This is a genomic window from Faecalicatena faecalis, from assembly GCF_012524165.2.
In the GTDB taxonomy this organism is placed as follows: Bacteria; Bacillota; Clostridia; order Lachnospirales; family Lachnospiraceae; genus Faecalicatena_A; species Faecalicatena_A faecalis.
This window is the reverse complement of sequence record NZ_JABACJ020000007.1, coordinates 57,672-173,014: the sequence shown is the minus strand read 5'-3', so window position 1 is coordinate 173,014 and position 115,343 is coordinate 57,672. Positions and strand designations below refer to the sequence as shown.

94 protein-coding genes, 1 other RNA gene, 1 pseudogene, 1 riboswitch and 1 other annotated feature (2 of these 98 cut by a window edge) are annotated in these 115,343 nt (G+C 45.8%); of the genes and pseudogenes, 78 read left to right on the top strand and 18 right to left on the bottom strand.

The window, feature by feature from the left end; all coding sequences use genetic code 11:
* The 18 genes from HGO97_RS09845 to HGO97_RS09760 all read left to right on the top strand — a co-directional run.
* Nucleotides 1-6,837, top strand: partial view of a GLUG motif-containing protein gene (locus HGO97_RS09845; RefSeq protein ID WP_216241129.1) — the 3' portion only. Its footprint begins 5,709 nt before the window's first position; only the last 6,837 of its 12,546 coding nucleotides appear in the window; the start codon falls outside the window, past its left edge; it ends in the stop codon at nucleotides 6,835-6,837.
* An 87-nt stretch (nucleotides 6,838-6,924) separates the two neighbouring features.
* Complete coding sequence (locus HGO97_RS09840; RefSeq protein WP_216241128.1) at nucleotides 6,925-7,692, top strand: hypothetical protein; 768 nt, start codon at nucleotides 6,925-6,927, stop codon at nucleotides 7,690-7,692.
* Nucleotides 7,676-8,059, top strand: coding sequence for a hypothetical protein (locus tag HGO97_RS09835; protein ID WP_216241127.1), 384 nt, complete (start codon nucleotides 7,676-7,678; stop codon nucleotides 8,057-8,059). The genes HGO97_RS09840 and HGO97_RS09835 overlap by 17 nt, the downstream gene beginning before the upstream one ends.
* A 30-nt stretch (nucleotides 8,060-8,089) precedes the next feature.
* On the top strand, nucleotides 8,090-9,367 hold the full coding sequence (locus HGO97_RS09830; RefSeq protein ID WP_216241126.1) for a pilus assembly FimT family protein: 1,278 nt from the start codon (nucleotides 8,090-8,092) through the stop codon (nucleotides 9,365-9,367).
* A 181-nt stretch (nucleotides 9,368-9,548) separates the two neighbouring features.
* Nucleotides 9,549-9,776: an AAA family ATPase gene (locus HGO97_RS09825; RefSeq protein WP_216241125.1), complete on the top strand. Its 228-nt coding sequence runs from the start codon at nucleotides 9,549-9,551 to the stop codon at nucleotides 9,774-9,776.
* 353 nt (nucleotides 9,777-10,129) lie between these two features.
* On the top strand, nucleotides 10,130-10,840 hold the full coding sequence (locus HGO97_RS09820) for an ABC transporter ATP-binding protein (RefSeq protein WP_216241124.1): 711 nt from the start codon (nucleotides 10,130-10,132) through the stop codon (nucleotides 10,838-10,840).
* Entirely contained in the window at nucleotides 10,841-12,415 is a 1,575-nt protein-coding gene (locus HGO97_RS09815) for a putative ABC exporter domain-containing protein (RefSeq protein ID WP_216241123.1), read from the top strand.
* A gap of 58 nt (nucleotides 12,416-12,473) precedes the next feature.
* Complete coding sequence (locus tag HGO97_RS09810; RefSeq protein WP_216241122.1) at nucleotides 12,474-12,950, top strand: methylglyoxal synthase; 477 nt, start codon at nucleotides 12,474-12,476, stop codon at nucleotides 12,948-12,950.
* 319 nt (nucleotides 12,951-13,269) lie between these two features.
* Nucleotides 13,270-14,808 (top strand): sodium:solute symporter family transporter, encoded by a 1,539-nt coding sequence (locus HGO97_RS09805; RefSeq protein ID WP_216241121.1) that lies wholly within the window; start codon nucleotides 13,270-13,272, stop codon nucleotides 14,806-14,808.
* 159 nt (nucleotides 14,809-14,967) lie between these two features.
* Nucleotides 14,968-15,582: a TetR/AcrR family transcriptional regulator gene (locus HGO97_RS09800; RefSeq protein WP_216241120.1), complete on the top strand. Its 615-nt coding sequence runs from the start codon at nucleotides 14,968-14,970 to the stop codon at nucleotides 15,580-15,582.
* Between the two features lie 49 nt (nucleotides 15,583-15,631).
* The gene (locus tag HGO97_RS09795; protein ID WP_216241119.1) at nucleotides 15,632-17,002 is read left to right on the top strand and encodes a sodium-dependent transporter; all 1,371 of its coding nucleotides are present in this window, start codon (nucleotides 15,632-15,634) and stop codon (nucleotides 17,000-17,002) included.
* 397 nt (nucleotides 17,003-17,399) lie between these two features.
* The gene (locus HGO97_RS09790; protein WP_216241118.1) at nucleotides 17,400-19,127 is read left to right on the top strand and encodes an NAD(P)/FAD-dependent oxidoreductase; all 1,728 of its coding nucleotides are present in this window, start codon (nucleotides 17,400-17,402) and stop codon (nucleotides 19,125-19,127) included.
* On the top strand, nucleotides 19,124-20,395 hold the full coding sequence (locus HGO97_RS09785; RefSeq protein WP_216241117.1) for an NAD(P)/FAD-dependent oxidoreductase: 1,272 nt from the start codon (nucleotides 19,124-19,126) through the stop codon (nucleotides 20,393-20,395). Before HGO97_RS09790 ends, HGO97_RS09785 begins: the two co-directional genes overlap by 4 nt.
* Nucleotides 20,392-20,766, top strand: a complete 375-nt coding sequence (locus HGO97_RS09780; protein WP_216241116.1) for a DUF1667 domain-containing protein — start codon at nucleotides 20,392-20,394, stop codon at nucleotides 20,764-20,766. Before HGO97_RS09785 ends, HGO97_RS09780 begins: the two co-directional genes overlap by 4 nt.
* Nucleotides 20,767-20,799: 33 nt before the next feature.
* Nucleotides 20,800-22,542, top strand: coding sequence for an FAD-binding oxidoreductase (locus HGO97_RS09775; protein WP_216241115.1), 1,743 nt, complete (start codon nucleotides 20,800-20,802; stop codon nucleotides 22,540-22,542).
* Between the two features lie 75 nt (nucleotides 22,543-22,617).
* Complete coding sequence (locus tag HGO97_RS09770; RefSeq protein WP_216241114.1) at nucleotides 22,618-24,183, top strand: FGGY-family carbohydrate kinase; 1,566 nt, start codon at nucleotides 22,618-22,620, stop codon at nucleotides 24,181-24,183.
* A 273-nt stretch (nucleotides 24,184-24,456) separates the two neighbouring features.
* Entirely contained in the window at nucleotides 24,457-24,891 is a 435-nt protein-coding gene (locus HGO97_RS09765; protein WP_216241113.1) for a hypothetical protein, read from the top strand.
* A gap of 53 nt (nucleotides 24,892-24,944) precedes the next feature.
* Nucleotides 24,945-25,361 (top strand): hypothetical protein, encoded by a 417-nt coding sequence (locus HGO97_RS09760; protein WP_216241112.1) that lies wholly within the window; start codon nucleotides 24,945-24,947, stop codon nucleotides 25,359-25,361.
* Here HGO97_RS09760 and HGO97_RS09755 read toward each other — a convergent pair.
* The 3 genes from HGO97_RS09755 to HGO97_RS09745 all read right to left on the bottom strand — a co-directional run bounded on the left by HGO97_RS09755 (nucleotide 25,358) and on the right by HGO97_RS09745 (nucleotide 27,779).
* Complete coding sequence (locus HGO97_RS09755; RefSeq protein ID WP_216241111.1) at nucleotides 25,358-25,678, bottom strand: hypothetical protein; 321 nt, start codon at nucleotides 25,676-25,678, stop codon at nucleotides 25,358-25,360. The genes HGO97_RS09760 and HGO97_RS09755 overlap by 4 nt on opposite strands.
* A gap of 68 nt (nucleotides 25,679-25,746) precedes the next feature.
* Nucleotides 25,747-27,012, bottom strand: a complete 1,266-nt coding sequence (locus HGO97_RS09750; protein ID WP_216241110.1) for a DNA polymerase Y family protein — start codon at nucleotides 27,010-27,012, stop codon at nucleotides 25,747-25,749.
* A 104-nt stretch (nucleotides 27,013-27,116) separates the two neighbouring features.
* Nucleotides 27,117-27,779: a DUF3298 and DUF4163 domain-containing protein gene (locus tag HGO97_RS09745; RefSeq protein ID WP_216241109.1), complete on the bottom strand. Its 663-nt coding sequence runs from the start codon at nucleotides 27,777-27,779 to the stop codon at nucleotides 27,117-27,119.
* A gap of 161 nt (nucleotides 27,780-27,940) precedes the next feature.
* Here HGO97_RS09745 and HGO97_RS09740 point away from each other — a divergent pair, with 161 nt between their 5' ends.
* The 5 genes from HGO97_RS09740 to HGO97_RS09720 are packed head-to-tail and all read left to right on the top strand — an operon-like array spanning nucleotide 27,941 to nucleotide 32,526.
* Entirely contained in the window at nucleotides 27,941-28,618 is a 678-nt protein-coding gene (locus HGO97_RS09740) for an ABC transporter ATP-binding protein (protein WP_216241108.1), read from the top strand.
* Between the two features lies 1 nt (nucleotide 28,619).
* Complete coding sequence (locus tag HGO97_RS09735) at nucleotides 28,620-29,375, top strand: hypothetical protein (RefSeq protein WP_216241107.1); 756 nt, start codon at nucleotides 28,620-28,622, stop codon at nucleotides 29,373-29,375.
* 2 nt (nucleotides 29,376-29,377) lie between these two features.
* The gene (locus tag HGO97_RS09730) at nucleotides 29,378-30,394 is read left to right on the top strand and encodes a hypothetical protein (RefSeq protein ID WP_216241106.1); all 1,017 of its coding nucleotides are present in this window, start codon (nucleotides 29,378-29,380) and stop codon (nucleotides 30,392-30,394) included.
* Nucleotides 30,395-30,427: 33 nt separating this feature from the next.
* Nucleotides 30,428-31,126, top strand: coding sequence for a response regulator transcription factor (locus tag HGO97_RS09725; protein WP_216241105.1), 699 nt, complete (start codon nucleotides 30,428-30,430; stop codon nucleotides 31,124-31,126).
* Complete coding sequence (locus HGO97_RS09720; protein ID WP_216241104.1) at nucleotides 31,123-32,526, top strand: HAMP domain-containing sensor histidine kinase; 1,404 nt, start codon at nucleotides 31,123-31,125, stop codon at nucleotides 32,524-32,526. The genes HGO97_RS09725 and HGO97_RS09720 overlap by 4 nt, the downstream gene beginning before the upstream one ends.
* 14 nt (nucleotides 32,527-32,540) lie before the next feature.
* Here the strand turns inward: HGO97_RS09720 and HGO97_RS09715 are convergent, their stop codons facing one another.
* The 4 genes from HGO97_RS09715 to HGO97_RS09700 all read right to left on the bottom strand — a co-directional run bounded on the left by HGO97_RS09715 (nucleotide 32,541) and on the right by HGO97_RS09700 (nucleotide 36,639).
* The gene (locus HGO97_RS09715) at nucleotides 32,541-33,857 is read right to left on the bottom strand and encodes a replication-associated recombination protein A (RefSeq protein ID WP_216241103.1); all 1,317 of its coding nucleotides are present in this window, start codon (nucleotides 33,855-33,857) and stop codon (nucleotides 32,541-32,543) included.
* A 39-nt stretch (nucleotides 33,858-33,896) separates the two neighbouring features.
* Nucleotides 33,897-34,484: an SOS response-associated peptidase gene (locus tag HGO97_RS09710; RefSeq protein WP_216241102.1), complete on the bottom strand. Its 588-nt coding sequence runs from the start codon at nucleotides 34,482-34,484 to the stop codon at nucleotides 33,897-33,899.
* A 20-nt stretch (nucleotides 34,485-34,504) separates the two neighbouring features.
* Entirely contained in the window at nucleotides 34,505-35,227 is a 723-nt protein-coding gene (gene treR / locus HGO97_RS09705) for a trehalose operon repressor (protein ID WP_216241101.1), read from the bottom strand.
* Nucleotides 35,228-35,316: 89 nt separating this feature from the next.
* Complete coding sequence (locus tag HGO97_RS09700; protein WP_216241100.1) at nucleotides 35,317-36,639, bottom strand: sensor domain-containing diguanylate cyclase; 1,323 nt, start codon at nucleotides 36,637-36,639, stop codon at nucleotides 35,317-35,319.
* Nucleotides 36,640-36,932: 293 nt separating this feature from the next.
* Between HGO97_RS09700 and treP the strand changes: the two genes are divergently transcribed.
* Both treP and treC read left to right on the top strand, forming a co-directional pair.
* Nucleotides 36,933-38,843: a PTS system trehalose-specific EIIBC component gene (gene treP, locus HGO97_RS09695; RefSeq protein ID WP_216241099.1), complete on the top strand. Its 1,911-nt coding sequence runs from the start codon at nucleotides 36,933-36,935 to the stop codon at nucleotides 38,841-38,843.
* Nucleotides 38,844-38,919: 76 nt separating this feature from the next.
* The gene (gene treC, locus HGO97_RS09690) at nucleotides 38,920-40,584 is read left to right on the top strand and encodes an alpha,alpha-phosphotrehalase (RefSeq protein ID WP_216241098.1); all 1,665 of its coding nucleotides are present in this window, start codon (nucleotides 38,920-38,922) and stop codon (nucleotides 40,582-40,584) included.
* 81 nt (nucleotides 40,585-40,665) lie between these two features.
* On the opposite strand, the gene HGO97_RS09685 is transcribed toward treC, so the two are convergent.
* From HGO97_RS09685 to HGO97_RS09665, 5 genes are all read right to left on the bottom strand, one after another.
* On the bottom strand, nucleotides 40,666-41,001 hold the full coding sequence (locus tag HGO97_RS09685) for a YolD-like family protein (protein ID WP_330654226.1): 336 nt from the start codon (nucleotides 40,999-41,001) through the stop codon (nucleotides 40,666-40,668).
* Nucleotides 40,991-42,259, bottom strand: a complete 1,269-nt coding sequence (locus tag HGO97_RS09680) for a Y-family DNA polymerase (protein WP_216241097.1) — start codon at nucleotides 42,257-42,259, stop codon at nucleotides 40,991-40,993. The genes HGO97_RS09685 and HGO97_RS09680 overlap by 11 nt, the downstream gene beginning before the upstream one ends.
* A 24-nt stretch (nucleotides 42,260-42,283) precedes the next feature.
* Nucleotides 42,284-43,060 carry a GDSL-type esterase/lipase family protein gene (locus tag HGO97_RS09675; RefSeq protein ID WP_216241096.1) on the bottom strand — a complete coding sequence of 259 codons (777 nt, stop codon included), beginning with the start codon at nucleotides 43,058-43,060 and terminating at the stop codon, nucleotides 42,284-42,286.
* A gap of 147 nt (nucleotides 43,061-43,207) precedes the next feature.
* Nucleotides 43,208-44,005: an ABC transporter permease gene (locus HGO97_RS09670; protein WP_216241095.1), complete on the bottom strand. Its 798-nt coding sequence runs from the start codon at nucleotides 44,003-44,005 to the stop codon at nucleotides 43,208-43,210.
* Nucleotides 43,998-44,765 (bottom strand): ABC transporter ATP-binding protein, encoded by a 768-nt coding sequence (locus tag HGO97_RS09665; protein WP_216241094.1) that lies wholly within the window; start codon nucleotides 44,763-44,765, stop codon nucleotides 43,998-44,000. The genes HGO97_RS09670 and HGO97_RS09665 overlap by 8 nt, the downstream gene beginning before the upstream one ends.
* 174 nt (nucleotides 44,766-44,939) lie before the next feature.
* Here HGO97_RS09665 and HGO97_RS09660 point away from each other — a divergent pair, with 174 nt between their 5' ends.
* The 12 genes from HGO97_RS09660 to HGO97_RS09605 all read left to right on the top strand — a co-directional run bounded on the left by HGO97_RS09660 (nucleotide 44,940) and on the right by HGO97_RS09605 (nucleotide 59,925).
* A complete protein-coding gene (locus HGO97_RS09660) occupies nucleotides 44,940-45,569 on the top strand; it encodes an epoxyqueuosine reductase QueH (protein WP_216241093.1) in 630 nt (209 codons plus the stop codon).
* A 129-nt stretch (nucleotides 45,570-45,698) separates the two neighbouring features.
* Nucleotides 45,699-47,078 (top strand): argininosuccinate lyase, encoded by a 1,380-nt coding sequence (argH, locus tag HGO97_RS09655; RefSeq protein WP_216241092.1) that lies wholly within the window; start codon nucleotides 45,699-45,701, stop codon nucleotides 47,076-47,078.
* Between the two features lie 64 nt (nucleotides 47,079-47,142).
* On the top strand, nucleotides 47,143-48,228 hold the full coding sequence (gene asd / locus HGO97_RS09650; RefSeq protein WP_216241091.1) for an aspartate-semialdehyde dehydrogenase: 1,086 nt from the start codon (nucleotides 47,143-47,145) through the stop codon (nucleotides 48,226-48,228).
* Nucleotides 48,229-48,624: 396 nt separating this feature from the next.
* On the top strand, nucleotides 48,625-49,899 hold the full coding sequence (gene leuC / locus HGO97_RS09645; protein ID WP_216241090.1) for a 3-isopropylmalate dehydratase large subunit: 1,275 nt from the start codon (nucleotides 48,625-48,627) through the stop codon (nucleotides 49,897-49,899).
* Nucleotides 49,899-50,390, top strand: coding sequence for a 3-isopropylmalate dehydratase small subunit (locus tag HGO97_RS09640; RefSeq protein ID WP_216241089.1), 492 nt, complete (start codon nucleotides 49,899-49,901; stop codon nucleotides 50,388-50,390). Before leuC ends, HGO97_RS09640 begins: the two co-directional genes overlap by 1 nt.
* 435 nt (nucleotides 50,391-50,825) lie before the next feature.
* On the top strand, nucleotides 50,826-51,812 hold the full coding sequence (locus tag HGO97_RS09635) for an ornithine cyclodeaminase family protein (protein ID WP_216241088.1): 987 nt from the start codon (nucleotides 50,826-50,828) through the stop codon (nucleotides 51,810-51,812).
* A 55-nt stretch (nucleotides 51,813-51,867) separates the two neighbouring features.
* Nucleotides 51,868-53,511: a dihydroxy-acid dehydratase gene (gene ilvD, locus HGO97_RS09630; RefSeq protein ID WP_216241087.1), complete on the top strand. Its 1,644-nt coding sequence runs from the start codon at nucleotides 51,868-51,870 to the stop codon at nucleotides 53,509-53,511.
* Nucleotides 53,505-54,302: a TrmB family transcriptional regulator gene (locus tag HGO97_RS09625; RefSeq protein WP_216241086.1), complete on the top strand. Its 798-nt coding sequence runs from the start codon at nucleotides 53,505-53,507 to the stop codon at nucleotides 54,300-54,302. Before ilvD ends, HGO97_RS09625 begins: the two co-directional genes overlap by 7 nt.
* A 17-nt stretch (nucleotides 54,303-54,319) precedes the next feature.
* The gene (locus tag HGO97_RS09620) at nucleotides 54,320-55,627 is read left to right on the top strand and encodes a Na+/H+ antiporter NhaC family protein (RefSeq protein ID WP_216241085.1); all 1,308 of its coding nucleotides are present in this window, start codon (nucleotides 54,320-54,322) and stop codon (nucleotides 55,625-55,627) included.
* A 497-nt stretch (nucleotides 55,628-56,124) separates the two neighbouring features.
* Complete coding sequence (thrC, locus tag HGO97_RS09615) at nucleotides 56,125-57,618, top strand: threonine synthase (RefSeq protein WP_216241084.1); 1,494 nt, start codon at nucleotides 56,125-56,127, stop codon at nucleotides 57,616-57,618.
* Nucleotides 57,619-57,621: 3 nt separating this feature from the next.
* Nucleotides 57,622-57,966, top strand: coding sequence for a hypothetical protein (locus HGO97_RS09610; RefSeq protein WP_216241083.1), 345 nt, complete (start codon nucleotides 57,622-57,624; stop codon nucleotides 57,964-57,966).
* Between the two features lie 267 nt (nucleotides 57,967-58,233).
* Nucleotides 58,234-59,925 carry a phosphoenolpyruvate carboxykinase (ATP) gene (locus HGO97_RS09605; protein WP_216241082.1) on the top strand — a complete coding sequence of 564 codons (1,692 nt, stop codon included), beginning with the start codon at nucleotides 58,234-58,236 and terminating at the stop codon, nucleotides 59,923-59,925.
* Between the two features lie 275 nt (nucleotides 59,926-60,200).
* Here HGO97_RS09605 and HGO97_RS24515 read toward each other — a convergent pair.
* Together HGO97_RS24515 and HGO97_RS09600 are read right to left on the bottom strand one after the other, a co-directional pair.
* Nucleotides 60,201-60,269 (bottom strand): annotated as a pseudogene (locus tag HGO97_RS24515) (DUF6783 domain-containing protein); the annotation flags it as partial.
* 198 nt (nucleotides 60,270-60,467) lie between these two features.
* Nucleotides 60,468-61,250 (bottom strand): EFR1 family ferrodoxin, encoded by a 783-nt coding sequence (locus tag HGO97_RS09600; RefSeq protein ID WP_216241081.1) that lies wholly within the window; start codon nucleotides 61,248-61,250, stop codon nucleotides 60,468-60,470.
* A 148-nt stretch (nucleotides 61,251-61,398) separates the two neighbouring features.
* On the opposite strand from HGO97_RS09600, the gene ssrS reads away from it, so the two are divergent.
* From ssrS to queA, 5 genes are all read left to right on the top strand, one after another.
* Nucleotides 61,399-61,577, top strand: a non-coding RNA gene (gene ssrS, locus HGO97_RS09595) — 6S RNA.
* A 290-nt stretch (nucleotides 61,578-61,867) separates the two neighbouring features.
* Nucleotides 61,868-62,707: a YihY/virulence factor BrkB family protein gene (locus tag HGO97_RS09590; protein WP_330654225.1), complete on the top strand. Its 840-nt coding sequence runs from the start codon at nucleotides 61,868-61,870 to the stop codon at nucleotides 62,705-62,707.
* Nucleotides 62,708-62,824: 117 nt separating this feature from the next.
* Nucleotides 62,825-63,056: a binding site (T-box leader), on the top strand.
* 48 nt (nucleotides 63,057-63,104) lie between these two features.
* The gene (gene pheS / locus HGO97_RS09585; RefSeq protein ID WP_216241079.1) at nucleotides 63,105-64,124 is read left to right on the top strand and encodes a phenylalanine--tRNA ligase subunit alpha; all 1,020 of its coding nucleotides are present in this window, start codon (nucleotides 63,105-63,107) and stop codon (nucleotides 64,122-64,124) included.
* A gap of 39 nt (nucleotides 64,125-64,163) precedes the next feature.
* A complete protein-coding gene (gene pheT / locus HGO97_RS09580) occupies nucleotides 64,164-66,581 on the top strand; it encodes a phenylalanine--tRNA ligase subunit beta (RefSeq protein WP_216241078.1) in 2,418 nt (805 codons plus the stop codon).
* Between the two features lie 118 nt (nucleotides 66,582-66,699).
* Complete coding sequence (queA, locus tag HGO97_RS09575; protein WP_216241160.1) at nucleotides 66,700-67,728, top strand: tRNA preQ1(34) S-adenosylmethionine ribosyltransferase-isomerase QueA; 1,029 nt, start codon at nucleotides 66,700-66,702, stop codon at nucleotides 67,726-67,728.
* A 144-nt stretch (nucleotides 67,729-67,872) separates the two neighbouring features.
* Here the strand turns inward: queA and HGO97_RS09570 are convergent, their stop codons facing one another.
* A complete protein-coding gene (locus HGO97_RS09570) occupies nucleotides 67,873-70,476 on the bottom strand; it encodes a response regulator (protein WP_246597389.1) in 2,604 nt (867 codons plus the stop codon).
* Between the two features lie 34 nt (nucleotides 70,477-70,510).
* Nucleotides 70,511-72,202 carry a HAMP domain-containing methyl-accepting chemotaxis protein gene (locus tag HGO97_RS09565; RefSeq protein WP_216241077.1) on the bottom strand — a complete coding sequence of 564 codons (1,692 nt, stop codon included), beginning with the start codon at nucleotides 72,200-72,202 and terminating at the stop codon, nucleotides 70,511-70,513.
* 193 nt (nucleotides 72,203-72,395) lie between these two features.
* Between HGO97_RS09565 and HGO97_RS09560 the strand changes: the two genes are divergently transcribed.
* Nucleotides 72,396-73,817, top strand: coding sequence for a GntR family transcriptional regulator (locus HGO97_RS09560; protein WP_216241076.1), 1,422 nt, complete (start codon nucleotides 72,396-72,398; stop codon nucleotides 73,815-73,817).
* A gap of 55 nt (nucleotides 73,818-73,872) precedes the next feature.
* Here the strand turns inward: HGO97_RS09560 and HGO97_RS09555 are convergent, their stop codons facing one another.
* On the bottom strand, nucleotides 73,873-75,498 hold the full coding sequence (locus HGO97_RS09555; protein WP_216241075.1) for a DNA/RNA helicase domain-containing protein: 1,626 nt from the start codon (nucleotides 75,496-75,498) through the stop codon (nucleotides 73,873-73,875).
* A gap of 199 nt (nucleotides 75,499-75,697) precedes the next feature.
* Between HGO97_RS09555 and HGO97_RS09550 the strand changes: the two genes are divergently transcribed.
* From HGO97_RS09550 to cobK, 12 genes are all read left to right on the top strand, one after another.
* On the top strand, nucleotides 75,698-75,910 hold the full coding sequence (locus HGO97_RS09550) for an RNA polymerase sigma factor (RefSeq protein WP_216241074.1): 213 nt from the start codon (nucleotides 75,698-75,700) through the stop codon (nucleotides 75,908-75,910).
* Between the two features lie 123 nt (nucleotides 75,911-76,033).
* On the top strand, nucleotides 76,034-76,273 hold the full coding sequence (locus HGO97_RS09545) for a hypothetical protein (RefSeq protein ID WP_216241073.1): 240 nt from the start codon (nucleotides 76,034-76,036) through the stop codon (nucleotides 76,271-76,273).
* A gap of 14 nt (nucleotides 76,274-76,287) precedes the next feature.
* Complete coding sequence (locus HGO97_RS09540) at nucleotides 76,288-76,464, top strand: hypothetical protein (protein WP_216241072.1); 177 nt, start codon at nucleotides 76,288-76,290, stop codon at nucleotides 76,462-76,464.
* Nucleotides 76,397-77,002, top strand: a complete 606-nt coding sequence (locus HGO97_RS23750) for an ATP-binding cassette domain-containing protein (protein WP_330654227.1) — start codon at nucleotides 76,397-76,399, stop codon at nucleotides 77,000-77,002. Before HGO97_RS09540 ends, HGO97_RS23750 begins: the two co-directional genes overlap by 68 nt.
* 150 nt (nucleotides 77,003-77,152) lie before the next feature.
* A complete protein-coding gene (locus tag HGO97_RS09530; RefSeq protein WP_216241071.1) occupies nucleotides 77,153-78,871 on the top strand; it encodes a two-component system response regulator in 1,719 nt (572 codons plus the stop codon).
* Between the two features lie 31 nt (nucleotides 78,872-78,902).
* A complete protein-coding gene (locus HGO97_RS09525) occupies nucleotides 78,903-82,487 on the top strand; it encodes a response regulator (protein ID WP_216241070.1) in 3,585 nt (1,194 codons plus the stop codon).
* Nucleotides 82,488-82,490: 3 nt separating this feature from the next.
* The gene (locus HGO97_RS09520) at nucleotides 82,491-82,856 is read left to right on the top strand and encodes an Hpt domain-containing protein (protein ID WP_216241069.1); all 366 of its coding nucleotides are present in this window, start codon (nucleotides 82,491-82,493) and stop codon (nucleotides 82,854-82,856) included.
* Between the two features lie 2 nt (nucleotides 82,857-82,858).
* Nucleotides 82,859-86,764 carry a hybrid sensor histidine kinase/response regulator gene (locus HGO97_RS09515; protein WP_216241068.1) on the top strand — a complete coding sequence of 1,302 codons (3,906 nt, stop codon included), beginning with the start codon at nucleotides 82,859-82,861 and terminating at the stop codon, nucleotides 86,762-86,764.
* Nucleotide 86,765: 1 nt separating this feature from the next.
* On the top strand, nucleotides 86,766-87,923 hold the full coding sequence (locus tag HGO97_RS09510) for a glycosyl hydrolase family 18 protein (RefSeq protein ID WP_216241067.1): 1,158 nt from the start codon (nucleotides 86,766-86,768) through the stop codon (nucleotides 87,921-87,923).
* Nucleotides 87,924-88,031: 108 nt separating this feature from the next.
* The gene (locus tag HGO97_RS09505; protein ID WP_216241066.1) at nucleotides 88,032-88,538 is read left to right on the top strand and encodes a superoxide dismutase family protein; all 507 of its coding nucleotides are present in this window, start codon (nucleotides 88,032-88,034) and stop codon (nucleotides 88,536-88,538) included.
* 31 nt (nucleotides 88,539-88,569) lie between these two features.
* Nucleotides 88,570-89,685, top strand: coding sequence for a cobalt-precorrin 5A hydrolase (locus HGO97_RS09500; protein WP_216241065.1), 1,116 nt, complete (start codon nucleotides 88,570-88,572; stop codon nucleotides 89,683-89,685).
* Nucleotides 89,686-89,749: 64 nt separating this feature from the next.
* A complete protein-coding gene (gene cobK / locus HGO97_RS09495) occupies nucleotides 89,750-90,553 on the top strand; it encodes a precorrin-6A reductase (protein ID WP_246597387.1) in 804 nt (267 codons plus the stop codon).
* Between the two features lie 38 nt (nucleotides 90,554-90,591).
* On the opposite strand, the gene HGO97_RS09490 is transcribed toward cobK, so the two are convergent.
* Nucleotides 90,592-91,839: a PocR ligand-binding domain-containing protein gene (locus HGO97_RS09490; RefSeq protein WP_216241064.1), complete on the bottom strand. Its 1,248-nt coding sequence runs from the start codon at nucleotides 91,837-91,839 to the stop codon at nucleotides 90,592-90,594.
* A gap of 218 nt (nucleotides 91,840-92,057) precedes the next feature.
* On the opposite strand from HGO97_RS09490, the gene HGO97_RS09485 reads away from it, so the two are divergent.
* The 23 genes from HGO97_RS09485 to HGO97_RS09385 form a co-directional block, all read left to right on the top strand.
* A complete protein-coding gene (locus HGO97_RS09485; protein ID WP_330641541.1) occupies nucleotides 92,058-92,705 on the top strand; it encodes a corrinoid protein in 648 nt (215 codons plus the stop codon).
* 57 nt (nucleotides 92,706-92,762) lie between these two features.
* Entirely contained in the window at nucleotides 92,763-95,018 is a 2,256-nt protein-coding gene (locus HGO97_RS09480; RefSeq protein ID WP_216241063.1) for an ASKHA domain-containing protein, read from the top strand.
* 87 nt (nucleotides 95,019-95,105) lie between these two features.
* Nucleotides 95,106-95,294, top strand: a riboswitch (cobalamin riboswitch).
* Between the two features lie 98 nt (nucleotides 95,295-95,392).
* Nucleotides 95,393-96,142: an energy-coupling factor ABC transporter permease gene (locus tag HGO97_RS09475; RefSeq protein ID WP_216241062.1), complete on the top strand. Its 750-nt coding sequence runs from the start codon at nucleotides 95,393-95,395 to the stop codon at nucleotides 96,140-96,142.
* Nucleotide 96,143: 1 nt separating this feature from the next.
* Entirely contained in the window at nucleotides 96,144-96,488 is a 345-nt protein-coding gene (locus tag HGO97_RS09470; RefSeq protein WP_216241061.1) for an energy-coupling factor ABC transporter substrate-binding protein, read from the top strand.
* A 23-nt stretch (nucleotides 96,489-96,511) separates the two neighbouring features.
* A complete protein-coding gene (gene cbiQ, locus HGO97_RS09465) occupies nucleotides 96,512-97,282 on the top strand; it encodes a cobalt ECF transporter T component CbiQ (RefSeq protein ID WP_216241060.1) in 771 nt (256 codons plus the stop codon).
* The gene (locus HGO97_RS23745) at nucleotides 97,282-98,151 is read left to right on the top strand and encodes an energy-coupling factor ABC transporter ATP-binding protein (protein ID WP_246597386.1); all 870 of its coding nucleotides are present in this window, start codon (nucleotides 97,282-97,284) and stop codon (nucleotides 98,149-98,151) included. Before cbiQ ends, HGO97_RS23745 begins: the two co-directional genes overlap by 1 nt.
* Before the next feature lie 42 nt (nucleotides 98,152-98,193).
* The gene (locus HGO97_RS23740; protein WP_246597385.1) at nucleotides 98,194-98,979 is read left to right on the top strand and encodes a sirohydrochlorin cobaltochelatase; all 786 of its coding nucleotides are present in this window, start codon (nucleotides 98,194-98,196) and stop codon (nucleotides 98,977-98,979) included.
* 30 nt (nucleotides 98,980-99,009) lie between these two features.
* The gene (gene cbiD, locus HGO97_RS09455) at nucleotides 99,010-100,194 is read left to right on the top strand and encodes a cobalt-precorrin-5B (C(1))-methyltransferase CbiD (RefSeq protein ID WP_216241059.1); all 1,185 of its coding nucleotides are present in this window, start codon (nucleotides 99,010-99,012) and stop codon (nucleotides 100,192-100,194) included.
* Nucleotides 100,191-100,949, top strand: coding sequence for a precorrin-2 C(20)-methyltransferase (gene cobI / locus HGO97_RS09450; RefSeq protein WP_216241058.1), 759 nt, complete (start codon nucleotides 100,191-100,193; stop codon nucleotides 100,947-100,949). Before cbiD ends, cobI begins: the two co-directional genes overlap by 4 nt.
* Nucleotides 100,950-100,966: 17 nt before the next feature.
* Nucleotides 100,967-101,740 carry a precorrin-4 C(11)-methyltransferase gene (gene cobM / locus HGO97_RS09445; protein WP_216241057.1) on the top strand — a complete coding sequence of 258 codons (774 nt, stop codon included), beginning with the start codon at nucleotides 100,967-100,969 and terminating at the stop codon, nucleotides 101,738-101,740.
* Nucleotides 101,733-102,464, top strand: coding sequence for a precorrin-3B C(17)-methyltransferase (gene cobJ, locus HGO97_RS09440; RefSeq protein WP_216241056.1), 732 nt, complete (start codon nucleotides 101,733-101,735; stop codon nucleotides 102,462-102,464). The genes cobM and cobJ overlap by 8 nt, the downstream gene beginning before the upstream one ends.
* Nucleotides 102,457-103,722 carry a precorrin-6y C5,15-methyltransferase (decarboxylating) subunit CbiE gene (cbiE, locus tag HGO97_RS09435; RefSeq protein WP_216241055.1) on the top strand — a complete coding sequence of 422 codons (1,266 nt, stop codon included), beginning with the start codon at nucleotides 102,457-102,459 and terminating at the stop codon, nucleotides 103,720-103,722. The genes cobJ and cbiE overlap by 8 nt, the downstream gene beginning before the upstream one ends.
* Nucleotides 103,673-105,136 carry a cobyrinate a,c-diamide synthase gene (locus HGO97_RS23735; protein WP_246597384.1) on the top strand — a complete coding sequence of 488 codons (1,464 nt, stop codon included), beginning with the start codon at nucleotides 103,673-103,675 and terminating at the stop codon, nucleotides 105,134-105,136. Before cbiE ends, HGO97_RS23735 begins: the two co-directional genes overlap by 50 nt.
* 90 nt (nucleotides 105,137-105,226) lie before the next feature.
* Nucleotides 105,227-106,285, top strand: a complete 1,059-nt coding sequence (gene cobT, locus HGO97_RS23730) for a nicotinate-nucleotide--dimethylbenzimidazole phosphoribosyltransferase (protein WP_408610850.1) — start codon at nucleotides 105,227-105,229, stop codon at nucleotides 106,283-106,285.
* Between the two features lie 41 nt (nucleotides 106,286-106,326).
* Nucleotides 106,327-107,088, top strand: a complete 762-nt coding sequence (cobS, locus tag HGO97_RS09425; RefSeq protein ID WP_216241054.1) for an adenosylcobinamide-GDP ribazoletransferase — start codon at nucleotides 106,327-106,329, stop codon at nucleotides 107,086-107,088.
* Complete coding sequence (locus HGO97_RS09420) at nucleotides 107,085-107,693, top strand: histidine phosphatase family protein (RefSeq protein ID WP_216241053.1); 609 nt, start codon at nucleotides 107,085-107,087, stop codon at nucleotides 107,691-107,693. The genes cobS and HGO97_RS09420 overlap by 4 nt, the downstream gene beginning before the upstream one ends.
* Entirely contained in the window at nucleotides 107,690-108,649 is a 960-nt protein-coding gene (cbiB, locus tag HGO97_RS09415; protein ID WP_216241052.1) for an adenosylcobinamide-phosphate synthase CbiB, read from the top strand. The genes HGO97_RS09420 and cbiB overlap by 4 nt, the downstream gene beginning before the upstream one ends.
* Before the next feature lie 13 nt (nucleotides 108,650-108,662).
* Nucleotides 108,663-109,727: a pyridoxal phosphate-dependent aminotransferase gene (locus HGO97_RS09410; protein ID WP_216241051.1), complete on the top strand. Its 1,065-nt coding sequence runs from the start codon at nucleotides 108,663-108,665 to the stop codon at nucleotides 109,725-109,727.
* Nucleotide 109,728: 1 nt separating this feature from the next.
* The gene (locus HGO97_RS09405) at nucleotides 109,729-111,246 is read left to right on the top strand and encodes a cobyric acid synthase (RefSeq protein ID WP_216241050.1); all 1,518 of its coding nucleotides are present in this window, start codon (nucleotides 109,729-109,731) and stop codon (nucleotides 111,244-111,246) included.
* A complete protein-coding gene (hemC, locus tag HGO97_RS09400) occupies nucleotides 111,243-112,124 on the top strand; it encodes a hydroxymethylbilane synthase (protein ID WP_216241049.1) in 882 nt (293 codons plus the stop codon). The genes HGO97_RS09405 and hemC overlap by 4 nt, the downstream gene beginning before the upstream one ends.
* 2 nt (nucleotides 112,125-112,126) lie before the next feature.
* Nucleotides 112,127-113,653: a uroporphyrinogen-III C-methyltransferase gene (gene cobA, locus HGO97_RS09395; RefSeq protein WP_216241048.1), complete on the top strand. Its 1,527-nt coding sequence runs from the start codon at nucleotides 112,127-112,129 to the stop codon at nucleotides 113,651-113,653.
* 40 nt (nucleotides 113,654-113,693) lie between these two features.
* A complete protein-coding gene (locus tag HGO97_RS09390; protein ID WP_216241047.1) occupies nucleotides 113,694-114,614 on the top strand; it encodes an ABC transporter permease in 921 nt (306 codons plus the stop codon).
* Nucleotides 114,611-115,343: the 5' portion of an ABC transporter permease gene (locus HGO97_RS09385; RefSeq protein WP_246597382.1), read on the top strand. 143 nt of this gene lie beyond the right edge of the window; the window shows 733 of its 876 coding nt (coding positions 1-733); it begins with the start codon at nucleotides 114,611-114,613; the stop codon falls past the right edge of the window. Before HGO97_RS09390 ends, HGO97_RS09385 begins: the two co-directional genes overlap by 4 nt.

Genomic DNA, 115,343 nt, shown 5'->3' with positions numbered 1-115,343 from the left:
TTTACAATAGAGAACAGTAAGAATGCGGGAAATATTAGCGGACCTTCTAATACAGGTGGTTTTGTAGGGAGATGGAAGTATAATGGAGGAACTATAAAATCCTCATCTAATACTGGAAATGTAGGAAATAGTAATAGCCTGGTTTCAGGAGGCATTATTGCATCTCTTTATGATTTGACGGACGACACTTCTATTATGGTCACAGGTTGTTCTAATCTTGGAAAGATTGCAGGTGCAGATGCCGGCGGTGTGGTAGGAAAGCCGAATATGTGCAATTCCTCAAATCTCGTAGTATTAAACGATTGTATCAATGCAGGCGATATCTCTGCAAACAATGGCGCAGGAATCATACTGAATGCAGAGAATAACACAAGTGTAACTCTGAACCGCTGTCGGAATTATGGCAGTGGTACAAAAGGTACTTTTTATGGCATTGAGTTTTCAAAACACAATCTGATCAAGATACAGGACTGTTTTGATTTTTCAGGAAAAGGCTTGGTTCAGAAATTGAACGATGACAGTAAGATCGTGAACTCATATTACTATACGAGCGAAATTACTGCTGGAATGACAGAAGAGGAAGCAAAGCAGTATGTAGAGGCTGCTAAGGTAAAAGTAACGGATGCCGAAAAGGCAGTTGCGGAAGCGAAGGAGAAGTTGAATCAGGTAAATGATGCGGGGTATGGAGATAACGTATATTATGACAGCTTAGCAGAGAAGAACTTCTATGACCATGATGTTATGAAGCATGTATCTAGTGGATATCAGGGTGGATTTAATAGTGTATTTGAAGGGAATATTGCAAATGATGTTGGTTACCAACTCGAAAATGCTCAATCTGCAATTGACATAAAGGAAGGCAATCCTTTAAATTTGAATTTTACTTTGGCCAAAACAGTACCTGGATTGAATCAAGACGAGGAAGTACAGACATTGAATTATCCGAAGATAAAATCGTTCGGTATCTACTGGGGGGCAAATTCTAGTGGAAGATTTACTAGGGCTTATATTTACACGGTCTCTTTCATTACGCAGGATAATTCAGAGAAATACCTAAAATTAGAGACAGAAGATTCACTAAATAAAATATCCGTAAAATTTAAGGATGGTCCAGAGGTATCGGCATATGAAAATTATGGTAATACATTCTGCAAAGCGATAGCCGTGGATGATCCAAATGATGCAACAAAATTCTTGACTTATGGCTTAGATAAAACCACAGAGAGCGGAAAGACAAATTCTTATGCAAGATTTGAACTTCCATCAAATGAAAAAGTGAAAGAAATCAAGTTTTATGTAAATAGCATTGCATCGTATCAAGGAAATATCAGCCAGTTTATAGAAAGCGGAAAAGAAGTTGCCTACAGTACAGCCGGAACAGTCAACAAATTTATAGCGAGCACGACCCAAGGGGCCGCTGATTTAGTGTATGACCCGGCGAATACTGAAAACCATGTATTAAGCGTTGCAGATGCAGCAATCTCCCAGGATTGGCAGGAAGCGAATCTGGCATATGAGAATGCAAAGGAGGATTATCAGAAAGCAGTAGAGGCATTAAAAGAAGCAGAGGAGAAGCTCGAGGAGATCAGGAATGGAGGCAGCATTGAGGATGATGTCAACGCACCATTAGATGACCCTGAAAAGTCGGGTTCCTCCATGTATGCAGCAAAAACAGAAGCGGATGTCACTGGTGCACATTATAAGTTGAAGTCAGCCAGCAAAGAGGGTAAGAACATCTTAAATATGATTCAGATTCCATCCAAGACAGCGAAGGACTCAGGAAGAAAGCTCAGGAATATTACGTATTCTGATTTAGACCAGCCGAAAGAGGACTGGGATTATACGTTAGTAGAGCAGTATTATCTGGATGCATATAATCTGCCATTAGATGACAAGACACCAGAGTTTACGGTAAGAAATGCGGGCGGAAAGGTGACCTTAAGGATCAAGGAGATTCCTGGTGCCTATGGGTATCAGATGTGTTATCAGTCACAGGATCAGTCAGATATAAGTAACCTGAGCGCTCCGGTCTATATACCGAATGTTGTGACGACTACCGAGAACAATGCAGGGTATATTGGGTATGAGTTGAGCCCTGACCGGGATTGGTATCAGAGTCAGATGAATTTCTATATCAGAGCAGTTAATGGCACTGCATATATGAATTATTATGATAGTCAGGAAAATTTCAAGGACGAACAGGGGCAATATAAGGCTCCGACAGCTTCAGACTGGAATCAGGATGGACAGTTTGCTGCTAAAAATGTTTCAAAATGGTCCCAACAGTCTATCCAGTTATTCACACCGCAGGCCGCTCCGAAGATACATTTGGAATTGGTCTATCTGGAGGACCGTAAGGCGTTTGGATGGAAGCCGGTCCTTGAGAATCCAGGAGATTTTAAAGAAGGAACAGAGATTTTGGTGTATGCATCCACTACAATCACAAGCAAAGTGGTATCGAAAGATAATTTGAAATTTACCATCAATGTAGGAGCAGATGGGAAGTATACCAGTAAGGCAGAAAAAGATCTTCCAATGAGCCACCTAAATAATATCAATTATGCTACGAAGGCTTCTGCATTGGAAGGAGCTGCATCTGAATCCGCACTCACCATGTATCAGTCAGCTTTTTATGGAATTTCCAATTTAAAAGGCAATGACCTATATTACGATACCTGGAAAGGATTTTATGGGAATACGCCGGATAGCTTAAGTTATCAGGTAGGAGAGAGGCCGAATACAAGCGGTACGAATGATGCAGTGGATCTGTATATTGCCTCTGAATTGGTAGTTTCTGACTATTTAACTTTAGAAGATGGTACAAAAATCGATGTTGCGGTCTCAAACGGACAGTCTCATGTAACAAGTATCGGGTCCAATACGGTCATCAGTGAATTATCAGGACTGCCGACGGAGCTTCTGGAGGATTATACCAACTACACCATAAGGACGTATCCATGGAAGAACCAGTGGTATATCTGCCAGTATGGTCATGTTGTAAAGGAGGGGGCTAAGGCAGATGAATTGCTGGTACTCACAGATGCAGACAGAAATGGAGAAGCTATTTTCCAGGAAGATGCAAAAGGCGGAAAAGAATTGCGTCCTGGCTATTCGATTCGTTTGGAAAAAGACGGGACCTATACGGTTGTATATAGTGTCTTTATGGAGTATAGCAGTGAGTTTGGCAAGCAGTTCAAGCAGAATAAATTGAATGTAAACGAGAGTGAAGATGGCCAGAGGACATCTGTCGACCAGACGGAAAACGCTGGAAAACAAATACCGATTCAGCCAAATCCTGTTATTTCAGAGGATAGCTGTACAGTACAGCCAAAAGGGGATGGTGCAGAATATACATTTACATGGGATGAAGCCTCTGTTGTAAGTGGCGCGGTGTATAATCTGCAGTTATATGGAATGACATCAGAGGGTAGGACCTTGCTCGCTTCACAGGATAATGTGAAGACGAACCAGTATACGTTTGAGGATTCAAACGGCAATTGGAATTATAAGAACATGACTCTTCGTGTGATTCGGGTAGGTTCACCGGAGGACGATGCATCAGCGGAATCAAAGAAGCTGCCGTTCTATACAGAGAACACATTTAACGTGAAGATTGCGTTAGAGCGGATTTCCAAGCCGAAGGTAAGCCTGCATCAGGGGGATAAGGATCATCTGTATTATGATGTAGAGTGGACGGGAATTTCCCACACAGAGCAGGATCAGGTTCCAGATTATTTGGATGGCTATGCAGTGACCGCAGAACGCACCCAGGATGATACTGTTTGCAGCCAATATGATGCGGCAGCAATCCAGGCATTAAAAGAAGACTTGGAAGCAGAAGGCTACACGATTTCTCAGGGAGAAGATGCTGATACGGTAATCTATAGCAAGATAATTGAGAATTCTGATTCAGAGATCTACAAACATGCAGACAAAGTGGAAAAGACGGTCACAATTACCAAAAACAGTGATGGGACCTACACGGCCGACCGCAAGGAAATCTGGACATTCCTGAGTTTGAGCGGGGACGAAATGGCATCTTCGGCGAAGCTGGTACGTGCAATTGATTTAGGTGAATTTACAGGTGATACAAAGCTCAAGATTTCCGTGAAAGCATTGGCATCTGCGGATTCCAGTGTTTATAAGGACGGTCCGGCAGGAGTCGGCAGTGAGATGACACTTCCAAAGAGACTGGATGTACCGGATATGGAAGCGCTTTTGGAAAAAATGTCGGAACCGACATCAGGCGACAAGCTGGAAATGCAGGAAACTTACAGTTTACAGGAATTTATGACGCTGGATCAGATGAACGTTCTTGAGGATACGAGTGGTCTTCATATCAATATTTGGGATCACAGCCGTCCGTCAAGTGGAAAATATGAACTGAATATGACCTTCTATGATACATATCCATTTGATATGGCTCAGGGAGAAAGGCAGACAGGAGAAATAGTAGAGAATGTAGAACCGAAGTACCGCTTAAAGGATGCGTCTGCTCTGTTGGAAGGGTCCTTAAAGAAAGGCAGCTATCACCTGCCTGGTACGGGAATCGAGGTCGTGGATGGCAACGGTGCTGTGCAGACACTCAAATTATCTGATCTTGCAGGAATGTATGCGGTACTGGCATTTCGGGCAACGGCTGACAATGAGATCAGCTCTCTGTGGACCTATGAGGACAGACATAAAGTCAGCTATGTACAATTCAGGATTCCGCGTGCACAGAATGATACACCGAAATTGAGTGAGTCACAGACAGAAGTATATTATTCAGGCGACAGTCATACGGAGGAAGACTCTGCAGGAGGAGCTGCTGTAAAACAGACTACGCTGACCGGAACGGTAGAAGATTATGCACAGGATTTCTTGTTCCAGATGGCACATCATTCACAAAAAGTGGATGGAATGTCCGATTATAATACTTTGATGGAGATGGATTGGATCTACGCGAAGAAGGGCGTAAATGGATATAGTATATACCTCTTATCTACAGATAAAGAGGAGATGGAGAACTTAGGGACAGAGGGACCTGATACAGCAGCGGCAAAGCGTATGGATGTTCAAAATGCAAGATACGTCGGTGAGCTTCCAATCGGAGGCAGCCTGGATCTGCCATATCGGCTGGATCTGCAGACAGGGGCAGGTTCCATGACCACAACGTCGTATCTGAAATGCCAGTCTGATGGGCAGGAAAATACACAACTGATTCTTGTGCTTGCGGATGCAGAGGCGGTAAATGGAACGGTAGTTTCCGACTATGTCAAGACGGAATTCGTCAAGGCAGCAGGACTCTCTGGTAATTTCGAGCGCTATGAAGATTCCAAGACAGTTTCCTGGTATCGCGGAAGCGAAGGAACGACTCCTGCAGATGAAAGTCCTTCTTATGGAACGGCTGCATTGTCAGCAAGAGAAGGTTATTCCTTAGAAGTGCCGCTTACAGGGGATTTGAGAAGCCATTACATCTACCGAATCACAGATTTGGCGGAATATGGAAGTACCTATGCAAAAACAAAGGGAAGCACTGTAGATTCTGTTCTGTTCTTGAAAGATTATGAGAACGGAACGCTCCTGCCGGAATTCAAGAAGATCGAGGATAACAGGATAGCTGGAGGCTGGAAGTCAGCAGGGGAGAGTATTTCTCTGTTTGATGAGACAACCTATACAGATTCGAACGTAAAACAGCCTAAGGTGTATCTGAATACACGGGATGACAAAGATCAATATGTGATTGTCATATCCGGCGCAAGTAAGGCTGCCCAGGTTTATCTGGAACGGGTAGTAAAAGCAGATGGTGAGGTCTATTATCATGTTTTCTACAATGACACGGAGACAGATTTGTCATCGGCTTATCCAATGGCAGGAACCAAGAAGGAGAAAAAGTATCAACGAGTCAGTGACCTTATGGTCGAAAAGGATGGAACGGCTTATCCTTCCTGCAGTGAGGAACAGAATGCATATTATCTGGGAGATATACTGGAAGATACGGCATTTGGTTTTCCTTATATGTTAGAAACTGCAAATGAAGTAGGAACAGAGCTTATGAAGACACAAAGTAAGCTGGAATGGTCCGAAAATACATTTGCTTTGACACTGCCAGATGTGATTGGAATTGAGGAGAATATAAAGAAATTTGCACTGAATCAGGATACACAGCAGATCACATTCCAGGCATCAGGAGAAAAGTATCAGACGAACTGGTGGTATCAGGATGGCAAAAATGCTGTGAAGCAGACCGATACCGAACAGAGCAGTTGTACCGCAAATCTTGAGAATGGAATACTGAATATCGTTTATGAGAACAGGTTATACGGATATCAGGCGATATTTGATGCAGCTTTAGATGTGGATAAGAAGACTTGTACGGTTACAGAAACACAGGGCGGTACAACTTATGGCATCCTGTTCCAATTCATAGGTGCGGATGGAGATGTGCAGTTTAAGTATGCGCCTGCCGGGAATGCAGAATTTGAAGTACAGAATCTGGATTCAATCACGGATATCAAAGTTCGAGTGATTGATTGGGCCGGAGGCGGCTGTACGCAATGGCAGGAGTTGTCAGGAATTCAAATCAGGACAGCAGAAGAACATCCGAAGGCCGATCCGGCTTCTGAGGAAGACAGCATGAAATCAGAAGAGGGCCAGATGCAGAATCACGATGGGCAGAATGGGGAAACACAGGGAAATCCACAGAAAGAGGGTGCCCAAAAGAACGACGAGCAGGAAAATAGTCAACAGAATGATTCTGCACAGAAGAATACGACACAAAACGAGAATGCGCAGAGTCACAATGCACAAAATGGCACTGCTGGGGATGAACCAAAACCTTCGGATGATAAATAAGATGTGATCATAAGGATGGAAAAGCTGGTTCATCCGGTCCAGCGGGTCAGTATTAAAGAATAGGACGGGAAGGAGGTACAAGAAAAGTTGGATCAAAAGAAAAATTGGAAATGCAAGAAAGACCAGAGTAGTTCAAGGAGTTGGAACAATCGAGGTTCCGCGCTGGTTTATGTGCTGTGTGTTATGGCTGTAATTGTGGTTTTGTGCCTCTCCCTGCTCCTTTTATCCTTTTCCATGTATAAATCCTCACTGGGGTATAAGAATCAGGAACAGTGCCAGTTATTAGCTGTCTCATTAAGTGAGGAGATCCGGGAGGAACTGGAAAATGACGGGAATAGCTGGTATATTACGTTTGACGGCAGTATGATAGATAAAAGGACGCCGATCTATTCCTATGATTCGAAGAACAAAAAACCGGGAACGAAGCAAGCACCGGAACTGGTTGATTTTATAATGCGAAATATGTGGACCAATGGATGGCCCTATTATGATGAGGAAGAAGAGGGAGACCGCAATCATAGTAAAAAAGCAGCTACCCGGGAATTACAACTGGATACAGGTGCGATTGCGGATGAGTCATTCCGTAAGTTAGCCGGTGATATTACGGTCGAGATGTATTGGGGCAGTACCAGTGAAAAGGTGACGGAAACTGACAGTGAGAAAAAGAAAAATGGCACGCCGCTGGTCATTACGGTAAAATGCAAAGTCGGAAAACAGTCCAGCACGATTACCAGGACCTATGAGTTGGCATATAGTGCAGATAGCAAACCAGAAGACGGAAAGGAAATCTGGGGATGGTTCATGACCAATCCTGGGGAAGAAAGGGGGAGCCTGGAAGATGAAGAGTCAGAGTAAGTTCAATAGAAATCATAAGGGCGCCCTTGCAGGTAACAGGAAAGGATCTACCTTTGTTGAATTAATTGTTGGTTTTGTTGTTCTGGTGCTTTTGATCGGAACATTCACGAAAGTGGTCACACAGTCCAGCAAATTATTAAAACGTTCTCAGGAAATCCGGGAGAATACAGAGTCCATGCTGTCTTCCTTTTATAAACAGAAACATGATGCCGCAGAAACTCCAAAGGTTGCAGTGACAATCAATGAGAAAGGGGAGACATTGCAATTTCTATATGACGGGGAGAAAATCAAGTTAGAGAACCAGAAAATCAGGGTTGAAACAGGAAATGAAATCACGATTTATGAGTTTAAAGAAGAGGAACCGTAGAAATAGTCGGATAGTGATGGTGAAGATTAGATGAGAAAATGGATGATCAAGATTCGTGAAAACTTAAAATCGAATAAAGGTTTTACCATGGTCGAAATGGTAGTCACGATTATTTTGACAGGAATCCTTTTTACAATGGCTTGCAGTATGCTGTTGTCCTGGGGGAAGTCTTATGACAAGCTCAAAACGATCGAACATGCGGAACAGCTCACAGATACGCTCATGGACAAAATCTCGGGAGAGATTTCCGGTGCACAGGATCGAAATATCCCAGATACGACAAAAGGAACGGAAAATCTGGACCATGTGATTATCAGTGCGGATAATTCAGAAATCGAGCTGTATGACAGGACAGGAAGCCATATCAAGATCAGTGCTGTAGAGCGGACACCCGGGGATGCAAAAACAAAAGAGCTCAATATCCATTACTACGAAGTGAAGAACATGGCCGGAGATGAGAACCTGTACGATGCGGTCGACTGGAAATATTCTGAGAATATGTATATGAATTACTACGTGCAGGAGCTGCGGTTCGATACCGTAAAGGGAAAGACCGGGAATCTGCTTCCCCTTGTAGATGTGACCCTGAAAGTGCGAAATGAAAAATATCAATATACCTGTACGGTCACGAAGACAATAGAGTGCTATAATTCACCGACAATTTCAGGACCAGGGAAGGAAGACGGGACTCCAGATGGTCCAGATAATCCAGATACCCCGGATGGTCCAGATAATCCAGATACCCCAGACAATCCAGACAACCCGGATAATCCAGATAACCCGGATAATCCAGATAACCCGGACGGTCCAGATAATCCAGATACGCCAGATGAACCTGAAATTAATAGAGAGCACGGGTACATAGAAATCGAAGATGGTAAGTTAAAATTTTTTGAAGGTATGCCTAGTTTTCAGGACTTAAAGGATATAGCGGATTCATTAAAACCGCCTCATGATACAGAGTTAATTCAGGTACCGGCTGGGATTTATCAAGACAACAATAAGTATTATTTAGTCACAGAAGATACAGTTACAGATAAATATGATTGTGGCAGCATGGGACAGATAAAGAATTACAAAGATAATTGGAATAAAGTAATAGAGCTACTCAATGATAAATTGGTAACAGAGAAAAATATTACAACTGCCGGACAATTTGATACACTTATACAAAAGGGAACTATTTATCTCTATCAAGAGGAGTATTATATTTGTGTAGAGCCGAGTGGTGGACAGCCAGGAATTGCCCCTGCTTCAAATTCAAATTGGGTGAAAGTGGAATCCAGATTTATCAGTGTCAGTAATTAAGCTGTTCATGGGAACAAATAAAGAAGACGTAAGACCTTTCGGAGCAAATGATATATTTTGCCTGAAAGGTCTTTTTATGAAAAAGAGTATTTATGGATATGATAACGTACAACATGTGTGATATAATAAAAACAATTATTTATTCGTATAACTTAGATAGTAGTTCGGAAGGAGGAAATCGATGAGTGACCGGAATAAACTGCTTCCCCTTGGCATTAGTGATTTTAAGAAAATCAGAAAAGAACAGTATTACTTTGTAGATAAATCATTGCTTATCAGGGATTTATTAAACTCTGGTGCAGAAGTTACTTTATTAGTCAGGCCGCGCAGGTTTGGCAAAACGTTGAACATGAGCATGTTGAAGGCGTTTTTTGAAATTAGTGATGAGGACACAGCACAATATATGTGATTCAGGAAGAATATAATCGATATAATTTCCTTTTAGAAAGTGATAAGATAACATCATGAGTATGATATCCCCATCCAGCAAGGATATGTAGAAGGTTTTTATAAGAAAGATTTGTTCATTATAAAAGCATAAGAGCATTTGAGCTTCGCATTGTACAAAAAGATTATGATACAATGCGAAGTTTTTATTTTTATGAAAACAAAATCATTATGTAAACATGCGTAAAGGATACCATTCTAAAACTGGAATATCCGCTCCCCACCCTATTGACAAAGAATTGATTTACCTGTATTCTTGTATTAAGCGAGTAATACAAGAGCTTAAGCATTCACTACATATGCAGGAGGGTAATCATGCTGGAAATTCAAGATTTAAGTAAATCATATGGAAAATACCTTGCGGTCGATAAGGTGAACTTTTTTATCCCGGATGGACAGGTAGGTGTTCTTTTAGGGCCGAACGGGGCAGGCAAATCTACAATCATCAAATGTATTGCAGGTCTGCTGCGCTATACAGGGAGAATTGGGATTCAGGCCATTGATGCGAAGACATTAGAAGCCAAACGTCTTTTTGCCTATGTTCCCGAGATTCCATCTATGTTCGAGGCGCTGACTGTGAGGGAGCATATAGAATACATACGCAGAGCATATAACAGCAATGTCACAGATGAAGAGATTGAAGCGATGCTTTCACGCTTTGATCTGGATGATAAACAGGATAAGCTGGGCAATGAGCTTTCTAAGGGAATGATGCAGAAGGTCAGCATCTGCTGTGCTCTTGCAGTGAAGCCAAAGGTGATTCTATTAGATGAACCGATGGTCGGCCTGGATCCAAAGGCGATCAAGGAACTGAAAGAGGTGGTAAAGGAGCTGCGCGACCAGGGCGTGACAGTACTGATCAGTACCCATATGCTTGAAATGGTAGAAAATCTGTGGGATGTCATGTTCGTGATGGAAAAAAGCCATATCATCGGTTCTTACAATAAGGCAGAGGCGGGAGAGAAGGATCTGGATGACCTGTTCTTTGAGATGACTGGCAGTTGGGAAACGGATGGTGATTCATAGATGAAGGCATTATTATATTTGACGAGACGTAAGTTTATCAATAATTTTAAGAGAGCAGTGAAGAAACCGGCAAGTCTGCTCTTAATAATCTTCTGTGCCGCTTATGGAATTTTTCTCGTAGTTATGCTGGCCAAGCTTGCCGGACAGGTCCACTTTGATTCTCCGAAGGGACTGGTCGTGATACTTACGATTTGGTCGTTATACATTTTCCTCTCGAATTTTGCAAGTTATGCGTCCAGGAAAGGGATTATTTTTAAACCTTCCGATACACATATGGTTTTTCCAGCACCAATCAGTCCAAAGCTGATCCTGCTTCACAGTGCATGGATGAATTATCTGTTATCCGTCGTTATCGGAATTGTATTTGCAATCGCAGGTCTGACTGTGTTTGGTGTGGCTCCGTGGAGGGTCATGCTGCTGTTTCTGATTGAAATCGTGTTGGAGCTTAGTATGGAAATCAGTGTCATGCTGCTTTTGTATACGAATGACCGGATTCCACGGAACGTGATTACATGGATCAGCAGAGGAATTAAGGTATTTTTGATCGGTATTACTATTTTTATTATTCTGTATTTTAAAAAATATGGAATCACGTTGGACACGGCATCAGCATTTATTGACTGGCCGGGGCTTTTGATGATTCCGATTGTAGGATGGAATATTGCGGCATACAGGCTGGTGCTTCTGGGTGCAGATACGGTGAATATCATCTGTACGGTGCTGTATCTGCTTACTGTGGCGGTCACCTTTCTGGCTGCTTGGCGCACAAAGACTGACGGAGGCTACTATGAGGATGCGGCCAAGTTTGCAGATGACTATGCAGAGATGAGGAAACGCAAGCTAGATGGAGAGATGGTGACCGGAATTGGGGAAAAGAGAAAGAAATTCCGCAAGGTCAGTGAGTCTTTCAAAGCATCCGGTGCGAAAGCGATTTTCTACAGACAGTTATTAGAGTATAAGAAGGAACGGTTCTTTATCTTTTCCAAGATGACGCTCCTCTGTCTTGGTATGTCTCTGATTTTGGCAAAGTCCATGGAGGCAGGCGCAAGAAAATCCGGTGTACCACAGTTGTTTTTTATGGGAATCATCCTGTATATCGCTCTTATTTTTTCCGGGTATCTGGGAAAATGGGAGAATGAGCTGAAAAATCCATATCTGTACCTAATTCCAGATAAGCCGATAAAAAAATTATGGTACGCTACTTTGATGGAGCATATTAAGTCATTTGTGGACGGATGCGTTTTCTGCATTCCAATCGGGATTGGCTGGAGACTTGACATGCTGCAGATTATCCTTGCGATCCTGACCTATACTGTACTCCAGGCAAACAGATTGTACACGAGGGTGGTAGCGCAGTGCATTTTAGGAGATACTCTTGGTAAGACGGGGCAGAATCTTGTGCGGTCTCTTATCCAGATGATGATTCTGGGGATTGGCGCAGCGGTTTCAGCCATAGCAGGTTTCATGATCAATATGGATTTGGTCTTTCCAATTATTCTCATTTATAGTATGATAGTAACAGTAGCCACCGGTTTGCTGGCATCCATTCGTTTCCATACGATGGAACAGCTGTGATAGCCTGGGCTGATACATTTCATACATAATAATAGTCAGAATTACGGGAGGAAAGAAGATGTTGGAAGACAATTACGTAACTTTGGAAATCGGAAAAGCAAAGCATATCGCATTGGTAGCACATGATGGCAAGAAGAAAGAGCTGGTGGATTGGTGCGATAAGAATAAAGATGTTTTAAAAGGGCACTTTTTATGTGGAACAGGAACCACTGCAAAGTTGATCGCAGAGCGGACAGGCCTTCCGGTAAGAGGATACTGCAGCGGCCCTCTTGGTGGTGATCAGCAGATCGGTGCTAAGATTGTAGAGGGACAGATTGATTTTATGATTTTTTTGTGGGATCCGTTAGAGGCACAGCCGCATGACCCGGATGTAAAGGCACTGCTTAGAATTGCGGTCGTCTATGACATTCCGATTGCGAACAACCTGGCAACAGCGGACTTTATGCTGAATTCGAAGTATATGAGCGAACCCTATTGCAGAAGGATTGAGAATTTTAATAAGACCATTCAGGACAGGGTCGATCAGATGAAGTAGAGGACGCTTTCCAGCTTGCAGGACAAATGTCTTAAGATTTGGATATATCTTGTTTTGAAAGCCGCATTGGACGGCTTGGAATCTGTAAAAGAAAAAAGGAGAAAACAAAGGAACGGTAAATTCTGGCCTTTGTTCTCTCCTTTTTTCTTATAATCTCGTCCCCTTATGTGATTTGATTATTTTTATTTTTGTGAAATGATTTTTGTGAAAAGATTGACAGGAGTGGGATTTATGTGTTAGTATACTTTTATGCTTTAAAGCGTTACGCTTTAAAGTGAATTAGTAAAATTATTAATGAAAAAGGAGATGAGGACGAGAGATGGGAATCAAGCTGGTTTTGCTGATTGTATTTTTTGCGGTTATGGTAGGTGTCGGGCTTTATTCGAGGAGGCATACGAGGAGTGTTGACGGATTCGTCCTTGGTGGACGTTCGGTAGGTCCGTGGCTGACGGCATTTGCATATGGGACTTCTTATTTTTCGGCGGTAGTATTTGTTGGTTATGCAGGACAGTTCGGGTGGAAGTATGGAATCGCCTCTACCTGGATCGGGATTGGGAATGCAGTCATCGGAAGCCTGCTTGCCTGGGTTGTGCTGGGGCGCAGGACAAAGGTAATGACTCAACATTTACATTCTAAGACGATGCCGGACTTTTTTGGGGCGCGCTATGGCAGTAAGTCTTTGAAGATCACGGCATCTGTAATCGTATTTATCTTCCTGATTCCTTACACAGCATCTGTATATAATGGCCTTTCCAGATTATTTGGCATGGCTTTCAACATCCCTTATACATACTGCGTGATCGTGATGGCTGCATTTACTGCCGTATATGTGATTCTTGGAGGATACATGGCGACAGCGATCAATGATTTTATACAGGGAATCATTATGCTGATAGGAATTGTAGTTGTGATCGGTGCAGTATTAAGCGGAAAAGGAGGATTCCTTCATGCAGTCCAGACAATGGCACAGATACCAAGCGATGTACCGCTGACACAGGGACAGCCGGGAGCATTTACGTCCTTTTTCGGACCGGACCCTCTGAATCTTCTCGGTGTTGTGATTCTGACTTCTCTGGGGACATGGGGGCTGCCACAGATGATCAATAAGTTCTATGCGATAAAGGATGAGAAGGCGATTAATACAGGAACCGTCATTTCTACTCTTTTTGCAGTAGTAGTTGCAGGAGGCTCCTATTTTCTGGGAGGTTTTGGCAGGCTGTTCGACAGTCCAGCCATTCATGATGAAGCGACGGGAGCTGTTGTGTATGACAGCATCATACCATTTATGCTCTCGACTCTACCAGATATTCTGATTGGAATCGTAGTGGTATTGGTGTTATCTGCATCGATGTCCACACTTTCATCCTTGGTATTGACATCCAGTTCTACGATGACACTGGATCTTTTAAAGGATAACGTGATGAAGAATATGAGTGAAAAGAAGCAGGTCATTACGATGCAGCTTCTGATTGTTTTTTTCATTGTTGTTTCCGTGGTAATTGCTTTAAACCCACCGACCTTCATCGCGCAGCTCATGGGAATTTCCTGGGGGGCTTTGGCAGGAGCATTCCTGGCGCCATTCTTATATGGACTGTACTGGAAAGGCGTGACACGTGCAGCCGTATGGGCAAGCTTTATAGCAGGCGTGGGCATCACGGTCTCCAATATGTTTCTTAGCTATATCAGCTCCCCCATCAATGCAGGAGCGATTGCTATGGTTGCAGGGCTGATTATTGTTCCTGTTGTGAGCCTGGTGACACCGAAGGTGAAGCGGGAAATGGTCGATGAGATTTTTAGTTGTTATGATGAGAGAGTTACGATTACGAAGAAACGCTCCTTGAATGTGGACCAGGTCTGATTCTAGCAGCGATAAAAAGACATAGTTTCTATCATAAATAAAGACAAGAGGATGATCCCGGGTGAAGGCCCGGGATTTTTCTATATATTTCAATATGACAGTACATAGGAAAGTGTGGTAAGATATTGATAAAATAAATGAAGCTTTAAGGGAAAAGAGATGGAAAAGAAAGTAGACAGAAGAATATTAAAGACAAAGAGCCAGCTTCGGACCGGGCTGGCAAAACTGATGCAGTCGAAGGATATCAGCAGAATCACCGTGAAAGAGCTGGTGGATGAGGTGGGAATCAACCGTTCCACATTTTACCTGCATTATAAAGATATTTCAGGCCTTCTCGAAGAAATCGAGCGGGAGATGGCAGAAGAAATCCAGGAAGCAATGCAGAGGCATCCCATTGGACAGGAGCAGCATGCGACCTTTTATTTTATCGAGGACCTGTATGAGGTATTGACAAAAAATCGTGAAATAAGCCGTGCGCTGGTAGGTCCCAATGGGGATATCAGGTTTATTCAGAAAATCCAGCATATCATAGAGGAGAACAGCAGGGGACTTTTGACAGAAGTCTGCCATGCATCGGAAAAGGAATTAAGATATTTTTATGCATTTTGTCTGAACGGATGCCTGGGGCTGGTCAAGACATGGCTGTTGGAGGGGGCTCATAGGGACCCAGAGTTCATGGCGCGAATGACATTTGAGATGGCCGCGAATGCGATGAATGCATTCTGCAATGCGGAGGACAGCTTTGAGAATAGCTTGACAGAAAAATCACAATGACGTAAGATATTTTTTTAGAGTAAAGACTTAAAGAGAGGATTCTAAAGGTATGAAAAGAGAAAAGTTTGGTTCCAGACTCGGGTTCATCCTGATTTCTGCGGGATGCGCCATCGGGCTGGGAAATGTGTGGAGATTCCCCTATATTACGGGACAATATGGAGGAGCGGCATTCGTGCTGATTTATCTGTTCTTCCTCGTGATACTGGGACTCCCGATCATGGTCATGGAGTTTTCCGTGGGACGAGCAAGTCAGGTCAGTGCAGCCCTGTCCTTTGACAGATTAGAGCCTAAAGGCACGAAGTGGCACTGGTATAAATATGGGGCAATGGCAGGGAATTATCTGTTGATGATGTTTTATACCACCATCGGAGGATGGATGCTTTTATATTTTGTAAAAATGGCCGCTGGAAAGTTCGAAGGACTGAATGCGGAAGAAATCGCCGGGGAATTCGGTGCACTGACAGCACAGCCTGTGCTGATGACCGTCTGCATGGTCATCGTGGTAGCTCTGTGTTTTGGAATCTGCAGCCAGGGGCTCCAGAAAGGAGTCGAGAAGATTACAAAGGTCATGATGCTTCTGCTTCTGGCGCTGATGATCGTGCTGGCTGTTCGTTCTGCAACATTAAAGGGGGCAGGGGAAGGACTTCGTTTCTATCTATATCCTGATTTTTCAAAAGTTAAAGAAGCTGGTCTATTCGATGTCGTATTCGCAGCCATGGGACAGGCATTCTTTACACTGAGCCTGGGTATTGGCGCGATCGCGATCTTCGGGAGCTATATTGACAAGAAACGTACCCTGACAGGGGAGGCCGTGTGTGTCACTGTGCTGGATACCTGTGTGGCCTTAGTAGCGGGATTGATCATCTTCCCGGCCTGTTTTGCATTCGGCGTGAATCCAGACAGCGGGCCGAGCCTGATCTTCATTACGCTGCCGAATATCTTTAACTCCATGGGAGGAGGAAGAATCTGGGGGACTTTGTTCTTCCTGTGTATGTTCTTCGCGGCGGCGTCCACCATCATCGCCGTATTTGAGAATATTATTTCCTTTGCCATGGATCTGACTGGTTGCAGCAGAAAGAAATCAGTACTGATCAATCTGATCGCAATCAGCCTTTTGTCCCTGCCGTGTATCCTCGGATTCAATCTGTGGAGCGGTTTCCAGCCGCTGGGAGAGGGAAAGAATGTCCTGGATCTGGAGGATTTCCTTGTGAGCAACAATCTTCTTCCTATCGGCAGTCTGATTTACCTTTTGTTCTGTACCAGCAAAATTGGCTGGGGCTGGAAGAACTTTACGAAAGAGGCGAATACAGGAGAGGGAATCCACTTTCCAAAATGGGCTAGGATGTATGTATCTTACATACTTCCGCTTGTCGTTCTGTTCATTTTCATCCAGGGGTACTGGTCCATGTTCCATAAATAAATAGCAGGTTAGCGAGGCACTTTAGTTTTGGTGCGGGATAAGACGCTGAGAGATACGGGAAAGCCATATAGGCTGCCCGATATCTTCTCAGCGTCTTTTGCTTGAATGAGAAAGTATGTTGTAACTGTTCACAGGTCTCTGTGCACAGTTACGATTTCAGCCCATTTTAAATGCATCTTCGATGCATGGGGCTGAAATCCATCCTACTGTCAGCTCTGGCGCATAGCTTGACAGCAAGTGTCAAGCTTGCGAGTGTACAGTAACAATATATTACTGATTTCTTTACAAAATTTATTTGGAAGGTGGTAATGTCTGATAACTTGGCGTATAATACACATATGGTTCAAATATTATGAAAATAGATTCTATATATCTTATTTGGGAAAGAAGGTATTGGATGAATGTAAGATCACTTCAGAAGAGGCTCAACGAGCGCTTCGGACCAACTGTTTCTGTCCAAGTGAAGGATGGCTGTATTGTTGTTTCCGGGCACCTGGACAGTTGGGATAAGATTGTCGCGGCATGTACGATGTGTGTGGATAAAAAGTCCGGCATGCATGTTGTGAATGATATCAGGCTGGACGGCGTCAGGATTCCCAAGATGCGGACACCCGATTTTCAGGATCATGCCCTTGAGAATGCGGCACCGGATGTGTTGATTATCGGAGGCGGGATTTCCGGTGCCAGTATTGCCAGAGAGCTTTCCAAATGGAAGCTGGATATCCTGCTCGTGGATAAAGAATCGGATCTTGCGGTTCAGGCGTCCGGCAGGAACGACGGGGAAGTACACCCCGGCGTTGATTTGAACAAAGGGAGCCTAAAGCAGCATTATGTTCTTCTGGGCAACCGGATGTTCGACCAGGTCTGCAAGGAGCTGAGTGTTCCGTTCGAGCGGTGCGGGCAGTATGTTGGTTTCACAGGGAAATGGATGTATCCAATCATCTGGGCTTATGTATGGCAGCGTAGATATGTCTGTAAAGTAACGGATACGAGGATTTTAAAGAGAAAAGAGCTATTTCGAAGAGAGCCGAATCTAAACCCTAAATTTCATTTTGCCATGTTCAATCCATCGGCAGGCTGTGTCTGCCCTTATGGATTGACGATTGCATACGGGGAAAATGCAGTGGAGAACGGCGCGAAGGTGTCTCTAAATACAGCGGTTCTTGGCATGGAGGTCAAAAATGGACGAATCTGTTCGGTCAAGACGAACAGGGGGACCCTCTATCCGAAAATCGTGGTCAATGCAGCGGGTGTATTTGCAGAAGATGTGGCGAGGATGGCAGGAGACCGGTTCTATTCCATCCATCCAAGAAGAGGGACGAACTCCATTTTGGATAAAAAGTCAGGCAGCCTTGTCAAAGGGATTGCTTCCATCAAAACTCTTCAGAAAAATAAGAAACATACCAAGGGCGGCGGAATCCTGCATACGGTCCACGATAATCTGCTTGTAGGGCCAAATGCTGTGGAGACATATGAGAAGGAAAATTTTGCGACACAAAAAGGAAGCATCGATGCGGTGTTCGCAAAGCAAAAGCTGACCGCAGAAGCATTGAGCGAGAAGGATATCATTACATATTTTACGGGAGTAAGACCAGCCACCTTTGAGGAAGATTTTATCATTGAAAAGGGACGGAAGACCAGAAATTTGATTCACTGTGCAGGAATCCAATCGCCGGGGCTTACTACGGCCCCGGCTGTAGCGCTGGACATTGAGAAGATGGTCATAAGCGAGCTGAAAAAGGAGAAAAAGCCGGAGAGGAATCCCAATTTTTGTCCAGTCAGAAAGGCACCGCCAGTTCTGAATCAGCTTTCATATGAAGAGAGGAACAAGCTGATTCAGGAGAATCCAGATTATGGGGAAATCGTATGCAGATGTGAGGAAATCAGCAAGGGTGAGATTCTGGATGCGTTGAACGCTCCAATCTGCGTGCCCACGATCGATGGGATCAAGAAAAGGGTACGCCCGGGAATGGGAAGATGCCAGGGCGGTTTTTGTATGCCGCTCGTGACGAAAATCATCAGCGAATTTCTTCAAGTGCCCGAGGAGAGGGTACGCAAGGCGGGAGAAGGTTCAGGAATCCTGTTTGGAGATACAAAGTGCACGGACGAGGAGGTGGCAGAATGAACAGGTATGATGTCATTGTGATCGGAGGCGGTCCGGCAGGACTGGCAGCCGCAATCTCTGCGGACCGGCGTGGTGCAGAGGTACTCCTGATTGAGCGGGAGGCACGTCTGGGAGGAATTTTAAAACAGTGCATTCATGATGGCTTCGGTCTGGTACGCTTTGGGGAAAAGCTGTCGGGACCGGAATATGTGGAGCGTTTTATCAAAGAGTTCCGAGAGCGGAGGATTCAGAGCAGTCTGCTTACCTTTGTCACGGATATGAAGAAGACGGACCACGGGTTTGTGTTAAGAGCGGTGAACCGCAGCGGCGTCCACGAGTATGAGGCTAAGGCGCTGGTGCTTGCCACGGGATGCAGGGAGCGTACCGCAAAGCAAGTGCAGATCCACGGTACACGTCCGGCGGGCGTGCTGACGGCGGGAACGGCACAGCATTTCGTCAATCTCCAGGGGAAAATGCCGGCCAGAAAATGTGTGATTCTGGGAAGCGGGGACATCGGACTCATTATGGCAAGGCGTCTGACCTTGGAAGGTGCGGAGGTACTGGGGGTTTATGAAGTCAAGCCCACTCCGTCAGGATTGACCCGGAACATTGTGCAGTGTCTGGATGATTACAAGATTCCGCTTTATCTGTCCCATACCGTCACACGGGTGTTTGGGGAACAGCGGTTGACCGCTGTGGAGGTGGCAGAAGTAGACGAGCAGATGCAGCCCATCAAATCCACAAGAAAAAGAATTGCATGCGATACATTAATCTTATCTGTAGGCCTGATTCCGGAAAATGAAATGGCAGAAAAGCTGGGGGTTCGTCTGGATACGAAGACAAAAGGTCCGGTCTGCAATCACCGGTTCATGACGGAGGTAGAAGGCGTCTTTTCCTGTGGGAATGCGCTGCATGTCAATGACCTGGTGGATTATGTATCTGAAAGCGGAGAACTCTCCGGTACGGCAGCGGCGGAATATGCTGAGAAAATGGGGAGTACAAAGCGCAGAGAGGTTTCTCTTAATACGGATGCGTCTCTGCAGTATCTGGTTCCCCAGAAGCTGGCATTGTCAGAAGGACTTGACAAGGTGATTTTCTATTTCCGCAGCAGGGAAGTATTAAAGCAGGGTACACTCGTGTTTTTGGTAGATGGAAAAGAAGTATTTCACAGGAAATATAGGAATTTAAAACCGCCGGAGATGGAACGGCTGGAGCTGAATTGTACGTCCTTTGGCCTAAGTGATGCAAGCCGGATAGATGTTCAGATCAAAAAGGAGGGAGACATTTGAAAGAGTTGACGTGTATTGTCTGCCCCAACGGATGCAGTCTGAGAGTGGAAAAGAAGGATGGGCAGTGGGAAGTCAGCGGGAATCAGTGTAAGCGCGGTATCACATTTGCAATCGAAGAGATGACCCATCCCATGCGCACGATCAGTTCGACTGTGAGGACATCATTCCCGGAGGTCCCGGTGATTCCGGTACGTGTTTCTGCGGAGATTCCGAAAGAGCGGATTTTTGATGTTATGAAGCAGATCAATCAGGTGAGAGTAGAAAAAATCTGTGGAACAGGTGACGTGGTGATTGAGAATGTCCTGGGGCTTCAAGTGGATGTGATCGTTACAAGCGATATTCTTAGGGAATGGGAGAAAGAACAAAAATAAAAAACAAGTATGTCAGAAGGGAGATTACAAACTATGAGCAATAAACCATACAAAGATTTTGAACCGAACTGGGTGAAAACACCTGCACCGAAGGACAGCTACCGTTCGATTTTCCGCTGGGGGGACCCAGAATATGTGAAGTATCCGAAAGAGTCGCTTTATAAGATGATGAAGGAAAAATTCAATATGACAGATGATGATTTCCGTACCTATGATGGGGATATCGGAATGGACCCGGTCAAACTGGATGCGCCCTGCAATCTGGCAGAGGAACATATCGAGGCAATGAAAAAAATCGTGGGGGAGGAATTTGTGACGGCAGAGGATTACCCCAGGCTCGCAGTGGCTTATGGAAAGACAGGATATGATGCGGCAAGGCTCCGTCAGAGGATCATCGAGAATCTGCCCGATGTGGTAGTCTATCCGGGCACAACGAAGCAGATTGAAGAGATCGTGGCATATTGTACGAAGTTTGGAATTCCGCTTTATGTATATGGAGGCGGCAGCAGTGTGACCCGGGGCGTGGAGCCTGTGAAGGGCGGTATTTCACTGGATATGCGAAAAAGGTATAACAAGATTGTTTCCTTTAATGAAACTGATCAGACGATTACCGTGCAGAGCGGCATGTCAGGTCCGAAGCTGGAACGTGCCCTGAACCACGCACCAAAACTGATGGGGGCAAAGCGTGCCTATACATGCGGACATTTCCCACAGTCCTTCGAGTACAGTAGTGTGGGCGGCTGGGTCGTGACCAGAGGGGCAGGCCAGAACAGTACCTACTATGGATGTATCACAGATATTGTCATGTCCCAGAAGTATGCGACGCCGATCGGGAATATCCAGACCAGTCATTATCCGCGCGAGGCCACGGGACCGAACCTGAACCAGATTATGATGGGAAGCGAAGGAACATTTGGAGTCTTAACGGAAGTGACTTTGAAGGTATTCCGTTATATGCCGGAAAATAGAAGACGGTTCTCCTACATTTTTAAGGATTGGAAGACCGCACAGGAGGCGGCACGGGAAATGATGCAGTGTGAGGCAGGATTTGCTTCTGTATTCCGCTTGTCAGACCCGGAGGAGACGGACCTGATGCTGCGGCTTTACAATGTGGATGAAACTCCGCTGTGGAAACTTCTGGATGCAAGGGGATATATGGATATGCAGCGGTGCCTTTTCCTGGGCTTCACGGATGGGGAAAAAGGATTTTCTGAAAATGTAGCAAAGAATATCCGCAGGATCGCGAAAGAACATGGCGGAATGAGTCTGACTTCTTTTGTGACAAAAAGCTGGGAAAAGGGACGTTTTACAGACCCGTATCTGCGGGATACCATGCTGGATTTCGGAATCATGACAGATACTCTGGAGTGTACCGTCAACTGGTCCAATATGGGGAAGGTGCATGAGGAGGTGCGCAAAGTCTGCCACGCTCTGCCGAACACGATTGTGACGACCCATATGTCACACTGTTATCCACAGGGGGCAAATCTGTACTTTATCTTTATCACAAGGATGGATGACGCAGAAGAATTCCGAAAATACCACAGCACGATTCTGGATGCCATCCAGAAATCCGGTGCGGCACTCAGCCATCATCACGGAATCGGGAAGATGTTCGCGCCTTGGCTGGAAGGACAGATCGGGCGAAATGAATATGGAATGATTCGGGCTTTGAAGAATTATTTTGACCCGGGATACAACATGAATCCAGGCGGAACCCTTGGACTGGATTTAAAAGAAGAGGAGAAACGGTTTTTGAGAGAGGATATTCAGTAAAGCTGGCTTTTGCAGGAAGGGCGGGTCTTTTGGGAAAGGACCGCACGACCTGCAGATCCATATGGAGGGAATGCCATGAATGAAGACAGGGAAAGGATTGTCCTGACCTTTGATGTGGGAACACAGAGTTCCCGCGCATTACTGATCAACAACCGGGGAAAGATTCTGGGAAAGGGGCAGCAAAAGCACGAGCCGCCCTATGTCTCCCGGGAGCCGGACTGGGCAGAGCAGGATGCAGAATTTTATTATGCGCATATCTGCCAGTCCGCCCGGGAACTAAAGAAAGCTGTGGAAGAAGGAGTGTGGGAGCGAATCGAGGCGGTCTCCATTACGACCATACGCGATACCGTGGTATGTGTGGATAAAGAGGGCGTACCACTGCGTCCTGCAATTGTCTGGCTGGATAAAAGGAAAGCGGACGGCGGCCCACGGCTTTCTCAGGTGACCCGGATGATGTTCAAGGCAGTGGGGATGGAAGAGACGGCAAAGCTACAATATAAAAAGGCTCACTGTAACTGGATCATGCAGAAAGAGCCGGAAATCTGGGAGAAAACGTATCAATATCTGCTTCTGAGTGGATATCTGACTTATAAGCTGACCGGGAACATGGCAGATGCGGCTGCGGCTCTGGTGGGGCGTCTGCCGATCGACAGTCAGAGCAGAGGCTGGCAGAGAAAAGGAGCCCTGACCCGCCCGGTATTTGATGTGGAGCCGGAGAAACTCTGTGAGGTAAAAGAATCCGGGGAAGTCCTGGGGCATATTACGGCACAGGCAGCAGAGGATACCGGGTTGAAGGAAGGTCTGCCGGTCCTGGCATCGGGTTCGGATAAGGCATGTGAAATCCTGGGACTTGGCTGTACTTCCAAGGAAAAGGCCGCAATTGGACTGGGAACGACAGCGACAATCACATTTAATATAGAGAGGTATCTGGAGCCGGAAAGATTTATCCCGCCGTACCCCTCTGTGATTCCGGGCTGGTACAATCCTGAAATCGAGATCTACAGAGGATACTGGCTGATTTCCTGGTTCAAGAAGGAGTTTGCAGAAAAAGAGGTAGAGCAGGCAAAGCGGCTCGGTGTTTCTGCCGAGGAGCTATTGAACAGGCGACTCAAGGAGATCCCGGCCGGCTGTGACGGACTTCTGTTCCAGCCATATTTCACCCCGAATGTGACCATGCCTGTGGCAAAGGGTTCTATTATCGGATTTTCAGATCAGCATACACGGATTCATCTCTACCGTGCGATCATCGAGGGAATTAACTTTGCTCTGATGGATGGAATGCGGCTGTTGGAAAAACGTTCCGGGCATGTGTTTGAGGAAATCCGTCTTGGCGGGGGCGGTTCCCAAAGTGATGAAATCTGTCAGATCACGGCGGATATGTTCGGGATTCCAGTAAAGCGGACAGAGACTTATGAGGCGACTGGAATCGGCAGCGCGATGGCGGCATTTGTAGGGCTGGGAGAATTTCAGGATTATGATGAGGCACAGAAGGCGATGGTACATTTGAAGGATGTATTCGAGCCAGATATGGAGCAGCACCAGATCTATCATGAATTGTACCGGGACGTCTTCCAGAATATCTATGGGAAGCTGGCGCCCTTGTATGAGAAGCTGCATGAGATTTATCACAGAGAGAAGTAAGAGGAGCAAAGCTCGCTGGAGAATGTGAAAAAGTGTACATTTTCCTGTGAGCTTTTTAAGTTTTTGTTTCCGTATTGTATTTGATTTTTTTATGGCTTATAAAAATAAAATTTGTCTGAACAATTTTCTAAATCGCTTGTGGAAGTGGTTTTTATATGTTAAAGTAAGTTCACCTGAAAATCATATGGGTGCATTTCGAACATTCTTTATACTTAATTCATAATGGAATCTTAGATTTCATTCCAGGGGCAGATTCGCCCGAATATTCAATGTTTGGAAAAAAACAATATTTTATTTAATCTGATTGATCCGAGATACCTGGAAAGTCTGGAGTGTTTTCAAACAGATTTACAGATTGTTTTTGGCATGCTAAAATATAGAAAAAGCAAGGTGAAATTGCAGAATTACGTAGAGCTCAACCAGGAGTATTTTAGTGATATTGATTATGATTCTTACAATGCTGTTAGGGCTATGCTTGGTTCAGAGCAGGGCTTAAAGGAGATTAAGAAGGAGACGGGAGGGATAAATATGTGTCAGGCTTTGGAGGAACTATATCAGGATGGAGTGGAACAGGGAATCAAAGCTTTTGTACAGGATTACACAGAGGAAGGATTTGGCAGGGAGAAGATTCTGGGAAAGCTGCAGAAAAGGTTTTCACTAAGCAGAGAGAAAGCAGAAGCATATTTTGAAGAATTTACGAAGGAATAACAAAGTTTTGTGTTATATAAGATGAACTGTTTTTTTCAAGAAAGGTGTCTACTATGAAAAAGAATAGAGGGAAACTCATTGGCGGTGTAATCATACTGGTACTGCTTGTGTATCTGTTTTTCTTTTCACCGCCCATTATGGTCTCTAAGGGTGGGATTGAGTTAGGGTATTACGAAGAAAATTTTGAAAATCCATATGCACATTTGGGCGAGCAGTCCATGCATTTTGAAAATCGGAGTCTGCATAGTACAGGGGACTTTGAGCATTTCTATTTCCTGAATTTTAAGTTCTGGGAGAAGCTTGAGATCCACCAGGCTGAATATGTGGGAGCAACGAAAGAGGCAGAGGTAAAGAAGATACTTCCATTCCTATATTCAGCCGAGCAGAACTTAAAGACATCCTACCATAATGCATTTGGTGTCAAGCGTGGCGGGAAAGGCTGGTACTTTGACTATTATGTTGCTATTTAGGATGCGGATTTCCACAGCACGGTCCATTTCTGGTGTTCTACATAATACAGCAGGTAGAAGTGATACTTTATGGAGCTGACAACAGCATTGCATTCATATTCTACAGTAGGAATACCACAGTAATTTTTCTTTTCATAAGTAAGAACGTGTATATGAGTCAGGGTGCGGATTTCACCATTCGCATCCTGAAATTTTATCATTTTGGGAATCGCATCCCCTGTACTTGTATACCAGACCCCGCAGGCTACAGGTTCCTGGCGTCCTCTGATCTTCCCGGCATCCGGTGTATGGACATTGATTCCGATTCCCATACCCATGATGATCCACCTCCTCTTTTGCATAATTCTATGTTAATGTAGCCGCAACTTATTTCTCGTTGTATTAGTTATTCAATTGTAAGACGGGAATAGTCGACTTCCCGTTTTTCGCGGGATACCCCGCCCTCCATATGGTCGAGCGGCATTTTGAGAAAGGCCGCCCTTTTTATTGAGTCGATCCCATATCTTTTCCGTATAGAATCAACGGTTTTATCCCATTGTTCTAATTTTGCATAATCTGTTGTGTCGAACAGGCTCATCTGGTGCAGACTTCCACTTTCTGACAGACGACCTGTGTGGATGCCCAGGTGCCGGATGGGAGTCTTTTTGTCCCAGAGCTGGTCAAAAAGCTGACAGGCATAGTGGTAAAGTTCCTGGGTGATGTTGGTCGGATTTTTGAGAATCATCTGATGGCTGGCATAGCTTAAATCATAGCTTTTTATTCCAATCGACATAAGCTCCGCCTGGACGTGGTGTTCCCTCAATCTGGTTCCCACGGTCTCCGCCAGCCCGAGAAGGACGAGCCTGGCTGTATCTGCGTCGGACACATCAAAGGCGATGGTCGTAGAGTTGCCGAATCCCTTTTGTGGCGGGGGAGACGGCTCTACGCAGGAGCAGTCGATTCCATTGGCAAAGGCCCAGATAGTCTCACCGTGTTTCTTTAAATGAAGCGCGAGCAGTTCGGGATCACTTTGGGCAAGTTCTCCAATCGTATGAATTCCCAGATTCAAAAGCTTTCTGGTCGTTGCCCTTCCCGCAAAAAACAATTCTGACACTGGCAGGGGCCACATTTTGCCAGGGATTTCCTCGGGAAAAAGTGTGTGGACCTTATCTGGTTTTTCTAACTCACCTGCCATTTTCGCAAGCAGCTTATTTGTGGAAATTCCAATATTCACTGTAAACCCCAGTTCTTTCTTTATTCGGTCCTTTATCTGAAATGCCGTCTCAACAGGTGGGCCGAACAGATGGAGTGTCTCTGTCATATCCATGAATGCCTCGTCAATGCTATACTGCTCCACTATGGGGGTATATTCCTGTAAAATCTTTAGAAAAGCATCGGAACATTTCTGGTACAGTCCATAATTTGGCGGTGCCATATATAAATCAGGGCATTTCTGTCTTGCCTCCAAAATCGTTTCTCCCGTGCGGATTCCAAATCGTTTTGCCGGAAGACTTTTGGCAAGGATAATGCCATGTCTTGCGGCGGCGTCCCCGGAAATGGCAGAAGGAATCGTACGCAGATCCAGACTCCCGCCCAGGTGATGAATCCGGTAGGCCGCTTCCCAGGAAAGAAATGCACTATTAACATCAATATGATAAATGACAGACTGCATGAGATCGATGCCGCCTCCTTTTTCTTCTCCCTTTTATGGAAGATCAGGGAGCTTATGCTTGGGTCTTAGGAATCTTCCTGGAATAATTATATCGAACACATGTTCTAATAACAAGTGGGAAAGTTTTCCTGGAAGGGGATGGTAAAGGTCGGGATTCCTGTGGAGTAAGGTGCAATGTCATATTGTTGATAATAAATGATGATGCCTTCTGGCTTGAGATAAAAGTTTTCAGGGTGGAAATTTTGGCGGATAAGAGCGGCATAGTTATCAAAATAGGAGGAAGGGGAATCTTTTAAACGTTCTGCTATTTGAATCTCGATCATTTGGAAGATTTTTTGGGGAAAATCAGGATCAGAAGGATAAAATTGATCCAGTGTAAGTCTTACGCCCTCGTGGAGGTTCCAGGTATCGGACAGGCGCAGGGTAGAACCATGAGCCCCGCCCATATATTCGTACTGGTCCATATACAGGCTGGTAATGCAGTCCTGATTTAGGGTGACCTGAAAAATGGACTGAAATTGATAGCTGTAAAAGGGCGGGCGGTTGGTCTGGATATAACGGGCGCTTTCGACGGCCTGGGGAAATAGGACTGTGTGACAGTAGTGCTCTGTTTTCTGTGACTGCAGGATATAATATTGGTTGACTTTTTGTTCCACATCCATATGGTGAGGGATCGAGAAATGGGGATAATCGATCTGATACGTAAATACAGCGATGGCTCGATAGTACATGGTGTCCTGTAATGTTTTGGTAGAAACGGTCTGCATGGCGGCCTCTTTTACTGGTCTTTATATCTAGTATATTGCCGGGAAGGGGAAGGTGTGAACATTGGAATAAGCAATCTTAAGGTTATCTTTAAGTTGGTTTTATTTTGGCTTTAAGTCCCCATATTACAATGAGTACATCATAAGAGAAGGAGAAAAAATTTATGGAAATGTTATCATGCAGTCATCTGAAAAAGATATATCAAAAGCAGTGTGTTGTAAATGAGTTGAGCTTTTCGGTCCGCAAGGGAGAGGCATTTGCACTTCTTGGGAGCAATGGAGCGGGGAAGACGACGACCATTAAGATGATTCTGGGATTGATTCCAAAGGATGGAGGAACCGTGGAAAGACAGGCGGATATCAGAATCGGGTATTCTCCTGAAACGCCATATTTCCATCCCTTCCTAAATGCAAGAGAGGTTCTTGAGTTCTACGGAGGTCTTCAGAATATTCCGAAAAAGGAGTTGAAAGAGCAGATTCCGATGCTGCTTGAGCGCGCAGGTCTGGAGGACAGTAAAACGAAAGTAAAGAATTATTCCAAGGGGATGCTCCAGCGTCTGGCATTGGCTCAGGCACTGCTGGGAGATCCGCAGCTTTTGATTCTGGATGAACCGTCTGCAGGCCTGGATGCATTGGGAAGGGTGGAAATGATGCATACGATTCAGAGCTTAAAGGAAGAGGGAAGGACGATCATCATCAACTCTCATATTCTGAATGATATCGAGCGGGTCTGTGACAGAGGAATCATTATGAAAAAAGGGAATCTGCTCTATGAATGGGAAAAAGGAAAAGAAGTAAGAAGTCTGGAAGAAATATTTGTTGACAGAATCGGAGGAAACTAAGATGGGAATTATGAAAAATGCTCTGCGTGAGCGGATCAGAAGAAAAGATATCTATGTCGTGGTTGTGATTGGAATGATTATTGTCATGATGTGTATGAGCGGTGCGGCGACGCTGTCGATCAATGGAGTATCCGTTACGGAATTTGAGATGATGATGCCGCTGGTCATGAATGTGATTTCTGTGCTTGGTGGTGGAATCGCAGTTGCACTCAGTCTGCGGACGATTCCAAATGAATATGAGCGGCGAACGAGCCATCTTGTCTGGATTCGCGGAATCAGCCAGTGGAAATATCACAGCCAGTTGGCACTGGCAAGTATGATCAGCTCTCTAGGAGCATTGTTCATCCTGTATGTGGGCGTTTTGGTGTTTGCGGTCATGAGAGGGGAGATTCAGATACTGCTGAAAGGTATTCCGGCATTTTTCCTTTTCTCGATCAGCACGGCGGCGGTGAGCCTTTTCACCAGTGCAGTCAGCCTTGTGCTTCCGGGAATGGCAGCGGGAGTCCTTTGTACGGCCTTTATGCTGATCGGGACGATGCACCCGATTCTGGAGACAGTATCCGGGATCGTATCGGGAGTTGCCAGAGGGCTGGTGAACGGAGTCTTATTCGCAGTCCCCAATCTGTACGGAGTTGAAGTGCAGGCTGCAAATCTGTTGTCTGGGAAAACTGTCCAGGTGCACAATATCCTGGGCGGACTTCTGGTCCTTTATGTCTGTGCAGTGATGTTATATGTGTTCCGCAGGAAGGAGGCATAACCGTGGAAAGAAAAGTAGAGAAGAAAATGGGAGAGAACAAAATGAAAATATCAGGAAAACGTCTTCTTTGGAAAGCGGCTGCCTTGGTGACTGGTGCGGCCATACTTGCCGGGTGGATCATGACCGGGAGAGCAGGAATCAGCAAGAAAGACCAGAAAATCTATGCGTCGGCACAAAAACTGCAACCTGAGGTGGACCGGCTGGGATTTCAGAATTTTAAAATGGCAGATTACCCGGTGACGATGTATGATGGAAAAAAGGATTATGTTTTTTATCAAGGAGAAATCAAAGAACGTGCCCCCGTCCTGGAGACATTTGCAGGTACAGCGTATCCGGTGGAGGACCATTTTGAAGTCATTGTTCCTACATTAGACAAGTTGGACAGTCTAATGTCTCTTACCGGAGGTGTGGAAGATATGATATCTGGCAGTGGATATGGGGAGAAGGAACAGATCGCGACAATCTGGCATGAAACATTTCATGCGTGGCAGATGAGTCATTATGCTATATTAGGAGAAAAAATGGAACCAAGTGAGCTGACAGCGGCCTTAGAGAGCGACAACACAGGCGAATCGGAGGATGAAATTCTGGTAAAAGCCGTGGATCAAAAAGATGACGTGAAGAAGGCAGTAGAGCAGGAGATGAAGACCTTGAAAGCACTTACAGCAGAAGTCAGTATTGACGAAGTCAAGAAGGGCGTATTAGAATATAGGAAGTCTGTGGGTGAGAGAAGAAAACAGATGCCAAAGGAAGCCGTGGAGGCGGAAGAACGCTGTGAACTGACGGAAGGGACTGCATACTATGTAGAGGCAAATGTCCTAAAAATGCAGAGCAAAAGCGGACAAAAATATCAAGAAAGATATCTGGATTCCATGGGGCAGTTCGAGGGTGGCAGAGGAAAGTATTACCGTACTGGAATGGCAAAGTGTATGATACTGGATAAGATAGACCCGGGCTGGGAGGACAGGATTGATTTTTCAAAGAGCCTGGATACACTTTTGGATGAAGCGGTCAGATAGAGGACGAAGGAAGATAGGTCAGGGAGAGAAGAGATGGGATATACGATTTTAGCTGCGGATGATGAGACCGAGCTTTTAGATGTACTGGAATTATATTTGGGCAGGGAGAATATCGGAATCAGAAAAGCAAAGGACGGAATCGAGGCGATGGAAATCTTCCATAGGGAGGAGGTCCATCTGGCTCTTCTGGATATCATGATGCCCGGACTGGACGGATTTTCTGTCCTTCGGAAGATCCGTGAGACCAGCCGGATACCAGCGATCATGCTGACGGCAAAAAGTGAGGATTACGATAAGATTCTAGGTCTGGAACTGGGAGCCGATGATTATATTACAAAGCCCTATAATCCCCTGGAGGTGGTTGCGCGAATCAAGGCACAACTCCGTCGGAATTATGACTACCGTGAGGAGTCAGCCAGGGAAACACAGTTTCTTCAGGTCAAGGGACTGGTACTCAGACCGGAGGAGGGGCTGGTGACCCTGGACGAAGAAGTGATGGAACTGACATCCACAGAGTTTAAAATCTTAAGGCTTTTGATGGAATATCCCGGGCGTATTTTTACCAGGCAGCAGATCTTCGAGCAGGTCTGGGAGGAGGAATATGCAAGGGATGATAACACAGTAATGGTACATATCAGTAATCTGCGCGGCAAGCTGGAGCGAATGCCCGGTGAAGCCCCGCAGATACGGACGGTCAAGGGGCTGGGATATAAACTGGAGAAGGAAGCATGATGAAGAGAAAGAAGAAGCCCGGCAGCGTATTTAGGCAGTTGGTCAAGAGTTACATTTTATTTGCAGTCCTGCTTGTCATCGGGATGTATTTCTGTTTGTTCGGACTGTTGCTCGGATTAAGCGGCGGGGAGATAGGAACCCTTGCCCCCTATGACCTGGTGGATAAGTCCGGCAGGATAGGCGACCTGAGTTCACTTTGGAGAATGGGCGGCTGGATAGAGAAGCTGGATACAGACTATCATGTGATCGCAGTGTATGGAGAGAAGAAAGACCAGGCCCAGTCCTACACGCAGGAAGAAATCTATGAGTATCTGGTGGTAGATAAGCTGGTGGATACACACACCTCTGCAAAAAAATACCGAGGATTCATCAGTACCGTGAAAGAGGGAAATAAGACCTTTTATTATATGGTGAAGCTGGACCGTAATGTGCTGAGCCTGACCTATAACTACAGTGTGAATAATGAGATCGGGGGAGGCAGGATCGGCGCAGCCTTTCTTCTTTTATTTGTTTTGATCTTTTTTGGAAACTGTTTTCTGATGAGCCGTTATCTATCACGGAAAATCAAGAAGCCGCTAAATGAAATCATCGGCGGAATGGAGCAGGTCATTGAACAGGGCGTGGACCAGGTGCATCTGGACTTTCAGGCGCAGAAGGAATTCGAAGAGATTCGGGATAGTTTTAATATTATGACGGAACGTCTGGAGCAGGAAAAAAGGGAAAAACGAGTACTGGAGGAGAAGAAGAACCGGATGCTGTTAGAACTCTCCCATGATATTAAGACCCCGGTAGCAACAATCAAAAGCTATGCAAATGCACTGGAAGAAGGTCTGGTGAAGGCGGAGGATACCAAAGACTATTATCAGATCATTGATAAAAAAGCTGTCCGGGTAGATGTGCTTGTGAATGAGATGTTCCTGATGCTGAAACTGGATCGTCCAGAGTATGAACTGGAGCTTAAGCGCACAGACCTCTGTGAACTGATACGGACTGTCTGTGTGGATTATTATGAAGAATTGGAAAGCAAAGGAATCGAGATGTATATCGAGATACCGGAGACACCGATCTGGGCAGAAGTGGACCAGAAGGAATTTACAAGAGTCGTAGAAAACCTGCTGGGGAATATTGTGAAATATAATCAGACTGGGCATGGGGCCTGGGTAATTGTAAGAGAAGAACTGGGAATGGCACAGATTCAAGTTCAGGATGACGGGGAAGCCATTGACGAGGAAATCCGCCCGATTCTATTTGATCCCTTTGTCCGGGGAGACAAGGCACGTACTTCGCGGGGCGGTACCGGGCTGGGGCTTGCCATCGCGAAGAAGATCGTGGAGAAGATGGGGGGAGAAATTACGTACCTGTATGAAGAGGGAAGGAATCAATTTCGAATCATATTATAAACAACGGGGGCGCATCAGCGTCCCCGTTTCCATTCCTGTATTGCTTCCAGGCGTTCTTTTGCCTTCTTTTCTTCCCCCTGTGTGGTAGGGTGATAATATTCCCTGTCACTCAGTGATTTGGGCATACACTGCATATGAGTGAGCTTTTCTTCGGTATCATGGGCATATTCATACCCTTTCCCGTATTGCAGCTCCTTCATCAACTGAGTAGGAGCATTGCGTATCTGCAGCGGGACCGGTTCGGCCCGAAGCTCCCGGACATCTTTTTTACAGGCCTCACAGGCCATGTACAGTGCATTGGATTTGGGGGCCAGGGAGAGATAGGTCACTGCGTGTGTTAGATGCACATCGCACTCCGGCATTCCCAGGAAATGGCAGGCCTGATAGGCTGCTACGGCGACCTGGAGCGCGTGGCTGTCTGCCATGCCCACATCCTCACTGGCAAAGCGAATCAGACGTCTTGCAATATACAGTGGATTTTCCCCGCCTTCCAGCATCCGCATCATCCAATAGATCGCGGCATCCGGGTCACTGTTGCGCATGGATTTATGAAGGGCGGAGATCAGGTTATAATGCTCCTCCCCATTTTTGTCATAAAGCAGAGACTTTTTACTGATGCACTGAGCCAGTCCTTCATTGGTGATCGTAATCCCCTGTGCGCTGATCTCTCCGTTGGTCACAGCCATCTCCAGGGTATTTAGGGCAGTCCTGGCATCTCCGTTCGCAAATGCGGCGATGGCCTGTACCTGTTCTGGGGTGATCTGCACATTCTGGTTTCCGAATCCAGAGGGATGAACCAGCGCATTGTTCAGAAGCTTTACCAGGTCCTTTTCCTCCAGAGCCTTTAATACAAAAACACGGCAGCGGGAGAGCAGAGCAGCGTTGACCTCAAAGGAAGGGTTTTCTGTGGTCGCACCGATGAGGATGATACTGCCTTTTTCCACGAATGGGAGAAAGGCGTCCTGCTGTGCCTTGTTAAAACGATGAATCTCGTCTACGAAGAGAACCGTACGGATGCCCATACGACGGCTGTTCTCTGCCTGGTTCATGACTTCTTTGATTTCCTTGATTCCGCTGGTGACGGCGCTGAAATTAATGAAATCAGCCTTTGTCTGTCCTGCAATGATACTGGCGAGTGTCGTCTTTCCCACGCCTGGCGGTCCCCAGAAGATCATGGAGGAGATTTGGTCACGCTCAATGAGCTGACGGAGCATCTTTCCTTTTCCAAGCAAATGCTCCTGACCGACAAAATATTCCAGGGAATCAGGCCGGAGGCGGCTTGCCAGGGGAGCAGTCAATTTCCTGTCGTCAAATAATGTCATTTGTTCCATCTCGATTTCTCCTTTGTAAAGAGCAAAAATATATCTACGCTACAAAAATGACAGCATCTGCTGTTCATATTCAGTTTCTTTATGAAGTGTTCCGGGTACTTTATGAAGAATCAATTCCGTCTGCGAATCATCAAAGATCCAGGCATCCAGCTCCGCCTCATTTAAAATCAGAGGCATACGGTGATGCACGTCCTTCATGGACTCGTTGGCATCTGTGGTCAGAATCACAAAACGGATACCATCCTGAAATTCTTTATAGAAACCTGCGAGATAGCAGGGGCTTTTATCCGGGCGGCGGAATGTGTATTTTTCTTTTTGCTTGTTCCACTCATAAAATCCACCGGCCAAAACGGCGCACCTATGATTTAAAAGACTTTCTTTAAAGGTGCGTTTTTCCAGCGCTGTCTCTGCACGGGCATTGATAATCAACTTTTTTTGATTAAATCCCGGGAATCCCCATGTAAAGAGTTCGGCCGAAAATTCATTCTGATATCCGGTGATGACAGGAGCCTGATTGGAGGGATAAATATCCTTCTTACCACTAATCTTTAATCTTTGATCCAGATGGCGGACAAGCCGTTCCAACTCCCGGGCTGTCTCATCATCTATATAATAGCGTCCACACATGAATTGTCATTTCCTCTCTTTTACCGTTTTCTGGTCGCTGTGTCCTGGAAACAGAAGTAATCCGGGCGATGCCTGGACTGGGTGTACTCGAACATAATTCCGTCCGCGTTATAGGTCTGTCCTGTAATAACGGCCAGGCAGTTATAGTCATTGAGTTCCAGGTATTTTTCATCAATTTCTGTTGCACGTTCCACAGTCATCTTGCGTTTACTTGTAATAATAGCCATTCCCAATTCATTTTCAATATATTCATAGATGGACTTCTCAGCGATTTTTTTTGTGAGTCCGGGGACAACGGATTTCAGGAACATATTCACGTCCAGAATGAGTGCCTTATCCTCAAGGTAACGGACACGTTGGATATAGTAAAGCTCACTTCCTGCCGGGAATCCGGTCTTTGCAGAAATCCGTTCATCTGCAGTGATTTCTGCAAACTGCACCACATTGGTATGGGTCTTTTTATGGTTCCTGGCAGCAGACTCCTTAAAAGACTCAATCCCACCGATGGTAAAGGAGGCCTGGTCCACTGGTTGATAGATGACGCGGACTCCTTTTCCATGGAGGGATTGCACATAACCGTCCTCTGCCAGCTCGGCTACGGCCCGGCGAATGGTGTTACGGGAACATCCGTAGATATCTACCATGGTATTCTCAGAAGGAAGCAGCTCCTGATAAGGATATTCCTGGGATTCGATTTTTTGCTTTAAATCCTGATATATGTTTTCAAATTTTGCTTTTGGCATGACTTCACCTTTCCTTAGAAAATATGCTTGTTTAAACATCTGCTTTTATTATAGCTGATGTCAGGAAGAAGTCAAGAAAACGATAGAGCCTATCCTTTTTTTGCAGAATACATTCTCTGGTCAGCAAGACGGATCAACTTTTCAAGCTCTGATTCTTCGGAAGGAAAAGCGGCATAGCCAATACTTGCCTTGGGCGTGAGTATCACATCATCGCATTGGAAGGGCTGTGAAATCGCTGTCTGCATTCGCTTGGCCAGAGAATCGAAAAAGAGCGGATCATACTCATGCAGAACAAGTACGTTGAATTCGTCGCCGCCGATTCTGGAGGCCATATCCTGATTACGGATACAGGTTCTGATGCGGAAGGCAGTTTCTTTTAATAGCTTGTCGCCTACATCATGTCCGTACTGGTCATTGATCTGTTTGAACTTATCCAGATCGAGATAGAACAAGACGAAAGGGGTATTGTCGGCGGTCAGTCTCTTTGACATGGCGGCAAAAAAGCGGTCGTTATGTAGTCCGGTCAACTGATCGGTGTTGGCCTGTTCGGAGAGTTCTACCTTCTGATGAAGGATCGTCAGTATATTGTGGAAGACCAGGATCAGCAAGAGAATAATGATCAATGCGACAACACTCTCTATGATCAGGAGCTCTAAAGGAACCCAGCCCCCCTTTTGGGTCAGGCTCAGCGTCCATGTCCCGCCAGGGACCTGAATGGTCTCTTCTAAGGCATCGGAAAATGGCTCCGAGGTATTCTCAACAATTACCTGTACCTGTTTGGTATCGGGATTCGTCCGCCAGATTCGATAGTTGTATCCTTGACTGGAAAGGGATTCGAGATCCGTTGCCTGAAAAACATTGGATACATCCATAATTACGATGCTGAAACCCCAGAAGGACTCTTTTCCCTGATCATCTCTCAAATAAATAGGCCGTCTGGCTACCATGCCCATCCCGCCCTGGGCAAGTTCGAAAGGACCGGCCAGGGTCATCTCTCCGGTATCGCGTGCGTATTCCGCTTCTGTCTTCCTATCCGGGTCAGAGAAAAGGTCTCCGAATGCGTCTTCATTTCCCTCCAGCGGATAGACATAGGTCACGACTCCATCCGGGGCTAATTGGAGACTTCGGATAGAGGGATCGTTGGCGTAAAGTCTTTTGGCAATTGAGTTAAAATCCTTAACGACACCCTGGTCATTGATGACGATCATTTCCAGAATCTCTGCATTTAAAAGATGTGAATCGATGCTGTATTGCAGTTTACTGATCTCACCTGTTACCACATAACCGGCATGACGGATGCTTTCCCTTTTTTGAATATGGAAAAGTACAAAAATGATACCAACGGAGGCTGCTGCTAAAAACAGCGAAAACAAAGTCAGGATGAATCTTTTTTTCTTATGTGTATCTATCATATGATCCCTTCTTACTTTAAAATGAATAGAGACAAGGTTATTGTTCTTATTAAAAAGTGTAACACAAATCTTTCAAAAAAGATATCCTGTAGATTCCGGAACGTATATTCCAAAGCAGAGATGAACGAATCAACATCAGCGAATTGTTCGACGAAAGAAAAAAATGTAAAAATACGGTTGACTTGTTTAAACAAGTATGGTATAAAAGAATTAAGGAACTTGTTTAAACAAGGTTGTGCTAAATCAGACTTGAAGGATAGCCATATTGAATGAAATGTTTGGGAGGAATAGTCATGGGCAGATATGCAGAGGATGCAAAAGAGCTTTTGGAACTGGTAGGAGGGCGGCAGAATATTGCGGCGGTTTCCCATTGTATGACAAGGATGCGGTTTGTATTGAACGACCCGTCAGCAGCGGATGTGAAAAAGATCGAGGCAATGAAAGTGGTCAAGGGAAGTTTTACCCAGTCAGGCCAGTTTCAGGTCATTATTGGGAATACAGTCGCGGATTTTTATAACGATTTTACGGCTGCAGCAGGTGTTGAAGGGGTCTCGAAGGATTCTGTGAAGCAGGCGGCAAAGAAGAATCAGAGTGTACTGCAGAGGGTGGTAACTGCAATAGCGGAAATCTTTGCACCTCTGATTCCGGCGATTATCGTCGGCGGTCTGATTTTAGGCTTCCGCAACTGTATTGACAGTCTGTACTTGTTTGAAAATGGAACAAAGACGCTGTGTGATATCAGCCAGTTCTGGACTGGAATTGACAGCTTCCTGTGGTTGATCGGGGAAGCAGTATTTCATATGCTGCCTGTTGGAATCTGCTGGTCTGTCACAAAGAAGATGGGGACGACACAGATGCTGGGAATCGTCCTTGGTCTGACGCTGGTCTCCGGTCAGCTTTTGAATGCTTATTCTGTAGCATCCACGGCAGCCTCTGAGATTCCATTCTGGGATTTTGGCTATTTTAAAGTCAATATGATCGGATATCAGGCACAGGTGATTCCGGCGATCCTGGCAGCGTTCACGCTGGTCTATCTGGAAAAGTTCTTCAGGAAGATTACGCCCCAGGTCATTTCTATGATTGTCGTTCCGTTCTTCAGCCTTGTGCTGGCAGTGATCGCTGCACACTTTATCTTAGGTCCGGTGGGCTGGAAGATTGGTTCTGCAATCTCAAGTGTGGTATATGCAGGAATTACAGGCTCTTTTAAAGTCGTATTTGGAGCGGTTTTTGGATTTGTCTATGCGCCTCTTGTAATCACCGGGCTTCACCATATGACCAATGCCATTGATCTGCAGTTGATTGCAGATTATGCAGGCACAATGTTGTGGCCGATGATTGCTTTATCCAATATTGCACAAGGGTCTGCAGTCCTTGGTATGATAACCTTGCAGCGAAAAGATGCCCAGGCACAGGAAGTCAATGTTCCAGCATGTATTTCTTGTTATCTGGGAGTAACGGAGCCTGCGATCTTCGGTGTGAACCTGAAGCATTTCTTTCCCTTTGTGTGTGGAATGATTGGTTCAGCCTGTGCAGCAGTGATCTGCGTAGCCACAGGGACAACGGCAAATGCAATCGGAGTCGGAGGACTTCCGGGGATTCTTTCCATCCAGCCTAAATTTATGCTGTCCTTTGCAGTGTGCATGGCTGTTGCTGTTGCAGTTCCATTCGTTCTTACGATTATCGTCGGAAAAAAGAAAGGAATCGGCAGGAATACAAAGACAGAAGAATTAAAGGCAGAAGAATTAAAGTCAGGAGAATTAAAGGCATTTCTGACTGGCGAGACGATTCCTTTGAAAGAAGTCGGAGACGGCGTGTTTTCAGAGGGTGTCATGGGAGATGGATTGGCGATCATCCCGGAGGGCGAAATCCTGTATGCTCCGGCTGATGCTACCGTGACAGTATTGATGGAAGAATCCAGACATGCATGCGGTCTGACACTGGAAAACGGGATGGAGCTGCTTTTACATATTGGAATTGATACAGTTGATATGAAAGGCGATGGATTTGAATATCTCATAAAAGAAGGGGATAAGGTGGCAGCAGGAACACCACTCATCCGATTCAGCCGGGAGAAGATCAAGGCAGCCGGACATCCCGATACCACAGTCTGCATTGTGACGGGCGAAGGGAATACGCAGCATATCGAATTCCATACGGGAATTCGGGCAGAGGTGAATCGAACAGCAGTTGTCACATTTGAATAAGCATATGTCAGAAGGATAGAAGAAAGATAGAAGAAGCAGACGGTGTCTCGTAATATAAACTAGGAGGAAATGCGGTATGACCGATTTTAAAGATAAAGTAGTATATCAGATTTATCCGAAGTCATTCAAGGATTCTAATGGGGATGGAATCGGTGATTTAAAAGGAATCACCGAAAAATTGGATTATCTGGAGTCATTGGGAGTGGATTACCTGTGGCTGACCCCATTTTTTGTATCTCCACAGAAAGACAATGGATATGATGTGGCGGATTATCGGAAGATAGATCCGGTCTTTGGAACTATGGAGGAGCTTGAGGAGCTGATTCAAAAAGCAGCAGAAAAGGGGATGGGTCTGATGCTTGATATGGTATTCAACCATACCTCCACACAGCATGAATGGTTTCAGAAGGCTCTGTCAGGAGACAGGGAGTACATGGATTATTATATTTTCAAGGATGGTACCCCAGATGAGATACCGACCAATTGGGTATCCAAGTTCGGAGGACCGGCCTGGGAGTATGTGCCTGATCTGAAAAAATGGTATCTTCATCTATTTGATGTGACCCAGGCAGACCTGAACTGGGAAAATCCGAAGGTACGGGAGGAGTTAAAGGAAATTATCCGGTTCTGGAAGAAAAAAGGAATCAAGGGGTTCCGGTTCGATGTAGTCAACCTGATCTCCAAACCAGAAGTCTTTGGAGATGATCTAAAAGGAGATGGGAGAAGGTTCTATACGGATGGACGGCATGTACACGAGTTTTTAAAGGAGCTGACCCATGATACCGGGATTGAGGATATGGTAACTGTTGGGGAGATGTCCTCCACTTCATTAGAAAACTGTATTCGGTATTCCAATCCGCAGGAAAAAGAGCTCTCCATGTGTTTTAACTTCCATCATCTAAAGGTGGACTATAAAAACGGAAATAAATGGGAACTGATGGAGGCAGATATTTTGGCTCTCAAGGAATTATTTCGGAAATGGCAGCTTGGAATGCAGGAAAATGATGGTTGGAATGCAGTGTTCTGGTGCAATCACGACCAGCCAAGGATTGTGTCCCGGTTGGGAAATGATCAAGCATATTGGAAGGAATCTGCAAAAATGCTCGCGGCCTGCATTCATCTGATGCGCGGAACACCTTACATTTATCAGGGAGAAGAACTGGGAATGACCAATGCAGGATTTCAGGAGATCGGACAGTACCGGGATGTGGAGAGCCTGAACTATTACGAGATTCTGCTGAAAAAGGGCCGGACGAAGGAGGAGGCGCTGGAGATTCTTTCGAAGCGTTCACGGGATAACGGACGTACTCCCATGCAGTGGGAGAATCGCATGAATGCGGGTTTCTCAGAGGCAGACCCATGGATAGAGGTGCCAGATAATTATAAAGAAATAAATGTAGAAGCGGAAAAAAAGGATCAGGATTCCATTCTGGAGTTTTATAAAGAATTGATTCGGCTCAGAAAAGAAAGAAGAGTCATTTCTGATGGAAGAATTGAATTTTTATGCCAGGAGGATGAAAATATACTGGCATACCGAAGGTGTCTGGAAGCGGAGGAAATTCTTGTATTCTGTAATTTCCGGGGGAAACATGTCACGATAGGAGTGGACTTAGATGTGGAAGGAGCAGATAAGCAGGACGCTCCTTATAAAAAGATCCTGGGAAATTACAAAGGAAAGAGGAAAGAAGGAGTACTACGGCCATATGAAGTCCTGGTCTATGAGAAAAAACAGATAAAATAAAAATTGAGAATTCTGGGCTGCCCGATTTTTCATCAGTGTGGCAGCCCAAGACTTCTCACCATAGAATACATTCCGCTCACTCTAAAATTCCTGAATCCTATCTCCACTGATATCATAGATATCTTCAAAGGAAATCTTCGTATTTACAATTTTTAGGACACGTGCTGTCTCATCGATTCTGGATACCATCCCAGTCTTTTTCAGATATTCATTCTTCTCGTAATAGACCACCGTAATGATATCATTTTTCTGTACTTGCTTTAGTTTCCGGTCCAGCTCTTCTCTATATTCTTCGGATAACTCCGTTTTAGGCACCACAATCTTTTCTTTTTTGCGAAGTGCATCTGGGTATCCCTTCAAAGCTGCAAATGGCATGAACTGTTTTGCACGTTCCTCCCTGCTCATTTTAGATGCCACTTTTGTGTCCTCCAATCTGTTTGTTCCGTTCCATGGCTGTTGCTTTTTCTTCCAGGTTCATCCCTTTTAAAATTGCATTTTTCCCGAACTTTTCCTTGATATCCAGCATGGTCTTCTGCATCTTATGCTCCCGTTCTAATTCTGCTGGATCTGTAAAAAGATCATATTGCTGATATTTTTCATCTACTACGTTATTAAATGCCAGATTTATTCTGTGGATAGGGGTATGCCTGTCTGCAATTTTCTCGAACAGTTTTTGCGTATAGGAAATGATTTGCTTAGCAGAACTGGTCGTGACTGTCATAGTGATTGTTCCGTGTGAGGATTTGGCCTCATATCGATTCGCGTAACCGATATAAAGCGTAATAGAGTCTGTCACCAGCCCTTTATCCACTAATTCCAGGCTCAGCAGGTCAGCCATTTCCTTGACGACCAGCTTTGCGTCTTCGAAATGGTAATCACATCCCAGTACCTGCCCGCTGGAGATAGAATTTGATTTGGGCTTATACGCCTTAATGTCTGCAATGGTCGTAGTTTCTCTGCCCCATGCGTGGTCGATGAGCAGCTCGGCGTCAATTCCAAATAGCTTGTACAAAAGAGCTTCATCGGCCAGTGAGATTTCTCTCATCGTACTGATACCAGAATGCCTTAGGCGCTCCGCCGTTCCTTTTCCGATTCTCCAGAAATCTGTGAGAGGCTTGTGGTCCCACAAGGTTTTTTGATAAGCTGCCTCATCTAAAATACCAATATGATCCTCTGCGTGCTTGGCAGTAATGTCCAAAGCAATCTTGGCAAGATATAGATTCGTTCCTATCCCGCAGGTCGCGGTAATTCCTGTCTCTTGATAGATATCCTGCATGATTGCCGTGCTTAATTCCTTAGCACTCATCTGGTACATGGAAAGGTAATCTGTCACATCCATAAATGCCTCATCGATAGAGTAGACGTGGATATCTTCTTTCGAGATATACTTTAAATAAATGCCGTAGATTTCGGCAGAATAATCAATATATAGCTGCATCCGGGGCACTGCCTTAATATATTCGATATTCGCGGGAATCTGGAACACCCGGCAGCGGTTAGAGACTCCAAGCTCTTTCATGGAAGGGGAAACGGCCAGACAGATGGTCTTCTCGGTCCGCTCTGGATCTGCGACCACGAGGTTGGTCGTCAGTGGGTCTAGTCCGCGTTCTACGCATTCCACAGAGGCATAAAATGATTTTAGATCAATGCAGATGTATACTTTGTCCTGCTGCATGTTGATTCCTCTTTTCAGTTCTATTTATGGTTCTTTACGGTCCAGAGTGAGTGCCTCATATACTGTCCGTGCGATTACTTCGTTGCCCTCGGCATTTGGATGCACACCGTCAGCAAAATACTCAGGATGGTCTTTAGTGGCGGAATAGATATCAATCAGGGGAACATTACATTTTTCAGCCGTTCTCCTAATAATTGGTGTGACCTCCTCTGCAATCACAGCTCGGTTGACATGAAAAGCGACAACATCATTTTCATTTGCTCCAAAAGCTGCACAGCATGTCATCAGATACACCTGGGGACTACTTGGAAGCTTCTTATAGAGATCTACAAATTCCTCCAACTGCTTTTCGTATTCCCCGGCAATCCAGTTGTAGGCTTTCGAATCATTCGTCCCAAGCATGATCAGAACAATGTCTGGTTCAAGCTTTTGGGATTCCTCAAAAAAATCTGTTGTCCGGTAGGGCGTCTCAGTCTGACTCATTAAAGTCTTTCCACTAATTCCATAATTAAAAACAGTATATTTCTTTCCCAGCATTTTGCCCAATTTGACTGGATAGGCATCCTTATCGCGAGTCAGTGTTACTCCTGCTCCATAGGTGATACTGTCCCCAATACAGGCGATTTTTATTTCCTCATGTTCGGTTTCTAATTCGGAAATTTGATCTTTCGATAAATCAGGTGCAGATTCTTTTGATTGGGCTGCTTTTTGGTTTTTAGATAAATAAAATGCATATCCTGCGCCGGCTAAGATAGCGGCAGAAATCAGAATTGCAAGTATACGTTTTGTCAGTCTCTTCATGTTGGGCTTAACCTCTTTCTATATCCTGTCTATGGAAATTTACTCAAATACAGCACAGGGACACGTTTTTGCACGCGCCCCTTATTTTCTTATTTATTATACTGCATTCACTGTGATTAAACAATCCTTTTACTTTTCCGGCTGCTTTTAGAACCGCCTCAGATAGATTCGTTCCACCAGATTAATGAGTGCATACAGGCCCATCGCCATAATACATAAAAGAACGATGGACATCAAAAGCCAATCCATTTTAAAGACCTGACTGGAGTATATGATCAGATATCCCAGCCCGTCTCTTGCTGCCAGGAATTCACCGATGATCACACCGACGAGACAGAGTCCGATGTTGACCTTCATGTTACTGATGATTGCCGGGATAGAGCTGGGCAGCACGACCTTGGTCAATGCGTGCCATTTATTGCCGCGCAGGGTATAGATGAGCCGAATTTTTTCACCATCTACTGTTGTAAAGCTGGTATAGAGGTTCAGAATACTACCGAAAATAGCCACGGACATGCCGGCTACGATGATTGTCGTCTTTGTAGCTCCCAGCCATACGATCAAGAGAGGTGCAAGTGCAGATTTTGGCAGGCTGTTCAGCACGACAAGATAAGGATCCAGGATTTCTGACAGCTTTTTGCTGCACCAGAGGGCGACTGCAATCATGACACTGATTACTGTGACCAGAAGGAAGCTTATGATCGTCTCATATAAAGTGACCCAAATGTGGACAAAGATACTTTTGTCCAGGACCATTCCCCAGAAGCAGAGGGCAATTTTAGACGGGCTGCTGAAAATAAAGGAATCGATGATTCCCACATTTGCTGTAAATTCCCAGAGAAATAAAAAACTCAGAAGGATCGCTACGCGGGAGACCCGCACAATCCTTTTGTGTTTTTTGTGCATATTCAGATAGCTCTGTTGTCCTACAGAAATTTCATTCATTTTGATTCAACTCCTCCCATATAATATTAAAGTAATTCTTGAATTCCGGGGCATTCCTCCGAAGCAGAGGAGTGTCTTTTTCCAGCGTAAACGTAATAGGCACAATCTTGGAAATATGGGCCGGCCTGCTGGTAAGGATAATGACCCGGTCCGCAAGACTGACTGCCTCGGAGAGGTCATGCGTGACTAAGAGCGCCGTCTTATGTGCATGCCGGATGATCTGTCCGATGTCATCTCCGACGGAGAGGCGGGTCTGGTAATCCAAGGCGGAAAACGGTTCATCCAGAAGTAGAAGGTCTGGTTCCAGGACAAGTGTACGGATCAATGCCGCACGCTGCCTCATTCCTCCCGATAATTCGGATGGTTTTGAGTTGGCAAATTGTTTCAGCCCGTACAACTCCAGAAGCTCATTGGCCCGGGCTTTGGACTTTGGAGAGAGCATATGCTGTATTTCCAATCCCAAAAGTATATTCTTGTATACTGTGCGCCATTCGAAAAGGTGGTCATGCTGCAGCATATATCCCACGTTCATCGTACTTTCCTTCATATATTTTCCATTCATTTTTATCAATCCCTTTTCAGGTTCTAAAAGCCCTGAGATAATCGAAAGCAGGGTGGATTTTCCGCAGCCGGATGGCCCGACGATTGCGACGAACTCACCGGAAGCGATGGAAAATGAAATATCTGTCAGTGCCTTGGTTTCTCCCTCTAAAGTGTGATATGCATAATTGATGTTTTTTAACTCAAGTATTGGTTCCATGCAGACACTCCATTCGACAAGTATATAGTTAGTTTATGGGAAAATGCCGGTAAGGTGAATAAACACAAAAAACCATGGAATATACAACAGGAATATACAACAGGGTATTTTACGAACTTAGAGTTTGTGGTATAATATCAGAATCGATTTGCACATGAGAGGTGTTTGGACGAGATGAACTATAGAAATGTAAATTACCAGAAAGAGCTGGACAAGCTGATCAGTACACTTCAGAAGGAGAATCAAGTGCCGAAGCTTCTGCTTCACAGCTGCTGTGCTCCCTGCAGCAGTTATGTACTGGAATATTTATCGAATTATTTTGAAATCACAGTTTTTTATTATAACCCCAATATATTTCCAGAAAGTGAATATACGAAGCGTCTTTTGGAGCAGCAGACTCTGATCGGGGACATGCACTTTAAACATCCGGTCTCCTTCTTAGCAGGGAATTATGACCGGGACAAATTCTATGCAATGGCAGAAGGTCTGGAGCATTTAAAAGAAGGGGGAGCACGCTGCTTCAAGTGCTATGAGCTTCGCCTTAGAGAGACAGCAGAGATGGCGGTGAAGGGTGGATTTGAATATTTCACTACAACTTTGAGCATCAGTCCTCTGAAAAATGCGGAGAAGCTCAATGCCATCGGCAGGGAAATCGCATCCGAATATGGAATCAAATATCTTCAGTCAGATTTTAAAAAGAAGAATGGATATAAACGGTCGATCGAGCTTTCAAAGGAATATGGGCTGTACCGACAGGATTATTGTGGATGTGAATTTTCAATTAAGGAACAAAACGAAAGATAATATCATGTATAAATGTTCTAATTTAATTCTCAAGAATGATGATAAAACCGTAAAGTTTCATGTGGACATTAACACGTTACTATGGTAAACTAATGAGAAAATCTAAGAGAGAGAAGAGAGGATTAAGAAATGGCACAGTTATGGGGCGGTCGTTTTACGAAGGAAACAGACCAGTTAGTGTACAATTTCAATGCATCAATATCTTTTGATAAAAAGTTTTATGAGCAGGATATCCGTGGAAGCATCGCCCACGTGACTATGCTTGCAAAGCAGGGAATCCTGACCGAGGAGGAAAAAGATAAGATTATCGAAGGTCTGCTCGGTATCAAGGCGGATGTAGAGAGTGGAGCACTTGAGATTACAGATGAATATGAAGATATTCACAGCTTTGTGGAGGCGAATCTGATTGATCGGATCGGAGATGCTGGGAAGAAGCTGCATACGGGAAGAAGCCGTAATGACCAGGTCGCTCTGGATATGAAGCTTTATACGAGGGATGAGATCCTGGAGCTGGACCAGCTTTTAAAAGGACTGTTGGAAGTGTTGTTAAAGCTGATGAAAGAGCATACAGAGACCTATATGCCGGGCTTTACGCATCTGCAGAAGGCACAGCCAATCACATTGGCCCACCATTTGGGTGCGTATTTTGAGATGTTCAAGCGTGATCGTTTACGGATGAAGGATATTTACCAACGGATGAACTACTGTCCGTTAGGTTCGGGAGCTCTGGCAGGAACGACCTATCCTTTGGATCGGGAATATACGGCAGAACTGCTTGAGTTCGCAGGCCCTACGCTGAACAGCATGGATTCTGTGGCTGACCGGGATTATTTGATTGAACTTCTGTCTGCAATGTCGACAGTCATGATGCATCTGAGCCGTTTTTCAGAGGAGGTCATCATCTGGAATTCCAATGAATATCAGTTCGTAGAGATTGATGATGCATACAGCACAGGCAGCAGCATTATGCCGCAGAAGAAGAACCCGGATATCGCAGAACTGGTTCGCGGTAAGACTGGGCGTGTATATGGGGCACTGATGTCACTTCTGACGACGATGAAGGGAATCCCTCTCGCATATAATAAGGATATGCAGGAAGATAAAGAGTTCGTATTCGATGCAATCGATACGACAAAAGGCTGTCTGGCCCTGTTTACAGGGATGCTTAAGACCATGCATTTTAACAATCAGCGTATGGAGGACAGTGCAAAGAACGGATTCACCAATGCGACAGATGCTGCAGATTATCTGGTGAATCATGGCGTGCCGTTCCGGGATGCACATGGCATCGTAGGCCAGTTGGTTCTGTATTGTATTGAGAAAAATATTGCCCTGGATGATATGTCATTGGAAGAGTTCAAAGCGATTTCTCCTGTATTCGAGGCGGATATTTATGAGGCAATCAGTATGAAGACTTGTGTGGAGATGCGCAATACCATAGGAGCACCTGGAAAGGCAGCTATGGAAAAAGTGATCGCAGCGCATGAGATGTACTTAAACGTTGAATAAACAGTAATTGCATAAGCAGTTCAAGAAGGATAAGCTAGATAAGAGAAAGGAAAAGGTGAGGAAGATGGATCAGAAATTGAGAGTCGGTATTTTAGGAGCAACAGGAATGGTAGGACAGAGATTTATTTCCCTGCTTGAAGACCATCCGTGGTTCGAGGTAGTAACTGTGGCTGCAAGCCCACGTTCTGCAGGAAAGACATACGAAGAGGCTGTTGGCGACAGATGGAAAATGGATACCCCAATGCCGGAAGCTGTGAAAAAGTTAGTCGTGCTGAATGTAAATGAGGTGGAAAAGGTTGCTGCTACTGTGGACTTTGTATTCAGTGCAGTGGATATGACCAAGGAAGAAATCAAAGCAATCGAGGAAGAGTACGCAAAGACGGAGACTCCGGTTGTCTCCAACAACAGTGCACACCGCTGGACACCGGATGTTCCGATGGTAGTGCCGGAGATTAATGCAGAGCATTTTGATGTCATTGCAGACCAGAAGAAGCGTCTTGGAACGACCCGAGGATTCATCGCTGTAAAGCCAAACTGTTCCATCCAGAGCTACGCTCCATGTCTTGCGGCATGGAAGGAATTCGGGCCAAAAGAGGTCGTAGCGACTACCTATCAGGCAATTTCCGGTGCAGGAAAGACCTTCAAGGACTGGCCGGAGATGGTGGAGAATATCATTCCGTATATCGGCGGAGAAGAGGAAAAGAGCGAGCAGGAGCCGCTGAGAGTACTTGGTAAGGTCGAGAATGGTGAAATCGTGAAGGCAGAGCTGCCGAAGATCACATGTCAGTGCATCCGTGTTCCAGTTTTGAACGGACACACAGCAGCCGTATTTATCAACTTTGAGAAGAAACCGACGAAGGAAGAGCTGATTGAAAAGTTAGTATCCTATCAGGGATTCCCGCAGGAAGCAAATCTTCCAAGCGCACCAAAACAGTTCATTCAGTATCTGGAAGATGACAATCGTCCGCAGGTAAAACTGGATGTTGATTATGAGAATGGAATGGGCGTATCAATCGGACGTTTGAGAGAAGACAGCATGTTCGATTATAAATTTGTCGGACTGTCCCATAATACAGTACGTGGCGCAGCCGGTGGAGCAGTACTGTGCGCGGAAGCACTGACTGCTAAGGGTTATATTCAGGCAAAATAAAATCGGATGTTAGTGACGAGCTTTAGTGTCGGAACGGATGAGGGGACGCCAGGAAAGATGTGGAACACATTACCTGCTGTCTGCATGCCTGTCGTTGCAAAACCCTTGCCGTCCATGAAGAAGGCATAATAGATAAAATCAGAAAAAGGGAGGCACTGCCATATATGCGGAGAAATCTGGATGATTTCTCCGCAAGTATGGCACGAAATTAGGCGTTGAACGCCAAATTCCGACCTCCCTTTTTCTGATTTTTTCTGTAACGCCTTCTAACATGGTCTCTACGGGTTAATGTAATATGAAAGAATAGGAGAAAAAGGATAATATCTCTCCTTTCTTTTCGTACTTTAATATGATAAAATGTAAAACAGAATTTATATGAAAGAGGAGGTTGTCGTTATGGGAATGACAATGACGCAGAAGATTCTGGCGGCTCATGCAGGGCTTGATTCTGTTGAGGCTGGTCAGTTGATAGAGGCGAAATTAGATGTGGTAATGGCGAATGACATTACCGGACCGATGGCTCTGCCGATTTTTAAGCAGATGGCAGATGTGGTCTATGATAAAGATAAAGTGGTACTGGTTCCTGATCATTTTACACCGAATAAGGATATCAAGTCTGCAGAGAACTCTAAGTCGATTCGCGAGTTCGCGAAGGAACAGGGGCTGAAGTGGTATTTTGAGCAGGGCAAATCTGGTGTGGAGCATGCAATCCTTCCTGAAGCGGGAGTAGTGGCTGCTGGAGAGTGCATCATCGGTGCGGATTCCCACACTTGTACATATGGAGCACTGGGCGCATTTTCTACAGGTGTAGGTACAACGGATATTGCAACGGGTATGGCAACAGGGGAACTGTGGTTCAAGGTGCCGAGTGCTATAAAGTTTGTACTGACCGGAAAGCCGGGCCCATTTGTGAGCGGCAAGGATGTAATCATTCATATCATAGGTAAGATCGGTGTGGATGGAGCACTTTACAAATCCATGGAATTCACAGGGGATGGCATCCAGAATCTGTCCATGGACGACCGTTTCACAATCGCTAATATGGCAATTGAAGCTGGTGCAAAGAATGGAATCTTCCCGGTGGATGAGCAGACGAAGGCTTATCTGGATGAGCACACAGTGAAGGAATATACCGTTTACGAAGCAGATGAAGATGCAGTTTATGATGATGTGATTGAGATTGATCTGTCACAGGTTCGTCCGACGGTTGCATTCCCGCATCTTCCGGGCAATGCGAAGACCATTGATGAGATCGAGGCGATGGAGCCGATCAAGATCGACCAGGTCGTAATCGGGTCCTGTACGAACGGCAGAATGGAAGATATGCGTAAGGCTGCTGCAATCCTGAAAGGACGTGAGGTTCACCCGGATGTACGTGTCATGGTGATTCCGGCCACACAGAAGATATACAAGCAATGTATGAAGGAAGGGCTTCTGGACATTTTTGTGGATGCAGGCTGTGCAGTCAATACACCGAGCTGCGGACCTTGTATGGGAGGCCATATGGGCGTTATGGCAGCAGGAGAAAAGTGTGTCTCTACGACCAATCGTAACTTTGTAGGACGCATGGGACATGTGGATTCCTTGATTTATCTGGCTTCCCCGGAAGTGGCGGCAGCGAGTGCGATTGCGGGATGCATCGCGAATCCAGAGAAAGTAGGTGACAGATAATGAAAGCTTTAGGACACGTTTTTAAATATGGAGACAACGTAGATACAGATGTTATCATTCCGGCAAGATATTTGAATTCATTTGACGCACAGGAGCTGGCAAGTCATGCGATGGCAGACATCGATCCTGAATTTGTGAATAAAGTACAGCCAGGAGATCTCATCGTGGCAAATAAAAACTTTGGCTGTGGTTCTTCCAGAGAACATGCGCCGCTTTGCTTAAAGACAGCAGGAGTCAGTTGTGTCATCGCAGAGACCTTTGCAAGAATTTTCTACCGCAATGCCATCAATATCGGGCTGCCGATCATCGAGTGCCCGGAGGCTGCGAAGGGAATTGAGGCAGGCGATGAAGTGGAAGTAGATTTTGACAGTGGAAAGATCTATAACCGCACAAAAGGAACAGAGTTCCAGGGACAGGCATTCCCGGAATTCATGCAGAAATTGATTGCAGCGGGCGGACTGGTGAACTATACGAATAGTAAGAAGGCCTGATTCGAGCTGTTAGGGGCATGGTCTGGGGATTGAGACGTTGTGTTCCGGCAGATGAGGCATACGGCTTTCCTCAAGATGTGCTGTGCATGAAGAGATAGTAGAAGTGAAGAGATAGCAGAAGAAAAATGAGAAAAAGAGAGAACAGAATTGTGCCGTGGTACGGCGAATCCTGGTCTCTCTTTTTCTCATTTTCTCTTTTCTTGATTCTAAGACGTATTTTTAGATTGTTCATAAGCTACATGCCCCATCTGCCGGAATCCAAAACCTAATCCCGGGCCGTGTAGAAAATCTGATTGGATAGGAAAGTGAATTAGGTAGGAAAGTAAGGGATTGACATTTTTTTACTTATTGATATAATAAAAACATAATAGTTACCTTTGGGGTATACTAGCATGAAAAACTGATTCTATGTATAAAAAATTAGGAGGAATTGTTATGCTGTTATTATCGAAATCGGACATTAAAAAGGTTTTTTCTATGAGAGAAGCTGTGGAAGCGGACAAGGAAGCTTTTCAGTTATTTTCAGAAGGGAAGAGTGAGGTGCCTCTGCGGACGAATATCCAGGTACCGCGGCATGAAGGCTCTCTTCTGTTCATGCCTTCTTTTGTGGATGAGCTGGATACAGCCTGCTTAAAGGTCGTGAATGTATTTCCTAAGAATATCGAGCAGGGGCTTCCTACGACTCCGGCACAGGTGCTTTTGATCGATGCTTCTAACGGACTGGTCGTGTCTGTTCTGGACGGGACCTATGTGACACAGCTTCGGACAGGTGCAGCAACGGGAGCGGCTCTGGATGTCCTGGCAAAGAAGGACTGCAAAAAGGGCGCTTTGATCGGAACAGGAGGACAGGCAGCTACACAACTGGAGGCCATGGTAGCTGTGCGCAATCTGGAGACGGTGAAGGTATTTGACTTGAATGCACAGCGTTTGAATGCATTTGTGGAGCAGATGAGTGAAGAATTGAAAGCTTATGGAACACAGATCCTGGCAGCGGAGAGTTCAGATGATGCCGTAGAAGATGCGGATATCCTGGTCTGCGTGACACCATCCACACGCCCGGTATTTGACGGGACTAAGGTGAAAGCAGGGGCAACAGTGAGCTGCGTTGGATGCTATCAGCCTCATATGCAGGAGATGGACCCGGAAATCTTAAAACGTGCTTCTAAGATATATTTTGATTCTGAGGATGCGGTTCTTTCAGAGGCAGGAGATATCCTGATTCCACTGGATCAGGGAATCATTACAAAGGACGATTTTACCGGAGATTTAGGTGACGTACTTCTTGGAAAAGTAACGAGCAGGGAAAATGATGAGGAAATTATCGTTTTCAAAACAGTTGGAATCGGAACTCAGGATCTGATGGCAGCGAAACGCATTTATGACAAGGCAATGCAGGCTGGTGTGGGAACTATCTGGGAATAAAAGTCATTGGAAAGATTTCATAAAAGAAAGAATTATATTTAGGAGGAAATGGAAAATGGAATCATATTGGAACGGGGCAGAGGCGGCACATCGCCGTGTCATGATGAAAGCAGCGGGTTATTCAGATGCTGATATCCGTAAAAAACCGCACATTGGGGTGCCGAATTCCTATATGGAGGGTTCACCGGGAAGTGCACATTTAAGACAGATCGCAGAGGCCGTAAAACAGGGAATCTGGGCAGCAGGCGGTGTGCCTGTAGAGTTTGGGATTCCGGCAACCTGCGGGAACATCGCAAATGGAGCGGAAGAGTTAAAATACGAGCAGGTCGGTCGGGATATCGTGGCAATGTCAGTGGAGTTTGTTTCCAGAGTACATAACTTTGATGGACTTGTGATGGTCGCATCCTGTGACAACATTATTGCAGGCTGCTATCTTGCAGCAGCCAGAATGAATATTCCGTCTATGGTCGTGACCGGGGGCTCTATGCAGCCAGGACATCACTGCGGAAAGGCAGTTGTGGAGGCTGATTTGGATGTTGCCAGATTTTCCGGTTCCACAGAAGAGGAGCTGATGGAGCTCGAGGAGGCAGTCTGCCCATCCTTTGGCGCATGTCCTTCTATGGGAACAGCCAATACCATGCAGATGCTCGGTGAAGTGATGAATCTTGTCATGCCGGGCACAGCAACGATTCCGGCGTCAGATAACCGGAAGCTGCGCCAGGCAAGAGAAGCTGGAAAATTTGCAGTAAAGCTGGTCAAATCAGGACGAAGACCATCAGATCTGATCACAAAGGAAGTTCTTTTGAACTCTATTATGTTCGATATGGCAGTGGCAGGTTCCACCAATGCAGTACTGCATATCCTGACTATGGCCTATGAGCTGGGAATCGATATTACACTGGCTGATTTCGAAAAGTATGCGGAAAAGATTCCTTGCATTAACGCGGTCATTCCGAGCGGTCCATACACGGTCGTGGATTTCCATTATGCAGGCGGCGTGCCGAACGTAATGAAGATGTTGGAGCCGCATCTGTTCACGGATGCTCCGATGATGAACGGCGGCACATGGGGAGAATATCTGTCAGGCGTGACTGCACAGCCGAACGAAGTGATTCATTCCCTGGAAAAACCGTTGTTCAAAGAGCCTGGACTTAAGATTTTACGAGGAAACCTTTCTCCGAATGGTGCAATCGTGCGTCCGACCGCAGTTCCAGATCCTGTAAAATATATCAGGGGAAAAGCTAAGGTCTTCGATGGTGACAGAAGTGCATTTGAAGCAATCGAGGCAGGAGAGATTGTTCCAGGAGATGTGATCGTCATCCGTTATGAAGGCTGTAAAGGGGCTCCGGGAATGAAAGAGCTGATGCTGAGCATCGATGCTCTGATCGGACATGGACTTCATACAAGTGTGGGTCTGGTATCAGATGCTAGATTTTCAGGCTTCAATTATGGTGCGATTATCGGACATGTTTCACCAGAGGCATATGACGGAGGAACAATTGCACTTGTCGAGGAAGGCGATGAAATCGTCATTGATATTCCAGGAGGCAAAGTGACTTTAGAAGTATCAGAAGAGGAACTGAAAAAGAGAAAGGCTGCCTGGGTATGTCCGCCGTTAAAAGAACAAAAGGGCTGTCTGAATCTGTTTGCACGTAACTGCAGACCGGCGGAAGAAGGCGGTGCGATGCAGCCTTGGTAGATAAAATTGGTTTACTCAATAAGGTAGGGCTTACGGATGCGGAGGCAAAAGTATATCTGACTCTTTTGAAAAATGGCGGTGCAACGGGGTATGAGGCGAGCAAATTTTCGGCTGTGCCCCGTTCCAAAATTTACAATGTGCTGGAATCTCTTGTCATGAAAGGATTTATATTGTATTCTGAACAGGAGAATACCAACCGTTATGCTGCTGTACCGGTAGAAGAGATCGCGGAGAGAGTGAAGCATGAGACCGATGTGACTCTAACGGAGCTGGAAGGACAGTTGAAGGATTACAGGGCACAGACGGATATGGATGAGTTCTGGCATATCAGGGAATACGAGAATGTATTTGCGAAATGCCGCAGTATCTTAAAAAGGACAGAATCAGAGCTGCTCCTGCAGATCTGGGAGGAGGACCTGCCCGGACTGCTGCCGCAGATCCAGGAACTGGAGGAAAAAGGAATCCGCACAGGAATCGTCTATTTTGGAGAAAAAGGCGAAGATGAAATTGCACTTAGACACGTGTGCCGTCATGGAATGCTTGAAGAAAAAAGGAAGGAAATGGGAGGAAGATTTTTGACCCTCGTTTCTGATAACCATGAGGTCGTGTTTGGACAGATCATCAGTGATGCGGTGTCCGAAGTAATCTGGACAAAGTCAAAGCCCATGGTCGCTATGGCGGCGGAGTGCGTCCGCCACGATATCTATTTTTATAAAAGCGCAGGAATGTTCCAGGAACAGATGCAGGAAGAGCTCGGCGAGGATTTCCATAAGGTACGGGAAATATTTTAACAAAGAGAGGATATGGAATGAGACAAGAGAGTACAACGACAGAAAACGTAAAAGGCAGGGCCATCGCTCTGCTTCCGATTGGTGTGTTTCTGGTGATTTTTCTGGGAGCAGGTATTGTGACAAAGGATTTCTATGCAATGCCGGCAATCGTAGGGTTTTTAATTGCATTATTTGTAGCATTTTTACAGAACAGGAAATTAAATTTTGCACAAAAACTAAAGATTATTGCAGGAGGGGCCGGAGATGAGAACATCATCACAATGAGTCTGATCTTCCTGTGTGCAGGAGGATTTTCAGGAGCGGTCACCGCAGCAGGAGGGGTGGAGAGTACCGTTAACTTTGGGCTATCCATTCTTCCGGCCCGGATCGCGATTGTGGGATTATTTATTATTGGCTGCTTTATCTCCATTTCTATGGGAACCTCCATGGGAACAATCGCGGCTCTCGCACCGATTGCAGTCGGGATTTCTGAACAGACTGGTTTTTCTCTTGCAATCTGCATTGGGGCAGTCGTATGTGGTGCCATGTTCGGAGATAATCTGTCCATGATATCTGATACAACGATTGCTGCAGTTAAGACACAAGGCTGCGAGATGAAGGACAAGTTCAAGGCGAACTTTCTGATCGTGCTCCCAGCAGCGATCATTACGATTGTGGTCTTCTTTTTGATCACACGCAATGCGGCGGTGCAGGTAACAGCCGCTTCGGATTACAACCTTTGGAAAGTGCTTCCCTATATCATGGTCCTGGTAGGTGCATTGATCGGAATCAATGTGTTCCTGGTCCTGATCGGCGGAATTGTTGTATCCCTGATAGTAGGAGTGGCTACCGGCAGCATAGCACTGTCCCAGATATTTTCCGTGGTAGGCGAAGGCGTGACTTCCATGTATGACATTACGGTAATCTCTATTGTTGTGGCATGCATTGTATCTCTGGTCAAAGAATACGGAGGTATCCAGTTCATTCTGTACCAGATCAAAAGCCGTATCAAGGGAAAAAAAGGCGGCGAACTGGGCATTGCCCTGTTAGCTCTCTTCGTAGACCTATGTACTGCTAACAACACCGTAGCAATCGTTATGGCCGGCCCTATAGCCAAAGAAATCAGCGAAGAATTCGACATCACCCCGAAGCGTTCTGCGTCCCTGCTGGACATCTTCACCTCCGTGGGCCAGGGCCTGATTCCATATGGAGCCCAGCTCCTCTCCGCTGCCAGCCTGACAGGCCTGACCCCGTTCCACATCATGCCTTACCTGTTCTACCCTATGTTGATGGCCGTAAGCGGAATCCTCTTCATCCTGTTCCGCAGACACGAGACCACGAAATAATCACCACTTGTCCCACCTATCGAATCCATCCGTCCTGGTCAGGAATCCCTAGGGAACGGAGTTAGCGTTCGTCCGGATGAACCCAGCGAACAGGAAATCATATACAGGCAGGGCGCATAGAGCAGGTGGTATTTTTGGGGACATAGAGAGCGTTGTAGATACACTTAATGAAACAGGACTGGATTTTATGGATGATATTTGATGCTTCAAAATCAAATATCATAAAGAGTTGAACTGCGTTTGCATCAGGCAAACGCAGTGAATCTCTTTAGTGCCGTAAAATTCAGTCCTGTTTCATTTAGTGTATCTTAACAAACGGGAAGTTTTCAGAAATACCACCTGCTCTATGCGCCCTGCCTGTATATGGTTTCTTGGTCGCGCCCCCTTCTTCATAGACACGAACTTCATTCCAATATTCCTACTCTTGAATCTGGGAGGGACATATGTTATAATTCAGTGCAGTAACACAGTGAAGAAAGAAAAAAGAGGGTAAAAGAATGAATCTATTATACAAAAGTACAAGGAATGCAGAGAAAACAGTCACAGCCTCCGAAGCAATCTTAAAAGGTCTTGCAGAAGACGGCGGCTTGTTTGTCCCGGTAGAGATTCCAAAGCTGGATGTAACAATGGACGACCTGAAAGATATGAGTTATCAGGAGACTGCATATGCAGTCATGAAGCAGTTTTTCACCGATTTTACAGAAGAGGAATTAAAACACTGCATCAACAGCGCTTATGATGAAAAGTTTGATACAGAGGTAATCGCACCTCTTGTGAAGGTAGGGAATACATACCACTTGGAGTTATTCCACGGTGCGACAATCGCATTCAAGGATATGGCACTGTCCATCCTTCCGCATCTGCTCACTACATCAGCAAAGAAGAATCATGTGACAAAAGAAATCGTGATCCTGACAGCGACATCAGGTGACACTGGAAAAGCGGCCCTTGCAGGTTTTGCAGATGTTCCGGGTACAAAGATCATTGTATTTTATCCAAAAGACGGTGTGAGCAAGGTCCAGGAACTGCAGATGGTGACACAGAAAGGGAAGAATACTTCTGTAGTTGCTATCCATGGCAATTTTGATAATGCACAGAGTGGTGTCAAGGCTCTTTTTGAAGATAAAGAGCTGGAACAGGAGTTGAGTCAGTCTGGATATCAGTTCTCATCTGCCAACTCTATTAATATTGGGCGTTTGGTTCCACAGGTCGTATACTATGTGTATGCATATGCAAAGCTGCTTGAGAATGAGGAGATTGTAAACGGAGAGAAGATTAAAGTTACAGTTCCGACAGGTAACTTTGGGAACATTCTGGCTGCATATTATGCAAAGCAGATGGGAGTACCGATTGCAAAGTTGATCTGTGCTTCTAATGAAAATAAAGTACTTTATGATTTCTTCCAGACTGGAAAGTATGATAAGAACCGTGAGTTCGTGCTGACATCCTCCCCATCAATGGATATCCTGATTTCCAGTAATCTGGAACGTCTGATTTATACGATTGCAGGACAGGATGCACAGAAGAATGCAGAATTAATGAAAAAATTGAACACAGAGGGTGTCTATGAGATTACAGCAGAGATGAAAGAAAAACTGGCTGATTTTGTAGGCGGTTATGCGACAGAGGAAGAGACGAGAGAGACGATTCGTGATACGTACCGTTCTACAGGTTATGTCATGGATACGCACACAGCCGTTGCGGCCCATGTCTGCAAAGCATACCAGACAAACAGCAAAGATACATTAAAGGCACTGGTTGCTTCTACGGCAAGCCCATACAAATTTGCACGAAGCGTTATGACGTCTATCGATGCTTCCTACGATGCGATGGATGAATTTGCACTGATCGATGAATTGGAAAAGGTATCAGGAGTCGAGATTCCGAAGGCAATCGAAGAAATCCGCAATGCAGACATCCTTCACACAAAAGAGTGCGAGGTTGACAAGATGAAAGAGACCGTGAAGACAATTCTCGGAGTTGAGGTGTAATATATGGATAGTATGTTTGGTGCAATCAGCATCCTGATATTATGTTGCGGCATTTACTGCCTGTATGCATATTTAAAAATGAAAAAGGACGGTCATATCAACGAAGTCCTTCTGCTTGGAAAGAATTTTTCGGAACATAATTGCAAAGATAAAAAAGCATACATGGAAAAGGCGGTTCCGGCAGTTCTGATTTTTGGTATTGTAACTACTTTGTATGGAGCGATTGATGCAATCCATTTTTATGTGACACCGATTCAGATACTGGATTATATTGCGATGGCAGTATTCTTTGTGGCATTGGTCTGGTTCATGGTCTACACAACAAAATTAAAGAATAAATACTTTTAAATATACGTTTAGTGAAATATTTAACGAACGAGTTGCAAAAAAATGCCCTAAAAGCAGTGAAATAGTAATAAAATGAGGTATATAAAGCGTGAAAATGCAGGATTTTAAAAATGAACTTGCATTTTCGCGCCTTTTTTAATGATTTTAATGAAAATTTAATAAATAAATGAATCCAAAGACAATATGACTTTCATGAAAAGTATTGACTTTTCAGGGTAAACATGAGATAATTGAACAAATTTCGATTTGAAGGAGGAAATTAACACTATGTCAACTAAAGCATATTATCCAATTAATGAAATTGGAAAAGGCAAACCAGGATTTTCAAAGACAAGATCTATCATTGAAGCAGCGTTTTATGGAAACAACGTAGTTCCAGTTAACACATTAAAAGAGGCATACAACCTTGCAAAGAATTCACCGGGAACAATCGTAACAGATATGCCGGTTTATAGAGGAGAAGAATTTGGTCTGGATGCAGACGCAAAGGTTCTTTTATTCAATGACGGTGCAATCACAGGACGTTACGCAGCAGCACGCCGTATCGCAGGCGAGCCGGGAGTAGACTGTGAGAAATTAGACAAAGTGGCTATGGATGCAATCTACAGCGCACGTTACAAAAAACTGTATCATGCAACTGTATATGCAGGACTTGATCCGGAATTCATGGTAAAAGTACACCTCCTGATTCCAGAAGGCGAAGAGAACATTATGTACTCCTGGATGCTGAACTTCCAGTACATGTCAGATGATTATGTAAAGATGTACAAGAATTCTGTTCCTGTAGGAGAAGGCAAAGAGCCTGACATCTACATTTTCTCAGATCCACAGTGGGCACCAGTAGCACACCCAGGTGTAGACTACAGCTGCTTAAGCGACCCACAGACACTGTGCTACTTCAATACAGACACAAACTGTGCATGTATCCTTGGTATGAGATACTTCGGAGAGCACAAGAAAGGTACTCTTACGATGGTATGGGCTATTGCTAACCGTAACGGATACGCTTCCTGCCACGGTGGACAGAAAGAGTACACACTTGCTGACGGAAGCAAATACGTTGCATCTGTATATGGTCTGTCAGGATCAGGTAAGTCCACAATCACACATGCTAAGCATGATGGAAAATATGAGATCAAAGTACTTCACGATGATGCTTTCATTATCAACACAGATACATGTGCATCTATCGCTATTGAGCCTACATACTTTGACAAGACACAGGATTATCCGACAGGATGCCCGGACAACAAGTATCTGCTGACAGCTCAGAACTGCTCTGCAACACTTGATGAGGAAGGTAAGATCCAGTTAGTAACAGAAGATATCAGAAATGGTAACGGACGTGCAATCAAGTCTAAATTATGGTCACCGAACCGTGTAGACAAGATCGACTCTCCAGTTAATGCAATCTTCTGGATCATGAAAGACCCTACCATTCCGCCGGTAGTAAAATTAAAAGGTGCTTCCCTTGCATCTGTAATGGGAGCAACACTGGCAACAAAGAGATCTACTGCAGAGAGACTTGCTCCTGGTGTAGACCCGAACAAACTGGTAGTTGTACCTTACGCTAACCCATTCAGAACATACCCGCTGTCTCACGACTATGCGAAGTTCAAAAAGCTGGTTGAAGAGAAGAACGTAGACTGCTACATCATCAACACAGGAGACTTCATGGGCAAGAAAGTACAGCCTAAGGATACACTTGGAATCCTCGAAGCAATCGTAGAGAAGAAAGCAGACTTCCATCAGTGGGGACCATTCTCAGACATCGAGATCCTGGATTGGGAAGGATTCATCCCGAACATGGAAGATGCAGAGTATGTATCACAGCTGAAGGCTCGTATGAATGACCGTGTGAACGAGATCAAAGCATTCGAGACAGCAAAAGAAGGATATGACAAACTTCCTGATGATGCACTTGCTGCAATTCAGAAGGTTGTTGATGAATTGAACTAATTGAATTTTTCAATAGCGCGAGATGGGGGCGCCTGACGAAAATCAGGCGCAGTATGCCGCCGCTAAAGCACATGCCTGATGCGGGGCTGACCATTCGTGAAGCGGCACTAATTAAAAAATGGCCGGATTTTATGGAACCGAAGGGATTCACCAGGCTGTCTTGATGACAGCCCGGCTCAGCCCTTCTTGATATTTGGTTTTGAGAACCAAATATCATCCATAAAATCCGGTCATTTTTTATGAAGTGCCGCTAACGCTCATTCTACGCCCCTGCATCAGGCATGTGCTTTAGAGTGTGTTTGAAAATTCATTCCTACAATCTGCACGCCCCATTTTGCGGGAGATTTTCAAACACGCTCTACGGCTACTGCGCCTGGTTTTCGTCAGGCTGGGCGCATCAGGACGGGAAGAAAAAAATAATTCAATAGGGGTGTCAGACCGGTGAAACGGGATGGGTGAACCAACCTGAAACTGACGCCCATATTGAATTAAAAGGTAGCTGTATTTTTAAAGTATCCTTAAAACACTTGTAAAGTATTTAATTACAGGAAGATATCTGCAGCTTTATCGCTCTTGCAGATTTTGGTGAGTTTTTTGTATGCCATTTTCATCTTGAAGTTGCTGACATATTTGGCTTTTTGTTTACATCCGCGCACGCATTTTGTGCAGGCGATGCATTTCTTTTTATCGACCTTCTTCGGATCGGTAGTTGAAATGGCACCAGATGGACAGAGCTTTGCGCAGGCACCGCACTCGGTACAGAGGCTGACATCTGTCTTAGGATAGAGCGGTGTGCGGCTATACTTGCGGTATGGAGTATTGCCAGGAACCTGGATGTTGATGCTGTCAAAGTTCTCTTTTTGCTTTAATCTGCGGTTCAGTTGGATGCCGAATTCAGCAATCGTCTTCATATCTTCTTTGTTTGGGCGGCTTAAGCCGATGGAACGTATGATGGAATGTTCGGTCGGAAAGGCTCCGGCCCCGATGACTTTAAAGCCTCGGTTTTCAACCTCTGTCTTTAACTCCAAAAGTGCATCCTCGTATGCACGACATCCATATGTAGCAATTAGTGCACATGGAGTGTCTTCCCCTTTTAATGTGTCAAAATATTCTAAAAATGTTTCTGGGACGCGCCCACTGTATACTGGGACTCCGAATAATACAAAATCATCCTTCCTAAATTGAAGCGAAGGCTTCTTCTCTTTGTGTACAGTGAGGTCAAAAGAAACGGATTTCAGTTCGATATTCCTGGCAGCCTCCATGATGACCTTGCGCGTGGTGCCTGTCGGGCTGAAATAGACGAGTTTCAATTCATTCATTTTCATAAACTAGGACTCCTTTATCAAAAATGGTATTCAGATTACTATAACATATTATGGAAGAAAATGCACGGATATAGGAAGAAAATGCAAGAATATAAATTCGGGTTGTAAATTTGAAATAAATAGGTTATAATACCCTTAGAACGAAAGCAAAAACCTGAAATGTTCGACAACCCTGTAATTTTGAACCTACAATACTTTAAACGGGATTCTTATATTTCTGTAATATGTCAGGCCTCCGATTAGCAGTGGAAGACAGAAAAGCAGATGCGGTTGCCCACCTAGCTGCGGCTAGGAGTCAAAATACAGGACCGGCATTTTGGGGAAACATACTAAAGATAAAGGCAGCTGTCAGTGTGCAGCTGTCTTTTCTTTTCTAGTATTATAAAATTGTGAAAGAGCCTGCTGCAATAGAATACTTGAATAAATCGGTTCTTTATGGTATGATTTGAAAAGTTTAAGCTCATCAAGGAAGTCTCCCCCACCTCAGTGTCGGGGAGGCGTAAGTGATAAGCAGCGAAAGCTGCTATGAGGTTATGAGGAAGTAGCGAAGTGGATTTTGAATATCCGCTTTGACTTCGAAGGAATTTATTTCACAGGAGAACAGGGTGAAGGGGAAAGTGAAAAAAGTTATAAGAAAAGTATACTCTGTAGTATCATCGATCGGCTCACATCATACGGGTGCATATGCGGCACAGGCAGCATATTTCTTTGTGCTGTCCTTGATTCCGATTATCCTGCTGCTTTTGACCCTGGTACAGTTCACACCTGTTACACAGCCGGATGTAATGGAAGCAGTAAAGCAGGTGTTTCCGCGTTCGGTGGAAGGACTGATCGTATCCATCGTGAATCAGGTATATGCGCAGTCCGGTACAGTTATCCCGGTCACGATTATTGTGGCGCTGTGGTCAGCAGGAAAGGGCGTACTCGCCATGACCTCAGGACTCAATTTGATCTATGAGAATACAGAGACTAGAAATTATATATATCTGCGATTCAGAGCATCTTTTTATACCGTTATATTCATACTGGCTATCGTGTTGTCGTTGACGCTATCTGTGTTCGGCAACAGTATCAGCCTGGTCGTGTATAAGCATGTGCCGGTGCTTACGAAGGTCATGGATTTTATCATCCGCATTAGGACATTGGTGACGCTGGTCGTGCTGACATTGTTCTGGGACCTTGTGTATAAGTTCCTTCCTGACCGCACACATCTGGCTAAGACGACGATGAAGCAGCAGCTTCCGGGAGCTGTGTTCACATCATGTGGATGGCTTTTGATGTCCTTTGTATTTTCTGTTTACCTGGATATTTTTACCGGATTTACAGATATGTATGGGAGCCTGACGACTATTATTCTCATTATGCTATGGCTGTATTTCTGTATGTATGTGATCCTGCTCGGGGGGGAACTCAATGCCCTGCTGGAAGGATATGGACGCAGATGGGAGAGCAGATAGGAAACTGTACAAATTTTCCTGTGGTCGAATAGCTACAATAAAAATGCTTGACAATCAAAAAGTTCGTGATACAATAATAAAGTAAATTCAATCAATTTTAAAGAATTTTAATAAAAGTAAAAAGCTATGATCGTGTACAGTAGAGACCCATTTCCTATCAGAGAGAGAAAATCACTGGCTGAAAGTTTTCTTTAGTTCAGATGGCAATCGAAATTCCCACGCCAGCTGTGTCCCTGAAATATTGTTAGAGAGTAGGGGGTGCCGTATGTTGTACGTTACACAAGACTAAGCGCCCATAGGAGTCCTATGGGAATTAGGGTGGTACCGCGATATGAACTTCGTCCCTTTTGGGGATGGAGTTTTTTTAGTTTTAGAGAGATGAAAGGAGAAGAAATTCATGAAAGACAAATTGGAGCAGATCAAAGAAGAAGCAATCGCACAGATCCAGGCGGCGGATGTTCCTGAGAAGCTGAACGAGGTTCGTGTAAAGTTTCTTGGTAAGAAAGGGGAGTTGACGGCTGTCCTGAAGGGGATGAAGGACGTGGCACCGGAGGACAGGCCGAAGGTGGGACAGCTCGTAAATGAGACAAGAGCTGCCATCGAGAATGTTCTGGAGGAATCCAAGACGATGATGGAGAAGGTCTTAAGAGAGGCAAAGCTAAAGGCTGAGGTAATCGATGTGACCCTGCCGTCCAAGAAGAATACGGTCGGACACAGACATCCGAATACCATCGCTCTGGAAGAAGTGGAACGTATTTTCGTGGGTATGGGATATGAGGTCGTGGAAGGACCGGAAGTAGAATATGACCTCTATAACTTTGAAAAGCTGAATATTCCAGCAGACCATCCGGCAAAAGACGAGCAAGATACCTTCTATATAAATAAGGACATTGTACTGCGTACCCAGACCTCTCCGGTACAAGCACGTGTCATGGAGCAGGGCAAGCTCCCGATTCGTATGATCGCACCAGGAAGAGTGTTCCGTTATGATGAAGTGGATGCAACACATTCTCCTTCCTTCCACCAGATCGAGGGGTTGGTAATTGATAAGAATATCTCCTTTGCAGATCTGAAAGGAACCCTGGAAGTATTTGCAAAAGAGCTGTTCGGACCGGAGACAAAGACGAAGTTCCGTCCACATCATTTCCCATTCACAGAGCCAAGTGCAGAGGTAGATGTAAGCTGCTTCAAGTGCGGCGGTAAAGGATGCCGTTTCTGTAAAGGTTCTGGCTGGATCGAGATCCTGGGCTGCGGCATGGTTCATCCGCATGTACTGGAGATGTGCGGGATCGACCCGGAGGAATATTCCGGTTTTGCATTTGGAGTCGGCCTGGAGCGTATCGCTCTTTTGAAATATGAGATTGATGACATGAGACTGCTGTATGAAAACGATATCCGTTTCCTGAAACAGTTCTAACAGATACAAAGACATAGTAAAGAAAGCGAGGAAATAAGAGTGAATACTTCATTATCATGGATTAAAGCGTATGTCCCGGACCTGGATGTGACAGCGCAGGAGTATACAGACGCAATGACATTGTCCGGTACAAAGGTAGAAGGATTTGAGGAACTGGACGCGGATCTGGAAAATATCGTGATCGGACAGATCGAGAAGATCGATAAGCATCCAGATGCAGATAAGCTTATCATCTGTCAGGTGAATGTGGGCAATATGTCCGTACAGATCGTAACAGGTGCCAGCAATGTACATGAAGGGGACAAGGTTCCGGTCGTACTGGACGGAGGACGCGTTGCAGGCGGGCACGATGGTTCTAAGACTCCAGGCGGAATCAAGATTAAAAAAGGAAAACTGCGCGGTATTGAAAGCTGCGGTATGATGTGCTCCATCGAGGAGCTCGGCTCCACGAAGGATATGTATCCTGATGCACCGGACAACGGAATCTACATTATGCCAACGGACGCAGAAATCGGAGCGAGCGCGATTGAGGCACTGGGCCTGAATGATGTTGTATTTGAGTATGAAGTGACATCCAACCGAGTAGACTGCTACAGTGTGATCGGTATCGCACGTGAGGCAGCAGCGACTTTCCGCAAAGAATTCATCCCTCCTGTTGTAACAGAGACAGGAAATGACGAGGATGTGAATGATTACATCAAGGTTTCCGTAGAGAATACAGACCTTTGCCCGCGTTACTGCGCAAGAGTCGTGAAAAATGTAAAAATCGGGCCATCTCCAGAATGGATGCAGAGAAGACTGGCTTCCGTTGGAATCCGTCCAATCAATAACCTGGTCGATATCACGAACTATGTGATGGAGGAATATGGACAGCCGATGCATGCCTATGACCTGGATACTATTTCAGGACGCCAGATTGTCGTGAAGACTGCACAGGATGGGGATAAATTCACCACATTGGACGGACAGGAAAGAAATCTGGACAGCGACGTGCTGATGATCTGCGACGGTGAGAAGCAGATTGGTATCGCCGGAATCATGGGCGGGGAAAATTCCATGATTACAGACAATGTACAGACCATGCTGTTCGAGGCTGCCTGCTTTGACGGTGTGAATATCCGTAAATCCAGCAAGAGAGTCGGACTTCGTACCGATGCATCCGGTAAATTCGAGAAGGGGCTGGACCCGAACAATGCAAAGGCTGCCATCGACCGTGCCTGCCAGTTAGTAGAAGAACTGGGAGCAGGAGAGGTAGTCGGTGGTACCGTGGATGTCTATGGAAAAGTAAAAGAGCCGGTACGTGTACCATTTGATGCAGATAAGATTAACGCCATGCTGGGAACAGAGATTTCAGAAGCAGAGATGCTTGGATATTTCGAGAAGATCGGTCTGGAATATGACGCCGAGGCAAAAGAGGTGATCGCACCGACTTTCCGTCATGATCTGTTCAGACTCGCTGACTTGGCAGAAGAGGTCGCAAGATTCTATGGATATGACAATATTCCGACTACACTGCCGAATGGAGAGGCGACGACAGGAAAGCTTTCCTTCAAGTTAAGGATTGAGGAAGTTGCAAGAAATATTGCAGAATTTTGTGGATTCAGCCAGGGAATGACCTATTCCTTCGAGAGCCCGAAGGTATTCGATAAATTACTTTTGCCAGAGGATTCTCCTCTTCGTCAGACCGTCAATATCATGAATCCGCTGGGTGAGGACTACAGCATCATGAGAACGACCTCACTGAACGGAATGCTGACCTCACTGGCAACGAACTACAACCGCAGGAATAAAGATGTGCGTCTCTACGAATTAGGCAATATCTACCTACCAAAGTCACTTCCTTTGACAGAGCTGCCGGAAGAACGCATGCAGTTTACATTAGGAATGTACGGTAAAGGCGATTTCTTCAGTATGAAGGGTGTAGTCGAGGAATTCTTCGAGAAGATTGGTATGGACAAGAAAGAGACTTATGATCCAAATGCAGGAAAACCGTACCTGCATCCGGGCCGTCAGGCGAATATCGTATATGATGGAAAAATAATCGGATATCTCGGAGAGATTCATCCAGAAGTAGCAGATAATTACGGAATCGGTGACCGTGCTTATGTGGCAGTAATCGATATGCCGGAGATCATGGAGTACGCTACATTTGACAGAAAGTACTCTGGAATTGCAAAATATCCTGCAGTGACACGTGATATCAGTATGGTAGTGCCGAAGGAAGTCCTCGTAGGTGAGATCGAAAATGTGATCCAGAAGAAGGGCGGCGCTTACCTGGAAAGCTATGGACTGTTCGATCTCTATGAAGGAGAACAGATTAAGGCAGGCTTCAAGTCTGTTGCATATTCTATCGTATTCCGTGCAAAAGACAAGACTCTGGAAGAGGCTGACGTATCAGCAGCTATGAAGAAGATCTTAAAAGCACTCGAAGAGATGGGAATCGAACTGAGACAATAAGAAATCAGTGAAAATATAGAAATAAATTTACCTTATGGAGTAAATTGAACATTCAGGGAGCAGTGGGAACGTTTCAGCGTGCCGCTGCTCCTAAATGAGTAGAAAGAAGGAAATCAAGTTGAAAACAAGTGATTTTTATTATGATCTGCCGCAGGAGCTGATTGCGCAGGATCCTCTTGAGGATCGCTCCAGCTCCCGCCTGCTTGTACTGGATAAAGAGACAGGGGAGATCAAGCATCAGATGTTCCGCGATATTATCCAATACTTAAAGCCAGGTGACTGTATGGTCATCAATGATACAAAAGTGATCCCGGCCCGTCTGATCGGTTCCAAGATGGGTACGGATGCGAAGATCGAAGTCCTGCTGCTCAAACGGAAAGAAAATGATGTCTGGGAGACGCTTGTGAAGCCGGGGAAAAAGGCGAAGCCGGGCACCAGAATCAGCTTTGGAGACGGACTTTTAGTCGGAGAGGTCATTGATGTGGTGGAGGAAGGAAACCGCCTGATTCACTTTGAATACGAAGGAATCTTCGAGGAAATCCTGGATCAGTTGGGACAGATGCCGCTGCCTCCTTACATTACCCACCAGTTAAAGGACCGGGATAGATATAACACGGTATATGCGGCCCACGAAGGTTCTGCGGCGGCACCGACGGCGGGGCTGCACTTTACCCCGGAACTGCTTAAGGAAATCGAGGCAAAGGGCATTAACATTGCACGTATCACCCTGCATGTCGGGCTTGGGACATTCCGTCCGGTTAAGGTGGATGATGTGGCAGAGCACCATATGCATTCTGAATTCTATCAGATTGACGAGGAAGCGGCAGAGAAGATCAACCGTGCAAAAGACAATGGAGGACGCGTGATCTGTGTCGGAACGACAAGCTGCCGCACCATCGAGTCGGCGGCGGATGAGACCGGGCACTTAAAAGCGTGCAGCGGATGGACAGAAATCTTCATTTATCCAGGATATCAGTTCAAAATCCTGGACTGCCTCATCACCAACTTCCATCTGCCGGAATCTACACTGATCATGCTCGTGTCCGCGCTGGCAGGTAGAGAGCATGTACTCCATGCTTATGAAGAAGCGGTGAAGGAGAAATATAGATTCTTCAGTTTTGGAGATGCCATGTTTATCGGTAAATAGATTTTGCAAAGGTTATGAATCTGATATCATATTTATAAAAAAATCAGGGAAAAGAAAAGCGGCAGATGAACCAATCAGGTTCGACTGCCGTTTTTCTTGCATGTTTTAGATGTATCCTGCGAAAATCCTGAATAATTGCGTGGGCTACCCATTAAAAACCGTTTCAATTGTCTGATATAACTGTTGAATGTCAACCGGTTTGGCTATATGGCCGTTCATTCCGGCTTCATATGCCTTTACGGCATCCTCATGAAATGCATTGGCAGTCATGGCAATGATGGGGATAGTCTTTGACTTGGGGTGATTGCATCTTCGAATAGATGCAGCGGCCTGGTATCCGTCCATAACAGGCATCTGTACATCCATCAGGATGAGATCTAGATCATTCCCGTCAGTCATAAAATGGTCCACGGCCTCCTCTCCATTGCAGGCACAAGCAACATCCACTTCCATCATTTTCAACATTTCTATGGCAATCTCGCGGTTCAGAAGGTTGTCTTCCACGAGCAGTGCACGGCATCCTGGCAGCCGCATATTTTCAATCGGCTGCTTCTGTGAATAGCCTTCTTTTTCTATTTCTATACCGTTAAGAGAGAGCAGCATGTTGTAAAGAGTGGAGGAAAAAATCGGTTTTGACAGGAACGCATCGGCTCCCGCTTCGCGGGCACTTTTTTCAATGCCGCTCCAATCATAGGCAGTGATAATGATAATTGTGGTATCTGGTCCTACTTGTTGTCTGACCCTGCGCGTCACTTCTATACCATCCATATCGGGCATTTTCCAGTCAATGAGACATACATCATAATCTTCTCCGGTTTTATGTGCGGATATGACCTCCTCCACACATTCAGTACCACTTAAGACCCATTTGGAAGAAATACCCAGATTTTTCAGTGTCAGGGAAGTATGCAGACAACTGTCGCGGTCATCATCTGCAATGAGGACGCTCAACATTTCGAGAGTATGGGAGCATTGATGAATTTGTTTCCCATCCGCCGGGGTATCAAAGTCTAATTCTACTGTAAAAGTACTTCCTTGATTTGGTTTGCTTTCGACAACTATAGTACCTCCCATTAAAGTAATCAGATTTTTCGTGATGGACATTCCCAGTCCCGTACCGTTTCTTGTCTGGCTTATGAACCTGTTTTCTTGTTCAAAGGGTTGAAAGAGGTGTTCCATGAAGGCAGGGGTCATACCAATTCCAGTATCTTTTATTGTAAACCGCAGACGTATACGATGGTCTTTTTTTTGAAGCTGACGAATCTCCAGAGATACTCTGCCACCTTCTGGAGTGAATTTTACGGCATTAGATAGAAGGTTGATCAATATCTGATTGAGACGTAGAGAATCTCCTATTAAATCTGTATCGGTAATATCCACCAGAGGCATATCAAATGTAATGTTCTTGTCCTCTGCCTGCTGATAGATGATCGATGTAATATACTGGGCTACATATTCCAGATTAAAAGCTTCCCTCGAAACAGTCATTTTGCCTTCTTCAATCTTGGACATGTCAAGAACGTCATTGATCAGGGACATCAAATACTTGGATGAATAGCTGATTTTTTTCAGGCAGCTTTCCACACGTTTGCGGTCGTCTATATATGCGGCGGCAATCGTTGTCATGCCAATGATAGCATTCATCGGAGTACGAATCTCATGGCTCATTTTCGAAAGGAAATTCTGCTTGGCTGAATTGGCATTCTGAGCATTTATAAGGGCATCTTCTAATGTCTGTTTGATGCGCATATCTTCCGTCTGATCTGATATCGACAGAATGCAGCGAGTTACTTTACCATGGACCACACGCGGAGATATCTGGAGACGTATCCATCGGGGACCACAGGAAGGGAAGTGCATCTTTAGATTCAGGCTTTTTTCTCCATCCAGTCCCATTTGCTGTATAAAGTTGTCAAAACGTTCCAGATCGTTATCTGTAATCCTGTCACGCAGGACAGACAAGTCCTGTGTAAATTCATTTTCTTTGATCTCAAGCACTCTCTCAGAGTTTGAACTTATGAACTCCAAAGAATTCTGTTCTTGATTCAGAATCAGGAATACCACGTCTACATTTGCAGAAAGAATATGAAACAACTGTTCGCGGTATCGGATTTCCTGGATATTTTTCTGCTCTCTCCAGAAAGCCAATAGAAAATAGGAGGGCAGGAATATAGTAAGCAGCACTGAAGCCAGGGTAGCCTTTGCAGCCATCTCTTTAGACTCCTTTTCCAGGTTCTGTACTTTCTTATCGGCAAAGGTAATAATTGTTTCTAATGCATCGCTGACAGCGTCATATCTGGGATATAAGTTTTCTTCTATATAGCGGACTATCGATTCTTCGTTCAGTGTAAGAATGAAAGACAGAGCCTCATTCTGTGTTTTCTCCAGATCGTTCATTGCTTTGAGCAGCAGGTCAATATCTGCTTTGGGCCCTAAATATTGCTTGGCAATCACATCAATAGAAGCATACTGCATCTGATATCTCTCATTGAGGATCTGCTGTAGTTCTTCTTCATTCTTGGAGGACTGGGTAAATATATTCGTGATGAAGAAGCGCATATCCAGAAGGCGGGACCGGGTAGCTCTAGATTCATTCGAGACGGTGTATGGATGTTCATAGATGATGGATGCCATACTTTGCAGACGATATGTAGTAATGATACTTGAGACTGACAGAAATATTGCCAGAGTACATACCACAATCAGACCGATACCCGTAATACCAGGCCACTTTTTTTGGGTTTTCATTAGTTCATTCTCCCTTCCTTTAGAGCGCTTTCATTTATAGAGACCTGGCTTTTCCCAGACGGAAATAACTGGTTAATTTACTTAATAGCTGCGCCTGGCAGGATAACTCCTGACTGGCGGCTGCGATTTCTTCTGCTGTTGAAGAGTTGGACGAAACGACGTCTGTAATCTGTTTGATTTCCCCAAAAATCTGCTGGACAGATAATTCCTGTTTTACTGAGGCATCTGTTATAGACTGGAGGGCTTCGGTGATGGATGATACCTCAGTTACAACTTTTTGCAGTGAACGTGCAGTAAGCCCTGCAATTTGGTCGCCTTGATTTATGATATCTAGAGACTTTCTAATCAGGATATTTGTACTTTTGGATGCGTCTGATACTTGGTTTGCCAGGAGGCGAATTTCATTCGCTACAACGGAAAAGCCAGTTTCGCGTTCCCCGGCGTGAGCAGCCTCCACACTTGCATTTAAAGAGAGTATATTTGTCTGGAAAGCAATATCTTCGATGGTCTTAATAATCTGTTCAATCGATTTTGAACTGTCGCGGATTTCCTGCATGGCTGTCAACATTTCCTGCATTTTATGGCGGCTGTCTTCTGCATCCATCCGAACGGCCAGGGCCTGTTCATTCACTGCTTTTGCATTCCTGACATTATTCGCAGCCTCACTTGAGATATCATGAATTGCGTCAGACAACGCATCAATAGAGGCAGCCTGTTCGGTGGCTCCCTGCGCCTGGAGCTGCGCACCAGATGCGACCTGCTCAGAGCCGACGGCGACCTGCTTGGCAGACTGACTGATCTGCAGTAAAGTATCCTTAAGGTTATTGATAATTCTTTCTATAGATTTCAGGACAAAATTAAGTTCTCCTACGTAGCTGTCCCCTGCCTGGCTGACTATGGTGAAGTTACCTTTTGCCATTTCATCCAGAAGATAGGTTTCGTCTTCGATAACTGTAGAAAGGATATCAATCATATTTCTCATATCATCAGCGAGCTTTCCCATCTCATCTCCAGATTCATAGGTAATTTGGGTATTCGAAAACTGCCCGTTTGCGATATTCAGAGCAGCCTGCTCCAGCTCTTTGATTCCTGTTGAGATTCCTCTGGAAATGTATATACAAAAACAGATGCTAAAGAACAAGCTGATGCAGCCTAAGACTGACAGTATTACAATGGCATATACCTGTTGTTCTTTCAATTCATCTATCAATTGCAGCCCTTTGCTGTTTCCGCTTTTGATCAACTGATCCAAATACTCTTGAGCTTCCTGAATCACTTTGATATTGTTGTGTTCCATATAATCGGCGGCTTCTTCATTTTTGTTCTCACCTGCAAGTGCCAGGACGTGTTCCCTCATAGGAGTGAGCCGGTCCAGACAATCTTCGAGTTGCTCCACGATTTGAGGATCACCCAAGAAATGTTGTTTGACAACAGGCAGCTCTTCCTGAATGATTTTGGCTGAGTCAAGGGCATTGGCTTTTGCCTCATTTACGATATCCTCGTCTGTATTTACAATGGTACGGTAGGTCGCTTTCTGCATTCTTTCAAAATTGGAATGAATCCTGTTGGCATATTCGTTCACGATAAATGGCCCATCATAAAAAGTCTTCATCTTAGAATTCAAATCTGCCAAATTTACAATACTGGCGCCAAAACCAATACACATCAGGGCTAAAATTATGGCATATGAAACCAGTAATTTTTTACCTATGCGGAATCTTTTCATTGTTCTCCTCCATTGTTTTTTGTGCTTTTTTTTCAACATTTCCGGGCTTTTTTACAACTCTGCTCACATTATGATTGTAGTTTATCATAGTCGATGAATATAATCAATTTATTTATTTTTACCATTGGGGACGTGCTGAAAACAATGGCATATATATACTGTTTATGCTAAAATGGAACGAGGAGGTAGTGAAATGGAGTTTAAAAGTGACTTATCTCAGATTATCTATGATTATTATGTTACCAGGATTCTTTTTGGTTATTATAAATTTGGTGATACCCTTCCGACTATTTCAAAGATCAGTGAATATTTCCAGCTTTCTGTCCCAACCGTCAGGACGGCTCTTGCTCAGCTTGAAAAGGACAGATATATATGTAACATGGCGCCCAAAGCAGCTAAAGTGGTCTATAAAGCGTCTCAGGATGCACTTTTACAGAATATTTCTGAATATCTTCAGGCACGCAAAGATGGAATCCAAGATATCAAGCAAATGAACCATTGGCTTTTACGGCCTTTGTTAGAGGCAGGGATCAGACAATGGGATGATGTCGCATGGGAGACATGCTGGATGGAAATCAAGAGCAATAATTTTGATGAGCTGTCCTTTGCCATACGGTTATATGTGGCGGCTCTGTCCTCACTGGAGAATGATCTGATTCTTAATTTTTTCTGGGAAGTAAACCGTTATACACGTGTTCCCTATCTGCACAGTGAACGTGAGATTCTGAAAGAAATTAACAGAAATGAAATAATGGAAGAAATGATTCAGAAAATAGATTTGCTTCCAAAAGATGAGATTGCAGCATACCTGAGTGACGAATTAGGGCTGGCATATCAGCATGCGAATACCTATCTGGTTCTGACAACACAGACAGAGAAACAGGAAGCTTCTAAGGAGGTTGTGCAGATTCCCTTTGCATGGAAGTTCTATCATAAGCGTTCACAAATCCGCTATTCGCTGGGAGCGCATATTATACAGGAGATTTTAAGCGGACATTATCCTGTGGGGAGTTACCTTCCATCTCTTCCCCAGATGGCAAAATATTATCAGGTATCTTTAATTACTATACGACGCACTCTTGTCTTCCTGGCTGATTTCGGCGTGGTGAAGTCTTATCAGGGAAAGGGAACACAGGTCTGCCTTGGACAGGGTGAAATGAACCTGTCCCATGAGAATGTTCATACTGCTCTCAAATATTTCTTAGAGAGCCTTCAGTTTCTTGCCCTCACTATCCGGTCTGTTTCCAGGTTTACATTTGAAGAAATGAGGGATGAGACATTTGATGAACTTTATCAGATGCTGAAGCAGATTCATGAAGCAGAAAGGGATCATAAACTCATAGATGTTTTTCTGACATTCATTATAGAACACTGTACATCCGCCTCAATCGGACACTGTTATCATAAGCTTGGAAAATGCCTGGCAGTCGGTTTCCCCTTCTCTCTTCAACAATGGACGGCAGAAGATTATCAACGGATGTATACGGTTATGGTGTCCAGAGTCATGAAAAGTATAGAATGCCGTGATATAGACGGATTGGTTGAACAATGGGGGCGTTTTTTTGAAGAACAAGAGCAGTATTATAGAAGCTTGATTGCTAAAATAAATCAGTAGCTTGTGTTCCTACTGAGAAGTCTTAAAAAGTAAAGCGGGATTCCCGCTTTACTTTTTAAAAGGTTGGGATATACTTCTGTAAATAGTTCCTCAAATTTAAATCACAGACATAGACATAAGTTCCCAGGATACCTCTGGTGAGCAAACTGCCATATGTGTTCAGAATAAATCTTTTCAGTTCTTCTTCTGTGGTGGAAGTCTTTAACTTGTTGTCAAAAAAGTTTGATTTATCTATTTTTATTGTATTATCATCCAAATCATAATAGAGTTCAGGTCCGATTACCACTGCTGTATAATTGAGATCCAATCCTGAAAGGGTATAAATACTTCCCATTTCCTGATTTGATGATGGGTTGCGTAACCAGCCCTCTGTCTGTTGATTCCACCAGATTTCTTTTCCTTCTATTTGAATATCGGGGACTTCGGGCGTATGTTTTGATTTCCATTCCCAGGCATACCCGCTGCTCATCCTGCTAAGGCCAGTGTCTTTTTCCTTTTCTTCTAATTTTTGGAGCATCTTATCAAAGGAGTGGAACAGTTGGAATTCATAGTTGTCAAACTGTATGGGCTCAGGATTTTTCTCATATAGAATATTGTATATATAAGGAACATAGCGCTCACCAGCTCTGATGCGCATTTGTTCCCTCAATGCGACAGGTCTGAAACCGCGGTTTCGTGCATAAAGACGTTCCATAAAGCTTTCCTTTGGAATGTCGGAAGGAGCAGTAAACTGCTTTTCATCGTAAAAAAGAATCTGGCATGTGGAATTCATTAAAATCCAGTCCAATTCATCGCTATCTTCATCTATTCCTAAACGATCATTGATTTTCTTCATTTGGGAGGTGTAGAATCTTCCTGCATTTTTGGGGCGCCTTAACCGCTGGGCTTCATCGCAGATAATGATATCGTAGTGTTCCTTTGCAACGGCGCTTGGGGTGATGACATCTTTTTTTCGCAGCCTGGGAACGCTCTTGAATAATTCCTGAATTTCAGCCCGGGTGTTGGAGACAGCATAAACGAGACCAATTTTGAGATGCTGATAATTCTCAAGAGTTCTTAATTTATAGAACAATGAGGTAGCCACCACTGTTTTTCCTGTTCCTGCATCTCCTGAAATCAGAATCGGACGGGGCAGAAATCCATCCCTGTGTGGCTGCATTTCTCCAGAATCAATCGTATGTAAAATACTTGTCAATGCCTCATGCTGTAATGCTGTTAGTTCTATATGGGGGGAAAACTTATAGCTGCTTAAATTCAAGACTGTTTGGAAGTCTTTATGCATGACAAGACCCTTCTTTTCTAAAGCGAGCCATAGCTGGTCAAAGCAGAGTTCAAATTCATTTTTACGGTAATAATGCTGCCATTCATCGCGCTTGGCATTGAGGATTTTGAATTTTCCATCCCCGCTCATGAGTCGTCGAAGCAAGGTCTCGTAATGCTTTGCAGGAGTCTCTTCAAAAGTCTGTCCTGTGATGATATGGATGCGTGAAAAGGAGTATGCTGAACATAGATCATTGATGTGCTTATGTTCTTTACTGCGTTCAAGAGGTCTTTTGGTTTCACCGATATATGCGTAATCTCCATTCTCTAATATATAAAGGCAATGATAATCAAACGGGAGCTGCCAGGTCTGTTCATCCTGTTTGGAATACTCAAAGGTTGTAATTTCTACTCTAGCCATATTAAATCTCTCCTATTATTTTTACAAAGTATATCAAATTTACCTGTGATGCTCAAGAATTTTGATGGATACTATTGTTTTATTTCAGAATCAGTGTAACTTTTATTTTATAGTTTCGACTAATAAATAGAAAGAGATAGAAAGTAAGCCTTAATTTACAGCGCGCTGTAAACCTGCCCGCAAAAGAAAGGAGTCTATTATGACCCGGGAAGATTTAGAACACATGACGGATAACCAGCTTATGGATCTGGTCCGAGAGGAAAATTTAAAAGCCGCTTATGATGTGCTGGTGCTTCGGTATTATCAGGATGCTGTCCGGTTCTGCATGAAGATGATCCATCAAAAGCAGGCAGCCCTAGATATCGTGCAGGACAGTTTTGTGATATCTATATTCAGAGAGAACGCGTCCTAAAGTCCTGTACGTTTCGGACCTATCTTTTTTCGGTCGTGAAACATAAGACAGTGGATGAATTGAGAAGAGATGCCAGACACAGGACAGAAGAACTGGAGGTGTCTGCTTTAGAGATGCGGGAGCATGAAGCAGAGTGAACAGAAGTTTTTAGAAGAAATGTGGAAAAAGGCTGAAAGAAAAGAAGAGAATCTAAGACTGGCGGAAGAACTGAGCCGTATTCCAAAGAAGGCGGGGGGTGAATCCTTTATGTGGGATATATTCTGTGGAATCGGAGTGCGTCAGATGTTTGCAGGGATGGCAGATATTCTGTTTGTGTCCTTGGGATTGAGAAGGGCAGAAGAATCGGCTGGGGAGCCGCGGTAAGTGCAAGCTGGATCGTGGGAAATCTTCTGCTTCAAGGAACTGTATCAGAGTGGTATATGCATATGCTGGAGAGAGTTCCAACGCTATTGTTGGCTGCGGCAGGAATTATGGCCGCGGTGATCTATATCCGTCATCTGTCTGTTCTGTGCGGTCAGACATTCAGAAAGGAGTATACAAAGGCTGCAAATTAATCATGTAACGAAAAAATATCAGAATTTTACTGCTTTAAAAGATATCAATTTGGAATTAAATTATGGAATATATGGCCTTCTGGCACCCAACGGGGCAGGGAAGACCACATTGATGAAGATGCTGGCGACACTTTTATATCCTACAGAGGGAATGATTCTGTGGGAGGGCAGGGAAATCCAGAAATTGGATGACAAATACAGGGAAAAGCTGGGATTTCTGCTCCAGGACTTCGGGTATTACAGGGATTATACAACGGAGCGGTACCTACGTTATATCGGTATCCTGAAAGGAATCGGAAGGGAACAACTGAAAATGGAATCTAATTTCCAACAGAAGGAAATATTTGAGAGATTCTCACAAAGCAGGGCTTGTTGTGATAAAGGTTTAGAATCTCAAGTGCATCCCATAAAGGGAAAAAAGAGCGAAAATGATGGAAAAGAGTGCGGAGCTGATGTATCCGCATTCTTTTTTCCATGCTTTTGGGCAAAAGAGTTTTCCAGAAAAGGGGAAATGATTGCCTTTTCAAAGGTACTATGATAGAATTATAAGGTATAAATAGGATACTTAAATGGGGAAGAATGCCTCCAGAATCATATCAGATCGAACAAGAGTGATTCAATCAGCATTTGCAATCGGACATTTATAGATAAAATAAATATAATTATCAAAGATAGAGGGGTGAAATTCATGTTTTCACGGAAAAAAATCTTGGTAGTGGAAGATAATCCATTGAACCGAGGCTTGTTATGTCAGATACTGGCTTCCGATTATGATGTATTGGAAGCAGAGAATGGACAGGAGGCTCTGGACATTCTAAAGCAGTATAAAGAAGGGATTTCTCTTATTCTCTTGGACATTGTAATGCCGGTCATGGATGGTTATACCTTTCTATCTATCATGAAAGCGGATCCTGCTTATTCTTCTATTCCCGTTATTGTTACAACTCAAAATGACGGAGAATCCGATGAAGTGGCTGCGCTGTCACACGGGGCATCTGATTTTGTGGCGAAGCCCTATAGGCCTCAGATCATACTTCATCGTGTTGCCAGCATCATCAATCTCCGTGAGACCGCTGCAATGGTCAACCTGATTCAGTATGACAGGCTGACAGGAGTATATAGCAAGGAATTTTTCTACCAGCAGGTCAAGGATATCCTGTTGCGTAATCCAGATAAGCAGTACGATATCATCTGTTCGGATATCGAGAATTTTAAGCTGATCAACGATGTGTTCGGTGTACCTACAGGTGACCGCCTGCTCAAAGGGGTCGCTGAGATGTACAAGCAGCGGGTAGACGGCCGGGGAATCTGCGGAAGGATGACCTCGGATAAGTTTGCGTGTCTGTTAGAACGGCGTTTTGATTATACGGATGAGATTTTTAAAGAAGCCAATGAGCAGGTCAATGGGGTCTTAGAGGTACGCAACATTGTCATGAAGTGGGGCGTTTATTACATAGAAGACCGGACACTGTCTGTAGAGCAGATGTGTGACCGGGCGCTTCTTGCTGCCCGCAGCATCAAAGGACAGTACGGTAAGTATTTTGCGCCCTATGATGATACTCTGCGTAACAGACTTTTGAAGGAACAGGCGATTACGGACATCATGGAATCTGCGCTGGCGAAGGAGCAGTTCCAGATCTATCTTCAGCCAAAGTATCGGATCGAAGATGAAAAGCTGGTCGGTGCGGAGGCCTTGGTGAGATGGATTCACCCGGAATGGGGATTCCAGTCACCGGCAGAATTTATTCCATTATTTGAAAAGAATGGGTTTATCACCAAGCTGGACCAGTACGTGTGGGACAAGACATGCGCTGCCATCAGAGAATGGGAAGATGAAGGTCTTGCGCCGATTTCTGTCTCAGTCAATGTATCGCGTGCAGACATCTATAATGCGGACCTGGCAGATATCCTGATCAGGATCGTACAAAAACACAATCTTTCACCGACGCATCTTCATCTGGAGATTACAGAAAGTGCTTATACGGAGAATCCGACACAGATTATCGATACCGTGAGAAAGCTCAGGGATCTTGGCTTTATCATCGAGATGGATGATTTCGGAAGCGGTTATTCTTCTTTAAATATGCTCAATGAGATGCCGATCGACATCTTGAAGCTGGACATGAAGTTTATTCAGAGTGAGACTGCAAAACAGAACTCCCGGGGGATACTGCAGTTCATTATCGCTTTGGCCCGATGGTTGCATTTAAGTGTTGTGGCGGAAGGCGTTGAGACACAGGAGCAGTTCGACCGTCTCAAGGAGATTGGCTGTGACTATGTACAGGGATATTATTTTGCGAAGCCTATGCCATGTCACGAATTTAAGAAGCTTCTTGCTAAAGAAGGGGATGCGGGCGAGAACTCTGTTATGGATGCCATGAAGTATACAGCGAAGGCGGCCGAATAGTCAGGTTTTTACGGGACAGAGAGGAAATGGTATGGAGATACGAAGTGAGGTACGCCAGGCTGTCATGTCATTCTGTGATGCATGGTTCAGGGAACGTAATTTAGAGAAGATACTGCCATTTCTGGCAGAGAATATTAATTTTGTGGGGACAGGACTCAAAGAAATTGCCAACGGCAAAGAAGAGATGACAGAATATCTGCGGAAGGATATCCAGGAGAGTCCAGGACCTTTTCAGATGGAGATGCAGATTCTGCATGAGCAGCTATTGACGGAGGGAATTCATACGACAGCAGTGGAGATAGCGCTGATCAATACGTTATATACCTGGCATTTGCGTTTTTTCTTCATATTAAGGCCTGAGAATGGGCGGTGGGTAGTCCAGAACCTGCATATTGCGGAGCCGGGGAGTAGTCAGAAGGGGGAAGAGCATTATCCTCAGACTCTGGTCATTGAGAATGTGATTAGACAGCGCCAGGAGTTCTTGAATGAGTCTTTAGCAGGCGGTATGATGGGCGGTTACATGGAGCCGGGGTTCCCATTTTATTTTATTAACAAGAGAATGCTTCAGTATCTGGGGTATGAGAGCGAAGAAGAGTTTATCGCAGCGATTCAGGGGAAAATCATGAACTGTATCCATCCAGATGAACGGCAGAAGGTGGAGGAGCAGGTACGTTACCAACTTGGAAGAGATGGCGAGTTTGTTGTAGAATACCGGATGGAGAAAAGGGACGGTTCTTATATCTGGGTACACGATGTCGGACGTATGGCACAGGATGAGACGGGCCGGCCGGCAGTCACTTCAGTGTGTATTGATATTACAGAGCAGAAACGAGCACAGGACGAGGTGATGCGCATCTACAATAATGTGCCGGGTGCAGTGTTCCGCTGCCGTTTTGATGAAGCTTTCTCTGTGATAGAGGCAAATGACGGATTGTTCGAGTTTCTGGGCTACACAAGGGAAGAGTTTAAAGACAAGGGAAATTGTCTGTCTGCGGTTGTGTACCCGGATGATCTGCCGGGGCTGGCAGAAAAGTTGAATGTCCAGTTGAAAAGTGGGAATACGGTGCAGGACGAGAGAAGGCTGGTCTGCAAGGATGGGTCCGTGAGATGGATCTCCATCAAGGCACAGCTTTTTACAGAAGCAGATGAGGAACGCTATTTTTATTGTGTATTTGTGGATATCACCGATGCCAAGCATGGACAGGAATATATGAAGGAGCTCTACGAAAAGGAGCTGACCTATTTTGCAGAGCTGTCTTCGGCGGAAGGGAGTATTCAGGGGCGTCTGAATGTGACACAGGACAGGATGGAGAGTTATCTGACTTCCTCTGAGTTCGCAGTTGCTGCGGTCGGCACGTCCTATCAGGAGACCATCGAGAATCTGGCAAGATCGGCGGTGGAAGAGGCGGATGGTGAAAGGGTATTAAGCGAGCTGAAGCGGGAAAAGGTGCTGGCTGATTATGGCATGGGAAAGTCAGATTATCATTTTGAATTCCTGAGGAAGAAAAATGGGAACGGTGTATTTTGGGCAAGTACGAGCCTGCGCTGTTACCAGAATCCTGAGACAGGAGATGTGATCAGCTTTTTCTACACCTTTGATATCACAGAACAGAAGATTCAGGAACAGCTTTTGAGTAAGATTACGGAGCTGGATTATGATATTATCGCAGAAGTAGATATGATAAGTGATACACACCGATTGATTTCCTACGATAAAGATGAGAATACGATTCCTCCCCAAGGAAAATTCCAGGAGGATATCCGGCTGTTCGCTGATCAGTTCATAGAGGTGCATGCAAGAGCGGCATATCTTAAGAAGCTGTCCTATGAATACATCCATCATCAACTGGAATTAGAGGAGTCTTTCAGTTTTATCACAGAAATAAAAGACCGGCATGGAATACCGCGGGTGAAGCGGTTCCAGGTTTTCTATATCAGTAAAGAATTGGAGAAGATCTGCCTTGCCCAGATAGATGTGACGGATGTGGTGCGTCAGGAACAGAAGCAGAAGGAAGAACTCGCAGCCGCATTGGTAGCAGCAGAGCAGGCTAATGCAGCGAAATCAGATTTTCTTTCCCGGATGAGCCATGAGATTCGTACTCCGATGAACGCAATCATCGGGATGAGCACGATCGCAGCACAGTCCATCGGTGATGATGAGCAGGTGGCAGACTGTATTTCGAAGATAGGAATTTCCTCGCGGTTTTTGTTGTCTCTGATCAATGACATTCTGGATATGAGCAGGATCGAGAGTGGAAAGATGCTTTTAAAGAGTGAAAAGATTCCTACTGAGGAATTTTTAAATGGAATCAATTCCATCTGTTATGCCCAGGCAGCCAGCAGAGGGGTCGATTACGAGTGTATTGTGGATCCGATATTGGATGATTATTATATCGGTGATGCGATGAAGCTTCAGCAGGTCTTGATCAATATATTAAGTAATGCAATCAAGTTCACGGAGGAAGGTGGAAAGGTTACGTTTTCAGCTTCCCAGCGCAGAAGGACGAAGAATGATGCAGTACTTCGGTTCATTGTCAATGATACCGGTGTCGGGATGAGTGAGGAATTCCTCCCGCATATCTTTGAACCATTTTCCCAGGAGTCAACAGGGACCACAGCTCTATACGGGGGCACTGGATTGGGACTTGCGATTTCTAAGAATATCGTGGATATGATGGATGGGAAGATTACGGTCCGTTCCATCAAAGGAATCGGTACTGAATTTACGATCGATGTAAAGCTTGGAATCACCGAGGAAGAGAAGCAGCGCCACACCCAGAAGAAACAACAGTACAATTTCTCACATCTAAAGACTCTGGTCGTGGATGATGATGTAGCAGTCTGTGAGAGTGCTGTCGTGACCTTGGAAGAGATGGGAATCAAGGCAGAGTGGGTGGATAGCGGGCGCAAGGCAGTGGACAGAGTACAGTTGCTTTACAATGAAGGAAAATATTTTGACATGATCCTCATAGACTGGAAGATGCCGGGGATGGATGGAATCGAGACTGCACGCCGGATACGAAGCATCGTCGGACCGGATGTGACCATCATTATTATGACGGCCTATGATTGGATTTCCATTGAACATGAGGCGAAAATGGCGGGCGTGAATCTGCTGATGAGCAAGCCGATGTTCAAGTCTTCCCTGATTTCTGCATTTTCGAGGGCATTGGGAAAGAAAGAAGAGGAAAAGCAGCAGACAGAAGTGATTGAATACGATTTCACGGGAAAACGTGTACTGTTAGTAGAAGACAATATGATTAATACTGAGGTTGCGGTCATGCTGCTTAAGAACAGGAACTTTGAGGTGGATACGGCAGAAAACGGCCTTAGAGCAATGGAACTGTTCGGTAAATCAGAAGAGGGCTATTATGATGCGATCCTGATGGATATCAGAATGCCGATCATGGACGGTCTGTCAGCGGCAGCGAACATTCGACATCTGAGCAACAAGGATGCCGAGTCCGTACCGATCATAGCGATGACGGCCAACGCTTTTGATGACGATATCGAAAAGAGCAAGGCGGCAGGCATGAATGCACATTTGGCGAAGCCGATCGAGCCAAACCGTCTTTATCAGATTTTATATGATTTTATTTATGGAAAGGAGGTCTGAGTAATGTCACAGTTTCGTACTATTTTTGAAGCCTATGGGGGAGACTACCAGGCTACTATGGCAAGGTTCGTGAACAAGGAAGATATGTATCTGAAGTTTTTAGACATGCTTTTCCAAGACGATAATATGCAGAAATTAGGAGAAGCCCTTGAGGCGGGGAATATGAAAAGTGCATTTGAAGCAGCACATACGCTGAAGGGAGTCGTTGGAAATATGGGATTGGCCCCACTATTTACTTCTGTTTGTACAATTTTGGAGCCGCTTAGAGCTGGAGAAGAGCGCAGTGATTATCAGGAAATGTATGAAGTAATCAAAGATGAATTCCAGAAGGCGGATGATTTGAGGGTACAGCTCAAAAAGGGGGAATAAGCATGATACAGAAGGATTCTCTCATCCAGGGAGAGATGCAGGATATCATCAATGCAATCCCCGGCGGTGTTGCCATTTATAAGGCTACGGATAAGTTTGAAACCGTATATTTCTCGGACGGGATACCGGAAATGACCGGATTTACAGTGGAGGAATATAGAGAGCTGATGGATACAGATGCGTCGGAAAGAATCTTTTGGGAAGACCAGGACATGGTCAGGAATACAGCAGGCAAGGTCATTCAGACACATGAACCTGTTGAGATTGAATTCCGCAAGCAGCACAGGGATGGTCATATTGTGTGGGTGCGTATGCGGATCAAATGGATCGGAGAAGAGGATGGATATCCGCTTCTGCACTGTGTTTTCCATAATATTACGGATTTAAAGGAGATACAGCTTGAAAAGGATCATCTGATCAATTCTATTCCGGGCGGGATTGCCAGTTATAGGGTGGAGGGAGAGAGGTTCATCCCGGTCTTTTTCTCCGATGGTGTGATGGCACTTTCTGGTCATACGCGGAAAGAATACGAAGAGATGGTCAGAGAAGATGCTCTGAATATTATATATGAACCGGACCGGGAACGGGTCCTTGAGGCTGCAAAATCAGCTGTCATAAGCGGAGAGGTCCTGGATGTCTCTTACCGCATGTACCATAAGAATGGCAGCTTGATCTGGATACATTTGAATGGCCGCAGGATGGGGCCGTTGGCGGAGTCCACCAGGTTTTATGCAGTATTTACAGGAATGTCATCAGAGACACGGCTGTTCCAGAGTATTGTGAACGAGACCGTGGATGGAATTTATATTATTGGAAAACAAAATTATGACCTGCTTTATGTGAACATGCCGCAAGAGAATGAAGACAGAAAGTCCGTCAGTGTAGGACAAAAATGTTATAAGGCTTTATATGGAAAAGACCGACCTTGTGAATTCTGTACGCTGAGGACTCACAAAGCGGATGGGAAGAACCATGAGATGGCAGTGGACGGAACAGACCGTTATTACAGCACTCGTTTCCGTGAGACAGACTGGAACGGGATTCCTGCTTATCTTAAATATGTGAAGGACATTACAGAGGAGGTCAGGAACCGGAAGGAAAAAGAGCGTTTAGAACAGTATTTCCAGACAGTCTTAAAGAATCTGCCCGGAGGGGTAGCTGTTATGCGCTATCAGGTAGATGGAAGCATGACCCCGGAATTTTTATCAGAGGGCTTTATGGCGATGACTCAGATGAGTCAGGAGGAGGCCTGGGCGCTGTACAGAGAGGACGCTATGGCAGGAGTTCATCCGGCGGATAAGGATGCCCTGAAAGCAAAGATACAGGCCTATATTCAAGAGGGCGGCAGTAAATGTGAAGCAATCTACCGGCTAAAGAGCGGGCCGGATAATTATCTCTGGGTAAAGAGCACTTTTACTTTGATTCAGAACGAAGGCGGAGACGGACGTTTTTATGCAGTTTACCATGATATGACAAAAGAGCGGGAGGAGCAGGAACGAATTAGACAGCAGTATAAGGATCTGATTCTGCAGCATTACCGAACTCCTGATCCCAATGCTCTGATCATTGGCCACTGTAATATTACACAGAACCGGATTCTGGAGATTATTGATCACACGGATTCTAAGCTTTTGGAGACCTTTGGATATGTGAGGGAAGAGTTTTTTACAGGGGTATCGACCTTGGTCGTGGAAGATAAGGAACGCAAAAAATTCTTGGACATGTATTTGAATGAGCCTACACTCGCGGCTTTTCGAAGGAATGATACGGAACAGATCTTAAGGTGCTTCATTAAGGTCCCGAAGGAAAAGAAGGGCAGGTATGTCCAGTTCACGGTCAATCTTGTGGAGACGCCGGATACCGGAGATATTACAGGTATCCTGACCGTAACAGATATTACCGAGCAGACGATTTCGGACCGTATCCTGCATCAGCTTTCTGTAACAAGCTATGATTTTGTCCTCGACTTAAATATTGAGGAGGATACCTATACGATCCTGGCCCGCAATAAAGCGGCTGACTGTGTTCCACAGGAGCATGGAATCCATTCTGAACGGATGGAGTATATGGCCAGCCATATGGTGGTACCGAAGGACCGTGAGGAATACAGGAATGCACTAAAGCTTGAGAATATTTACCAGCGCCTAAAAACAGAGGGAGCATACACCTTCTCATTCAGTCTGTTCAATGAAAATGGAGACATCCGCACAAAAACGATGACTGTATCTGCTGTCGACCTCAGATTGGGAAGAGTCTGCCTGATTCGCACGGATGTGACGGCTTCTGTGCGGGAGCAGCAGGGAATGTTGAACATGCTGGCATATACCTTTGAGCTGGCAGGATTTATTGATGTCAACAGCAGGATGCTGACCATGTATACAAGGGAGACGGTCCTGGAAAATCTTCCGCCGTATATATTGGAGGACTATGACAAGTCAGCAGCGAGGTTTGCATCGGATTACGGAACGGAAAGTGGAAGAGAAGAGGCCGAGGAGCAGTTCCGGTTGGAGACGATGCTCAGGAGGCTGGAAGAAAAGCCGTCCGGGTATGATTTTGTATTCCCTTATTATTCTGAGAATGGATACCGATACAAACAGATCAATGTGCTCTGGGGCGATGCGAACCACACGACAGTCTGCCTTGTGAGGGCTGATGTAACAGATATGCTGACGGCCGAACGCGAAGCGAAGACCGCTTTGGAGAAGGCGCTTGCCCTTGCCGAGGAGGCCAATCAGGCAAAGAGTGAATTCTTGTCTGCAATGAGCCATGATATCCGTACTCCGATGAATGCCATCATGGGAATGACGGCATTAGCATTCGCACATATTGAGGATCAAGAGCGGGTAGAGGACTGCCTTAAAAAGATATCGATTTCCTCTAAGCATCTGTTAAGCCTGATCAACGATGTTCTGGATATGAGCAAGATCGAGCGCGCCTCCATTACGCTGGGCAGGATGAAGATTACGATGACGGAGCTTTTGAATCAGCTAACGGCAATCATGGCACCTCAGGCCAAAACACAGGGAATCGAGTTCGAGGTCAAAAGCGAAGGGGTCATTCATAAACAGTTTTACGGGGATTCCCTGCGTATCAACCAGATTCTTTTGAATATCTTAAGCAACGCGGTCAAGTTCACTCCAGAAGGAGGTAAGGTCAGCTTTCTTGCCGAGGAGGTGTCTGTGGATCAGGAGCAAAAGAGGGTAAGATACCGGTTCACGGTACGGGATACTGGAATCGGAATGTCAGAAGAATTTTTAAAGCATCTGTTCGAACCCTTTACCCGAAGCCGCAGTGCAGCAAAGGTGGAAGGGACTGGATTGGGGCTGAGTATTACAAAGGGACTCGTGGACCTGATGGGAGGAACGATTTCTGTAGAAAGCCAGGTACATCATGGGACTACTTTTCAGGTAGAACTAAACTGTGACTACCTGGATGATGTAGAGGCGGGAATGCCCGTTGAGGAGGAACTTTTATTAGGTCTGGAGACAGATAAGATATTTAAAGGGCGGCATTTTCTGATTGCAGAGGATAACGAGATCAATGCGGAAATCCTGGTAGAGCTGCTTGCCATGCATGGCGCCCAATCTACGGTCAAATGTGATGGAGTACAGACGGTAAAGGCCTATCGGGATGCAGAACCTGGAACATATGATGCAATTCTTATGGATATCCAGATGCCCGAGATGAATGGATATGAGGCAACGCGTGTGATTCGCCAGACATGTCGTGATGATGCGGCAGGAATTCCGATCATTGCGATGACGGCGAATGCATTTGCCGAGGATATTCAGGCGGCCAGGGAGGCCGGAATGACTGCCCACATCGCTAAACCGGTAGATGTGGATGTGCTCAAAGTTACTCTTGCGAGAGTATTGAGTGAAAAGAAGCAGGATTGTTTTATGTCATAAAATGAAAATCACCCTCATATGCTATTGCATAGGGGGTGATTTTATCATATATGTTGTAAAAAGCGGGGATTCCTTGTTCTCCATTTCAGACCAGACCGGAGTTCCTATGTGGAAGATTACATATGACAATCAGTTGATGAATCAGGATCAGCTCGCTGTCGGGCAGGCACTGCTCATTATACCGCCTGGGGAATCCGGGAGTATCAGAGGGGATATGTATGTCACAGGATATGCATATCCCTTTGTTGAGCCATATATACTGGAGCAGGCCTTTCCGGCAATCAATGAACTGCTCATTTTTTCTTATGGCTTCACGTTCGAAGGGGAATTGGTGCCGCCTCTTTTGGATGATACGTGGATGATAGAGACCGCGTATGAGGAGGGGGTGGAACCGATACTGGTACTGACGCCATTTTCAGAGGGGACCTTTAATAATGAACTGGTGAAGGTGCTTTCAGAGAATCAGGACGTCCAGGATCGATTGATCATGAATCTGCTGGAAACAGTGGAACAGAAGGGTTTTGCGGGGGTAGATGTGGATTTTGAGTACATCCTGCCGGAAGACCGGGTGGGATATGCCGAGTTCGTGGGAAGACTGCGAAGACGGATGAACGCGCAGGGGTATCAGGTCTCCGTCGCACTGGCACCGAAGACTTCAGCGGACCAGCCGGGACTGTTGTATGAAGGGATGGATTATGCTCTCCTGGGGGAAAATGCGGATCATGTGTTTTTAATGACTTATGAATGGGGGTATACTTATGGTCCGCCTATGGCGGTGGCACCGCTGAATAAAGTCCGCGAGGTGGTGGAATATGCTCTGACAGAAATTCCAAGGGAAAAGATATTGATGGGAATTCCAAATTATGGATATGATTGGACGCTGCCATACGAGAGAGGAATCACAAAAGCAAGACTGATCGGCAATGTGGAGGCGGTACGGATCGCCGTGGAAAATGGAGCAGCGATTCAGTTTGATGAAATATCGATGAGTCCTCATTTTACTTATGTGAGGGATGGAATCTTTCATGAGGTCTGGTTCGAGGATGTCAGGAGTATTGAGGCAAAGCTGAATATGGCGAAGGAATTTGAGCTTATGGGGGTGGGATACTGGAATTTGATGCGGCCCTTCCGTGCAAATTGGCTGCTGCTTGAGAAATAAGAGTAGTTCGTTCGGAGTCTCAGATTCGGGATTTTATGAACGTTATTGCATGATACACGAACATCTTCTATGTCTTTGGCATATACTGTGCAGAAGGAGGATGATGTTATGGTAGAAAAATTAAACGGAATGCCGGAGGCGTATGCAGAGATAGCAGGTTCAGCAGAGTATCCGGAAATACATGGTATTGTATATTTTTTTGAGGTGTATGGAGGAACCATCGTGATGGCAGAAATCTACGGACTGCCGGATGAGGAAAAGCAGGATATCGGAAAATTCTTTGCATTCCATATTCATGAGGGAGGAAGCTGCATGGGTGACGGCGCAGAGGCATTTCCAAATACAGGAATGCACTTTAACCCGATGCGTACCTCCCACCCGGAGCACGCAGGAGACCTTCCCCCTCTTCTTTCGACTCACGGTGCAGCATGGAATGCAGTCTATACTGGACGCTTCTATCCTGAAGAGGTGGTGGGCAAGACCGTGATCATCCATAGCCAGCCGGATGATTTTAGGACTCAGCCATCCGGGGACAGCGGAGAGAAAATCGCCTGTGGAGAGATTCGGGAATGGCAGGTGCAGCCGGAGGAAATGGAAGCCAGCCCCCTGTCTTGACTTTCATGGAAATATTACTTACAATACAGCCATGAAGAAGAAAATAGGAATTACCATCATTAGTTTTACAGAGTCAGGCAGCCTCGTCAATGCTGCCTTAAAGAAAAGGTTTCAAAAAGAAGGTATCCCCTGTGAGGGCTACAGTACACAACGTTTTGCTGAGAAATCCCCCGGGCTTGAGCCATTGCCTAAAAACATCCGGGAATGGATCGGGGAATTCTGGGGGAAAAGGGGCTTCATTTTTATTGGAGCATCGGGAATCGCGGTCAGGTATATTGCACCATGGGTCAGGGATAAGTTCACGGATTCTCCCGTTGTCGTTATGGATGAGAAGGAGCAGTTTGTGATTCCGCTTTTGTCAGGACATGCGGGAGGAGCCGTAGAGCTTGCAAGACAATTGGCAGCCTGGACGGGTGCAGTGCCAGTGATCACCACGGCCACGGATGTGCAGGAGAAGTTCGCAGTCGATGTATTTGCCGGAAAGAATGGGATGTGCATTACGGACAGAGGTCTGGCCAAGGCGATTTCAGCGGCCGTTCTGGAGGGGAAAAAAATAGGATTTTACAGCAGTCTGCCAATCTCAGGAAAGATGCCGGAAGAGTTAGAACAGTGCCAGGATATCAAAGAACTCAAGAAATACTCCTATGGAATCGCTGTTACACTTCGGGATGCACCTGCGACCGGGCCGGTCCATGGTACTCCTTTGACCAGGACACCATGTCAGGAGATTCCGGGCATTCTTAGACTGTACGCAGAGCCGGGAATCGTGGTTGGGCTTGGATGCCGCAGAGGAACCAAAAGGGAGCAGTTAGAGAGTGGACTGGCATTGGTGCTTGAACAGAACCATATTCATACAAGACAGATCGAGGCCTTTGCAAGTATTGAATTAAAGAAGGATGAGGAGGGCATTCTCGCACTTGCAGAAGCATATGAAGTCCCGTTCTATGTATTTTCGGCAGAAGAGCTCAAGACCATAGAAACAGTCAGCAGCCATTCTGCATTTGTGGAACAGACGACGGGGGTAGACAATGTCTGTGAAAGGGCGGCTGTATTTGCCTGTCAGGAAGGGGCACTGATACAGCCCAAAATATGTGCAGACGGCTGTACATATGCTTTGGTTGCGCGAAGGAGAAGCCTGTCCTTTTAAGAAATTTAGAAATCATCTGATGACAGCATCCTTCCAACGAAACTACAGAAAAGAGGAAAAGAGAATGCAGAATCGACGCGACATGGTAAATGATGCGGCCATAAGGATTCTATTATTTGCAGGTACCACAGAAGGCAGGGAGTTAGTCCGGGCTTTAAAAGAGCTTCCGGTGTATGTTTATGTAAGCACTGCAACTGAATATGGAAAAGAATGTGCGGAGTCAGGAGCAAATATCCAGACAGGAGCCGGGCGAATGGATTCTGCGGCAATGATTCACTTTATCGGAGAGCATCACATTAATCTGGTAGTGGATGCTACTCATCCTTTTGCCAGGGCAGTCACAGAGAATATCATAAGTGCCTGCAAAGACTGTGGTGTGGAATATATCCGTTGTCTTAGAGAAGCGCAGGCGTTAGATGCAGGAGAGTATGGACATGTCATTTGGGTAGGCTCCGTAAGAGAAGCCGTCGAGTACCTCAAAGGGACACAGGGAAAAGTACTTATTGCGACAGGAAGCAAGGAGTTAAGGCTTTACACGGAGCTTGCAAATTATCAGGAAAGATGTTGTGCGAGAGTCCTTTCCACAAAGGAAGCCGTGGAAGAGAGTACTGCTCTGGGATTTAAGGGGCCTGGCCTGATTGCAATGCAGGGGCCCTTTAGCAAAGAGATGAATATCGCAATGCTGAATTATTCCGGCGCAAAGTATTTTGTGACGAAGGAATCAGGAAAGGCCGGTGGTTTTGCAGAAAAGGCAGAGGCGGCGAGGGAGACAGGGGCCAGTTTGATCGTGATTACAAGACCAGAGGAAAAAGGAATCAGCCCGCAGGAAACCCTGGGGCTGATTCAAGAAAAGGCGGCAGCCTTGTAAGACTGGTGTCCACAGTGGGGATGGCTCTGATTCACAGGTTACCGGAACTGCTTCGGTGTCAGACCGGTGTACTTTTTAAATACTTTTGAAAAATAGCTTTGGTCTTCAAATCCCACAGCGACCGCGATATCAATGATTGAAAAATCCGTATTGGAGAGCAGCCGCTTACTTTCCTCGATTCGCACCATATTCAGGTATTCCTTGAAGGAAGAGCCTGTAGATTGTTTGAACATGGTAGAGAAATAGGAAGGATGCAGATGAACCTGTGCGGCAACATCCTCCAGAGTCAGTGGTTCATTAAAATGCTTGGAGATGTAGATCATAGCTTTTTTGATCAATTCACTGTTCTGGGAAGGAATATAATGGAACAGGCTTTCCGTGAACGCTTCTACGATCTCCTGAAGTTTAAAACAAAGGGTCTCCATGGTATCGACCTGCTGGATATTCTTTAAAAAGTGATTGTTCAGCTTTAGGATATTGTCGGTCTGTGCACCGCCCTCGATCGCTGCCCTGGAGAGAAGGGAACACAGCTCAATGGCCCTGGCCTTCACGATATCCAGACTGTTTCCCTCGGAAAAGAGAACGTAGCCGAGAAGGTCGTTGAGGATTGCGTTGGCCTGTCCGATATCTCCCAGCTTTACTTTGCCGATCAGTTCCTTTTCCTTTTCGTATGGATAGGAATTGGTGCTGATTTCTTCCTCCTTATATCTCTGGATAGATTCGTTGATTCTAGACTGCTGTACAAGCTTCTGATTATTCTGTTTGAGTACCTCCTTACTTTCATCAATTAAGTTGGCGAACATATAGTAAAGAAGCCTGCTGATATAGTTGACCTTAGCGGGCGGGACGATGGGGATACTGGCGGTCTCGTCATACAGATCCAGGGCCTTAGACGTCCCGATATGATACTTTTTGGCAATATCGGAAATCAGAATAGAGTCAGGCGAATCCATCAGAAAGGGACCGACCAGGATAGAACCCAGGAAGGTCTTTTTGCTGATCAGCGGGAATACGATATGATTCAGCTCTGCATGGCAGGCAAAAATATAAGGCTCCCCCAGGGTGATCGCCCTTTTACTGGCTTGGATATGCATCTTCTCACAGGTATCTCCAGCAGGCAGATAATCTTGGAAACATCGGCAGAAATTCGACATCTGTCCGCTCTGTGCAAGAAATTCTCCCTGCTCATCAATGACTTGGATCGGAATCTGCATACATGCGTAGAATGTGTCTGTCATGGCTTTGAGCGTGTCCTCAGGTACAATGGAATATAATAAAGGTTTCAAGCTCTTTCCTCCGTAATATTAGAGTGGTGTTATTGTGTAAAGTAAGTTTATCACATTATGGGCAAAAAAGGGAAATCTGTTTCCCTAATTAAGCGAATTTAAAATAAAAATATTTATACAAAGATTCCAAAATAATTACCAGAAACGAAAAAAGAAAGAAGATAAAATTAGACCCAGGAAAAGCCAAGCGGCGATATTACAGAAGTTGGAGGAATCAAATGATGTCTATTATTCAGGAAATGTCAGAATTTCTGCAAAAAGGAAGAGCAAAAAATGTGAAGGCCTTAGTACAGCAGGCACTGGATGAGGGGATAGACCCAAAAGAGATTTTGAACGAAGGCCTGTTATCAGGAATGATGATTATCGGAGCAAAGTTCAAAAATAATGAAGTATTTGTACCAGAAGTCCTGGTTGCAGCAAGAGCAATGAACACAGGTCTGTCTGTTCTGGAGCCAAAGCTTGTAGAGATTGGAAATGAGCCGGTCGGCAAGGCCGTCATCGGAACGGTTCAGGGAGACTTGCACGATATCGGTAAGAACCTTGTCGTTATGATGCTTAAGGGCGCCGGATTCGAAATTTATGATCTTGGTGTAGACGTTCAGCCAACTGCTTTCATTGACAAGGCTGAGGAAATAGGGGCAGACTTAATTTGTATGTCCGCACTTCTTACTACGACGATGCCAAGGATGCAGGACTGCATTGACCAGTTAAATGAAAAAGGACTTCGCGGCAAATACATTGTGATGATAGGCGGAGCACCTGTCAACGACAGCTTTGCACAGCAGATCGGGGCGGATTACTACACACCAGATGCAGCAACGGCAGCGGAGGTCGCAAAACAGGCAGTGCTCAGTAAAGAAAAATAGCGATTCATGGTCACATGGGGCAAAGGAAATGCACCTATACCAGATGAGGCTGCATTTTTGTTGCAATTACCGGATATGGATCGAAGCAAGGACATCGAGATGATTATAAAAGAATTTGACATCAAAATATGTAAAGAAAATGTATTGAAATTGATAGATTGTCATAAAGACAGCCCGATTTATGAGGAAGTGACCGAAGAATACGAAGAGATGCTGCCGGCGGTATATGAAAAGATGGAGCCGGTGGCTCTTCTGGCGTTCGAAAGTGTGGAAGAATTCCAGATCGAGGGAGCGGGGAATGAATCAAAGGAAGCACTTTTTTGTATTACCTCCATAGGCGGTAGAATCAGTCAGTGGATAACGGAGTTATTTACCGCGGGGGATTATCTCGGCGGAATGCTGGCGGATGCTATGGCAGATGACTATCTGTTCCAGGTGGACCATCTCCTTTCGGAGGTGGTCATTCGACTGTGCAGGGAGAAAAAACGCGGTGTCATGCGCAGATTGGAAGCGCCTCAGGATATTTCCATGGAAGTACAGAAAAAGGCTCTGGAAGTCACGGACGGGGAAAATCTGGCGGGGATTCGAATCAAAGAGAGTTATATGTATGACCCGGTGAAGACGACCTGCCAGGTCTATCTTTTGGATGATCAAATAGAGCGGTTCCATATTAAACATGACTGCAGCCAATGTCCGAACCTGTCCTGTAAGCTTCGAGACATTCCAGAAGTGACTGTAAAGGCAGCAGGTGTACAGGGCGGTATTATTGAAATCACAGGAAGGAAAGACCAGACGCTGATGGAGATGCTTACGGAGCATGGTATCTTTTTAAGTGCAGTCTGTGCCGGACGGGGAACCTGTGGAAAATGCAGGATTCAAGTACTGGAGGGTGAGATAGAGCCGTCTAAGGAGGACAAGAGGTTCTTTTCCACCAGTGAAATCAGCCAGGGCTTTCGCCTGGCCTGTCGTGCATATGCGAAGGGAGATGTTGTGATTACTCTGGACTGCGCTCAGGAAAAAGAGTTTGCAGTTCTGACAGATTTTGGCGGCAGAAGCAAAGACAGTGCGGTGCCAGATACGAAAAGCATCGAAAAGGGCAATCATACATACGGAATCGCAGTGGATATTGGGACGACCACCATTGCCATGCAGTTGATTTATTTGGCAGATGCACAGGTTGTTGAGACTTTTACTGCAATGAACAGGCAGAGAGCCTATGGAGCGGATGTGATCAGCAGAATCGATGCCTCCAACAATGGAAAAAGAGAAGCACTCAAAGAGAGCATCCAAAAGGATTTGATGACTGGCATTTCCAAGCTCACTGCTCACGGAAAGCTTGGAATCGAAAGGATGATCATCGGGGCGAACACCACGATGGTTCACCTGCTGATGGGATATTCCTGTGAGACACTGGGGGTATTTCCATTTACCCCGGTGAACCTGGAGATCATAAAGACTACGGTGAAGGAACTGCTGGGAACATATGCACAGGACTTAGAGGAGGACTTTGAGGTCTGTATTTATCCTGGAATCTCGACTTATGTAGGCGGAGATATTACAGCAGGACTGTATGCGCTGGATTTTGAGAAGCGAGAGAAGCCATCTGTTCTGATCGATCTGGGAACCAATGGGGAGATGGCAGTGGGCAATCAGGACCGAATCTATGTAACCTCTACAGCGGCAGGTCCGGCTTTTGAGGGCGGCAATATCACGTGCGGAACGGGGAGTATACCAGGGGCAGTCTGCAAAGCTGTCATAGAAGAAGGAAAGGCAGAATTAAAGACGATCCTGGATCAGCCTGTTTCTGGAATCTGTGGGACAGGTGTCGTGGAGATTGCATATGAGCTGCTGAAAGAGGAGCTGATGGATGAGACCGGACTCTTAGAGGAGGACTATTTTGAAGATGGTTACCGTCTCGCAATGGATGCATCCGGCCGGGAAATCGGATTTTACCAGAAGGATATCAGAGAGCTCCAATTGGCGAAGTCGGCAGTGCGCTCAGGCCTGGAGACCTTGATTTTAAGATATGGCATTACCTATGAGGATATAGGGGCAGTCTATATTGCAGGAGGCTTTGGTCATCAACTGGATATCAGAAAGGCAGTCGGAATCGGCCTGCTTCCCAAGGAATGTGAAGGTAAGATTCAGGCAGTGGGGAACAGTTGTCTCAAAGGGGCAGTTGCAGGACTGATGAATGAAGATGCAGAGGAAGCAATCGAGTCGATTCGAAGTGTTTCACAGGAAATCAGGCTGTCCAACGATAAAGATTTCAACGAATTTTATATGGATTATATGTTTTTTGAGGAAGTGTAGCGCTATAGTTACATTCGGTCTGGATTGCATAATCCTCTGGAATGTGGTAAAATTTATCAAGCTGATAAATGAAGCTGAAAATTCAAATCCGGCAGACAGTTTAAGAGAAAGCCATTCAGATGGATGGCAGGGGAAGCAGGTGGGAATCCTGCACAATACCCGTTGCTGTATTGGAGGAGCGGTATTCCATTAGGTCACTGTAGGGTTTTCCTATGGGAAGGCGGAATATCGTGAAGATACCTGAGTCAGAACACCCACTCTTAAATGGATTTGGACGATTACGGGAATATGATCAGGTGTTTGCCGCGGATCTTTTTTCGATTTTGTGGTGAACCTGAAGTATTTTCAGAAAAACACAAAAAGGAGAAAGAAGCATGACAAGAAAAGAAAAGGTCTTAATTAAGGCATCCATCGCATTCGCTGTGATGTTTGCTGTCACACCGGCCGTCAATGCAATGCACATTATGGAAGGATACCTTCCGGCTGGTTTTTGCATTGCGTGGGGCGTTATTTGTGTCCCCTTCTTAGTGACCGGTTTTATTTCCCTAAAAAAAAGAATTCAAGAGAACCGCAGATCGATAACACTGATTGCGATGGCAGGAGCATTTATTTTTGTGATTTCCTCCTTAAAGATTCCGTCTGTGACAGGAAGCTGTTCCCATATGACAGGAACCGGGCTGGGAGCAATCCTGTTCGGGCCGGCAGCCGTGAGTATCCTGGGAATCATCGTTCTTTTGTTCCAGGCGATTCTGCTGGCACATGGCGGACTTACTACGCTGGGAGCAAATACATTTTCCATGGCTATTGCGGGACCTCTGTTATCATTCGGAATCTATAAATTTTGTACAAAACTGAAAGTCAACAGGAAGGTATCCGTATTTCTTGCAGCCTGCCTGGGAGATTTGTTTACCTATTGTGTGACGAGTATTCAGCTTGCACTTGCGTATCCTTCAGAAGCTGGCGGGGTCGCTGCATCCGCCGTGAAGTTTTTAGGCGTGTTCGCACCCACACAGCTTCCACTAGCTGTAATCGAGGGGATTCTCACGGTCATCATGGTGATGGCTCTGGAATCCTATGCAAAACCAGAACTAAAGGCAATCGGATTTATGAAGGAGGCTAAGTAGGATGAGTAAGAATATGAAGACCACAATTCTTTTGCTGTGCATAGCCATATTGATTGCAGTAGTCCCACTGTTTGTACGAAAAGGTGCCGAGTTCGGCGGCTCTGATGATGCGGGAAGCGTGATGGTAGAAGAAATCCAGGGAAAAGAATATACTCCATGGTTTACTCCGGTCTTAGAAACCGCCCTTGGCGGAGAACTTCCAGGAGAGGTAGAGAGCCTATTGTTCTGTCTCCAGACAGGCATTGGTGTAGGAATCGTCGCTTTTGTGATGGGCCGCCTGGTAGAGAGAAAGAAATGGCAGAAAAAAGCAGAAGACTGGGAGAATAGAGAGAACCAGACACAATAGAAGGCGCCGGAGAGGAGCAAGATATGATTGTAGTGGATAAGCTTTGTTATCGTTCAAAGCTTCGTTATGTGAATGCAGGAGAGAAGTTCGTGTTTTCCATGGTGACACTTTTGTTTTGCATTATCAGCCGCTCTTTTTTGATTGCCGCAATCGCTTTTTTTGTGAATGGCTTTTTGGTGGTAAAAAAGGGTGGAATCTCATTTGGGCGGTATATACGTCTGCTGGCTGTTCCATTTACATTTCTGATATTAAGCACTCTTGCTGTCATTGTAAATATCTCGAGGGTCCCACTGGACGCATATGCTGTGCCAGTGGGCACCTTTTTTATCACAGGAAGCAGAGAATCGTTATGGTTCGGGATGCAATTGATCGGGACAGCAATGGCAAGTGTATCTTGTCTGTATTTTTTATCCTTGAACACCACAATGACGGATATACTGGATGTGTTGGATCAACTGCACTGCCCAGAAATCATGATAGAATTAATGATGCTGATATACCGTTTTATCTTTGTGCTGATGGAGACGGCATCGTCGATCATGGTCTCTCAAAAGTCCAGACTCGGCAACCGGAACTTAAAAATATCAATTCAGTCATTCGGACAGATGGGGGCCGGGCTTTTCATCCGGGCATTGAGACGGTCCAACGCGCTGTATGACGCGATGGAATCCAGATGCTATGACGGGAAAATCAAGGTATTGAGTGTGCAGCATCCTGTAAAGAAAAAGGAAGTAATAATGATCATACTCTATGAGTTCATATTGCTTGCCGTTTGGATAGGAGGAAAGATGTGATGGGTGCGGAAGCAGATGATATTATAATCGAGGCTAAGGATGTCTGTTATACGTATGAAGAGGGCGGTCCGCATTCCTTGAATGGCGTTAGTCTGAAAATAAGAAGAGGCAGAAAAGTGGCTTTTATGGGAGCGAATGGCTGTGGAAAATCGACGTTTTTCCTTTGCTGTAATGGAATTTACAGACCGGACAGCGGCACCCTGTTTTTTCATGGAAGACCAATTGATTATTCGAAAAAGGGATTGTTAGATCTAAGGGGAAAAGTGGGAATCGTGTTCCAGGACCCGGATAATCAGCTTTTTTCAGCCAGTGTCTATCAGGAAATCTCATTTGGCCCGATGAATTTAGGTCTTCCAGAGGATGAGGTCAGAAAAGAAATCGAGCAGGTGATTGACTTTTTAGAAATCACCCCCTTCCGGGACCGTCCTGCCCATGCTTTAAGCGGCGGGCAGAAAAAACAAGTGTCCATAGCGGATATTCTGGTCATGCATCCAGAGGTGATCATTCTGGATGAGCCGGCAGCAGCATTGGATGCAAAACATACGAAGATGGTGAATCAGATTGTAGAGAGTCTGGCAAGAGAGGGAATCACGATCCTGATGGCAACGCATGATATGGATTATGCCCTGGCCTGGGCAGATGAAATCGTCCTTATGCATGAAGGAAAAGTCTTGATGCAGGCGGACCCGGTCACGGTATGCACCAATCAGGAGGCACTAAAGATGACGAATCAGGAGGAGCCTGCAGTTCTTAGATTATATGAACAACTGGTGAAAAAAGGAATCCTTAATCAGAGAAAAAGACCGCCTGTCAGTATGGCAGAACTGGAACGTTATATTGAGGACAGCGGGGCATCTAAAAGCCTATAACCAAGCAGGGACAGACTTTGATGTATATGCAGGAGGAAGAGAATGGAGAAGAGAACAGAGACTAAGAAAGCAATTCTGGTGGTGAGCTTTGGAAGCAGCCATCTGGATACATTAGAGAAAAATATTGATAAGATCGAACAGCAGATTCAGGATACCTTTACGGACTACCGGGTCTATCGGGCCTTCACGAGCCAGATGATTCTTAGAAAGTTGAAAAAGACGCAGAATTTGCATTTCTTTACAATCAAGGAAGCCATGGAGCAGATGGCAGAGGACGGAATCGAGCAGGTAATTGTGCAGCCGACCCACATCATCAATGGAATCGAGAATGACAGAATGATGTGTGACGTGATGGAATACACCGACCGTTTTAAGAAGGTCCGTGTAGGACGGCCGCTTTTAACAAGTGTGGATGATTACAAGAAAGCCATTCATGCCATGATGGCAGAAGTTGATTTAGAGGAAGGGGAGATGCTTATCCTCATGGGGCACGGTACGGATCATCATGCAAATTCCGCATATCCGACCCTGGAATATACCTTTCACTCCTTGGGGTATCATCAGGTATTAGTTGGAACCGTGGAGGGCTTCCCAGATTTTCGGAATGTGATGACGAAGCTGGAAATCTCCGGTGCAGAGAAGGTGACTTTGATGCCCTTCATGCTGGTAGCAGGGGATCATGCAAAAAACGATATGGCAGGGGAAGAAGATTCCTGGAAAACAGAGCTGGAGGATGCTGGTTACCAGGTAAACGCAGTCATCAAAGGACTGGGAGAAATGCGCGGAATCCGCAATATTTACATTGAGCATATTGAGGCAGTCATGTAGGAAGAAGTATCAAGAGAAAGGAGCACTGGCATGGAGAATCAGCAGACGGCCAAAAAAGGCCCACAGAGGACACAAGGGCAGCTTGTCTGGAAGGACCAAAAACAGCTTAGGACAGGTTACACGACAGGAAGCTGTGCCGCTGCTGCGGCAAAGGCGGCATCCAGTATGCTTCTTGGCGGGGAAGTGATACAGCAGGTATCGTTGATGACTCCGAAGGGAATCAGGCTTTACCTGGAAATCGAGGATATTCGGATCTCTCCGGAGGCTGTCACCTGTGCCATCCGCAAGGACAGCGGGGATGATCCCGATGTCACAGACGGTATTCTCATCTATGCCAGTGTCAAAAGATGTGAAGGCAGCAGACTTTTTCTGGATGGCGGCGAGGGCGTCGGCAGGATTACAAAAAAAGGTCTGGAACAAAAGATCGGGGAGGCGGCCATCAATCGGGTGCCCCGCCAAATGATCTTAGAGGCCGTGGATTCTCAGAGGAAAAAGTGGGGATATGCAGGCGGACTGGATATTTTGATTACCATTCCCAGAGGCAGAAAGCTTGCAGAAAAGACCTTTAATCCACGATTGGGAATCGAGGGAGGAATCTCGGTCCTTGGTACCAGCGGAATCGTAGAGCCGATGAGCGAGAAAGCGCTGACCGATACGATTTTCCTGGAGATGAAGATGCTCAAGGAAAACGGACATGACTGGTGTTATGTCGTTCCCGGCAATTATGGAAGTGATTTTTTGACACAAAAACTCGGGTATGACGGGGAGATGGCTGTCAAATGTAGTAATTATATTGGGGAGACGATAGATGATGCGGTCAATTTGGGGATGAAAGGAATCCTTTTTATCGGGCATATTGGGAAGTTGGTGAAGCTGGCGGCAGGTGTGATGAACACGCACTCCCGGCAGGCGGACTGCCGGATGGAGGTCTTTGCTTCCCATGCAGCCTTAAATGGGGCATCCATGCAGCTTGTGAAAAAGCTGATGGACTGTTTTACGACCACGGAGGCGGTAGAAATCTTAAAGGCAGAAGGACTTCTCTTGGATGTGATGGAGAGCATCATGGAAAAGCTGGAGTTCTATCTCAAATATCGGGCCGGGGAACATTTAAAAATCGGGGCCATTGTATTTTCCGTGGAGGAAGGGATTTTGGGAAGTACATCGGATACACAGGAACTATTGGAACACATACAGAAGGAGAGGAGCGAATCATGAAAGGGATGTTTTATGGAATCGGAGTCGGGCCGGGAGACCCGGAACTCCTTACATTAAAGGCAGTCAGGGTGATTCAGGAGTGCGAGGTCCTTGCGGTCGCTGTGTCGGCTCCTGATTTTAAGGAACCAGTTTACGAGGAGGCGAAAACGGTGAGTGCTTATGCCGGACTTTTGGAGAAATGTACGGCTTATCAGATCGTGCTCCCTGCGGTACCGGAGGCAGCGGATAAGGCGAAGCTTTTTCTGCCCATGCCGATGATGAAGGAGAAGGAAACGTTAAAGCAGATTCACGACCAATGCGCCGATTTTACAGCACAGCTCATAGAGCAGGGAAAGAAGGTGGCATTTATCACACTGGGCGATCCAACGGTATATTCGACCTGCCTGTATGTACATAAACGACTGAAAAAGCGGGGGCTTACGACCAGTCTGATTCCAGGAATCACCTCCTTCTGTGCGGCAGCGGCCAGACTTGACATGGGGCTGGTAGAGAATCGGGAGGAGCTGCATGTGATTCCCGCTTCCTATGAAATCGAGGAGAGTATGGGCATGCCCGGGACAAAGGTGCTGATGAAAACGGGGAAGAAGATGCCTTATGTGAAACAGACGGTGAAGGAGAAGGGTCTGGATGTCAGGATGGTGGAAAACTGTGGGATGAGTGGGGAGCAGATCTACACTACAGTGGAGGAAATCCCGGATGATGCAGGCTACTATTCTCTGATGATCATCAAGGATAAGAAGAGTACATCGATATAAGCAGGAGGAAAAAAGATATGATCGCATTTGTAGGAGCCGGTTCAGGAGCGGCAGATCTGATCACAGTCAGAGGGCAGAGATATTTGGAGGAGGCGGACCTGATCGTATATGCAGGAAGTCTAGTAAATCCTGCACTTTTGGATGTAAAAAAGGAGACGTGTGAAGTCTATAACAGCGCGCTTATGACACTGGAGGAAGTATTGGATGTGATGGTCAGGGCAGAAAAGGAAGGTAAAAAAGTAGTGCGTCTGCATACGGGTGATCCTTGTCTGTACGGGGCTATCCGGGAACAGATGGATGCGCTTGACGCACAGGGCATTGCTTATGAGTATTGTCCTGGAGTCAGCTCTTTTTGCGGGGCAGCGGCTGCATTGGATGCGGAGTACACTCTGCCGGGAATTTCCCAGTCTGTGGTGATTACCAGGATGGCAGGCAGGACTCCGGTGCCGGAAAGGGAATCCATCAGAAGCTTTGCAGCACATCAGGCGACTATGGTCATTTTTTTAAGTACCGGAATGCTCCCAAGACTTCAGGAGGAACTGATTGCGGGGGGATATCCAAAAGACACTCCGGCGGCAATCGTCTACAAGGCCACCTGGCCAGATGAAAAGGTGTGCCGCTGCATGGTGGAGAGTCTTGCTGAAACGGCAAAGAGAGAGAACATTACAAAGACTGCCTTGATTGTAGTCGGCAGGGCATTGGACGGAGAATATGACCGGTCCAAGCTTTACAATCCATCCTTTACGACAGAATTCAGGCAGGCATCCGAAGGAGGAAGAGAAAATGGCTAAAGTATATGTAGTAGGCCTTGGTCCCGGAGCTGACCAGCAGATGACGAGAGAGGCTCATGCAGTGATCGAACGCTGTCCGGTCATTGTGGGATATACAGTATATGTAGATCTGGTAAAAGAGCAGTATCCAGAGAAAGTCTTTCTGACTACGCCAATGACACAGGAAGTAAAACGCTGTAAAATGGCACTGGAAGAAGCACAAAATGGGCGGGATACAGCCATGATCTGCAGTGGGGATGCCGGAGTATACGGGATGGCAGGACTGATGTACGAGACAGGAAAGGAATACCCGGATGTGGATATTAAGATCGTGCCAGGGATCACCGCAGCCAACGGCGGAGCTGCGGTACTGGGGGCACCCCTGATGCATGACTTTGCGGTCATTAGTTTAAGCGACCTATTGACACCATGGGAGAAAATCGAGAGGCGCATTAAAGCAGCCGCGATGGCCGATTTTGTCATCTGCCTTTACAACCCATCCAGTAAGAAGCGCAGAGATTATCTCAAAAAAGCCTGTGAGATGATGCTGGAATACAAATCCCCAGATACCATCTGTGGGACGGTGAGAAATATCGGCAGGGATGGAGAAAAATCCCATATCATGACCTTAGGTCAGTTAAAGGATACAGAAGTAGACATGTTCACCACCGTTTTTATCGGTAATGAACAGACAATGGAGATCAATGGGAAAATGGTGACGCCAAGAGGATATCGAAATGTGTAAAGAAAAACAAAGGATCTATCTGGTGGGAATCGGGATGGGAACAGAAGCTTCTCTGACCATCCAGGCAAAACAGGTACTAGAATCCTGTGACCGGATCATCGGGGCCAAGCGGATGCTGGATGCTGTAAAGGAGTTCAATAAGCCAGTTTTGGCTGCGTATAAGCCCGGGGAAATCAAGGACTATATCGTGACTCATTCTAATGCTGCCAAGATTGCAGTGGTTCTTTCAGGGGATGCCGGCTTTTATAGTGGTGCGAAGAAGCTGGAGGAGGTACTAACAGAATATGAGGTGGAGCGGATTCCAGGAATCAGTTCCATCATTTATCTGGCTGCAAAGCTTCATATATCCTGGGAGGATGCCGCATTGGTCAGTGTTCACGGGAGAAAACAGAATTATATCCATGCTATAGCGACCCATGAGAAGACCTTCCTGTTATTGGGTGACAGAGACACGGCCAGAGAGTTCTGTGAGAAAATCCGATATTATGGGCTGGAGAAGACACAAATTTGGGTCGGAAGCCAGCTCTCCTATGAGGATGAAGTAATTCTGCACAAAAAAGCCGGGGAACTTCGCCCGGAGGAATGCTTAGGGCTAGATGTGGCCTATATATACAACCCCGAACCTGACAGGCGTATTTACAGACATCTTGAGGATGAGGAGTTTATCAGGGGAAAGGTCCCTATGACAAAATCAGAGATCCGGGCGGTGAGTCTGGCCAAGCTTGCGCTCACAGAGGATGCAGTGCTCTACGATGTGGGAGCCGGGACGGGCTCTGTTTCTATAGAGGCAGCCGTGCAGTCGGGGAGCATCAAGGTGTACGCAGTCGAGAAGAATCCCGAAGGCGTGAGCATGATACGGGAGAATAAGAGAAAGTTTCTTTGTGACTGGCTTGAAATCGTGGAAGGGACGGCCCCGGAGGCTCTCAAGGAATTAAAGCCTCCAACGCATGTGTTCATTGGAGGCAGTTCCGGGAATTTGAAAGAAATCATCACCTGTGTGAAGGAAAAGAATCCAGAGGTCCGAATCGTCCTCAATGCGATTTCCCTGGAAACCGTGAAAGAGGTGATGGAGGCGGCCAGGGAAGGCATCCTAGAGGAGCCGGAGATCATACAGATCATGGCATCCCGGTCTAAGAAGCTGGGAGCATATCATATGATGACGGGACTGAATCCTGTGTATATTATCACAGAGGGAAAGGAGCAGCAGGATGGAAAATCGGAGATTTCTGATTGCGGCGGCATCCAGCGGAAGCGGTAAGACAGTTCTTTCCTGCGCCCTGATGTCTGCATTTTTGCAGAAAGGGATGAGTGTTTCCGCCTGCAAATGCGGGCCGGATTATATAGACCCGATGTTCCACAGGGAGGTCCTTAGGATTCCATCTGAGAACCTGGATCTTTACTTTTGCAGGGAAGAGGTATTAAAGACGCTGTTCGCAGAGCATACAAGTCAGACAGATGTGACCGTGATCGAAGGAGTCATGGGGTATTATGATGGAATGAGCCTGCCTTCGGAGAAGGCAAGCTCTTACGATGTGGCAAAGACCCTGGATGTTCCCGTGATTCTTACCGTACCATGCCGGGGCATGGCTCTTACTGTGATGCCGCTGATCTTGGGGATGATTGAATTTCGAAAGGACAGTCATATTAAGGGGATTCTTCTGAACCGGGTATCTGCCATGCTCTACCCGAGACTGAAAAAGATGATCGAGGATGAACTGGGAAAGCGCGGATATCAGATTCCTGTGATTGGATATGTACCGGAGGATGAGGTGTTCGGTCTTAAGAGCAGACATCTCGGGCTGATCACTCCCCAGGAAATAGAAGGAATCCAAAAACAGCTTACAAAAGCAGGAAAGATTCTGATAGAAACGGTGGATCTGGATCTGCTTTTGAAGATCGCAGGCCAGGAAAATGTAGAAAAGCCATTGGAAAGAGAGCAGTCAGAGGACAGGAAAGCAGAGATTGAGACCGAAACCACAGAGAACAAAACCACAGAAATCAGGGAGTTAAAGAAGCATGCAGCTTTCTTAAGAAAGGACAGCTTGATCAGAATCGGGATTGCCAGAGACGAAGCATTTTGCTTCTATTATAAAGATAATCTGGAGCTCTTACAAAAGCTGGGCTGTGAATTGGTGGAATTCAGTCCTCTTAGCGATAGGTCTCTGCCAAAGGCGATTCAAGGACTGATTTTAGGCGGCGGCTATCCAGAACTTTATACAGAGTTACTTTCAGAAAATGCAGCGATGCGTGAAGAGGTCTATCAGGCAGTAGAGAGGGGAATTCCCTGTCTGGCTGAATGCGGAGGTTTTATGTACCTGCATGAAGAGATGGAGGGAAAAGACGGGGGGCTGTATCCGATGACAGGAAATATCCCTGGAAAGGCCGTCCAGAAAGAGGAATTGGTAAGGTTTGGATATATTGAGCTGCAGGCACAAAGGGACGGAAAGTATTTCAAAAAAGGGGAAATTCTGCGGGGCCACGAATTTCATTATTGGGACAGCACGGATAACGGTGCAGATTGTCTGGCAGTGAAGCCCGATGGAAGACGCTTTTGGGAATGCATTCATATGAAGGAAAATTTATTTGCAGGATACCCGCATATCCATTTTTACTCAAATCCGATTTTCGCAGAACGGTTCGTTCAAGCCTGCAGACAGTATTGCTGCAGCTAGACATCGGCCGATACAGATGAGAAAGTAAGGAAACCGTGTACAGAAAGGAAGACACATGAGATGATACAGGATACTAAAATTTCAGATACCATGACACTTACGGAAATAAAAAAGTGGATCGAACCGGCTGATCAGGCCAGCATTCAGGCTGCCAAAAAGCGCTGGATGTCCGTGGCTAAGCCCCTGTTCAGTCTGGGTAAACTGGAGGATGCAGTCATCCGCATGGCAGGGATAAAAAGGAGTTCAAAGTTTGAGCTAAGAAGAAAGGGACTGGTCATCATGTGTGCGGACAATGGGGTCGTTGCAGAGGGCGTGACCCAGACGGGACAGGAGGTCACAGCAATCGTTGCAGATAATTTTACGAAGAAGGCAGCCAGTGTGGCAATCATGAGTGAAATCGCAGGTGTGGACCTGTTTCCTGTCGATATCGGTATGGTTTCTGATGTCCCGTCTGTGACCAGAGCAGAGCAGAAAATCGCCTACGGAACCAGGAATCTTGCACAGGAACCTGCCATGACAAGAGAAGAAGCATGGCGGGGGGTATTGGTCGGAGTCCGCATGGTCGAAAAGCTGAAAAAGGAAGGCTATGATATCCTGGCCACCGGGGAGATGGGCATCGGAAATACGACTACCAGCAGCGCCGTCGCAGCAGTTCTATTGGGAAAACCAGTAGAAGAGGTGACTGGAAAGGGCGCCGGCTTAAGCAATGAAGGGCTGGAAAAAAAGATTGCTACAATCAAACAGGGGATTCAAAGGAGCAGGCCCGATCCAGAGGATGCACTGGATGTACTGGCTAAGGTCGGGGGGCTGGATATTGCAGGACTGGCGGGAGTCTATCTGGGCGGTGCCATCTATCATATTCCAGTCGTGATCGATGGATTTATTTCGGCGGTCGCGGCGCTTTGTGCCGTCCGTATGGTGCCGGATGCCGGAGATTATCTGATGCCGTCCCACGTGTCCAAGGAGGCGGCTGGACAGCTCCTTCTGGACGCCCTTCATGTCTCTCCATTTCTGACCTGTGATATGTGTCTGGGAGAGGGCAGCGGAGCGGTCGCAGTCTTCCCGCTTTTGGAGATGGGACTTGGCGTCTACCAAAGGATGAGCACCTTTGATGAGATACAGGTCGAACAATATGAAATATTACAGTAAAATAACCGGAAGACTGTCTGGTAAAAAAGGGAGGGAGAACCATGTATCTGCTGGAATCCTGTGCGGTAGCATTTTCTATGTATTCAAAAATTCCGATGCCGCGGGTGGAGTGGAATGAGAAAAATATGAAGTATGCGATGTGCTTTTTCCCTTTGATCGGGGCGGTAATCGGTATTCTGGAAGTGCTTTTGGGAAGCTTTCTGCGAAACATCAAAGTGGGAAACCTGCTTTTCGCCGTGGTGATGACGCTGCTTCCCGTTATGATTACAGGAGGCATCCACATGGATGGCTTCATGGATACGATGGATGCCGTCAGTTCTTACGGAGACCGGGAGAAGAAGCTTGAAATCCTTAAGGATTCCAATTCCGGAGCATTCGCGATCTTAGGGATGAGCTGTTATTTTCTCTGGAGCCTGGCTATGTGGAGTGAAGTATCACCGGATATGTTTTCGGTGATTGCCTGTGGTTATGTATTATCGCGCTCTTTCAGCGGCTTGTCCATTGTCACCTTTCAGGCGGCAAGAAATTCGGGGCTGGCCCGTACCTTCCAGGACGGAGCAAAACGGAAAAATGTCCGTATGGTCATGGTCCTTTTTCTGATTGCATTTTCTGCGCTGATTCTGTGGCTGAATCTTGTCTTGGGCGCGGCTGCGTTGATTGCAGGGAGTTTGGTATTCCTTTACTACAAAAGGCTGTGTGACAGACAATTCGGCGGCGTGACCGGGGATTTGGCGGGATATTTTCTGCAGGTCTGTGAACTGGCGATGCTGACGGGCATTGTTCTGGCGGGAGGGCTGTTATGAGAATCATGATGATCCGGCATTTCCAGACTCCGGGGAATCTGGAAAGAAGATATATAGGACGCACGGATGAGCCTCTGCTGCAAAATGAAGCATTGTTACAATTGGTCGAGGAAAAGAGAAGGCTTCTAGGAGCAAAAGGAGTACCGCAGCAGGTCGTGGCAAGCCCGATGAAACGATGTATCCAGACGGCAGCACATCTGTTTCCCGGAAAAGAGCCATTTTTGTGCGAGGAGCTTAAGGAATGTGACTTTGGCCTGTTTGAAGCGAAAAACTATCAAGAACTAAAAGATCTGTCTGCCTATCAAAAATGGTTGGATTCCCGTGGAGAACTGCCATTTCCGGAGGGAGAAGTGCATGAGAATTTTAAAGCTCGTTGTGTCAGGGGATTTGAAAAGACGATGGATGAGCTGATCCGGCATGGATGTGAACTGGCTGCGATGGTCGTCCATGGGGGGACCATCATGGCGGTTCTTTCCAGGTTCGATAAAGAACAGCGGGAATTCTATCACTGGCAGGTGGAGAATGGCGGGGGATATTTGATCACGCTGGATGAGAAGGACTGGGAAGAGGGAAGAAAAGTATTCAGGGAGATAGAACGGTTATGATGTCATTGATTGCCTGTGGGACAGGATTTGTGTTAGACTTTTTATTTGGAGATCCAATCTGGCTGTACCATCCGGTACGGCTCATCGGAGCACTGATCGCATGGCTGGAAAAGCTGGCCCGCAAAGTGTGCGGGGAGAATCGGCAGGCACTTTTGACAGCAGGTGTGGTCCTATGGATCATTGTAGTGAGTATCTCTACAGCCGTACCATATGCCCTTTTGTATGCGGCAGGTGTCCTGCATCCGGCAGCCAGGTTCGTCCTGGAAAGCTTCTGGTGCTATCAGCTTTTGGCGGCGAAGTCCTTAAAGCTGGAAAGCATGAAAGTATACGATAAGATAAAAAATAGAGACTTGGAGGGAGCCAGAAGAGCTGTTTCTATGATCGTCGGAAGAGATACCGAAAGCCTGGATGAAGAGGGAGTCGTGAAGGCGGCCGTGGAGACTGTGGCAGAAAATACATCCGACGGAGTGACTGCGCCCCTTTTGTTCCTGATGATAGGAGGAGCCCCTCTCGGATTTTTCTACAAGGCAGTGAACACCATGGATTCCATGATCGGCTATAAGGATGAGAAGTATCTGTATCTGGGACGGTGTGCGGCAAAGCTGGATGATGTACTGAACTACCTTCCGGCAAGGCTGTCAGCGGTTTTGATGACTCTTGCGGCATATCTTCTCAAGATGGACGGACATGGTGCATGGAGAATTTACCTCAGGGACAGAAGGAAGCATGCAAGCCCCAACTCGGCACAGACAGAGGCCGTGTGCGCAGGTGCCTTGGGAATCAGGCTGGCGGGGGATGCATATTATTTTGGAAAGCTGTACAAAAAGGAGTATATAGGTGATGCGACTCGGCCCGTGGAAGCGGAGGATATTAAAAGAGCCGACCGGCTGATGTACGGGACTGCGGTGCTGACCTTTGTGGTATTTGGAATCATCAGGCTGGCAGTTTTGGTATGATTGGGGAGGACTTATGGATTACAAGCATGGCGGGGATATTTATACATATAAGGGCATGAGTGATTTTTCGGCGAATATCAATCCCTTTGGGCCGAGCCAGAAGGTGATGGATGCGGTGTCAGCGAGTGCCTGTCAAATCGGTGTCTATCCAGACAGCAGATGTAAGGAACTTCGGGCGGCTCTTTCCAGGAAGGAGGAGGTCCCCGGGGAGAATCTTGTATTTGGAAATGGGGCGGCAGACCTGATCTTCTCCCTCGTATTTGCTGAAAAGCCGAAAAAGGCGGTGCTGACTGCCCCCTCTTTTTTGGAGTATGCGCAGGCACTTCGGGCAGTGGGATGTGAAATTATATATCATCGGTTGAAAGAGAAGGAAGACTTTCGCTTAGGAGAGGAGTATCTGGAAACGCTGAATGGGGATGTGGATATGATTTTTCTCTGTTCCCCGGATAATCCGACCGGACAGGAAATCGAGAAGGGGCTGCTTATCAAGATCATAGAAAAATGTCAGGCACATAGAATCAGACTGGTATTGGATGAATGTTTCTATGAATTTCTGGAAGAGCAGGATCATGTGCTGACGCCTGCGGAGGCGATGAAGACACCGTGGGTATTTGTGCTGAGGGCGTTTACGAAGATGCACGCCATGCCGGGACTGCGTCTTGGCTATGGTATTTGTTCTGACCAGGCACTGCTTGAGAGGCTCGCCTTTGTGCGACAGCCCTGGAGCGTGTCTATAGCAGCGCAGGAAGCAGGGCTTGCTGCATTGGAGGAAGTGGACCGGGTGAAAAGGACGCGGTCGTTTGTACAGGCGGAGCGAAGCTGGATGGAGCGGCGCTTCCAGCAGATGGGCGTGACCATTTTCCCATCCGCAGCGAACTATATTCTGTTAAAGAGTGAGTATGATCTGTTTGGACTTTTGAAAGCGCAGAACATCCTTATCCGGGACTGCAGCAATTATGAAGGCCTGGACCGGGGATATTATCGTGTCGCGGTAAAGACAAGAGAGGAAAATGAACGGCTTTTAAAGGCACTGGAAGCAATCTATCGAAAAGAAGGAGCAGAGGAAGGAGGAGCATGAAATGGCAAAATGCATCATGATTCAGGGCACGATGTCCAATGCAGGAAAGAGTATTTTAGTAGGAGGGCTGTGTCGGGTCTTTCGGCAGGATGGTCATAAAACGGCCCCATTCAAATCACAGAACATGGCTCTGAATTCCTTTATCACGAAGGACGGTCTGGAAATGGGAAGGGCACAGGTGATGCAGGCGGAGGCAGCAGGAATCGAGCCCTCGATCCTGATGAATCCCATCTTATTAAAACCGACCAATGATACAGGGTCCCAGGTCATTGTAAACGGAGAGGTGACAAGGGTCATGTCAGCGGCGGAATACTACCGCTGCAAGAAAGAATTCGTACCTGAGGTTTTAAAAGCATATCATAAGCTGGAAGAGATGTATGATATTATTGTGATCGAAGGCGCAGGAAGTCCTGCGGAGATTAATCTGAAAGACCATGATATCGTGAATATGGGGCTTGCTAAGCTGGTCGATGCTCCGGTGCTTCTGGTCGGCGATATCGACCGTGGAGGGGTCTTCGCACAGCTAGTGGGGACCATCGAGCTGTTGGAGGAAGAGGAACGCCGACGAATCAAGGGGACCATCATTAATAAATTCCGCGGGGATAAGGACATCCTGGCCCCGGGGCTTCGGATGCTGGAGGAAAAGACCCATATCCCGGTACAGGGCGTGGTGCCATATTTCCATCTGGATATCGATGATGAGGACAGCTTAAGTGAGCGTTTCCAGAAAAAAGAGACGACAGGACTAATCGATATTGCAGTGATTCGTCTCCCGCGAATCTCTAATTTTACAGATTTTATGGCTCTGGAATGCATGCAGGGAGTGTCTCTTCGATATATTTCCACTCCAGGAGAATTCAAAAGCCCGGATGCAGTGCTGATCCCGGGGAGCAAGAACACCATCGGGGACCTGCTCTGGATGCGCCAAAGCGGTCTGGAGGCGAAGATCATCCGCCATGCGGACGCGGGAAAGCTGGTCTTTGGCATCTGCGGCGGCTACCAGATGCTGGGAGAAGAAATCACAGACCCAAAAGGAGTGGAGCAAAAAGGCAGTGTCAAGGGGATGGGACTTCTTCCCACAAAGACGATATTCGAGGAGGAGAAGACTCGGACCAGGGTGCGTGGCAGCTTCCGGCAGATGAAAGGAATTTTGTGCGGTCTGAGCGATGTGGAGATCGAAGGATATGAAATACACATGGGGACTACCACCTTGTTGAACAAAGAACCGATCCTGTCTCTTGTGGATGACGTGAAGGCGGGAACGAGGAAGATGGACGGTGCGGCATCGGGCAATGTCTACGGCTGTTATGTCCACGGTGTATTCGACAGGCCGGAGGCAGCAAGAGGGCTGATTGGGGCACTTCTGAAATCAAAGGGAATGGATGAGAGTGATATCAAAGCAGTCGACCTTGCAGTTTATAAAGAACAGCAGTATGATAAACTGGCAGATATCATCAGAGAGAGTCTGGATATGGAAGCAATTTACCAGATTCTGGAGAAAGGAAATGAGGCATCATGAAGTCTATCATTCGAATCGGCAGCCGCGAAAGCAGGCTTGCTGTCATACAGGCGGAAATTATCAAAAATGCGATCGAGAAACACCATCCAGAGCTTAAGGTAGAATTGGTGACAATGAAAACGACGGGAGATAAAATCTTGGACAAAAGTCTGGAGCAGATTGGCGGAAAAGGGCTGTTTGTGAAGGAACTGGATAAAGCACTTAAGGATGAAAGAATCGATATTTCCGTACATAGTTTAAAGGATATGCCTATGGAGGTCCCAGAGGAGCTTCCTTTGATCGGATACAGCAAAAGGGAGGACCCAAGGGACGTGCTGATCTATAGACCGGGGCAGTCTGAGATTATGCCCGGCGGTGTCATCGGGACATCGAGCAGGCGCAGGATGCTTCAGCTTGAGAAGTTGTATCCATCCTGTACATTTAAAGGGATTCGGGGAAATGTACAGACACGCCTTAGAAAGCTTGAAGAGCAGAACTTTGACGGTACTGTCTTAGCGGCGGCTGGTTTAAAGAGACTGCATATGGAGTCGATCATCGGCAGGATCTTTGAGGTGGAAGAGATGGTCCCGGCTGCAGGGCAGGGCATTCTTGCAGTACAGGGCAGGAAAGGGGAAAATCATTCGTACCTAGACTGTATTTTTTGTAGGAAGAGCGAGATAGAAGCGGCGGCAGAACGTGAATTTGTGGCTGCCCTGGACGGCGGCTGTACCTCTCCGGTCGCGGCCCATGCGATTGCATGTGGGGAGGAAATCAAGCTTTATGGATTGTATTACCGTGAAAAGGATGATACATTCTGGGTGGAAACGAAGACAGGGGAGGCAAAAAGAGCCAGACAGATAGGTGCTTCCCTGGCAGAAGAGATGAGCAAGAGGAGTTAGAGATGGAACAAAAAGGGAAAGTATGGCTTGCAGGTGCAGGCCCAGGAGATGCAGGACTTTTAACAGTGAAGACAAGACAGTTGATGGAGAGTGTGGATATCATCGTGTATGATGCCTTGATCAGTGCAGAAATTTTGAGCCTGATTCCTGCGGATAAAGAAATGGTACATGTGGGAAAACGTTCCGGGCATCATATGGTCCCTCAGGAAGAGACGAACCAGATTCTGCTTGCGGAGGCGTTAAAAGGGAAAAAGGTACTTCGGCTCAAAGGCGGCGATCCGTTTGTTTTTGGGCGGGGAGGGGAGGAATTGGAGCTTTTAAAGGAGCATGGTATTCCATTTGAAATTGTGCCGGGAATTACCTCTGCCGCTGCGGTGCCTGCCTATGCAGGAATCCCGATCACACACAGAGAATATACCTCATCCTTCCACGTCATTACCGGACATCCAAGGAAGGATGGGACCAGCAGAGTAGATTACCCCTCTCTTGTGAATCTGAAAGGTACACTGGTATTTCTGATGGGGATTTCCTCCATGGAAACAATCTTGATCGGGCTGATGGAAGCCGGGATGGACCCTTCTGTCCCAGCGGCGGTCTTAGAAAAAGGAACGCTTTCCTCCCAGCGCCGTGTGGTCTCCACAGTGGGGAACCTGGCAAAGGAGGCAAAAAAGGCAGAGATCGGTACCCCTGCCATAATTCTGGTCGGGGAGGTATGTGCACTGGCTGATTTGTTCCATTGGGCGGAGGACCGTCCACTTGGGGGAAGACAAATTTTGATTACACGTCCGAGAGAGAACAGTTCCCGGCTGGCCGACAGACTGCGTGCACTGGGGGCGCAGGTGATTGAATTGCCATCCATCGATACGAAGACCATCTCCCCCAACCCGGCATTGTCGCATGCGATGAAGGAATTCGGATACCGGACCAAGGAGGAATGGCTCGTATTTACAAGTCCTATCGGTGTGCGTATTTTCTTTGAGCAGATGGTAGAGATGAAGATGGATTTAAGAAAGCTTTTTGCTTGTCCTGCAAAAGTAAAGATCGCGGCGATAGGATCTGCCACAGAAAGAGAATTGAGGGAGCGCGGACTTTTTGCAGATCTGGTACCAGCGGTCTATTGTGCAGAGGATTTGGGAAAAGAGATCGCCGTTGCGGCAGAACCGGGAAGCAGAGTGACAATCGTACGCGCATCCATCGGCTCACAGGAACTGCTCCCGCCTCTTGAGAAGGCTGGGCTTGAGGTAGTGGATACTCCGTTGTATGAGACGATCTATGAGACTCATGAGCAGATTAGGGAGAAGATACAAGAGCAGTTCAAAGCCGGAGAAATCGATATGGTGACATTTACCAGTGCGTCCACAGTGAAGGGATTTGTCCATGCGCTAAGGCTTGAGGATTACAGGCCGATCCACGCTGTGTGCATCGGGGAGCAGACCGCGGCGGAGGCTCGGAAGTATGGTATGCGGATCAGTATATCAAAGAAGGCTTCCATAGACAGTATGGTAGAGTTGATTTTAGAGGAAGCCTAAAAATAATAGGATTATAAGAGTACGTTAGGAGGAATGTGCGGTGTTTGGATATACATGTAAGCGGGTATTTATAGGCATACTTTCTCTTTTTGTGCTTGTGACCGCAGCCTTCTTCCTGACCAGGATGATGCCGGGAAGTCCTTTTCAGACGGGCAATGTATCGGAGTCAGTCCTTACATCCATGGAGGAGGAGTATGGACTGAATGAGCCGGTTTTCAAGCAGTATGCGACTTACCTTTCCAATCTGATGCATGGTGACCTGGGGATTTCCTTTAAAAAGCCCGGGGTGCGCGTAAGTGAGGTAATCACCCGGGCATGGCCTGCCACGGCTGCACTGGGGGCTTTGGCTATCGTGCTGGCGGCAGTGGTGGGAACACTGCTCGGAATCTGGCAGGCTTCTACCAAAAAAAGGCTCGTGAAGGGTGGAATTTTCTTTAGCACTATGCTGGGAACCGGAATCCCCAATTTCGTGATCGCACTTCTTTTGATGCTCTTTTTTGGGGTGAAGTTAAAACTTCTTCCCATTGCAGGGCTGACTGGGGCAGAGAATTACATTTTGCCCGTGGTTTCTTTGGCCGTGTATCCGGCAGCAGTCATCACAAGGCTGATGCGGAATACGTTCCAGGAGGAGATGAACCGGGACTATGTAGTCCTTGCAAAAGCCAAGGGGCTGAGCTGGAGACGCACTGCCGTGACTCATATTCTGAAGAATGCCTGGATTCCGGTGCTCAATTACATCGGACCTGCCGCCGCATTTTTGATGACCGGAAGCTTCGTGGTGGAGAGCGTATTTACCATTCCCGGTCTTGGCAGGGAATTTGTGAACTCCATTGAGAACCGGGATTACACACTTATTCTGGGGCTGACGATCTTTATGGGAGTTACCGTCATCGGAATCAATCTTCTGACAGACCTGTTATGTGCATGGCTGGATCCGAGAGTCAGGAGGGCATATCGATGAGCAAGAGTAAGAATACAGATAAAAAAATAAAAGGGCACCTGGGAAAGCATCGGATTCGATTGTCGGGTGTCAACCGGCTGTTTTGGGCGGGACTGGTCCTCCTTACGATTCTGATGCTCCTGGCAGTATTGGTTCCGGCTTTTTCCCCTTATTCCCATACGAAGCAGAGTGCAGATATTCAGAATGCAGTTTCTACACTGTCTCATCCTTTTGGGACAGATAAGTTTGGACGGGACATTTTCGTGCGGGTGTGGTATGGAACCCGGATCAGTCTGACAGTCGGTATGGGAAGTGCACTGATCTGCGGTATGATTGGAATCCTATATGGAAGTATAGCGGGATACTGGGGCGGAAAGACAGATCTTTTGATGATGCGCGCTGCGGATGTCATTGATGCAATCCCCTCCCTATTATATGTCATCCTGATCATGCTCGTGATGGGAGCAAATGTAGGCAGCATCCTGTTTGGAATCTGTATTTCAGGCTGGATCGATCTGGCGCGGATCGTGCGGGGGGAGGTACAGCGGTTAAAGATGAGAGAATTCTCTATGGCTGCCCGACTGGCAGGGGCAGGGGCAGGAAGGATATTATGGCGGCATCTGCTTCCAAATGCGGCAGGACCGATTATCGTGAACCTGACCTTTATGATACCAAAGGCGATTTTTACGGAGGCATTTTTAAGCTTTGTCGGGGTCGGAATCTCAGCACCGAATGCAAGTCTTGGCACTT

What these genes read in the sequence shown, in the direction of transcription:
- HGO97_RS09660 (WP_216241093.1), top strand. Translation starts at nt 44,940, where the DNA reads ATGAACTATAGAAATGTAAATTACCAGAAAGAGCTGGACAAGCTGATC.
- cbiB (WP_216241052.1), top strand. Translation starts at nt 107,690, where the DNA reads ATGATGTCATTGATTGCCTGTGGGACAGGATTTGTGTTAGACTTTTTA.
- cbiE (WP_216241055.1), top strand. Translation starts at nt 102,457, where the DNA reads ATGTGTAAAGAAAAACAAAGGATCTATCTGGTGGGAATCGGGATGGGA.
- HGO97_RS09725 (WP_216241105.1), top strand. Translation starts at nt 30,428, where the DNA reads ATGGGATATACGATTTTAGCTGCGGATGATGAGACCGAGCTTTTAGAT.
- HGO97_RS09800 (WP_216241120.1), top strand. Translation starts at nt 14,968, where the DNA reads ATGGAAAAGAAAGTAGACAGAAGAATATTAAAGACAAAGAGCCAGCTT.
- HGO97_RS09620 (WP_216241085.1), top strand. Translation starts at nt 54,320, where the DNA reads ATGAGACAAGAGAGTACAACGACAGAAAACGTAAAAGGCAGGGCCATC.
- HGO97_RS23740 (WP_246597385.1), top strand. Translation starts at nt 98,194, where the DNA reads ATGGAGAAGAGAACAGAGACTAAGAAAGCAATTCTGGTGGTGAGCTTT.
- HGO97_RS09565 (WP_216241077.1), bottom strand. Translation starts at nt 72,202, where the DNA reads ATGAAAAGATTCCGCATAGGTAAAAAATTACTGGTTTCATATGCCATA.
- HGO97_RS09710 (WP_216241102.1), bottom strand. Translation starts at nt 34,484, where the DNA reads ATGTGTGGACGCTATTATATAGATGATGAGACAGCCCGGGAGTTGGAA.
- HGO97_RS09700 (WP_216241100.1), bottom strand. Translation starts at nt 36,639, where the DNA reads ATGATAGATACACATAAGAAAAAAAGATTCATCCTGACTTTGTTTTCG.
- argH (WP_216241092.1), top strand. Translation starts at nt 45,699, where the DNA reads ATGGCACAGTTATGGGGCGGTCGTTTTACGAAGGAAACAGACCAGTTA.
- HGO97_RS09475 (WP_216241062.1), top strand. Translation starts at nt 95,393, where the DNA reads ATGACAAGAAAAGAAAAGGTCTTAATTAAGGCATCCATCGCATTCGCT.
- HGO97_RS09560 (WP_216241076.1), top strand. Translation starts at nt 72,396, where the DNA reads ATGGAGTTTAAAAGTGACTTATCTCAGATTATCTATGATTATTATGTT.
- HGO97_RS09760 (WP_216241112.1), top strand. Translation starts at nt 24,945, where the DNA reads ATGAAAAAGAATAGAGGGAAACTCATTGGCGGTGTAATCATACTGGTA.
- hemC (WP_216241049.1), top strand. Translation starts at nt 111,243, where the DNA reads ATGAAGTCTATCATTCGAATCGGCAGCCGCGAAAGCAGGCTTGCTGTC.
- HGO97_RS09740 (WP_216241108.1), top strand. Translation starts at nt 27,941, where the DNA reads ATGGAAATGTTATCATGCAGTCATCTGAAAAAGATATATCAAAAGCAG.
- HGO97_RS09830 (WP_216241126.1), top strand. Translation starts at nt 8,090, where the DNA reads ATGAGAAAATGGATGATCAAGATTCGTGAAAACTTAAAATCGAATAAA.
- HGO97_RS09485 (WP_330641541.1), top strand. Translation starts at nt 92,058, where the DNA reads ATGATGTCTATTATTCAGGAAATGTCAGAATTTCTGCAAAAAGGAAGA.
- HGO97_RS09805 (WP_216241121.1), top strand. Translation starts at nt 13,270, where the DNA reads ATGGGAATCAAGCTGGTTTTGCTGATTGTATTTTTTGCGGTTATGGTA.
- HGO97_RS09555 (WP_216241075.1), bottom strand. Translation starts at nt 75,498, where the DNA reads ATGGCTAGAGTAGAAATTACAACCTTTGAGTATTCCAAACAGGATGAA.
- HGO97_RS09635 (WP_216241088.1), top strand. Translation starts at nt 50,826, where the DNA reads ATGCTGTTATTATCGAAATCGGACATTAAAAAGGTTTTTTCTATGAGA.
- HGO97_RS09500 (WP_216241065.1), top strand. Translation starts at nt 88,570, where the DNA reads ATGAAGAAGAAAATAGGAATTACCATCATTAGTTTTACAGAGTCAGGC.
- HGO97_RS09545 (WP_216241073.1), top strand. Translation starts at nt 76,034, where the DNA reads ATGAAGCAGAGTGAACAGAAGTTTTTAGAAGAAATGTGGAAAAAGGCT.
- HGO97_RS09820 (WP_216241124.1), top strand. Translation starts at nt 10,130, where the DNA reads ATGCTGGAAATTCAAGATTTAAGTAAATCATATGGAAAATACCTTGCG.
- cobA (WP_216241048.1), top strand. Translation starts at nt 112,127, where the DNA reads ATGGAACAAAAAGGGAAAGTATGGCTTGCAGGTGCAGGCCCAGGAGAT.
- HGO97_RS09605 (WP_216241082.1), top strand. Translation starts at nt 58,234, where the DNA reads ATGTCAACTAAAGCATATTATCCAATTAATGAAATTGGAAAAGGCAAA.
- HGO97_RS09790 (WP_216241118.1), top strand. Translation starts at nt 17,400, where the DNA reads ATGAATGTAAGATCACTTCAGAAGAGGCTCAACGAGCGCTTCGGACCA.
- HGO97_RS09785 (WP_216241117.1), top strand. Translation starts at nt 19,124, where the DNA reads ATGAACAGGTATGATGTCATTGTGATCGGAGGCGGTCCGGCAGGACTG.
- HGO97_RS09550 (WP_216241074.1), top strand. Translation starts at nt 75,698, where the DNA reads ATGACCCGGGAAGATTTAGAACACATGACGGATAACCAGCTTATGGAT.
- HGO97_RS09735 (WP_216241107.1), top strand. Translation starts at nt 28,620, where the DNA reads ATGGGAATTATGAAAAATGCTCTGCGTGAGCGGATCAGAAGAAAAGAT.
- thrC (WP_216241084.1), top strand. Translation starts at nt 56,125, where the DNA reads ATGAATCTATTATACAAAAGTACAAGGAATGCAGAGAAAACAGTCACA.
- HGO97_RS09410 (WP_216241051.1), top strand. Translation starts at nt 108,663, where the DNA reads ATGGATTACAAGCATGGCGGGGATATTTATACATATAAGGGCATGAGT.
- treC (WP_216241098.1), top strand. Translation starts at nt 38,920, where the DNA reads ATGACCGATTTTAAAGATAAAGTAGTATATCAGATTTATCCGAAGTCA.
- HGO97_RS09775 (WP_216241115.1), top strand. Translation starts at nt 20,800, where the DNA reads ATGAGCAATAAACCATACAAAGATTTTGAACCGAACTGGGTGAAAACA.
- cobM (WP_216241057.1), top strand. Translation starts at nt 100,967, where the DNA reads ATGATCGCATTTGTAGGAGCCGGTTCAGGAGCGGCAGATCTGATCACA.
- HGO97_RS23735 (WP_246597384.1), top strand. Translation starts at nt 103,673, where the DNA reads ATGGAAAATCGGAGATTTCTGATTGCGGCGGCATCCAGCGGAAGCGGT.
- HGO97_RS09610 (WP_216241083.1), top strand. Translation starts at nt 57,622, where the DNA reads ATGGATAGTATGTTTGGTGCAATCAGCATCCTGATATTATGTTGCGGC.
- HGO97_RS09570 (WP_246597389.1), bottom strand. Translation starts at nt 70,476, where the DNA reads ATGAAAACCCAAAAAAAGTGGCCTGGTATTACGGGTATCGGTCTGATT.
- HGO97_RS09670 (WP_216241095.1), bottom strand. Translation starts at nt 44,005, where the DNA reads ATGAATGAAATTTCTGTAGGACAACAGAGCTATCTGAATATGCACAAA.
- HGO97_RS09525 (WP_216241070.1), top strand. Translation starts at nt 78,903, where the DNA reads ATGGAGATACGAAGTGAGGTACGCCAGGCTGTCATGTCATTCTGTGAT.
- ilvD (WP_216241087.1), top strand. Translation starts at nt 51,868, where the DNA reads ATGGAATCATATTGGAACGGGGCAGAGGCGGCACATCGCCGTGTCATG.
- HGO97_RS09515 (WP_216241068.1), top strand. Translation starts at nt 82,859, where the DNA reads ATGATACAGAAGGATTCTCTCATCCAGGGAGAGATGCAGGATATCATC.
- HGO97_RS23745 (WP_246597386.1), top strand. Translation starts at nt 97,282, where the DNA reads ATGGGTGCGGAAGCAGATGATATTATAATCGAGGCTAAGGATGTCTGT.
- cobJ (WP_216241056.1), top strand. Translation starts at nt 101,733, where the DNA reads ATGGCTAAAGTATATGTAGTAGGCCTTGGTCCCGGAGCTGACCAGCAG.
- HGO97_RS09505 (WP_216241066.1), top strand. Translation starts at nt 88,032, where the DNA reads ATGGTAGAAAAATTAAACGGAATGCCGGAGGCGTATGCAGAGATAGCA.
- asd (WP_216241091.1), top strand. Translation starts at nt 47,143, where the DNA reads ATGGATCAGAAATTGAGAGTCGGTATTTTAGGAGCAACAGGAATGGTA.
- HGO97_RS09755 (WP_216241111.1), bottom strand. Translation starts at nt 25,678, where the DNA reads ATGGGTATGGGAATCGGAATCAATGTCCATACACCGGATGCCGGGAAG.
- pheS (WP_216241079.1), top strand. Translation starts at nt 63,105, where the DNA reads ATGAAAGACAAATTGGAGCAGATCAAAGAAGAAGCAATCGCACAGATC.
- HGO97_RS09510 (WP_216241067.1), top strand. Translation starts at nt 86,766, where the DNA reads ATGAAAATCACCCTCATATGCTATTGCATAGGGGGTGATTTTATCATA.
- HGO97_RS09405 (WP_216241050.1), top strand. Translation starts at nt 109,729, where the DNA reads ATGGCAAAATGCATCATGATTCAGGGCACGATGTCCAATGCAGGAAAG.
- HGO97_RS09715 (WP_216241103.1), bottom strand. Translation starts at nt 33,857, where the DNA reads ATGGAACAAATGACATTATTTGACGACAGGAAATTGACTGCTCCCCTG.
- cobS (WP_216241054.1), top strand. Translation starts at nt 106,327, where the DNA reads ATGTATCTGCTGGAATCCTGTGCGGTAGCATTTTCTATGTATTCAAAA.
- HGO97_RS09770 (WP_216241114.1), top strand. Translation starts at nt 22,618, where the DNA reads ATGAATGAAGACAGGGAAAGGATTGTCCTGACCTTTGATGTGGGAACA.
- HGO97_RS09675 (WP_216241096.1), bottom strand. Translation starts at nt 43,060, where the DNA reads ATGAAGAGACTGACAAAACGTATACTTGCAATTCTGATTTCTGCCGCT.
- HGO97_RS09720 (WP_216241104.1), top strand. Translation starts at nt 31,123, where the DNA reads ATGATGAAGAGAAAGAAGAAGCCCGGCAGCGTATTTAGGCAGTTGGTC.
- treR (WP_216241101.1), bottom strand. Translation starts at nt 35,227, where the DNA reads ATGCCAAAAGCAAAATTTGAAAACATATATCAGGATTTAAAGCAAAAA.
- cobK (WP_246597387.1), top strand. Translation starts at nt 89,750, where the DNA reads ATGCAGAATCGACGCGACATGGTAAATGATGCGGCCATAAGGATTCTA.
- HGO97_RS09745 (WP_216241109.1), bottom strand. Translation starts at nt 27,779, where the DNA reads ATGCAGACCGTTTCTACCAAAACATTACAGGACACCATGTACTATCGA.
- treP (WP_216241099.1), top strand. Translation starts at nt 36,933, where the DNA reads ATGGGCAGATATGCAGAGGATGCAAAAGAGCTTTTGGAACTGGTAGGA.
- HGO97_RS09470 (WP_216241061.1), top strand. Translation starts at nt 96,144, where the DNA reads ATGAGTAAGAATATGAAGACCACAATTCTTTTGCTGTGCATAGCCATA.
- HGO97_RS09665 (WP_216241094.1), bottom strand. Translation starts at nt 44,765, where the DNA reads ATGGAACCAATACTTGAGTTAAAAAACATCAATTATGCATATCACACT.
- cobI (WP_216241058.1), top strand. Translation starts at nt 100,191, where the DNA reads ATGAAAGGGATGTTTTATGGAATCGGAGTCGGGCCGGGAGACCCGGAA.
- HGO97_RS09810 (WP_216241122.1), top strand. Translation starts at nt 12,474, where the DNA reads ATGTTGGAAGACAATTACGTAACTTTGGAAATCGGAAAAGCAAAGCAT.
- HGO97_RS09530 (WP_216241071.1), top strand. Translation starts at nt 77,153, where the DNA reads ATGTTTTCACGGAAAAAAATCTTGGTAGTGGAAGATAATCCATTGAAC.
- HGO97_RS09750 (WP_216241110.1), bottom strand. Translation starts at nt 27,012, where the DNA reads ATGCAGTCTGTCATTTATCATATTGATGTTAATAGTGCATTTCTTTCC.
- cbiQ (WP_216241060.1), top strand. Translation starts at nt 96,512, where the DNA reads ATGATTGTAGTGGATAAGCTTTGTTATCGTTCAAAGCTTCGTTATGTG.
- cbiD (WP_216241059.1), top strand. Translation starts at nt 99,010, where the DNA reads ATGGAGAATCAGCAGACGGCCAAAAAAGGCCCACAGAGGACACAAGGG.
- HGO97_RS09835 (WP_216241127.1), top strand. Translation starts at nt 7,676, where the DNA reads ATGAAGAGTCAGAGTAAGTTCAATAGAAATCATAAGGGCGCCCTTGCA.
- cobT (WP_408610850.1), top strand. Translation starts at nt 105,227, where the DNA reads ATGACACTTACGGAAATAAAAAAGTGGATCGAACCGGCTGATCAGGCC.
- HGO97_RS09680 (WP_216241097.1), bottom strand. Translation starts at nt 42,259, where the DNA reads ATGCAGCAGGACAAAGTATACATCTGCATTGATCTAAAATCATTTTAT.
- HGO97_RS09640 (WP_216241089.1), top strand. Translation starts at nt 49,899, where the DNA reads ATGAAAGCTTTAGGACACGTTTTTAAATATGGAGACAACGTAGATACA.
- leuC (WP_216241090.1), top strand. Translation starts at nt 48,625, where the DNA reads ATGGGAATGACAATGACGCAGAAGATTCTGGCGGCTCATGCAGGGCTT.
- HGO97_RS09520 (WP_216241069.1), top strand. Translation starts at nt 82,491, where the DNA reads ATGTCACAGTTTCGTACTATTTTTGAAGCCTATGGGGGAGACTACCAG.
- HGO97_RS09420 (WP_216241053.1), top strand. Translation starts at nt 107,085, where the DNA reads ATGAGAATCATGATGATCCGGCATTTCCAGACTCCGGGGAATCTGGAA.
- HGO97_RS09815 (WP_216241123.1), top strand. Translation starts at nt 10,841, where the DNA reads ATGAAGGCATTATTATATTTGACGAGACGTAAGTTTATCAATAATTTT.
- HGO97_RS09600 (WP_216241081.1), bottom strand. Translation starts at nt 61,250, where the DNA reads ATGAAAATGAATGAATTGAAACTCGTCTATTTCAGCCCGACAGGCACC.
- HGO97_RS09825 (WP_216241125.1), top strand. Translation starts at nt 9,549, where the DNA reads ATGAGTGACCGGAATAAACTGCTTCCCCTTGGCATTAGTGATTTTAAG.
- HGO97_RS09795 (WP_216241119.1), top strand. Translation starts at nt 15,632, where the DNA reads ATGAAAAGAGAAAAGTTTGGTTCCAGACTCGGGTTCATCCTGATTTCT.